Annotated in this window: 106 protein-coding genes, 1 tRNA gene and 1 pseudogene (2 of these 108 running past the window's edge); 58 read left to right on the forward strand and 50 right to left on the reverse strand. The window is 58.7% G+C overall.

Annotated elements, in window-relative coordinates:
• Positions 1-519, reverse strand: partial view of an aldo/keto reductase gene (locus ALTERO38_RS04670; protein ID WP_159967451.1) — the 5' portion only. 471 nt of this gene lie to the left of the window's left edge; the window shows 519 of its 990 coding nt (coding positions 1-519); it begins with the start codon at positions 517-519; its stop codon lies off the left edge, out of view.
• 132 nt (positions 520-651) lie between these two features.
• On the reverse strand, positions 652-1185 hold the full coding sequence (locus ALTERO38_RS04675; protein ID WP_159967452.1) for an ankyrin repeat domain-containing protein: 534 nt from the start codon (positions 1183-1185) through the stop codon (positions 652-654).
• 190 nt (positions 1186-1375) lie between these two features.
• Here ALTERO38_RS04675 and ALTERO38_RS04680 point away from each other — a divergent pair, with 190 nt between their 5' ends.
• The gene (locus ALTERO38_RS04680) at positions 1376-1588 is read left to right on the forward strand and encodes a DUF3820 family protein (protein ID WP_102835996.1); all 213 of its coding nucleotides are present in this window, start codon (positions 1376-1378) and stop codon (positions 1586-1588) included.
• A 1-nt stretch (position 1589) separates the two neighbouring features.
• On the opposite strand, the gene ALTERO38_RS04685 is transcribed toward ALTERO38_RS04680, so the two are convergent.
• Positions 1590-2120 carry a hypothetical protein gene (locus ALTERO38_RS04685; protein ID WP_159967453.1) on the reverse strand — a complete coding sequence of 177 codons (531 nt, stop codon included), beginning with the start codon at positions 2118-2120 and terminating at the stop codon, positions 1590-1592.
• A 25-nt stretch (positions 2121-2145) separates the two neighbouring features.
• Here ALTERO38_RS04685 and ALTERO38_RS04690 point away from each other — a divergent pair, with 25 nt between their 5' ends.
• The 4 genes from ALTERO38_RS04690 to ALTERO38_RS04705 all read left to right on the forward strand — a co-directional run bounded on the left by ALTERO38_RS04690 (position 2146) and on the right by ALTERO38_RS04705 (position 6267).
• The gene (locus ALTERO38_RS04690) at positions 2146-2286 is read left to right on the forward strand and encodes a hypothetical protein (RefSeq protein WP_159967454.1); all 141 of its coding nucleotides are present in this window, start codon (positions 2146-2148) and stop codon (positions 2284-2286) included.
• A 105-nt stretch (positions 2287-2391) separates the two neighbouring features.
• Complete coding sequence (locus ALTERO38_RS04695; RefSeq protein ID WP_159967455.1) at positions 2392-3513, forward strand: beta-ketoacyl-ACP synthase III; 1122 nt, start codon at positions 2392-2394, stop codon at positions 3511-3513.
• A 244-nt stretch (positions 3514-3757) separates the two neighbouring features.
• Positions 3758-5056, forward strand: a complete 1299-nt coding sequence (locus tag ALTERO38_RS04700) for an OprO/OprP family phosphate-selective porin (protein WP_159967456.1) — start codon at positions 3758-3760, stop codon at positions 5054-5056.
• Positions 5057-5139: 83 nt separating this feature from the next.
• Complete coding sequence (locus ALTERO38_RS04705) at positions 5140-6267, forward strand: GNAT family N-acetyltransferase (RefSeq protein ID WP_159967457.1); 1128 nt, start codon at positions 5140-5142, stop codon at positions 6265-6267.
• A gap of 1 nt (position 6268) precedes the next feature.
• Here ALTERO38_RS04705 and metR read toward each other — a convergent pair whose 3' ends face one another.
• Positions 6269-7195 carry a transcriptional regulator MetR gene (gene metR / locus ALTERO38_RS04710; protein WP_159967458.1) on the reverse strand — a complete coding sequence of 309 codons (927 nt, stop codon included), beginning with the start codon at positions 7193-7195 and terminating at the stop codon, positions 6269-6271.
• A gap of 389 nt (positions 7196-7584) precedes the next feature.
• Here metR and metE point away from each other — a divergent pair, with 389 nt between their 5' ends.
• Both metE and ybaK read left to right on the forward strand, forming a co-directional pair.
• Positions 7585-9885, forward strand: a complete 2301-nt coding sequence (gene metE, locus ALTERO38_RS04715; RefSeq protein ID WP_159967459.1) for a 5-methyltetrahydropteroyltriglutamate--homocysteine S-methyltransferase — start codon at positions 7585-7587, stop codon at positions 9883-9885.
• 129 nt (positions 9886-10014) lie between these two features.
• Positions 10015-10485 (forward strand): Cys-tRNA(Pro) deacylase, encoded by a 471-nt coding sequence (gene ybaK / locus ALTERO38_RS04720; protein WP_159967460.1) that lies wholly within the window; start codon positions 10015-10017, stop codon positions 10483-10485.
• Between the two features lie 18 nt (positions 10486-10503).
• Here ybaK and mltF read toward each other — a convergent pair whose 3' ends face one another.
• On the reverse strand, positions 10504-11964 hold the full coding sequence (gene mltF / locus ALTERO38_RS04725; RefSeq protein ID WP_159967461.1) for a membrane-bound lytic murein transglycosylase MltF: 1461 nt from the start codon (positions 11962-11964) through the stop codon (positions 10504-10506).
• A gap of 266 nt (positions 11965-12230) precedes the next feature.
• Between mltF and ALTERO38_RS04730 the strand changes: the two genes are divergently transcribed.
• Entirely contained in the window at positions 12231-12530 is a 300-nt protein-coding gene (locus tag ALTERO38_RS04730) for a GIY-YIG nuclease family protein (RefSeq protein ID WP_102835882.1), read from the forward strand.
• A gap of 66 nt (positions 12531-12596) precedes the next feature.
• Complete coding sequence (locus tag ALTERO38_RS04735) at positions 12597-13535, forward strand: glutathione S-transferase family protein (protein WP_148926516.1); 939 nt, start codon at positions 12597-12599, stop codon at positions 13533-13535.
• Positions 13536-13583: 48 nt separating this feature from the next.
• Here ALTERO38_RS04735 and ALTERO38_RS04740 read toward each other — a convergent pair whose 3' ends face one another.
• Positions 13584-14381: an undecaprenyl-diphosphate phosphatase gene (locus tag ALTERO38_RS04740; protein ID WP_073302376.1), complete on the reverse strand. Its 798-nt coding sequence runs from the start codon at positions 14379-14381 to the stop codon at positions 13584-13586.
• A gap of 181 nt (positions 14382-14562) precedes the next feature.
• Positions 14563-15570, reverse strand: coding sequence for a nucleoid-associated protein YejK (gene yejK / locus ALTERO38_RS04745; protein WP_148926515.1), 1008 nt, complete (start codon positions 15568-15570; stop codon positions 14563-14565).
• Between the two features lie 148 nt (positions 15571-15718).
• Here yejK and ALTERO38_RS04750 point away from each other — a divergent pair, with 148 nt between their 5' ends.
• Together ALTERO38_RS04750 and ALTERO38_RS04755 are read left to right on the forward strand one after the other, a co-directional pair.
• Entirely contained in the window at positions 15719-16930 is a 1212-nt protein-coding gene (locus tag ALTERO38_RS04750; RefSeq protein ID WP_148926514.1) for an MFS transporter, read from the forward strand.
• 270 nt (positions 16931-17200) lie between these two features.
• Positions 17201-17392 carry a hypothetical protein gene (locus ALTERO38_RS04755; RefSeq protein ID WP_045425197.1) on the forward strand — a complete coding sequence of 64 codons (192 nt, stop codon included), beginning with the start codon at positions 17201-17203 and terminating at the stop codon, positions 17390-17392.
• A gap of 50 nt (positions 17393-17442) precedes the next feature.
• Here the strand turns inward: ALTERO38_RS04755 and rlmF are convergent, their stop codons facing one another.
• From rlmF to ALTERO38_RS04795, 8 genes are all read right to left on the reverse strand, one after another.
• Positions 17443-18429, reverse strand: a complete 987-nt coding sequence (rlmF, locus tag ALTERO38_RS04760) for a 23S rRNA (adenine(1618)-N(6))-methyltransferase RlmF (protein ID WP_148926512.1) — start codon at positions 18427-18429, stop codon at positions 17443-17445.
• A gap of 45 nt (positions 18430-18474) precedes the next feature.
• Complete coding sequence (locus ALTERO38_RS04765) at positions 18475-19644, reverse strand: YbfB/YjiJ family MFS transporter (RefSeq protein ID WP_148926511.1); 1170 nt, start codon at positions 19642-19644, stop codon at positions 18475-18477.
• 173 nt (positions 19645-19817) lie between these two features.
• A complete protein-coding gene (locus ALTERO38_RS04770) occupies positions 19818-20114 on the reverse strand; it encodes a helix-turn-helix domain-containing protein (RefSeq protein ID WP_148926510.1) in 297 nt (98 codons plus the stop codon).
• A gap of 74 nt (positions 20115-20188) precedes the next feature.
• Positions 20189-21571 (reverse strand): sodium:proton antiporter NhaD, encoded by a 1383-nt coding sequence (gene nhaD, locus ALTERO38_RS04775; protein ID WP_148926509.1) that lies wholly within the window; start codon positions 21569-21571, stop codon positions 20189-20191.
• Between the two features lie 358 nt (positions 21572-21929).
• Complete coding sequence (locus tag ALTERO38_RS04780; protein WP_159967462.1) at positions 21930-24764, reverse strand: valine--tRNA ligase; 2835 nt, start codon at positions 24762-24764, stop codon at positions 21930-21932.
• A 157-nt stretch (positions 24765-24921) separates the two neighbouring features.
• Positions 24922-25281 carry a DNA polymerase III subunit chi gene (locus ALTERO38_RS04785; protein ID WP_102835892.1) on the reverse strand — a complete coding sequence of 120 codons (360 nt, stop codon included), beginning with the start codon at positions 25279-25281 and terminating at the stop codon, positions 24922-24924.
• Between the two features lie 125 nt (positions 25282-25406).
• On the reverse strand, positions 25407-25826 hold the full coding sequence (locus ALTERO38_RS04790; RefSeq protein ID WP_159967463.1) for a DNA polymerase III subunit chi: 420 nt from the start codon (positions 25824-25826) through the stop codon (positions 25407-25409).
• Positions 25827-25857: 31 nt separating this feature from the next.
• Positions 25858-27351, reverse strand: coding sequence for a leucyl aminopeptidase (locus ALTERO38_RS04795; RefSeq protein ID WP_159967464.1), 1494 nt, complete (start codon positions 27349-27351; stop codon positions 25858-25860).
• 185 nt (positions 27352-27536) lie between these two features.
• On the opposite strand from ALTERO38_RS04795, the gene lptF reads away from it, so the two are divergent.
• Complete coding sequence (gene lptF / locus ALTERO38_RS04800) at positions 27537-28658, forward strand: LPS export ABC transporter permease LptF (protein WP_102835895.1); 1122 nt, start codon at positions 27537-27539, stop codon at positions 28656-28658.
• Positions 28651-29712, forward strand: coding sequence for an LPS export ABC transporter permease LptG (gene lptG / locus ALTERO38_RS04805; RefSeq protein WP_159967465.1), 1062 nt, complete (start codon positions 28651-28653; stop codon positions 29710-29712). Before lptF ends, lptG begins: the two co-directional genes overlap by 8 nt.
• A 74-nt stretch (positions 29713-29786) precedes the next feature.
• Here lptG and ALTERO38_RS04810 read toward each other — a convergent pair whose 3' ends face one another.
• From ALTERO38_RS04810 to ALTERO38_RS04820, 3 genes are all read right to left on the reverse strand, one after another.
• Positions 29787-30284: an RDD family protein gene (locus ALTERO38_RS04810; protein WP_102835897.1), complete on the reverse strand. Its 498-nt coding sequence runs from the start codon at positions 30282-30284 to the stop codon at positions 29787-29789.
• 98 nt (positions 30285-30382) lie between these two features.
• The gene (locus ALTERO38_RS04815) at positions 30383-30595 is read right to left on the reverse strand and encodes a cold-shock protein (protein ID WP_003284681.1); all 213 of its coding nucleotides are present in this window, start codon (positions 30593-30595) and stop codon (positions 30383-30385) included.
• A gap of 436 nt (positions 30596-31031) precedes the next feature.
• A tRNA-Leu gene (locus tag ALTERO38_RS04820) sits at positions 31032-31118 on the reverse strand.
• 114 nt (positions 31119-31232) lie between these two features.
• Between ALTERO38_RS04820 and queA the strand changes: the two genes are divergently transcribed.
• The 6 genes from queA (at position 31233) to ALTERO38_RS04850 (ending at position 37246) form a co-directional block, all read left to right on the forward strand.
• Positions 31233-32282: a tRNA preQ1(34) S-adenosylmethionine ribosyltransferase-isomerase QueA gene (gene queA / locus ALTERO38_RS04825; RefSeq protein WP_159967466.1), complete on the forward strand. Its 1050-nt coding sequence runs from the start codon at positions 31233-31235 to the stop codon at positions 32280-32282.
• Between the two features lie 14 nt (positions 32283-32296).
• On the forward strand, positions 32297-33412 hold the full coding sequence (tgt, locus tag ALTERO38_RS04830) for a tRNA guanosine(34) transglycosylase Tgt (RefSeq protein WP_178114630.1): 1116 nt from the start codon (positions 32297-32299) through the stop codon (positions 33410-33412).
• A gap of 41 nt (positions 33413-33453) precedes the next feature.
• The gene (gene yajC / locus ALTERO38_RS04835; RefSeq protein WP_021209500.1) at positions 33454-33783 is read left to right on the forward strand and encodes a preprotein translocase subunit YajC; all 330 of its coding nucleotides are present in this window, start codon (positions 33454-33456) and stop codon (positions 33781-33783) included.
• A gap of 67 nt (positions 33784-33850) precedes the next feature.
• Positions 33851-35719: a protein translocase subunit SecD gene (secD, locus tag ALTERO38_RS04840; protein ID WP_159967468.1), complete on the forward strand. Its 1869-nt coding sequence runs from the start codon at positions 33851-33853 to the stop codon at positions 35717-35719.
• A 12-nt stretch (positions 35720-35731) separates the two neighbouring features.
• Positions 35732-36640 (forward strand): protein translocase subunit SecF, encoded by a 909-nt coding sequence (gene secF / locus ALTERO38_RS04845; RefSeq protein WP_159967469.1) that lies wholly within the window; start codon positions 35732-35734, stop codon positions 36638-36640.
• 72 nt (positions 36641-36712) lie between these two features.
• Entirely contained in the window at positions 36713-37246 is a 534-nt protein-coding gene (locus ALTERO38_RS04850; RefSeq protein WP_159967470.1) for a glycine zipper 2TM domain-containing protein, read from the forward strand.
• 47 nt (positions 37247-37293) lie between these two features.
• Here the strand turns inward: ALTERO38_RS04850 and suhB are convergent, their stop codons facing one another.
• Positions 37294-38109: an inositol-phosphate phosphatase gene (suhB, locus tag ALTERO38_RS04855; RefSeq protein WP_102835901.1), complete on the reverse strand. Its 816-nt coding sequence runs from the start codon at positions 38107-38109 to the stop codon at positions 37294-37296.
• A 152-nt stretch (positions 38110-38261) separates the two neighbouring features.
• Here suhB and trmJ point away from each other — a divergent pair, with 152 nt between their 5' ends.
• From trmJ to der, 19 genes are all read left to right on the forward strand, one after another.
• Complete coding sequence (trmJ, locus tag ALTERO38_RS04860; RefSeq protein WP_159967471.1) at positions 38262-39038, forward strand: tRNA (cytosine(32)/uridine(32)-2'-O)-methyltransferase TrmJ; 777 nt, start codon at positions 38262-38264, stop codon at positions 39036-39038.
• Entirely contained in the window at positions 39038-39814 is a 777-nt protein-coding gene (gene cysE, locus ALTERO38_RS04865; protein ID WP_102835903.1) for a serine O-acetyltransferase, read from the forward strand. Before trmJ ends, cysE (ALTERO38_RS04865) begins: the two co-directional genes overlap by 1 nt.
• A gap of 181 nt (positions 39815-39995) precedes the next feature.
• A complete protein-coding gene (iscR, locus tag ALTERO38_RS04870; protein ID WP_159967472.1) occupies positions 39996-40487 on the forward strand; it encodes a Fe-S cluster assembly transcriptional regulator IscR in 492 nt (163 codons plus the stop codon).
• Positions 40488-40517: 30 nt separating this feature from the next.
• Positions 40518-41732 carry an IscS subfamily cysteine desulfurase gene (locus tag ALTERO38_RS04875; protein ID WP_159967473.1) on the forward strand — a complete coding sequence of 405 codons (1215 nt, stop codon included), beginning with the start codon at positions 40518-40520 and terminating at the stop codon, positions 41730-41732.
• A 48-nt stretch (positions 41733-41780) separates the two neighbouring features.
• Positions 41781-42173 carry a Fe-S cluster assembly scaffold IscU gene (gene iscU, locus ALTERO38_RS04880; RefSeq protein ID WP_045425243.1) on the forward strand — a complete coding sequence of 131 codons (393 nt, stop codon included), beginning with the start codon at positions 41781-41783 and terminating at the stop codon, positions 42171-42173.
• Positions 42174-42183: 10 nt separating this feature from the next.
• Positions 42184-42507, forward strand: coding sequence for an iron-sulfur cluster assembly protein IscA (gene iscA / locus ALTERO38_RS04885; protein WP_148926494.1), 324 nt, complete (start codon positions 42184-42186; stop codon positions 42505-42507).
• Positions 42508-42514: 7 nt separating this feature from the next.
• Positions 42515-43036, forward strand: coding sequence for a co-chaperone HscB (gene hscB, locus ALTERO38_RS04890; RefSeq protein WP_159967474.1), 522 nt, complete (start codon positions 42515-42517; stop codon positions 43034-43036).
• 41 nt (positions 43037-43077) lie between these two features.
• Complete coding sequence (gene hscA / locus ALTERO38_RS04895) at positions 43078-44940, forward strand: Fe-S protein assembly chaperone HscA (RefSeq protein ID WP_159967475.1); 1863 nt, start codon at positions 43078-43080, stop codon at positions 44938-44940.
• Between the two features lie 5 nt (positions 44941-44945).
• The gene (fdx, locus tag ALTERO38_RS04900) at positions 44946-45284 is read left to right on the forward strand and encodes an ISC system 2Fe-2S type ferredoxin (RefSeq protein ID WP_102835909.1); all 339 of its coding nucleotides are present in this window, start codon (positions 44946-44948) and stop codon (positions 45282-45284) included.
• A 13-nt stretch (positions 45285-45297) separates the two neighbouring features.
• A complete protein-coding gene (gene iscX / locus ALTERO38_RS04905) occupies positions 45298-45495 on the forward strand; it encodes a Fe-S cluster assembly protein IscX (protein ID WP_148926491.1) in 198 nt (65 codons plus the stop codon).
• 161 nt (positions 45496-45656) lie between these two features.
• The gene (ndk, locus tag ALTERO38_RS04910; RefSeq protein WP_021209485.1) at positions 45657-46088 is read left to right on the forward strand and encodes a nucleoside-diphosphate kinase; all 432 of its coding nucleotides are present in this window, start codon (positions 45657-45659) and stop codon (positions 46086-46088) included.
• A gap of 17 nt (positions 46089-46105) precedes the next feature.
• Positions 46106-47257 (forward strand): 23S rRNA (adenine(2503)-C(2))-methyltransferase RlmN, encoded by a 1152-nt coding sequence (gene rlmN, locus ALTERO38_RS04915; RefSeq protein WP_178114631.1) that lies wholly within the window; start codon positions 46106-46108, stop codon positions 47255-47257.
• Positions 47258-47268: 11 nt separating this feature from the next.
• Positions 47269-48027 carry a type IV pilus biogenesis/stability protein PilW gene (pilW, locus tag ALTERO38_RS04920; RefSeq protein ID WP_159967476.1) on the forward strand — a complete coding sequence of 253 codons (759 nt, stop codon included), beginning with the start codon at positions 47269-47271 and terminating at the stop codon, positions 48025-48027.
• Positions 48024-49019, forward strand: coding sequence for a RodZ family helix-turn-helix domain-containing protein (locus ALTERO38_RS04925; protein WP_159967477.1), 996 nt, complete (start codon positions 48024-48026; stop codon positions 49017-49019). Before pilW ends, ALTERO38_RS04925 begins: the two co-directional genes overlap by 4 nt.
• A gap of 2 nt (positions 49020-49021) precedes the next feature.
• Positions 49022-50134 carry a flavodoxin-dependent (E)-4-hydroxy-3-methylbut-2-enyl-diphosphate synthase gene (gene ispG, locus ALTERO38_RS04930; RefSeq protein ID WP_102835913.1) on the forward strand — a complete coding sequence of 371 codons (1113 nt, stop codon included), beginning with the start codon at positions 49022-49024 and terminating at the stop codon, positions 50132-50134.
• A 14-nt stretch (positions 50135-50148) separates the two neighbouring features.
• Complete coding sequence (gene hisS, locus ALTERO38_RS04935) at positions 50149-51432, forward strand: histidine--tRNA ligase (RefSeq protein ID WP_159967478.1); 1284 nt, start codon at positions 50149-50151, stop codon at positions 51430-51432.
• 40 nt (positions 51433-51472) lie between these two features.
• Positions 51473-52114, forward strand: coding sequence for a tetratricopeptide repeat protein (locus ALTERO38_RS04940; protein WP_159967479.1), 642 nt, complete (start codon positions 51473-51475; stop codon positions 52112-52114).
• A gap of 4 nt (positions 52115-52118) precedes the next feature.
• The gene (bamB, locus tag ALTERO38_RS04945; RefSeq protein WP_159967480.1) at positions 52119-53267 is read left to right on the forward strand and encodes an outer membrane protein assembly factor BamB; all 1149 of its coding nucleotides are present in this window, start codon (positions 52119-52121) and stop codon (positions 53265-53267) included.
• A gap of 106 nt (positions 53268-53373) precedes the next feature.
• Positions 53374-54852, forward strand: coding sequence for a ribosome biogenesis GTPase Der (gene der / locus ALTERO38_RS04950; protein WP_102835916.1), 1479 nt, complete (start codon positions 53374-53376; stop codon positions 54850-54852).
• Positions 54853-54855: 3 nt separating this feature from the next.
• Here the strand turns inward: der and cysE (ALTERO38_RS04955) are convergent, their stop codons facing one another.
• Entirely contained in the window at positions 54856-55641 is a 786-nt protein-coding gene (cysE, locus tag ALTERO38_RS04955; RefSeq protein WP_159967481.1) for a serine O-acetyltransferase, read from the reverse strand.
• Positions 55642-55803: 162 nt separating this feature from the next.
• On the opposite strand from cysE (ALTERO38_RS04955), the gene ALTERO38_RS04960 reads away from it, so the two are divergent.
• Both ALTERO38_RS04960 and ALTERO38_RS04965 read left to right on the forward strand, forming a co-directional pair.
• Positions 55804-56952: a pyridoxal phosphate-dependent aminotransferase gene (locus tag ALTERO38_RS04960; RefSeq protein ID WP_159967482.1), complete on the forward strand. Its 1149-nt coding sequence runs from the start codon at positions 55804-55806 to the stop codon at positions 56950-56952.
• Positions 56940-57734: an amidohydrolase gene (locus tag ALTERO38_RS04965; protein WP_159967483.1), complete on the forward strand. Its 795-nt coding sequence runs from the start codon at positions 56940-56942 to the stop codon at positions 57732-57734. The genes ALTERO38_RS04960 and ALTERO38_RS04965 overlap by 13 nt, the downstream gene beginning before the upstream one ends.
• 13 nt (positions 57735-57747) lie before the next feature.
• Here the strand turns inward: ALTERO38_RS04965 and ALTERO38_RS04970 are convergent, their stop codons facing one another.
• From ALTERO38_RS04970 to leuA, 6 genes are all read right to left on the reverse strand, one after another.
• A complete protein-coding gene (locus ALTERO38_RS04970; protein ID WP_159967484.1) occupies positions 57748-58125 on the reverse strand; it encodes a DUF2784 domain-containing protein in 378 nt (125 codons plus the stop codon).
• Positions 58126-58129: 4 nt separating this feature from the next.
• Positions 58130-58756 carry a DUF2238 domain-containing protein gene (locus ALTERO38_RS04975; protein ID WP_159967485.1) on the reverse strand — a complete coding sequence of 209 codons (627 nt, stop codon included), beginning with the start codon at positions 58754-58756 and terminating at the stop codon, positions 58130-58132.
• 108 nt (positions 58757-58864) lie between these two features.
• The gene (locus ALTERO38_RS04980) at positions 58865-59596 is read right to left on the reverse strand and encodes an endonuclease (RefSeq protein ID WP_159967486.1); all 732 of its coding nucleotides are present in this window, start codon (positions 59594-59596) and stop codon (positions 58865-58867) included.
• 99 nt (positions 59597-59695) lie between these two features.
• Positions 59696-60553 carry a carboxylate/amino acid/amine transporter gene (locus ALTERO38_RS04985; RefSeq protein WP_159967487.1) on the reverse strand — a complete coding sequence of 286 codons (858 nt, stop codon included), beginning with the start codon at positions 60551-60553 and terminating at the stop codon, positions 59696-59698.
• 113 nt (positions 60554-60666) lie between these two features.
• Positions 60667-61725 carry an NAD(P)-dependent alcohol dehydrogenase gene (locus tag ALTERO38_RS04990; RefSeq protein ID WP_159967488.1) on the reverse strand — a complete coding sequence of 353 codons (1059 nt, stop codon included), beginning with the start codon at positions 61723-61725 and terminating at the stop codon, positions 60667-60669.
• 217 nt (positions 61726-61942) lie between these two features.
• Positions 61943-63613, reverse strand: coding sequence for a 2-isopropylmalate synthase (gene leuA, locus ALTERO38_RS04995; protein ID WP_148926476.1), 1671 nt, complete (start codon positions 63611-63613; stop codon positions 61943-61945).
• A gap of 355 nt (positions 63614-63968) precedes the next feature.
• Between leuA and ALTERO38_RS05000 the strand changes: the two genes are divergently transcribed.
• Both ALTERO38_RS05000 and ALTERO38_RS05005 read left to right on the forward strand, forming a co-directional pair.
• Complete coding sequence (locus ALTERO38_RS05000) at positions 63969-64310, forward strand: DUF2946 family protein (RefSeq protein ID WP_372239400.1); 342 nt, start codon at positions 63969-63971, stop codon at positions 64308-64310.
• Positions 64311-64364: 54 nt separating this feature from the next.
• Positions 64365-66554 carry a TonB-dependent copper receptor gene (locus ALTERO38_RS05005; protein WP_159967490.1) on the forward strand — a complete coding sequence of 730 codons (2190 nt, stop codon included), beginning with the start codon at positions 64365-64367 and terminating at the stop codon, positions 66552-66554.
• 54 nt (positions 66555-66608) lie between these two features.
• Here ALTERO38_RS05005 and ALTERO38_RS05010 read toward each other — a convergent pair whose 3' ends face one another.
• From ALTERO38_RS05010 to xseA, 4 genes are read right to left on the reverse strand one after another with little or no spacing between them, the layout of a single operon-like run.
• On the reverse strand, positions 66609-67916 hold the full coding sequence (locus ALTERO38_RS05010) for a mechanosensitive ion channel family protein (protein WP_256663776.1): 1308 nt from the start codon (positions 67914-67916) through the stop codon (positions 66609-66611).
• Between the two features lie 56 nt (positions 67917-67972).
• Positions 67973-68515 carry a hydrolase gene (locus ALTERO38_RS05015; RefSeq protein WP_159967491.1) on the reverse strand — a complete coding sequence of 181 codons (543 nt, stop codon included), beginning with the start codon at positions 68513-68515 and terminating at the stop codon, positions 67973-67975.
• Positions 68516-68533: 18 nt separating this feature from the next.
• Positions 68534-69352, reverse strand: a complete 819-nt coding sequence (locus ALTERO38_RS05020) for a peptidoglycan DD-metalloendopeptidase family protein (RefSeq protein ID WP_159967492.1) — start codon at positions 69350-69352, stop codon at positions 68534-68536.
• Positions 69353-69374: 22 nt separating this feature from the next.
• A complete protein-coding gene (gene xseA / locus ALTERO38_RS05025; protein ID WP_159967493.1) occupies positions 69375-70754 on the reverse strand; it encodes an exodeoxyribonuclease VII large subunit in 1380 nt (459 codons plus the stop codon).
• A 138-nt stretch (positions 70755-70892) separates the two neighbouring features.
• On the opposite strand from xseA, the gene ALTERO38_RS05030 reads away from it, so the two are divergent.
• The 4 genes from ALTERO38_RS05030 (at position 70893) to ALTERO38_RS05045 (ending at position 76225) form a co-directional block, all read left to right on the forward strand.
• Positions 70893-71444, forward strand: coding sequence for a sugar ABC transporter ATPase (locus tag ALTERO38_RS05030; protein WP_159967494.1), 552 nt, complete (start codon positions 70893-70895; stop codon positions 71442-71444).
• Between the two features lie 126 nt (positions 71445-71570).
• Positions 71571-73040, forward strand: a complete 1470-nt coding sequence (gene guaB, locus ALTERO38_RS05035) for an IMP dehydrogenase (protein WP_102835932.1) — start codon at positions 71571-71573, stop codon at positions 73038-73040.
• Positions 73041-73140: 100 nt separating this feature from the next.
• Complete coding sequence (gene guaA, locus ALTERO38_RS05040) at positions 73141-74721, forward strand: glutamine-hydrolyzing GMP synthase (RefSeq protein WP_102836000.1); 1581 nt, start codon at positions 73141-73143, stop codon at positions 74719-74721.
• 304 nt (positions 74722-75025) lie between these two features.
• Positions 75026-76225 (forward strand): site-specific integrase, encoded by a 1200-nt coding sequence (locus ALTERO38_RS05045; protein WP_159967495.1) that lies wholly within the window; start codon positions 75026-75028, stop codon positions 76223-76225.
• 246 nt (positions 76226-76471) lie between these two features.
• Here ALTERO38_RS05045 and ALTERO38_RS05050 read toward each other — a convergent pair whose 3' ends face one another.
• Positions 76472-76741, reverse strand: coding sequence for a hypothetical protein (locus ALTERO38_RS05050; RefSeq protein WP_159967496.1), 270 nt, complete (start codon positions 76739-76741; stop codon positions 76472-76474).
• A gap of 123 nt (positions 76742-76864) precedes the next feature.
• Positions 76865-77869, reverse strand: a complete 1005-nt coding sequence (locus ALTERO38_RS05055; protein ID WP_159967497.1) for a hypothetical protein — start codon at positions 77867-77869, stop codon at positions 76865-76867.
• Positions 77870-78467: 598 nt separating this feature from the next.
• On the opposite strand from ALTERO38_RS05055, the gene ALTERO38_RS05060 reads away from it, so the two are divergent.
• From ALTERO38_RS05060 to repC, 3 genes and pseudogenes are all read left to right on the forward strand, one after another.
• Complete coding sequence (locus ALTERO38_RS05060; protein WP_159969634.1) at positions 78468-78698, forward strand: AlpA family transcriptional regulator; 231 nt, start codon at positions 78468-78470, stop codon at positions 78696-78698.
• A gap of 3 nt (positions 78699-78701) precedes the next feature.
• A pseudogene (locus ALTERO38_RS05065) lies at positions 78702-79585 on the forward strand (helicase RepA family protein).
• The gene (repC, locus tag ALTERO38_RS05070; RefSeq protein ID WP_159967498.1) at positions 79572-80489 is read left to right on the forward strand and encodes a replication protein C, IncQ-type; all 918 of its coding nucleotides are present in this window, start codon (positions 79572-79574) and stop codon (positions 80487-80489) included. Before ALTERO38_RS05065 ends, repC begins: the two are co-directional and overlap by 14 nt.
• 672 nt (positions 80490-81161) lie before the next feature.
• On the opposite strand, the gene ALTERO38_RS05075 is transcribed toward repC, so the two are convergent.
• From ALTERO38_RS05075 to ALTERO38_RS05095, 6 genes are all read right to left on the reverse strand, one after another.
• Positions 81162-81473, reverse strand: coding sequence for a hypothetical protein (locus ALTERO38_RS05075; protein ID WP_159967499.1), 312 nt, complete (start codon positions 81471-81473; stop codon positions 81162-81164).
• Between the two features lie 2 nt (positions 81474-81475).
• Positions 81476-83080, reverse strand: a complete 1605-nt coding sequence (trbL, locus tag ALTERO38_RS05080; protein ID WP_159967500.1) for a P-type conjugative transfer protein TrbL — start codon at positions 83078-83080, stop codon at positions 81476-81478.
• A 2-nt stretch (positions 83081-83082) separates the two neighbouring features.
• Positions 83083-83265: a hypothetical protein gene (locus ALTERO38_RS05085; RefSeq protein WP_159967501.1), complete on the reverse strand. Its 183-nt coding sequence runs from the start codon at positions 83263-83265 to the stop codon at positions 83083-83085.
• Positions 83266-83267: 2 nt separating this feature from the next.
• On the reverse strand, positions 83268-84065 hold the full coding sequence (trbJ, locus tag ALTERO38_RS05090) for a P-type conjugative transfer protein TrbJ (protein WP_159967502.1): 798 nt from the start codon (positions 84063-84065) through the stop codon (positions 83268-83270).
• Positions 84066-84317: 252 nt separating this feature from the next.
• The gene (locus tag ALTERO38_RS21630) at positions 84318-84542 is read right to left on the reverse strand and encodes a hypothetical protein (protein ID WP_306109795.1); all 225 of its coding nucleotides are present in this window, start codon (positions 84540-84542) and stop codon (positions 84318-84320) included.
• A 2-nt stretch (positions 84543-84544) separates the two neighbouring features.
• Positions 84545-84754, reverse strand: a complete 210-nt coding sequence (locus ALTERO38_RS05095; protein ID WP_159967503.1) for a TraC family protein — start codon at positions 84752-84754, stop codon at positions 84545-84547.
• 391 nt (positions 84755-85145) lie between these two features.
• Between ALTERO38_RS05095 and ALTERO38_RS05100 the strand changes: the two genes are divergently transcribed.
• The gene (locus tag ALTERO38_RS05100) at positions 85146-85538 is read left to right on the forward strand and encodes a CopG family transcriptional regulator (protein ID WP_159967504.1); all 393 of its coding nucleotides are present in this window, start codon (positions 85146-85148) and stop codon (positions 85536-85538) included.
• A gap of 22 nt (positions 85539-85560) precedes the next feature.
• The gene (locus ALTERO38_RS21455; RefSeq protein WP_256663777.1) at positions 85561-85743 is read left to right on the forward strand and encodes a hypothetical protein; all 183 of its coding nucleotides are present in this window, start codon (positions 85561-85563) and stop codon (positions 85741-85743) included.
• Positions 85744-85925: 182 nt separating this feature from the next.
• Here the strand turns inward: ALTERO38_RS21455 and ALTERO38_RS05105 are convergent, their stop codons facing one another.
• Both ALTERO38_RS05105 and ALTERO38_RS05110 read right to left on the reverse strand, forming a co-directional pair.
• Entirely contained in the window at positions 85926-86882 is a 957-nt protein-coding gene (locus ALTERO38_RS05105) for a hypothetical protein (protein WP_159967505.1), read from the reverse strand.
• A gap of 177 nt (positions 86883-87059) precedes the next feature.
• Positions 87060-90896, reverse strand: a complete 3837-nt coding sequence (locus ALTERO38_RS05110) for an SIR2 family protein (protein ID WP_159967506.1) — start codon at positions 90894-90896, stop codon at positions 87060-87062.
• Between the two features lie 734 nt (positions 90897-91630).
• Here ALTERO38_RS05110 and ALTERO38_RS05115 point away from each other — a divergent pair.
• Positions 91631-95284: a DNA-binding protein gene (locus tag ALTERO38_RS05115; protein ID WP_159967507.1), complete on the forward strand. Its 3654-nt coding sequence runs from the start codon at positions 91631-91633 to the stop codon at positions 95282-95284.
• Between the two features lie 343 nt (positions 95285-95627).
• Here the strand turns inward: ALTERO38_RS05115 and ALTERO38_RS05120 are convergent, their stop codons facing one another.
• From ALTERO38_RS05120 to ALTERO38_RS05130, 3 genes are all read right to left on the reverse strand, one after another.
• Complete coding sequence (locus ALTERO38_RS05120; RefSeq protein ID WP_159967508.1) at positions 95628-97058, reverse strand: hypothetical protein; 1431 nt, start codon at positions 97056-97058, stop codon at positions 95628-95630.
• Positions 97059-97538: 480 nt separating this feature from the next.
• Complete coding sequence (locus tag ALTERO38_RS05125) at positions 97539-98591, reverse strand: GGDEF domain-containing protein (protein ID WP_159967509.1); 1053 nt, start codon at positions 98589-98591, stop codon at positions 97539-97541.
• A 610-nt stretch (positions 98592-99201) separates the two neighbouring features.
• Positions 99202-100035: a DUF1206 domain-containing protein gene (locus ALTERO38_RS05130; RefSeq protein ID WP_159967510.1), complete on the reverse strand. Its 834-nt coding sequence runs from the start codon at positions 100033-100035 to the stop codon at positions 99202-99204.
• Between the two features lie 198 nt (positions 100036-100233).
• Here ALTERO38_RS05130 and ALTERO38_RS05135 point away from each other — a divergent pair, with 198 nt between their 5' ends.
• Positions 100234-101604, forward strand: coding sequence for a multicopper oxidase family protein (locus ALTERO38_RS05135; protein WP_159967511.1), 1371 nt, complete (start codon positions 100234-100236; stop codon positions 101602-101604).
• A 25-nt stretch (positions 101605-101629) separates the two neighbouring features.
• Complete coding sequence (tadA, locus tag ALTERO38_RS05140) at positions 101630-102148, forward strand: tRNA adenosine(34) deaminase TadA (protein ID WP_159967512.1); 519 nt, start codon at positions 101630-101632, stop codon at positions 102146-102148.
• A gap of 15 nt (positions 102149-102163) precedes the next feature.
• Here the strand turns inward: tadA and ALTERO38_RS05145 are convergent, their stop codons facing one another.
• Entirely contained in the window at positions 102164-103273 is a 1110-nt protein-coding gene (locus ALTERO38_RS05145) for an ABC transporter ATP-binding protein (protein WP_159967513.1), read from the reverse strand.
• On the reverse strand, positions 103270-104190 hold the full coding sequence (gene argF, locus ALTERO38_RS05150; protein ID WP_102835938.1) for an ornithine carbamoyltransferase: 921 nt from the start codon (positions 104188-104190) through the stop codon (positions 103270-103272). The genes ALTERO38_RS05145 and argF overlap by 4 nt, the downstream gene beginning before the upstream one ends.
• A 270-nt stretch (positions 104191-104460) precedes the next feature.
• Between argF and grxD the strand changes: the two genes are divergently transcribed.
• A complete protein-coding gene (gene grxD / locus ALTERO38_RS05155; RefSeq protein ID WP_019341028.1) occupies positions 104461-104787 on the forward strand; it encodes a Grx4 family monothiol glutaredoxin in 327 nt (108 codons plus the stop codon).
• Positions 104788-104937: 150 nt separating this feature from the next.
• Here the strand turns inward: grxD and bfr are convergent, their stop codons facing one another.
• The gene (gene bfr / locus ALTERO38_RS05160) at positions 104938-105408 is read right to left on the reverse strand and encodes a bacterioferritin (protein WP_148926462.1); all 471 of its coding nucleotides are present in this window, start codon (positions 105406-105408) and stop codon (positions 104938-104940) included.
• A gap of 198 nt (positions 105409-105606) precedes the next feature.
• The gene (locus ALTERO38_RS05165) at positions 105607-105825 is read right to left on the reverse strand and encodes a bacterioferritin-associated ferredoxin (RefSeq protein WP_102835940.1); all 219 of its coding nucleotides are present in this window, start codon (positions 105823-105825) and stop codon (positions 105607-105609) included.
• Between the two features lie 178 nt (positions 105826-106003).
• Between ALTERO38_RS05165 and ALTERO38_RS05170 the strand changes: the two genes are divergently transcribed.
• Positions 106004-106546, forward strand: a complete 543-nt coding sequence (locus ALTERO38_RS05170; protein ID WP_148926461.1) for a YaeQ family protein — start codon at positions 106004-106006, stop codon at positions 106544-106546.
• 107 nt (positions 106547-106653) lie between these two features.
• Here ALTERO38_RS05170 and ALTERO38_RS05175 read toward each other — a convergent pair whose 3' ends face one another.
• The 3 genes from ALTERO38_RS05175 to ALTERO38_RS05185 are packed head-to-tail and all read right to left on the reverse strand — an operon-like array spanning position 106654 to position 109015.
• Complete coding sequence (locus tag ALTERO38_RS05175; RefSeq protein WP_159967514.1) at positions 106654-107568, reverse strand: biotin-dependent carboxyltransferase family protein; 915 nt, start codon at positions 107566-107568, stop codon at positions 106654-106656.
• Positions 107565-108269, reverse strand: coding sequence for a 5-oxoprolinase subunit PxpB (gene pxpB, locus ALTERO38_RS05180; RefSeq protein ID WP_159967515.1), 705 nt, complete (start codon positions 108267-108269; stop codon positions 107565-107567). The genes ALTERO38_RS05175 and pxpB overlap by 4 nt, the downstream gene beginning before the upstream one ends.
• Positions 108266-109015 carry a 5-oxoprolinase subunit PxpA gene (locus ALTERO38_RS05185; protein WP_159967516.1) on the reverse strand — a complete coding sequence of 250 codons (750 nt, stop codon included), beginning with the start codon at positions 109013-109015 and terminating at the stop codon, positions 108266-108268. The genes pxpB and ALTERO38_RS05185 overlap by 4 nt, the downstream gene beginning before the upstream one ends.
• 307 nt (positions 109016-109322) lie before the next feature.
• Here ALTERO38_RS05185 and recJ point away from each other — a divergent pair, with 307 nt between their 5' ends.
• Positions 109323-111038 carry a single-stranded-DNA-specific exonuclease RecJ gene (gene recJ / locus ALTERO38_RS05190; protein WP_159967517.1) on the forward strand — a complete coding sequence of 572 codons (1716 nt, stop codon included), beginning with the start codon at positions 109323-109325 and terminating at the stop codon, positions 111036-111038.
• A 235-nt stretch (positions 111039-111273) separates the two neighbouring features.
• A protein-coding gene (locus ALTERO38_RS05195) for a molybdopterin oxidoreductase family protein (RefSeq protein ID WP_159967518.1) crosses the window boundary here: on the forward strand, positions 111274-113095 show its 5' portion. It continues 275 nt past the right edge of the window; the window shows 1822 of its 2097 coding nt (coding positions 1-1822); the start codon lies at positions 111274-111276; its stop codon lies off the right edge, out of view.

Raw genomic sequence — 113095 nt, forward strand, 5'->3', positions numbered from 1 at the left:
CGTGGCCAGGGGGGCGGCTACGCGAAATGCATCCATCTGCTCAGTGGAATAGTTGCTTACGCCGATCGCTAGAATTTTGCCTTCCTGGCGCAGCTTTTCTAGTTCGGCCGCGGTTTGCTCAATGGGGACCAGTGGGTCTGGCCAATGCACCTGGTACAGATCGATGCGGTCGGTGCGTAGCCGACGCAGCGAGTCTTCGACTTCCTGACGGATGCGCGCAGGCGTCGAATTGCGGCGCGGGCCGCCTTCGCTCCAGTCCAGCGCGACCTTGGTGGCGATCACTGCCTGGTCGCGCACGCCTTCAAGCGCCTTGCCGACGACCTCTTCGGAGTGACCGAAGCCATATACCGGCGCCGTGTCGATCAGGTTGATGCCGCGCTCCAGCGCACTGCGAATGGTGGTGACGGAGCGGTCATCATCCGCGCCGCCCCACATCCAGCCGCCGATGGCCCAGGTACCCAGGCCGATGCGCGATACGGGCGTGGCGATGCCCTCGATCAGTAATGTTTCGATGGTCATGAGTGCTCCTCTGCTAGATCGTGACGGCCAGTGCTACGGTTGGCCAGGCACGGTAACTGACAGCTGCAAGCGCCCGATGTGCGCTGCGTAGCGCCGAGGAGGGCTGCCGTCCAGAGCCTGCGCAGCTGAACCTCAGTTGCGGCCAGCGAGAGCTTCGGTTAGCAGTTCTGGAGTGTCCTGCGCACCCATGGACTGCGCAGCGGTCAGGGCCGTAACGCCGTTCATGTCGGCGCGTCTCGGGTCTGCTCCGCGCGCCAGCAGCAGCTCTACAATTTCGGCGCGATTGAACATGGCAGCCATCATCAGTGCGGTCTTGCCGTCGGATGTCGCGCTTTCGACGTCGGCGCCGTGGTCTAGCAGCAGGCGGGTCATCTCCAGGTTGCCCTTGAAGGCGGCGCCGGCCAGCGGGCTCTGGCCCTTGTCGTTGCGTAGCTGGGGATCGCCACCGTTTTCCAGCAGCACACGGGAGGCGTCCAGATGGCCGTGGTAGCTGGTGAGCATCAACAGACTGTCGCCGTTGTGGTTGCGAATGTTAGCCGGCAAGCCGCGACCGAGCAGGTCAGCCAGACGCTGAGCGTCGCCGGTACGGGCGCTTTCGAAAACCTGTTCTGCGAACGCCAGTGCGGCCTCGTCCAGTTCGGGCTTGGGGCTCGGTTGTTCCGTCATCTTGATCTCCTCGGCGTTATGGTTTTGGCGCAGCGGCGCGGGACGCGTCATTTCGTAAGCGATTGGCCGGTGGGGGAGGGCTGCGTTTCTATCCGACCGACAGGCCGCGCAAATGTGCGGAACGGGCCGAAAGCTGCACGGCCACAATGGCTATGGCAGTATCTGCGGCCCATCCGCCGGTAGCGCTGCAATGAAACCTGAAGACCTGGAACGCCTGGTGACCCAGACGATGCCGTACGGCAAATACAAGGGACGGCTGATTGCAGATCTGCCGGGCAACTACCTGAATTGGTTCGCCCGGGTCGGTTTTCCGCCCGGGGATCTCGGCCAGCTGTTGGCGCTGATGCAGGAGATCGACCACAACGGCCTGTCCGGCTTGCTCGAGCCGCTGCGCCGGCGCTGAGTCAGTCTTCGCTTTCTGCTTGCAGGGCCGCAAGTGCCGGGGCTGCATAGATGCCCACCTGCACAGCCAGCGCCATGACTCGCTCGAGATCGCAGGTGTAGACGAGCACCGCCTGCAGTTCGTCGTCCAGTGGCTCGCTGAAATCCACCAGCACATAGCCGCCTTTTTCCGGGTAGAGACTGCTGAGCTGGGTCTGGATACGGTTGAGTGCCTTGAGCGGCTCGGTTTTCGCCAGCTGCTTTGACTTGAGCACGAAATTCACATCCGGCCCGAATGACCCGACGATCTGCTCGAACAAAGCCTGATAATCGTCGGCCTGGAACAATACGGTGTCCGGCAGGCTGCCGACGATCATCCATTCGCCCAGCGGAATGGGGAAATCATCGTCGTAGATGATGTCCGGGTTCGCCTGCAGAAAAGCCTGGGGATCGGCATAGGCCTGAGCCGCTTCGTCGGCGAGCCGGTTGATCTCTTCTTCGCTCATGCAGCCTGAGCTGATCAGACGTATCAGTTCGGCGAGTGGCTCTTTCATCGGGGCGCAGTCCTGGAATGAGGGCGTGCAAGAATACCCGAAAGCCTGGAGCCAGCGGGCCACGGTGGACATTGCCGCTGTGTCGCAACCCTCGCTGCACATCGTCAACCTTTGTCTGCTTTTACGCGCTGAGCTGCAGATTCTGTTCGGTTTTCGTGCACAATAGCCGCCATATAAACAGACGCGGCATGAACGATCGCATCGGCGCTGGCCGGCTTCGCTCCTGTTCCGGCGCCCGACTATGATCAGCCAATATTCGAGAGGAACGACTGTGCATAACGTCGTCATCAGCGGTACCGGCCTTTACACCCCTGCCCAGAGCATTTCCAACGACGAGCTGGTTGAGTCTTTCAACACCTACTCGCGCCGTTTCAACGATGAGAACGCCGCGGCAATCGAAGCGGGTGAAGTACAGCCGATGCCGGAATCCAGCTCCGCGTTCATCGAAAAAGCGTCGGGCATCAAGAGCCGCTTCGTCACTGACAAGGCCGGCATCCTCGATCCGGATCGCATGGTTCCGCGCATTCCCGAGCGCAGCAACGACGAGTGGTCCATCCTCTGCGAGATGTCGGTCAAGGCCGCCCAGCAGGCGCTTGAGCGCGCAGGCAAAACCGCAGCCGACATTGATGGTGTGATCGTTGCCTGTTCGAACCTGCAGCGCGCCTATCCGGCCGTGGCCATCGAAGTGCAGGCTGCACTCGGTATCAAGGGGTTCGGCTTCGACATGAACGTGGCCTGTTCTTCGGCAACCTTCGGTATCCAGAATGCCGCCAACTCGGTTCAGTTGGGGCAGGCGCGCGCGGTACTGATGGTCAACCCGGAGATCTGCACCGGGCACATGAACTTCCGTGACCGGGACAGCCATTTCATCTTCGGCGACGCCTGCACGGCCGTTATCGTCGAGCGCGCCGATCAAGCCACTTCGCAGTATCAGTGGGACGTTGTCAGCACCAAGCTGGCGACCGAATACTCCAACAACATCCGCAACAATTTCGGCTTCCTCAACCGCACTGCCGAGGAATACATGACCAACCCGGACAAGCTGTTCGTTCAGGAAGGGCGCAAGGTATTCAAGGAAGTCTGCCCGATGGTGGCTGAGCTGATCGGTGAGCACCTGAAGGAAAATGAAATCGAGGTCGGCGAGGTCAAGCGCTTCTGGCTGCACCAGGCCAACCTCAACATGAACCACCTGATTGTGCGCAAGCTGCTTGGCCGCGACGCCAGCCCGGAAGAGGCGCCCGTCATCCTCGACACCTACGCCAATACCAGTTCGGCGGGTTCGGTAATTGCCTTTCACAAGCATCAGGATGATCTGCCGGCTGGCACCCTTGGCGTGCTCAGCTCGTTTGGTGCGGGCTATTCCATCGGTAGTGTGATTCTGCGCAAGCGCTGATTGGTGTTACCCCCTCAAGCAAAGGCGGACTTCGGTCCGCCTTTTTTGTGCCTGCCACTTGATGGAGAGATGAGCAAACGTAGTCTCGATAAGCCGCGATAAAGACGGCTTTTTTAAGTTCCCGTTGTCATAAAACCTTTATGGAAAAGCCACCTGGATGACACACGTGCTGGCCAAGATGCCGGCAACACAAAGAGCCACTAGCTGTGTGTTTTCCAACGCTAAACCAAAAGGGGAATTTTCGATGATCCGTAAGCACTTCGCCGGTTTCGCCGCCAGCGCCCTCGCTCTGGCCGTTTCCGCCCAGGCTTTCGCCGGTACCGTTACCACTGACGGCGCTGACATCGTAGTCAAGACCAAGGGTGGCCTGGAAGTCGCCACGACGGACAAGCAATTCAGCTTCAAGATCGGTGGCCGTCTGCAGGCCGACTACAGCACCTTCGACGGCTTCTACACCCAGAACGGTGACAATGCTGATGCGGCGTACTTCCGCCGCGCCTTCCTCGAAATCGGCGGTGTAGCCTTTGAGGATTGGAAATACCAGTTCAACTACGACTTCGCCCACAACGCCGGCAGCAGCGAAGACGGCTACTGGGACGAGGCGTCCATTCAGTATTCCGGCTTCAACCCGGTCAACATCAAGATGGGCCGTTTCGACCCTGACTTCGGTTTGGAAAAAGCCACCAGCTCAAAGTGGGTGACGGCTCAGGAGCGTAACGCCGCTTACGATCTGGTTGACTGGGCCAATGGTCACCAGAACGGTCTGGGTATCCAGGTAAACGGCACGGCAGGCTCGTCGCTGTACGGCTCGGTGGGCCTGCACGCCAAGGACCAGAACGACGTGGACGGTGAAAGCGTCAAGCAGGTCAACGTTCGCGGCGTATTTGCGCCGATGCACGAGGCGGGCAATGTGCTGCACCTGGGCGTGAACTTTGCCCAGCGCAACCTGGATGACACCGCTGTTGACGGGCGCATTCGCAGCCGCTTGGGCATGCGTGGCGTGAGCACCGCCGGTGGCAACGACGCCGGCACCAACGGCAACCGCCTGCTGCTGGGTGGCGCCAACAACGCACCGGCTGGTTCCTACGGGGACGACACCGCTTTTGGTCTGGAAGCCGCTTGGGCCATGGGCCCGCTGTCGGTACAGGGTGAGTACATCACACGCGAAATGGACTCCGATTCCGCTGCCTTTGAAGATGTGGAGGCGAAGGGTTACTACGCACAGGTCGCCTACACCCTGACCGGCGAAGCCCGCGGCTACAAGCTGGGCCGTTTCGACCAGCTGAAGCCTGCCAACAAGCAGATCGGTGCCTGGGAAGTCTTCTACCGTTACGACCACATCGAAGCTGAGGATGACAACGTCGGTCTGGTTGCAACGAACGACGTCGAAGGCAAGGTGCACAACCTGGGTTTGAACTGGTACGCCAATGACAACGTCAAGCTCAGCGGCTACTACGTCAAAGCCAAGGTCGACAATACCGAGAACGCCAACGGCGATGACGACGGTGATGGCCTGGTCTTCCGCGCTCAGTACGTGTTCTAACCGCTGATTCTCTTCTGGTGCCTGATTGAGCCTCGCTTCGGCGGGGCTTTTTTTCGTCTCGGTTACAGGCCAGACTGGCGCGCATGCCTATTCAAACCCTGTCCCGCCTTGCCGATATCGATCCCGCTCGCTGGGATGCCCTGCTTGGTAGAGATCCGCAGCCCTTCCTCCGGCATGCCTTTCTGTCCGCGTTAGAAGACAGCGGAAGTGTCGGTGGGCGCAGCGGCTGGCATCCCATGCATCAATTACTCAGCGATGCCCAGGGTGCGTTGGTAGCCGCGCTGCCGCTTTACCGCAAGGTCCATTCCAGTGGCGAATACGTCTTCGATTGGGCCTGGGCTGACGCCTGCCACCGTGCTGGAATCGACTACTACCCCAAGCTGCTCTGTGCGGTGCCCTTTTCACCGGTGACCGGCGCGCGCTTGCTGGGTGACTGTGTGGCGGGTGGTCAGTTGCTGGATCAGCTCTCCACCGGTTTGGCCGAAGGGGGCTATTCGAGCCTGCACGTGAACTTCACCGAGCCGGATGCTGATGCGGTCTTTGATAACCGGGATGGCTGGCTTGAGCGCATCGGTTGCCAGTTTCACTGGCACAACCGCGGCTACCGGGATTTCCAGGATTTCCTCGACGGCCTCACCTCACGCAAGCGCAAGCAGCTGCGCAAGGAGCGTGAGCAGGTGGCGGGGCAGGGGATTGAGTTCGAGTGGCGCGAGGGCCACCAGGTCAGCGAACAGGAGTGGGACTTCGTCTACGCCTGCTACGCCAATACCTACCACGTGCGTGGCCAGGCGCCGTATCTGACTCGGAAATTCTTCAGTCTGCTGGCCGAGCGGATGCCCGAGGCAATCCGCGTGGTACTTGCCCGACAGGGCGGACGACCGGTGGCCATGGCGTTCAGCCTGATCGGCGCTGTCGAGCTCTACGGTCGTTATTGGGGCAGCCTGGCGGAGTTCGATCGCCTGCACTTCGAAACCTGCTTTTACCAGGGGATCGATCAGGCGATCGCCGGCGGTTTGTCACGCTTCGATGCCGGCGCCCAGGGTGAACACAAGCTGATACGCGGCTTCGAGCCGGTGATCACCCGCTCCTGGCACTATCTGGTCCATCCGGGGTTGCGTGCTGCGGTCAGCGAGTTCCTTCAGCAGGAGCGGCTGGGCGTGATGCGCTATGCCGAGACAGCGCGCGATGCGCTGCCGTATCGGCAGGAATAAGCTATTTGGTCTTCGACGCGGCGCTGACCCCTTCCAGGGTCGAGAAGGATGTGTCCTTGGCGGTCAAAAGGAAATCGCGCATGAACGGCGAGTCCAGCATGTCAGCGCGGATACCCGCATAAAGGGTGGCATACAAACCTTTTTCGCCCAGGCGTTTGGCCGTGACATAGCCGCGCGTGCTGTATTCATGCAATGCCCAGTTCGGTACGCAGCATACGCCGCGACCGGAGGCCACCAGCTGCATCATCATCACGGTGAGTTCGGACGTCCGCACCTGCGCCGGTTCGACATCGGCCGGCTCGAGAAAGCGGGTGAAGATGTCCAGACGATCGCGTTCCACCGGATAGGTGATCAGGGTTTCGCTGGCCAGGTCTTCGGCGCGTACGAACGGGCGGGACGCGAGCACGTGCTGGTTGGCGACGGCGAGCAGCGCTTCGTAGGTGAACAACGGCACATAGGTGATGCCCGGCAGGTCGACTGGATCGGACGTCACCACCAGATCCAGATCACCTCGTGCCAAAGCCGGAAGCGGCGCGAAGGAAAACCCCGAGGCCAGGTCCAGCTCGACTTCCGGCCAGGCATCGCGGAACTGGTCGATGGTTGGCATCAGCCACTGGAAGCAGCTGTGGCATTCGATTGCCATGTGCAGGCGTCCTGCGGTGCCGCCAGCCAGCCGGGCCAGGTCCCGCTCGGCACTGCGCAGCTGCGGCAGCAAGCTGTCGGCCAGCTGCAACAGACGCAACCCGGCGCTGGTGAAACGCACCGGCCGCGTCTTACGGACAAACAGCTGCAAACCCAACCGTTCCTCCAGTTCCTTGAACTGATGGGACAGCGCCGACTGGGTCAGATGCAGCCGCTCGGCGGCCTCTACCAAACTGTCGGTTTCGCGCAGTGCATGAAGGGTCTTCAGGTGGCGGATTTCCAGCATGCTGGGGTCTTCCTGCTGTTTCGTTGGCGAGCCGGGGTTTTAACTAGGTGCTGAGGACGGGTGACTTGAGCCTTTCTCATCGTGGCGGCGAAGTGTGTCCCAGCGCGCCGACCCTTGTCGAGCCGGCATGTCGATAGTTGGCGTTTGAACGGTGCGCATGGACGAGTGTGCAAGCGGCGTCGCTATCAAACCCATCTCAAATTTCTTTCATTGTGGTCCAGGGTGCCGCGACGTACCGACTGCAGAATGCGGGTCTGTACGCCCTGGAAGAGCCGCACTAGCGAATAACATGAAAATATCTACTGATGATCAAGAAATGCGTGAGTTTGTTTCATCGCTGTCGGGCCATCACAATCCGCTCATCGAAAACGAACGAATTGGAGATCGTCATGGCTGTTGCGCATTCCCTGGGCTTCCCACGTGTTGGTGCCGACCGAGAATTGAAGAAGGCGCTCGAAGCGTACTGGAAGGGTGATCTCAGCGAGGCCGAGCTGCGCCAGGTCGGCAGTGAATTGCGAGCCGCCCATTGGCAGCTGCAGGCCAATGCCGGCATCGAACTGCTACCGGCTGGCGATTTTGCCTGGTACGACCAGGTTCTGACGCACTCCCTGATGTTTGGCGTTGTGCCTGAGCGCTTTCGTCCCGCCGATGGCCAGCCTACCTTGGATACCTTGTTCGCCATGGCGCGGGGCGTTACCCACGCATGCTGCGGTGGTGGCCAGGCGCAGGAGATGACCAAATGGTTCGATACCAACTATCACTATCTGGTCCCTGAATTCAGCGTCGATCAGACCTTCCAGTTGTCCTGGGAACAGCTGTTCGAAGAAGTCGAAGAGGCCAAAGCGCTGGGGCATGCGGTCAAGCCGGTGCTGATTGGGCCGCTGACGTATCTCTGGCTGGGCAAGGCCAAGGGTGAGGCGTTCGACAAGCTGGAGCTGCTCGAACGCCTGCTTCCAGTCTATGGAGAAGTGCTGGAGCGACTCGCTGCGCTGGGTGTCGAGTGGGTGCAGATCGACGAACCGATCCTGGTGCTCGACTTGCCTCAGGACTGGAAGAACGCCTTCGAACGAGCCTACAACCAGTTGCAGCGCGCGCCGTTGAAGAAACTGGTCGCGACCTATTTTGGTGGGCTGGAGGACAACCTCGGCTTGGCCGCAGTGTTGCCGGTCGATGGCTTGCATATCGATCTGGTGCGGGCACCGGACCAGTACCCGGTCATTCTGGATCGACTGCCCGCCTACAAAATCTTGTCTCTCGGCCTGGTCAATGGACGAAACGTATGGCGTTGCGATCTGGATAAAGCCTTGAACGTGCTCCGCCACGCTGCAGAACGGCTGGGTGAGCGGCTCTGGGTCGCGCCGTCCTGCTCGCTGCTGCACGCGCCGGTGGACCTTGCGCGCGAAGACCAACTGGACGCCGAACTGAAGAGCTGGCTGGCATTCGCCGTGCAGAAATGTGCCGAGGTCGCGGTGCTGGCGCGTGCGGTCAATCAGCCTGATGACGCCCTGGTACAGTCAGAGCTGCAGCAAAGCCGCGGGGTGCAGGCGAGCCGCGCACTGTCCAGCCGGATCCATAAACCCGAGGTACAAGCGCGGTTGGCCGCGATCAAGCCCAGACACAGCCAGCGGCAGTCAGGCTTTGAAAGCCGTATCGAAAAGCAGCGCGCCCGGCTGAATCTGCCGGCATTCCCCACGACCACCATTGGCTCGTTCCCGCAAACTCCGGCGATCCGCTTGGCGCGTCAGGCCTTCAAGCAGGGCAAGCTGGCGCTGACCGACTACACCGAGGCGATGCATGCCGAGATTCGCCACGCGGTCGCCGTCCAGGAGCAATTGGGACTGGACGTGCTGGTGCATGGCGAGGCCGAGCGCAACGACATGGTCGAGTACTTCGCCGAGCAACTGGATGGCTATGCCTTCACCCGTTTCGGCTGGGTGCAGAGCTACGGCTCGCGCTGTGTGAAACCAGCCGTGATCTACGGCGACCTGAGCCGCCCGACAGCGATGACGGTGGAATGGATTCGCTACGCTCAGCAGCAGACCAGCAAGGTCATGAAAGGCATGCTGACAGGCCCGGTGACCATGCTGATGTGGTCCTTCACTCGCGAGGATCTCAGCCGCGAGCAGCAGGCCCGGCAGCTGGCGCTGGCGATCCGTGACGAGGTCTGTGACCTGGAGGCGGCGGGCATCAAGATCGTCCAGATCGACGAAGCGGCTTTTCGCGAAGGCTTGCCGTTGCGCCGTTCCCAATGGGGGCACTACCTGGACTGGGCAGTTGATGCGTTCCGCCTGTGCGCCAGTGGAGTACGCGACGAAACCCAGATTCACACTCACATGTGCTACAGCGAGTTCAACGATGTGATCGAGGCGATCGCCGCCATGGACGCTGACGTCATCACCATCGAGACCTCGCGCTCGCAAATGGAGTTGCTGGAAGCATTTCGCGCCTTCGACTACCCCAACGACATCGGTCCCGGCGTGTACGACATCCACTCGCCACGGGTGCCAGACACAGCAGAGATGGTGCACCTGCTGCAGAAGGCCAGCGAGCGAATCCCGGCAGAGCGGCTCTGGGTCAACCCCGACTGCGGCCTGAAAACCCGCGGATGGGCGGAAACCGAAGCGGCGCTGGTCAACATGGTCGCGGCGGCTCGCCAGTTGCGGACCGCGAACCGGGCCAAGGTGGCCTGACCGCTAGTTTGAGGGTAGGTCCGGTCGGCCTAACGGCCGGTAGGTGCTGCAGTAGCTTCGGCCCGCACGCTGTGCGGGCCGTTGGGTTTTGGCTAATGTAGTGGCCTTTCCTCGACGAATCCTTTTGCCATGACGCCCGCTATCGATCTGCTGAAAAAGGCCAAGGCCGAGCACCGCATCCACAGTTACGAACATGACCCGAAATCGGCATCCTACGGCCTCGAGGCCGCGGAGAAGCTCGGTCTCGAGGCGGCGAGAGTGTTCAAGACGCTGCTCGCGTGCAGCGAAAAGAACGAGCTTCTTGTCGCTGTCGTGCCGGTTGCCGGCTCGCTTGATCTCAAGGCGCTGGCGCAGGCCGCCAAGGTCAAGAAGGTCGACATGGCCGATCCTATGGCAGCGCAACGTGCGACCGGTTATCTGGTAGGTGGCATCAGCCCGCTGGGCCAGAAGAAGCGGCTACGCACCTTCATCGACGTTTCGGCGCAAGCACAACCGAGCATCTATGTCAGCGCCGGACGACGAGGGTTGGAGGTGGAGTTGGCGGCTGATGTGTTGGCCGAGCACACCGCAGGCATCTTCGCACCGATCGGAAGGGGCTGAGGGGCAGGGCCGCAAGGATCAGAGCGGCGGAAGAATCTCACCGAGATCGGTGGAGTTGATGCCCGGAACGTGGATCTCGTTGTTGACCAGTTGCTGGCCTTCCATCTGTGGCTGGGTTACCCAGGTCAGGATGTCGTAGTAGCGGCGGATGTTGGCAACGAAATGCACCGGCTCGCCACCGCGCGCGTATCCATAGCGCGTCTTGGTGTACCACTGTTTCTGTGCCAGCCTTGGCAGCATCTGTTTCACGTCGAGCCACTTGTTCGGGTCCAGACCTTCGCTTTCGGCCAGTTTGCGCGCATCTTCCAGATGACCGCCGCCGACGTTGTAAGCCGCCAGCGCGAACCAGGTGCGGTCCGGCTCCTTGATGCTGTCAGGCAGATTGGCATGAACCCGGGCGATGTATTTGCCACCGCCCTGAATGCTTTGAACCGGGTCGAGCCGATTGTTTACACCCATGGCCTTGGCCGTGTTGAGCGTCAGCATCATCAAGCCGCGTACGCCGGTTTTCGAGGTGGCTTCGGGCTGCCAGTGAGACTCCTGATAGCCGATGGCGGCGAGCAGACGCCAGTCGACGCCGTGTTCCTTGGCCGTTTCGCGAAACACCTTTTCATAGCGCGGTAGACGTTGCTGCAGGTGCTTGGCAAAGGCATAGGCGCCAACGTAGCCGAGCACGTCGACGTGACCGTAATAGCGTTCACGCAGGCGCTGCAGGGTTCCGTTCTCCTGCGCCTGGGTGAGGAACTGGTTGGCTGCTTCAAGCACGCTGTTGTCTTCGCCCTTGCCAACGATCCAAGCCAGGCTGCTCTGCTCGCCAAGATCGAAAGCCGCTCGGGCATTGGTGAAGTACACCTGATTCAGTGCCAGTTCATTGGACTCGACCAGCGTCAGGTCCACCTGGCCCTCATCGACCATGCGCAGCAGGTCGACCACTTCTACGGCATCCGATTCTTCGTAGCGCAGATCGGGGAGTTCGCTCTGCAAAGCCTTGAGCTTTTCCGCCTGACTGCTGCCCTTGAGCACCAGAATACGTTTGCCAACCAGGTCTTCGGGTTGGGTCGGACGGCGCTGCCCTCGGCGATAGACCACCTGAGTGGTGACGTCCAGGTAGGGTTGGGTGAAGCGCGCCAGGTCCTTGCGCCCATCGCTGGCCACCAGACCAGCGGCGGCCAGTGTTGGGCCGCCAGGCCGGTTCAGGCGGGTGAAGATGTCTTCGATGCTGTCGGCGGTTTCGATCTGCAATTTGACGCCGAGATGGCTGGCAAAGCGCTTGACCAGCTCATACTCGAAACCGGCTTCGCCGTTGCGATCTTGGAAATAGGTGGACGGGCTGTTGCGGGTGATCACGCGCAGTACACCTTCCTCCTTTATTCGCTCAAGCGCGCTGGGCGGTTCAGCGCAGCTGCTGAGCATCAGGAAGAGTCCGGCCGCCAGCAACCAGGAGGCGCAGCGTTTGCGGAATGCAGTGTGGGCAAACATCGTCGCAGTATACGCAAAGGCGAACCGCCACCATATCTCGACAGGATCGACGGACTTTGCTAAGCGAAGCGACACTTCTCGAAGCTAGCGGCTTGGCTGCTGGTCGCACGCATACGCAAACTGTGTCGGAACATTGCTGCAGCGTTCAAACGCGATGAAGTCGAGACGACAAGCGGTGCGCTTGCGGATGTTCGTTTCGCTAGAGCGGCCTTGTCCTGACGGGTTTTGCGCAGGAGAATCCAACCGTCTTTTCAAGAGCCTGCTGCATGAGCACCGCTGCTATCAAACCCTGGTTCGTCTATCTGGTACGCGCCGCCAACGGCTCGCTCTATTGCGGGATAAGTGACGACGCACGGCGCCGCTTCGCGGCTCATCAGGGGGGGCGAGGAGCGCGGTTCTTTCACTCCAGCCCCGCGGTGGCGCTGGTCTATGTCGAAAGGCTTGGCAGCAAGGGCGATGCACTTCGGCGTGAGCGCGCCATCAAACAAATGAAGAAACCCGCCAAAGAGGCACTGGTCTCTGCTCAGTCCGGTAGCGATCCGGTGAATGTCCAGGCAATCAGCTGAACGGGTAGGCTGCCTCCGTTGGCGCGAGTAAGCTGCCGGTCTACCTAACGACTGGCGGAGCCTGCAATGCACGAAGTGATCCTGCACCACTATCCAACCTCGCCTTTTGCCGAAAAAGCGCGACTGATGCTGGGTTTCAAGCAGCTTTCCTGGCGCTCGGTGCAAATTCCTCCGGTGATGCCAAAACCGGATCTGACCGCGCTGACAGGTGGCTATCGGCGGACGCCGGTGCTGCAGATTGGCGCTGACATCTATTGCGACACCGCATTGATTGCACGTCGTCTGGAAGCCGAGAAAGCTACACCTGCGCTGTTTCCGGAAGGACAGGAGTTCGTCGCGGCTACGCTGGCCCAGTGGGCTGACTCGGTGCTATTTCTGCATGCCGTGAGCCTGGTGTTCCAGCCCGAGTCGATGGCGATGCGTTTCGCTCAAGTGCCCAAGGCGTTCATCGAGGTGTTCAGCAAGGACCGCGCTGCGTTGTTCAGCAGCGGCTCGGCGGCTCGGGTTCCACTGGAGCAGGCGAAGAACCATTGGCCGGTCCTGATGGCGCGCCTGCAACAGCAACTGGCGCGTGGTAACGGAGAGTTTCTGCTTGGCAGCGCACCCTGCGTGGCTGATTTCTCCGTCGCCCATTGCCTCTGGTTCCTCAAGGGCACACCGGTGACGGCGCCGCTGATTGACGCCTATCCGGACGTAGCAGCCTGGCTGGGTAAAGTGCTGGCCGTGGGGCATGGCTCGCTGTCCGAGCTGTCAGCCGAGGACGCCGTCGCTATCGCCCGCGAGGCAACGCCGGCCGATCTTCCGGATGAGCCATTCTCTGAACCCAACGGGTTCGAAGCAGGCCAGGCCGTGACCATCTCCGCAGTGGACTACGGCACCGATCCGGTCGAGGGTGAGCTGGTCTTCGCTGGCGTGGAAGAGTTGATTCTGCGACGTGAGGATGAGCGTGCTGGCGTCGTGCATGTGCACTTCCCGCGCATGGGTTATCGCATCGACGCGCGTTGATGTATCGGGCCCGCGCACATGCGTTGCGCGGGCCTCCATTGACGCTCGTCAGAGCGCGATGAACAGCAGTGTCACGCCCAGCAGCAGGCGATAGATCACGAAAGGCAGCATGCCCAGCGCGTCGAGCGCCTTGAGGAACAGCTTGATGCAAAGGAAAGCGGCTACGAACGACAGTGCTGCCCCGATGAAAATGTCATTCCACGGCGCAGCTTCACCTGACTGAGCCAGTTCGACCGCTTTCAGTCCGCCTGCGGCGAGAATCAGCGGTATCGACAGCAGAAAGGAGAAGCGTGCAGCAGTCTGCCGGGTGAAGCCGAGCAACAGGGCCGCAGTCATGGTGATACCCGAGCGCGATGTACCGGGAATCAGTGCCAGCGCCTGGGCAAAGCCGATGATCAGTGCGCTTTTCCAGGTCAGCTGGTCCATTTCGGCGACACGTCGGCCTTTGACGTCGGCGTACCACAGCAGCAGGCCAAAGATGATGGTCGTTGCCGCAATGAACAGCATCGAACGGGTGTACTGCTCGATATAGTCTTCCAGCAGCAAGCCGATGATTCCGGCTGGCAGGGTGCCAATGATAATCGCCCAACCCAGACGGCTTTCGGCACTGACCTGCCGACGGAACACATGCGCCAGCCAGCCGCGGGTGGTCGCGATCACTTCGTGACGGAAGCAGATCAATACGGCGAGCAATGTGCCGACGTGCACCGCAACGTCGAATGCCTGGCCCTGGTCGGGCCATCCAAGCACTTGCGAAGGAAGGATCAGGTGGGCGGAAGAGGAAATCGGGAGAAATTCGGTAATGCCCTGCACCAGGGACAGAATAATCAGGTGAAGCCAATCCATTGTGATTCCTTAGCCGTTACGGATAGAGCGGGGTTTGCGGCAGCGATAAGCAGCCATCTGACTGGCAGATGGCCGTTTCATTCCAGCGGGAAGGCAGATTTTCGTAGCGAGTGTGCCTTGCGCGGGCCTTGGCCCAGAGCCTCAGCAGCCTCCACCTGAATAGGCGTCGCTGCCCGGCGCCTTATCCCTTGCGGCGCTTGAGTTGATCGGTCAGCTGCGTCGGCAGGTTGCGAATGATCAACATGTCGCGGGCTTCGTCGTACTCGACTTTCGAGCCCAGCAGATGTGATTCGAAGCTGATCGACAGCCCCTCGGCACGCCCGGTGAACCGCTGAAACTGGTTCAGGGTGCGCTTGTCAGCGGGAATCTCCGGCGAAAGGCCATAGTCCTTGTTGCGGATGTGGTCGTAGAAGGCGCGTGGCCGCTCCTCGTCGATGACGCCGGACAATTCCTCCAGTGACATCGGTTCGCCGATCTTGGCCTGACTGCTGGCGTAACCCACCAGTGCGCTGGTTTTCTCACGAGCCTTTTCATCGGGGAGGTCTTCGCTCTCGACGTAATCGCTGAAGGCCTTGAGCAGCGTGCGCGTTTCGCCCGGGCCGTCGACGCCTTCCTGGCAACCGATGAAGTCGCGGAAGTACTCGGACACCTTCTTGCCGTTCTTGCCCTTGATGAAGGAGATGTACTGCCTGGACTGCTTGTTGTTCTTCCACTCGGAGATGTTGATGCGTGTCGCCAAATGCAGTTGGCCCAGGTCGAGGTGTCTGGCTTCGGCTACATCCAGTGCGTCGGTCACGGTCACGCCATTGCTGTGATGCAGCAGAGCGATGGCCAGGTAATCGGTCATACCTTGCTGGTAGTGAGCGAACAGCACGTGGCCGCCGGTTGACAGGTTGGACTCTTCCATCAGCTTCTGCAGATGTTCAACCGCCTGGCGGCTGAACGCGGTGAAGTCCTGATTGCCTTCCATGTACTGCGCGAGCCAGCCGCTGACGGGGTAGGCACCGGATTCCTCATGGAAGAAGCCCCAGGCCTTGCCCTGCTTGGCGTTGTAGCTCTCGTTGAGATCGGCCAGCAGGTTCTCGATGGCCTGAGAATCGCCCAGCTCCGAGTCGCGGGCATGGAGAACGGCAGGCGTGCCGTCCGGCTTTTTTTCGATCAGGTGAACGATGCAGTGGCGAATCGGCATGGGGTACTCGCGTCGGGAAAGGCAGACAGGCGGCAGTTTACCCGAGCAAACCCGCCACTCGTCGTTCACTGAGTAAAAAGGGGAGGTGGATGACGGGGTGGTTGCAGGTAAGATGAATCCCCCTCGATTTTTGCAAAGTGTGTCGGCGATGAATGCGATTTGGCGCAACAGTACCTGGATCCTGCTGGGCGGCTCCTTGATCCTTGCTCTTTCCCTGGGTATCCGGCATGGGTTCGGGCTTTTCCTGCCACCGATGAGCGCCGAATTCGGCTGGGGGCGTGAAACCTTTGCGTTTGCCATTGCCTTGCAGAATCTGATCTGGGGTCTGGCGCAGCCGGTCACCGGCGCGCTGGCGGACCGTTTTGGTGTGGCCCGTGCCGTGCTGCTCGGTGGTGTGCTCTACGCGGTCGGCCTGTTGCTGATGGCGGGCGCGGATTCGCCGGTTTCACTGTCTCTCAGTGCCGGCCTGCTGATCGGGCTGGGGCTTTCCGGAACCTCCTTTTCCGTGATCCTTGGTGCAGTCGGGCGCGCGGTGCCGGTCGAAAAACGCAGCATGGCGATGGGTATTGCCAGCGCAGCAGGTTCGTTCGGTCAGTTTGCGATGCTGCCTGGCACGCTTGGTCTGATTGGCTGGTTGGGCTGGTCGTCGGCCTTGCTGGCGCTGGGTTTGCTGGTGGCGTTGATCATGCCGCTGGCGCTGATGCTGCGCAGCGGACCAGCAGTGCCGGTGACCGGCCCGCAGCAAACGCTGATGGAGGCGCTGCGTGAAGCGGTCAGCCATTCCGGCTTCCGGCTGCTGGCGCTGGGTTTCTTTGTCTGCGGGTTTCAGGTGGTGTTCATCGGTATTCACTTGCCGGCCTATTTGGTCGACAAGCAGTTGCCTGCGATGGCCGGCACGACCGTTCTGGCACTGGTTGGCCTGTTCAACATTATCGGCACCTACACGGCTGGCTGGCTGGGCGGTTGTTATTCGAAGCCGAAATTGCTGACGGCGCTTTATCTGGCTCGGGCCGTGGTAATCAGCGCGTTCTTCTTTGCACCGCTGACGCTGTGGACCGCCTATGCATTCGGCATCGCCATGGGGCTGTTGTGGCTCTCTACCGTGCCCTTGACCAACGGCACGGTCGCTACGCTGTTTGGCGTGCGCAATTTGTCGATGTTGGGCGGCATCGTATTTCTGTTCCACCAGATCGGTTCGTTCTTCGGTGGCTGGCTGGGCGGCTGGGTCTATGACACGACTGGCAGTTACGACCTGGTCTGGCAGATTTCCATCGCGCTGAGCCTGATGGCTGCAGCACTCAACTGGCCGATTCGTGAGCAGCCGGTCGAGCGTGTGCGCTTGGCGGCAGGTATGGCGTGATGCGCCGCGGCTGGTTATGGGCAGGCGGCGCCATGTTGGCTTCGCTGCTTTTGGTCGCGGCTTGGTGGGGCTGGCAGCAGGGTGGCCTGGCACTGTTGCAGCTGGGAGTAGGGATCTGTTGATCAATCGTTCGGGTAGTTTTTGCTTCTGTTAGGGAATCAATTGCGCAACGGATGGCTCCAACAGGCGAGACGAAGGAAGGTTGTCGTTGAATCGTAACCTAAGGCCTGTAAAAAGCTGCGGCATGCAGTTATCTGGAGCTACCGAACCATGTCCACTCTTACCGAACTCGCCCAACAGATTGCCCAGCTCTATCCGCTGCAGGACAAACGCGTCGGCAAGCGCTATCGCGTCGTCGGCGAACTCGCCGGGATGACCGAGCTGGAAGAAATCAACGGGGAGCCGAGGTATATCCAGACGCTGGCCCTTAAAGATCGCCAGCGCTGGGATATTGCCGTCTGAAGTAAGTTGCTCAGCTGATCATTCGGAAAGCGATCAGCCCAACTGGCGACTCACCAGTGATCACTCCGCCACTTCGCGCGCTGTTCATTATCGAGGTAGGTCCAGGCCACGAAGCGGCTGCGCTTTTGCCCCTGGGACATTTCGCATACGCGTACTTGTTGGGCGCCAAGCTTCTTGAGCCGAGCCTGTAGAGGCTGCACGTTGCTCGCTTTCGAAACCAGCGTGCTGAACCAGCAGACTTGTTGGCTCACGCCACGACTTTCTTCCGCCAGCAGCGCAACAAATGCTGCCTCCCCACCTTCACACCAGAGTTCCGCTGCCTGACCGCCGAAGTTAAGCGCGGGCAGTTTGCGCTTGGGGTCCAGCTTGCCAAGGTTGCGCCACTTTCGCTGGCTGCCACTGCTGGCTTCTGCTTGCGAGGCATGGAAGGGTGGATTGCAGAGTGTGACGTCGAAGCGATCCTCGGCCTGCAGCAGATTCTCAAATACGTGGCGAGGGTGCTGCTGCGCGCGCAATTCAATGCTCTTGCCGAGCTTGTTCGCGGTGACGATGGTACGGGCCGACGCCAGCGCCGTTGCATCGATATCCGACCCGGTAAAACGCCAGCCATATTCGCGCAGACCGATCAACGGGTAAATGCAGTTGGCGCCGGTGCCGATGTCCAGTGCGTGAATGCTTGCGCCGCGCGGAATCTCACCAGCGTTTTCGCCCGCCAGCAAGTCGGCCAGACCGTGCAGATAGTCGGCCCGGCCTGGAATCGGCGGGCACAGGTAACCCGGCGGTATATCCCAGTGCACGATTCCGTAGAACTGTTTGAGCAGTGCGCGATTGAAGACGCGGACTGCCTCCGGATCGGCAAAATCGATGCTTTGCTTGCCGTAGGGATTGAGAATGACGAACCTCGCCAACTCGGGGCTGCCCGCTATCAGCGCCGGAAAGTCATAGCGCCCGGTATGGCGGTTACGAGGGTGCAGCACGGCCTTCTCGACCGCTGGCTTGGCCTTGCGCGGTGGCGGTGTGGCGGGTCTGGATGTCATGGTCGGCTGCCGCTGGCTGTAAAAGGTCGTATTGTCCCACAGCTTTCAGGCCCGACGTGGCACCAGCAGCATCCATACCAGCCCCCATAGCAGCGCGCCGGCGCCGAGCCAGAAGGCGCTGTGCAGGGAACCGCCCATGCTTAGCCAGACGCCAGTAAGCCAGGGGCCGGCCAGTTGCGTCAGGCTGTAGAGTGCAATCAGCGCTGCTGACAGTCGCGGTCCCTGGTGCGGATGAAGGGCGCGTGCCAGGCGCTGGGTCAGCAACACGGTGCCAAGAAAGGTGCCGCCGACCAGGACGGCACATATCAGGATCCCCGGTGCGCCGGGCAGCAACAGCGCAGCCAGCACACCGACCAGTTGCGTGACATAGCTGAAGCGCAGTGCCAGCGTATCGCCGAGCAGAGCGCCGAGGCGATTCCATAGCCAGGGTGAGGGCAGGGTAGCCAGTGCGACCACCAACCAGCTGCTTTCCACCAGCATGTCTCCCGGTTCGACCTGCAACCGCGCGACCATCGGCAAGAAGGTCATCGGCAAGATATAACCCATGCCGGCGCCTGCATACGAGAGAAACAGCGGTGTACTGGCGCGGTCCAGCAGGCGCGCGCTCCGGGGCTTTGTGGCAGTGCTTTGGGGTTCTTCGGGAGGCAGGTCGAGGCTCGCCAGTTTGCGCCAGCCCCACCACGAAAGCGGGATAGACAGGATTGCCGCAGGCCACCAACGATCAGCACCCTCGAGCACACCGTTGCTTAAGCTGACCATCAGACTGGATACGATCAGTCCAACACATGCGCCAAGATAGACCAGGCCACTGGATGAGACGCGGCGATGACGCGCCAGCCATTCCAGCAGCAGCGAGGGAGCCTGCACAAAAACCAGCCCATTGCTGATGCCATTGAGCAGGCGCAGCGCTGAAAGCACCTCTACCGATTCGGCCTGGGTCTGCGCCAATGTGGTTCCGACATGCAGCACCAGTGCCCAAGGCAAGCTCCGGCGAATCTGACCAACCTGGTGCCAGCGCAGCGCGAGCAGCGCGCCAATCAGGTAGCCCAGGTAATTCCAGCTGGCGACGCTCGCGCCCTGTTGCACGGTGAGCACGCCATCCTCTACCAGCCACGGCAGAAGCGGCGTGTAGACGAATCGCCCGAGGCCATGGACAACCAGTAGCAGGGCGGCACCAGCGAGCAGTGCCGGGAACAGGGCGGGGCGTTGAGACATTGACGACGAACCATGCGGGCGAAGAGACCGAACAGCTTAACGGCGCGCCTGGCAAAGGACCACGCTACTGATGGTTGAGAGGAACGTTGCGAGTACGCGGATAAAGGCTACCCATCCCGCACCCCATTCTGGGACGGCCGAGCGGCGCCAGAGTGGATGTTTACCGCTCGCGGTTACGGATAGCCGAGAACGGATCTGATCTGCGCCAGGTTGCGCACGATCCATTGCGGGTCGATCGCGCCCCAGTCGTGGATTCGGTACTGACCGGCGTTATGTCGCTCGCCGTCGTCCTGCGTAAAGCGGCAGTCGATGTCCAGGTCGGCGAGGGCTGCCAGCGTATCCTGCGCCGTTCTGCGCGGCATTCCGGTTGCTTCTACCAGGGCGGGCACGCTGGTGGCGGCACCGCTGTCAATCAGCCAGGCGACATACAAACGGCGATAAAAACTGCTTTTGGTTTTGCTGACTGTCATCACAGCTCCATAACAGTGGGGGCCGGGCCCGTTGAACGCCGCCCGAGCGGCTTCGACGGGCCCGCCTGAGTGGTTCAACGCAGGGCGAGCATGCCTATATAGGTCACGGCGCCGGCTGTATAACCGAGGAAAGCCAGCAGGCTGACGCGCTTGACGTACCAGGTGAAGCTGATCTTTTCCATGCCCATGGCCGCAACGCCTGCGGCCGAACCAATGATCAGCGTGCTGCCACCCGTCCCGGCGCAATAGGCGAGCATCTCCCAGAAGTTGCCGTCGACGACGAACTGCGACAGCCAAGCGGCTTCAGCGGCTGGCGCAGCATCAAGGGTTTCCGGACTTACCAGCGGGTACATTTTCATCGAGCCGGCGACCAATGGCACGTTGTCCACCACCGCTGACAGCAGGCCAATGCTGTAGTTGATCGGATAGATGTGCCCGAGGGAATCGCGCAGCGCCGTCGCGACCTGGGTCAAATGACCGGCCGTAGCAAGCGCCGCAACGGCCAGCAAGATGCCAAGGAAGAACAGCACGCTCGGGGTATCGACTTTGCGCAGGACGCCCACGACCGAAAGCGGGTGCTTGTGATCGTCTTCCTTGTGACGGTGCAGAAACTCGGTAGTGACCCAGAGCACGCCGAGCCCGAATAGGATGCCCATATAAGGGGGCAGGTGGGTGACGGTCTTGAAGACCGGCACGAACACCAGCGCGCCGATACCGAGCGCTAATACCAGGTTGCGTTCGAACACCGTGGTCGTTGGCGGATTACTTTCGGCCAGATGCGCCCTGGCACCTGGACGGGGCACTTCGCCGCGCATGCTGAAGCTGAGGATCAACAGCGGAACAAGCAGGCAGACGAGGCTCGGGATGAATAATCCGACAATCACGCCCGAGGCGGTGATCTGGTTACCGATCCAGAGCATGGTGGTGGTGACGTCGCCAATCGGCGACCAGGCGCCGCCCGCGTTGGCAGCAATCACCACGACGCCGACGAACAGCCAGCGTTCGGGACGGCCGCGGATCAGTTTGCGCAGCAGCGATACCATGACGATGGTGGTGGTCAAGTTGTCCAGCGCGGCGGACAGGAAGAAGGTCAGGAAGCCGATGATCCACAACAGGTGCACGCGCTTGCGCGTCTGGATCCGGTCAGTGATGACCTTGAAACCTTCGTGGGAATCGATGAGTTCGACGATGGTCATGGCGCCGAGCAGAAAGAACAGAATCTCCGAGATTTCGCCCAGATGATGTCTCAGCGATTCGACTACAAAGGCTGAAGGTTCGCCTGGGTTATGCGCGGCAGATGGCAACAGCGGCACGATGGATTCCGCGCCGAGTATCAATGCGGTCCAGCACAGCACGGCTGTGAGGATTGCGGCGGCGGCCTTGTCAATTTTCAGCGGATGCTCGAAGGCTATGCATAGATAGCCCAGAACAAATAGAACAGCCATGAGTACATACATCGGAGGGGCTCCATTTTTTATAAACCGTGCCGGGCCATTCGGGTTGTTGTTCTGGCTCGGGGCTGACAGGCTTAAAAAATGGGCGACTGGCGGTGCGAGAGAATTAAGTAACCGCGGTACGGAAGGTTTTACCTGCGTCGTGAACGGCTGCGCGTTGGGCAAACCGCTTCGGGTTTGCTTCGCTGCTGACTTACTTCATGTCGTGGAGCTTTCCGCGTGGGTTCAGGCCTGTCAGTTGTAAATCGTTATTGTCGGATGCGGCATAGTGTACCAGCGGCGCTGAAAGCGACTTGTCATCAATCAAGCGCAGTTATCTAAGCAAAAAGGCCAGCACATCAAGTGCTGGCCTTTCGCTTGTTTACAGGCTGGCGATGCGCTCGCGCTGCTCGACCAGCCTGGCTTTGGCTTGCTCAGCCTCCGCCAGTTTGGCGCGCTCCTTGTCGATGACTTCGGCGGGCGCCTTGTCGACAAAGCCGGCGTTGCCGAGCTTACCGCCCACGCGCTTCACTTCGCCGTCCAGTCGACCTATCTCCTTGTCGAGTCGGGCAAGTTCGGCGTCCTTGTCGATCAGGCCTGCCATGGGCACCAGCACCTGCATGTCGCCGACCAGCGCCGTGGCCGACAGCGGCGGTTCTTCGCCTTGATTGAGGACGCGAACACTTTCCAGCTTGGCCAGTTTTTTCAGTAGCGGCTCGTTATCGGCGAGGCGACGCTGATCAGATTCGCTGGCGTCACCCAGCACGACGTCGATGCGCTTGGCCATGGAGATGTTCATCTCGCCACGAATCTGGCGGATGCCCAGCATGAAGGCTTTGACCCACTCGATATCACCTTCGGCAGCTTCGTCAATGCGCTCCGGGTTGAATTCCGGCCAGGATTGCAGCATCAGCGTCGGCCCAGACTTGCCCGCCAGCGGTGCGACGCGCTGCCAGATCTCTTCGGTGATGAACGGCATGAATGGATGCGCCAGGCGCAGCGCCGTTTCCAGCACGCGCACCAGGGTGCGACGAGTGCCGCGCTGGCGTTCGACGCTGGCCGTTTCGTCCCACAGCACCGGTTTGACCAGTTCCAGATACCAGGCGCAATACTCGTCCCAGATGAACTCATACAGAGCCTGAGCGGCCAGATCGAAGCGGAAGGCCTCGAGCTGACGGGTGACTTCGGCTTCGGTGCGCTGCAACGAGGAGATGATCCAGCGGTCCACCGACGACAGCTCAACGGGTTCGTCATTGATCCCCGTGTCCTTGTCCTCGGTGTTCTCGAAGACGAAGTTGGCGGCGTTCCAGATCTTGTTGCAGAAGTTGCGATAACCCTCGACGCGACCCATGTCGAACTTCACGTCGCGACCGGTAGAGGCCAGCGAGCAGAAGGTGAAACGCAGGGCGTCGGTGCCGTAGCTGGCAATGCCCTCAGGAAACTCGGTGCGGGTCTGCTTGGCGATCTTCTCGGCCAGCTTGGGCTGCATCATGCCGCTGGTACGTTTCTGCAGCAGCTCGTCGAGGGTAATGCCGTCGACGATATCCAGCGGATCAAGCACGTTGCCCTTGGACTTGGACATCTTCTGGCCCTGGCCATCACGAACGAGCCCGTGCACGTACACGGTCTTGAACGGAATCTGCCCGGTCAGATGGGTCGACAGCATGATCATCCGGGCTACCCAGAAGAAGATGATGTCGAAGCCGGTGACCAATACGTCGGTAGGGTGGAAGGTCTTGAGGAAATCGGTCTGCTCGGGCCAGCCGAGAGTGGAGAATGTCCACAGTCCGGAGCTGAACCAGGTATCCAGCACGTCCTCGTCCTGACGCAGTTCAACGTTGTTGCACAGGTTGTACTTGCTGCGTACCTCTACTTCGTCGCGGCCGACGTAGACGTTGCCCGCTTCGTCATACCAGGCCGGAATACGGTGGCCCCACCAGAGCTGACGGCTGATGCACCAGTCCTGAATGTCGCGCATCCAGCTGAAATACATGTTCTCGTACTGCTTGGGCACGAACTGGATGTCGCCGCTTTCAACGGCGGCGATGGCCTTCTCGGCCAGCGGCTTCGTGGAGACGTACCACTGATCGGTCAGCCACGGCTCGATAATGGTGCCGGAGCGGTCGCCGCGCGGTACTTTCAGCCCGTGGTCGTCGATCTTCTCCAGCAGGCTCATGGCGTCGAATTCGGCGACGATGGCTTTGCGTGCATCGAAACGGTCCATGTGCGCGTAGCCGTCCGGCAGGCTGCCGTCGAGCTTGTCATTCACCGAGCCGTCGATGTTAAAGACCTGGGCGCGGGCGAGGATGCAGGCGTTCTGGTCGAAGATGTTGATCAGCGGCAGGTGGTGGCGCTTGCCGACCTCATAGTCGTTGAAGTCGTGAGCCGGGGTGATTTTCACGCAGCCGGTGCCGAATTCGAGGTCGACGTAGTCGTCGGCGACGATCGGGATCAGGCGGTTCACCAGCGGCAGCATGATGTGGCGGCCGATGAGGTTCTTGTAGCGCTCGTCCTCGGGGTGCACCGCGACCGCGGCGTCGCCCAGCATGGTTTCCGGCCGGGTCGTTGCGACCACCAGGTAATCCAGGCCATCGGCTGTCTTGCAACCATCTGCCAGCGGATAGCGCAGGTGCCAGAGGTGACCTTTCTCATCATGGTTTTCGACTTCAAGATCGGAAATCGCGGTGTGCAGCTTGGTATCCCAGTTGACCAGGCGCTTGCCGCGGTAGATCAGGCCGTCCTCGTGCAGCCTCACGAAGGCTTCTTTGACAGCCTCGGAAAGCCCCTCGTCCATGGTGAAGCGCTCACGCGACCAGTCCACAGAGGAGCCCAGGCGGCGAATTTGCCGGGTGATGTGACCGCCGGACTCTTCTTTCCACTGCCAGACCTTGTCGAGGAACTTCTCGCGTCCCAGGTCATGACGGCTGACGCCCTGAGCGCCAAGCTGACGCTCGACCACCATTTGGGTGGCAATGCCGGCGTGATCAGTGCCTGGCTGCCACAAGGTGTTGCGACCCTGCATCCGCCGGAAACGGATCAGTGCATCCATGATGGCGTTGTTGAAGCCATGGCCCATATGCAGGCTGCCGGTGACGTTCGGCGGCGGGATCATTATGGTGTAGGGCTCGCCTGAACCTTGGGGCGCGAAATAGTTGTTCGATTCCCAGGTCTGGTACCAGGAGGTTTCGATGGCGTGCGGCTGGTAGGTCTTGTCCATGCGGCGGGACCCTTAGAACGGCTGATCGGAAAAGCGGGCAAGTATAAAGGCAAAGTGGCTGATCGGCAGGCTTGCGATGCCGCTTTTGTCCAGCTGGCACAGCTGAGCTCGCGTGGATGGCTGTTCCGGCGGAGCGTGTGCCTTGGTTGTCAGCGAGTCAGGAGCGATGAGACTTGATCAGCTGCTCGGCGCGTGCCTCCAGGCGAACCCGCAGTTCGGCTTCGATCTGCGGCACGAAATCATCGATGACCTCCTGCAGGATCAGTTGCGCGGCATTTCGCAGCTCGTGGTCGAGATGACGCTCGGCGAGCGTTCGGAAGGCTGTACGCACGGCAGGCTCGCGTGGCTCGACCTCCGGCTCGGCTGCTGGTGCGTGTTCGACGATGTCCGAAAGCAGCGGAATGCTGTCCGGATCCAGTGTGTCGCTAAGCAGTGGCGCGTCTTGGTCGCCTAGTAGCGCGCGAATGGATTCCAGATCATCTAGAAGGTGGGCTTTAGGGGGGCGCGATTGCGTCATGTACGGGGCATCCGGAATTGAGCGTCCAGGCGTGTTAAGGCGATCCTGATCGGGCATTGGCCCAGAAGCTATTGATGTCCATCGGTGGCAGGCTTGGCGACTCCTTCGCTTGCAGCCATCGTGCGTTACAGTTCGACTCTCTTTGGATCATAGCCACGCTGCCGATAGAGGCGAAAGTTGTCCCGGCAGACGGTCAGTAGCTCAGGCTGCTGATTGACGATCTCGATCACCCGGCTGAACTGGTCGGTATGCGGCGATAGCGTCGGTGAAAGGTTGATCAGCAAGCCCTGTACCGAGGCGGGTGGCTGCTCTGTACCAATCACCACAGGGGCAAGTGGATCGACCCCGTGCAGTTCATGCGGGATGAAACGTTCTGCACGAAAGGTCCACAGAAGCTCGTCGAGTTCATTGCACTGCTGGTCGTCCTGGCACCGAATGAACACCGACAGGCCGTGCTGCCAGCCTTTGCTTGCCAACTGGCAGGCCGCTCTCGCGCGGCCCGCCTGCTCGCTGTCAGGCAATACGTAGAACTCGATCCGAGTCATGCCGGGTTTACGCTCGTTACGCTCGTGTCGTTCATGCCTGCTCGGCTCGGTCCAGCAGGTACTGGGTCAGCAGAGGAACCGGACGTCCCGTTGCGCCTTTTTCCTTGCCGCCACTGATCCAGGCAGTACCGGCGACGTCCAGGTGCGCCCAGGGGTAGGCCTTGGTGAAGCGCGAAAGGAAGCAGGCCGCGGTGATGGTGCCGGCCTTGGGCCCGCCGATATTGGCGATGTCGGCGAAGGGGCTGTCGAGCTGCTCCTGGTACTCGTCGAACAATGGCAGTTGCCAGGCACGATCGTCGGCTTTCTGGCCGGCGCCCAATACCTGCTGCAGCAGTTCGTCGTTGTTGCCAAGCAGGCCAGACGTGTTGCTGCCCAGCGCTACGATGCAAGCGCCGGTCAGGGTGGCGACGTCGATCACTGCGCGCGGCTTGAAACGCTCGGCGTAGGTCAGGGTGTCGCAGAGCACCAAACGGCCTTCGGCGTCGGTGTTGAGAATTTCAACGGTTTGGCCGCTCATGGTGGTGACAATGTCGCCGGGGCGGGTGGCGTTGCCGCTCGGCATGTTTTCCGCGCAGGCGAGTAGACCGACAAGATTGATCGGCAACTCAAGCTCCAATGCAGCACGGAAGGTGCCGAGAACACTGGCGGCACCGCACATGTCGTACTTCATTTCGTCCATGCCCTGGCCGGGCTTGAGGCTGATGCCTCCGGTATCGAAGGTGATGCCTTTGCCGACCAGTGCGTAGGGTTGCTCGCCTTTTTTCCCACCGTTGTACTGCATGACGACGATACAGCCGGGTTGCTCGCTGCCCTGGGAAACGGCGAGAAACGAGCCAGCGCCAAGTTCACGCAGCTTTTTCTCGTCCAGAATTTCGACCTTCAAACCTTTGAAGGTCTTGCCAAGCTGCTTGGCCTGATCGGCCACGTAGCTCGGATGGCAGATATTTGGCGGCAGGTTGCCAAGGTCGCGGGCGAAGCTCATGCCGGCGGCAATCGCTGCGGCGTGACGAGCAGCCTGCTCGACGCGTTCCTGGTCAGCTTTGTCAGTTAATAGGGTGATCTTGCCGAGCTTGGGTTCGTCGTTCCTCTTGCTCTTGAACTGGTCAAACACGTACTGACCATCGGCCAATACCTCGACCAGCATGCGAGCACGTGCATAGGTATCACGGTCCTTGACCTGCACATCCTGCAGGGCAAAGGTCGCATCGCTTCCGGCAAGCCCTTTGAGTACGCCGAGGGCGGCTGCGGCGATCTTTCGCCACTGGCGCCCGTCGCGCTCGTCGTCCTTGCCGGTGCCAACCAGTAGAACGCGATCGGCCTTGAGGTCTGGCAGGCTGTGCAGCAACAGCGTCTGTCCCGCTTTGCCTTTCAGGTCGCCGCGCTTGAGCACTGCACTGATCGCGCCGCCGGTGGCCTGGTCGACGGTTTGGGCTGTTGCACCGAGCAGGCCCTCTTCGCCAACGGGCAGAACCAGGGTGGCTGTTTTTGCGGCAGCGGCTTTGGTGTTCTTTACAACGAATTCCATGGCGTCGAGTCCCCAAGACAAAGAGTCGGGTTTGCAGGATAATGCCGGGCTTGTTTTCCGGTGGTTCGTCTACCGGGGCGTTGGAAAATGCTGAGTGACTCCAACGCTCTGTTACGTGCGGGCCGGCTGTTTGGTGGCTAGTTTGAGCGTAGCCGCCGGAGCCTGACAACCCTGGAGTGTCCGGTTTGATCGTCTTTCGTTACCTGTCCCGTGAGCTTCTGGTCACCCTGAGCGCGGTAAGTGCCGTGCTGCTGGTCATCATCATGAGCGGGCGTTTCATCAAATACCTGGCGCAGGCCGCACAGGGGCTGCTCGATCCCGGTGTCCTGCTGATGATCATGGGGTTCCGCCTGCCGGGGTTCCTGCAGCTGATTCTGCCGCTGGGCCTGTTTCTCGGCATTCTGCTGGCCTATGGGCGGCTCTATCTCGACAGCGAAATGACCGTGCTCTCGGCTACTGGTATGAGTCAGCGCCGTCTGCTGACCTACAGTTTGGCGCCGGCTGCGCTGGTCGCCGGACTGGTCGGTTGGCTGAGTCTAGGGCTGGCGCCGCAGGGTGTGGCTGAGGTTGATCGCATCCTTAATGAGCAGGACTCGCTGACTGAGTTCGACACGCTGGTGCCGGGCCGCTTTCAGACTCTGCGCGATGGCACTCGCGTGACCTATACCCGTGAACTGACTGCTGATCGCACCGAGTTGGCCGGCGTGTTCATCTCCGAAACCAACCTGTCCAGCGCGACCGGCGAAAAGCGCGGACTCTCCGTTCTGGTTGCCGAAAGCGGGCGTCAAGAAATCCAGCCTGACGGAAGCCGCTATCTGATTCTGGAAAACGGTTATCGCTATGACGGCAACCCAGGGCAGGCCAATTATCGGGCGATCCAGTACGACACTTATGGCGTGCTGTTGCCCAGGCCGGAGGTCAGTGTCGAGCTGAGCGAGCGTGAATCAATGCCGACGCTCGATCTGCTTGGGAGTGACGACATTCGTCTACAGTCTGAGCTGCAGTGGCGTCTGTCGCTGCCACTGTTGGTGTTCATCGTCACGTTGCTGGCGGTCCCGCTTTCGAAGGTGAATCCGCGGCAGGGGCGCTTCTTGAAGCTGCTACCCGCAATCCTTCTGTATATGGCCTACCTCGCGCTGCTCATCGCTGCCCGGGGCTCGCTGGACAAGGGTCGAATCCCCCCGGCCCTGGGGCTCTGGTGGGTACACGGAATCTTCTTCGCAATAGGGATGCTGATGCTTTATTGGGAACCGCTGAGGCTTGCCATCAGCAAGCGCCGCAGCCTGTCGAGGGCCGCCCATGCGTAAGCTTGATCGCTACATTGGCAGCCACGTTCTGCTGGCGATTCTGACGGTACTCGGCATCATTGTCGGCCTTGCGTTGCTGTTCGCCTTTATCGACGAACTGGGCGATGTGAAGGGTAGCTACGGCACGTTGAACGCCGCCGTTTACGTACTGCTCACTACGCCGTCCCGGATCTACGAAATGTTGCCGATGGCGGCCTTGATCGGTTGCCTTATCGGGCTTGGCACGCTGGCGAGCAGTAGCGAACTGACCATTATGCGCGCTGCCGGCGTGTCTCTTGGGCGCATCGTGCTGGCTGTGATGAAGCCGATGCTGTTACTGCTGCTGATCGGTGTGCTGATAGGTGAATATGTATCGCCCTGGAGCGAAAATATCGCACAGGCCACTCGCTCTTCGGCGCAGGGCGCTGGCGAGGCGCAGAGCAGCAAGCGCGGGCTCTGGCATCGCCAGGGTGACGAATTTGTGCATATCAACGCGGTGCAGCCCAGTGGTCTGCTGCTCGGAGTTACCCGCTACCGATTTGACGAGCAGCGTCAGTTGTTATCCGCAAGCTTTGCCCGCCGCGCGCGCTACGAGGACGAGCAGTGGTTGCTCAGCGATGTCGCAACGACGCATTTTCGAGGCGATCACACTGAGGTGACAAAAGTCGCCGAGGAGCGTTGGGATATTCAGCTGACGCCTCAGCTGGTCGGTACTGTCGTGATGGAGCCGGATGCGTTGTCGATCACCGGGTTGTGGCGCTATATCCACTATCTTGGTGATCAGGGGCTGAACAACGGTCGCTACTGGCTGGCATTCTGGAGCAAGGTATTGCAGCCAGCGGTGACAGTGGCGCTAGTGTTGCTGGCCATCTCGTTCATCTTTGGACCGTTGCGCTCCGTAACGCTCGGTCAACGCATCTTTACCGGTGTCATTGTTGGTTTTGTGTTCCGGATTTTGCAGGACCTGTTGGGTCCGGCAAGCCAGGTGTTCGGCTTCTCGCCGCTGCTGGCAGTGGCGGTGCCGGCGACCATCTGCGCGCTGGCGGGTGTCTGGCTATTGCGGCGGGCGGGGTGATTGCATTCCTGCAGGCTCAAAACCTGAGCCTGCGGGGCTTGATCAGTCGAGCGAGAATGACTCGCCGCCTGGCGCTATTTCTTATGGATGTTCTTTGGTAGCTGCACGACCTGACTCTCCGAGTAGATGTCATGCCAGGTTCTGCGCTTCTTGTCGATCAGCATCCACCAGTAGCCCAGCCCCAGGGCAAGCCAGGACATGATCGCAATCAGGAAGCGCAGCAGGGCCTGCCACAAGTCGATGGCGCTGCCATCGGCATTCTGAATGCGTACGCCCCAGACCTGCATTCCGAGTGTCTGACCGTTGTGTGTCCAGAACTTGGCAAAGAAGGCGAACAGGGTGAACAATAGTAGAGTCGAGAGGATCGGGTCTATATCGAGTCCGCCGGCTTCCGCCACTGCTTTAAGGCCTTCGTTGCCATAAAAAAAACGCAAGAGCACCTGCTGGTAGAACAGCGTAACCACCATCATCAGTGCGATCGACAGGAAGGCATCATAGAAGATGGCGGCGAGTCGACGAACCAGGCCGGCGGCAGGAAACGGGCCCTGCGGGCTGAGTGGATGGTTGCGCATGCATATTGTCTCGCTAGGAAAGGCGGTGGCGCATTCTACGGAAACGCGCGCATAAAAAAGCCCCTGATGTTGCCATCAGGGGCTTTTCGGAGCGGGGCTTATTCCTGGATTTGAACCTGGTCAGCCTGCATGCCCTTTTGACCTTGTACAGCTACAAAGCTGACTTTCTGGCCTTCTTTCAGGCTCTTGAAGCCATTGCCTTCGATCGCGCGGAAATGCACGAACAGATCCGGACCGCTCTCGGGAGTGATGAAACCAAAACCTTTTTCGTCGTTAAACCACTTGACGGTACCGTTCTGACGATTCGACATAGCTTTGTATCCTTGAAACTCAATAGTGGAAGCGCCTCTGCAAATGCAGAAAGCGGAAACTGGTTGCAAGGAGTAAAGAGTCGAACGGATGTAGCGGATCTTGAGATCTACTGCACCAGGCCACGATTCAACAGCGACCCATGCAAACACAGTGGGCACACTCTACGATAACTCGCTGGGCGATGCCAAGCCCTTGGAGCCATAGATTATGCCCACCGCAAGCGGTGCTTACAGTGCTATTTAGTGCTGCAGTAATTCGACTTATCGCAGTTTGGTTCAGTCGGTGCTGTATGACGCGCCGCCAGTACGAAACTTTTTTCCATGAAGCGTAAGGCTTGCTCCAGCAGGGCGCTGTTGGCCTTTCATAGGTCGGTGAAACCGCTTCTCGCTGCGGATCCCCCATCAGAAGCGATAGCTGCTTCTGGTCACTGAAGTATGGTGCCTCGAGAGAGACTCGAACTCTCACGTTGTTACCAACGGCGGATTTTGAATCCGCTGCGTCTACCGATTCCGCCATCGAGGCTCAGTGGCGGCGCAGTATAGGGATGCATTGCGGAGCGGTCAATCGTCTGGCGTGGTCAGAATGGGGTGTTTCCGCTAAGCTTTGCGCCCCTGCTGCTCCGTGCTGATCTTTTCAATGCAAGTCTCCGCTTTTTCCTTCGATCTCCCTGATTCGCTGATCGCTCGACATCCATTGGCCGAGCGTCGTGCCAGTCGTTTGCTGACGCTCGACGGTTCGACCGGTACGCTTGGTCACCACAGTTTCGTTGAGTTGCTCGATTACGTGCGCGCCGGCGACCTGATGGTTTTCAATAACACGCGGGTGATTCCGGCTCGTCTGTTCGGCCAAAAAGCGTCTGGCGGCAAAGTCGAAGTGCTGATCGAGCGCGTGCTCGATGGTCGCCGGGTGCTGGCGCATATTCGGTCCAGCAAGTCGCCTAAGCCAGGGGGTGGCATTCACATCGATGGCGGCGCCGAGGCGCTGATGCTGGCGCGCCATGACGCGCTGTTCGAATTGGAGTTCGATCAAGACGTGTTGCCGTTGCTCGAGCGTGTCGGTCATATGCCATTACCGCCTTATATCGACCGACCAGACGAAGCCGCAGACCGTGAACGCTATCAGACGGTCTATGCCCAGCGGGCGGGCGCAGTTGCTGCACCGACGGCCGGATTGCATTTTGATGCCGAGTTGCTGGCTGCCCTTCGTGATAAAGGCGTTGAGAGTGCGTTTGTCACGCTGCACGTAGGCGCAGGCACGTTTCAGCCAGTGCGTGTTGAACGCATCGAAGAACACCATATGCACCGTGAATGGCTCGAAGTTGATCAGGCCGTTGTCGATGCGGTGGCAGCCTGCCGTGCCCGAGGCGGCCGCGTGGTGGCTGTGGGTACTACCAGTGTGCGTTCGCTGGAGAGTGCGGCGCGCGACGGTGTGCTGAAACCTTTTAGTGGCGATACCGACATTTTTCTCTATCCGGGCAAGCCATTTCACGTGGTCGACGCGCTCGTCACCAACTTCCATCTGCCTGAATCAACTCTGCTGATGCTGGTGTCGGCATTTGCGGGCTATCCCGAAACCATGGCTGCGTATGCCGAGGCCATCGCAAAGGGTTATCGTTTCTTCAGTTACGGCGACGCCATGTTCATCACACGCAATCCGGCCCCGCGCGGCCCCGAGGATTCCCAATGAGTCGTACCTGTCACATGTCCTTCGAGCTGCTGGCGACCGAGGGGCGAGCGCGCCGCGGCCGTCTGACCTTTCCGCGTGGCACGGTAGAAACCCCTGCATTCATGCCGGTGGGTACGTACGGCACGGTGAAAGGCATGCTGCCGCGCGATGTTGAAGGGATCGGCGCGCAGATCATCCTTGGCAACACATTCCATCTGTGGCTGCGACCCGGTACCGAGGTGATCAAGGCGCACGGAGATCTTCACGATTTCATGCAGTGGCAGGGGCCGATCCTGACGGACTCCGGTGGCTTTCAGGTGTTCAGCTTGGGGGCGATGCGCAAGATCAAGGAGGAGGGCGTGTATTTCGCCTCGCCAGTCGACGGCGCCAAGGTTTTCATGGGCCCGGAAGAGTCGATGCAGGTTCAGCGTGATCTTGGTTCCGACATCGTAATGATCTTCGATGAGTGCACGCCCTATCCGGCGGACGAGGACGTCGCGCGGCGTTCTATGGAGTTGTCGCTGCGGTGGGCGAAGCGCTCCAAGGATGCCCATGGCGATAGTCCGGCGGCACTGTTCGGCATCGTGCAGGGCGGCATGCACGAGTCCCTGCGCATGCGCTCACTGGAAGGCTTGTGCGAGATCGGCTTTGACGGTCTGGCGATCGGCGGGCTTTCCGTCGGGGAGCCGAAAGAAGAGATGATTCGTGTGCTTGATTTTCTGCCACCGCAGATGCCGGCCGACAAGCCTCGCTACTTGATGGGCGTTGGCAAGCCGGAGGACCTCGTCGAAGGTGTGCGTCGTGGGGTGGATATGTTCGATTGCGTGATGCCGACCCGAAATGCGCGAAATGGGCACTTGTTTACCGATGTCGGGGTGGTCAAGATCCGCAACGCCTCTCACCGCTACGATGATTCGCCGCTGGATCCAGGCTGTGATTGTTACACCTGCAAACACTTCTCTCGAGCCTACCTGCATCATCTGGATAAATGTGGCGAAATGTTGGGGAGCATGCTGAATACGATCCACAACTTGCAGCACTATCAGCGCCTGATGGCTGGTTTACGCGAAGCTATTCAACAGGGTACATTGGCGGCCTTTGTCGACGCCTTCTATGCCAAGCGCGGCCTGCCAACGCCGCCGCTTGCGTGACGAATCCATAACTTAACTGATCTCTGCAACAGGAGTGCTACATGAGCTTTCTGATTCCCGCCGCCTACGCTCAAGAGGCTGCCGCTGGTCCCGCTGGTAGTGGCTTCGAGTGGCTGTTCCTGGTCGGTTTTCTGGTCATATTCTACTTGATGATCTGGCGCCCACAGGCCAAGCGTGCGAAAGAGCACAAGAACCTGATCGGCGGCCTGCAGAAGGGTGACGAAGTGGTGACTTCCGGTGGTATCGCTGGCAAGGTCACCAAAGTTTCTGATGACTTCGTTGTGATCGAAGTCTCCGACTCGGTGGAGCTGAAGTTCCAGAAGGTGGCGATTGCCGCAACGCTGCCCAAGGGCACGCTGAAGGCCATCTGAGCCGACTTCTACTCAACACCAACGACGGGGCGCGCAAGGCGCCCCGCGTCATTAGACGGGCTGCGTCATGCTCAATAGATTCCCCCTCTGGAAATATCTGCTGATAGTGGTAGTGCTCGGCATTGCCATCATTTATTCGGCGCCCAATCTCTATCCGGATGATCCGGCTGTTCAGATCACCGGCGCTGCCACCTCGCTCAATGTCACCGAAGCGGATCTCGATCAGGCGAGCAAAGCGCTTGCCGAGGCCGGTATCGAAGTCAAGGCTGCAAGCCTTGACGAGCAGGGGCGGGGCGGCCTGTTGCGATTGACTGATCAGGACGATCAGCTGCCTGCCAAGGATGTTGTGCGTCGTGCGCTGGGCGATGCCTATGTGGTTGCGCTCAATCTTGCGCCCACGACGCCAGAGTGGCTGCGTGACTTGGCTGCGAGCCCGATGAAGTTGGGCTTGGATTTGTCCGGTGGTGTGCATTTCCTGCTCGAAGTCGACATGGAAAAAGCCATCGAAACGCGCCTCAACGTTTACGAGGGTGAGGTCAAGAGCCTGTTGCGCAAGGAGCGTGTGCGCTACCGCAGCCTTCCTTTAGCTGAAAATGCTGTGCAGCTAGGTTTCGCCGACGAGGCTACGCTTTCGACTGCTCAGTCGCTGATCCGCAAGAACTTCAACGATTTTGAGCTGACGTCCACCGAGCGCAACGGCCAGCAGGTGCTGCGTCTGGCCATTACCGAGGCCAAGCTAGCAGAGATCCGCGAGTATTCGATCAAGCAGAATCTGACCACCGTCCGTAACCGGGTCAATGAGTTGGGAGTCTCCGAACCGTTGGTTCAGCGTCAGGGTGCCAACCGCATCGTAGTTGAGCTTCCGGGGGTTCAGGACACGGCTGAAGCCAAGCGTATCCTGGGCAAGACTGCGAACCTCGAGTTCCGGCTGGCGGCCGAAGCTGACGCTGCCCGTGCGACAACCGAGACCTTCGAGTTCCGTGAGGAGGGGCGTCCGCCTGTCCAGCTCGAGCGCAACCTGATCATCACTGGTGACCAAGTCACCGACGCTCAGGCCAGTTATGACGAGAATGGCCGGCCTCAGGTGAACATCCGCCTGGATGGTCACGGCGGCGATCTGATGAACCGCGCCACTCGCAACAACGTTGGGCGCAGCATGGCGGTTGTGTTCATCGAGCAGCGGCCGACAACGCGCTACGTCAAGCAGATGGTCGACGGTGTTGAGCAAGAAGTGCGCGTCGAGACCTTCCAGGAAGAGAAAAAGGTCATCAGCCTGGCAACCATCCAATCTCCGTTGGGCAGTCAGTTCCGTATCACCGGTCTTGACGGTCAGGGCGAGTCATCCGAGTTGGCATTGCTCCTTCGTGCCGGGGGGCTGGCCGCGCCGATGTACTTTGCCGAAGAACGCACCATCGGCCCAAGCTTGGGTGCTGAAAACATTCAGCTCGGTGTCGAGGCGGCGATGTGGGGCTTTCTGTTCGTCGCCGTGTTCATGGTGCTGATCTACAAGTTCTTCGGGATCCTGGCTACCGTCGCGCTGCTGTTCAACATGATCGTGCTGACGGCTTTGATGTCGATGCTGGGCGCCACGCTGACGCTGCCGGGTATCGCCGGTATCGTGTTGACGATGGGCATGGCGGTTGATGCCAACGTACTGATTTTTTCGCGGATCCGCGAAGAGATTGCTAACGGCATGTCAATTCAACGCGCCATCCATGAAGGCTTCGATCGCGCGTTTTCGGCGATTGTTGACGGCAACCTCACGACCCTGCTGGTGGGCGGCATTCTCTTCGCCATGGGAACCGGGCCGATCAAGGGTTTCGCCGTTACGCTCTCGCTCGGGATCATGACTTCTATGTTCACCGCCGTCATCGTGACTCGAGCCATGGTCAACCTGATCTACGGTGGCCGTGATCTCAAGAAATTGTGGATTTAAGGGGCTAGCACGATGAAACGCGTAATCAACTTTATGGGCGTTCGTCATGTGGCGTTTGCCCTGACCGTGGTGCTCACGCTGGTCTCGCTGGCGAGTCTGGCGGTGAAGGGGCTGAACTTCGGTCTGGACTTCACCGGCGGCACGCTAATCGAGCTCTCATACGAACAGCCGGTTGCTCTGGATCAGGTGCGCTCACAGCTTGCCGGCTCCGGTTTCAATGAAGCTGTGGTTCAGAGCTTTGGTGCCACCACGGATGTTCTTGTGCGCATGCCGGGCGATGATCCACTGCTTGGTGAGCGAATTGCCGACGCCCTGCGCGGTGGCGAGGCGGGCAGTGCGGTGACCGTCAAACGTGTGGAGTTTGTTGGTCCTGCCGTGGGTGAGGAGTTGCGGGACCAGGGCGGTCTAGGCATGTTGCTCGCGTTGGGCGGCATTCTGGTTTATGTCGCGTTCCGCTTTCAGTGGAAGTTCGGCCTGGGCGCGGTGTTGTCGTTGTTCCACGACGTGATCCTGGTGCTAGGCGTCTTCTCGCTGTTCCAGATCTCCTTTGACTTGACGGTACTGGCGGCGGTGTTGGCGGTGATCGGTTATTCGTTGAACGACACCATCGTGATCTTCGACCGAATCCGTGAAAACTTCCGCATGCTGCGCAAGGCGGAGCTGCTCGAGAACATCAACATTTCGACCACCCAGACTCTACTGCGGACTCTGGCCACTTCGGTGTCCACGCTGCTTGCGGTGGGCGCGCTGATGTACTTCGGTGGCGAAAATCTGTGGGGCTTCTCCCTGGCGCTCTTAATCGGGGTTGGCGCGGGTACCTACTCATCGGTCTATGTGGCGGGAATGCTGCTGGTCTGGCTGAATCTGACGCGCGAAGATCTGATTCCTCAGGTCGTCGAGGAGGTGGACGAGCTTCCCTGATTCGAACTTCCGGCAGTCTGGCGAGTCCAAGGCGCCGCCGCGAGCCTGGCTCGTCAGATGAAGGAAGATGCAGTGAACAAGTCCATGTTGGTCGGTACCGTACTGGGGGCTGTTGTGGTGAGCGCTGGTGGTGCTTTTGCGACCTATGCGCTGGTTGATCGAGGGCCTGAATTTGCCAGCGTGCTAGCCGTTAATCCCGTCAAGGAGACCGTCAAGACGCCTCGTGAGGTATGCAAGGACGTGACGGTCACTCGCCAGAGGCCTGTACAGGACAGCAATCGTATTGCCGGTACAGCCGTGGGTGCGGTGGTCGGTGGGCTGCTCGGAAACCAGATTGGCGGCGGCAACGGCAAAAAGATTGCCACGGTAGCCGGTGCGGTGGGCGGTGGTTATGCCGGGAATCAGGTGCAAGGCCGCATGCAGGCGAATGACACCTATAGCACAACGGAAACCCGTTGCAGTACAGTCACTGACACTCATCAGAAGATCATTGGCTATGAGGTGAAGTACGACCTCGACGGCACGGTCGGGCAAGTCCGGATGGATCGCGACCCTGGTCAGAAAATTCCGGTCCATGACGGGCGTTTGGTGCTGACACAGCAGTAAGTCGATATAAAAAACGCCCAGATGGGCGTTTTTTTTGCGGCGAATGGTTACCGTTTCAGTGCTGGAGTCAGATGGGGCTGGATGGCGGTAAGGACTGCCTTGAAGCACTTGGTGTTGCCCGCAACGATTTGGCCCTTTTCAAGGTATTCATGGCTGCCAGTGAAGTCACTGACCAGGCCGCCGGCTTCTTGAATCAGCAGGGCGCCTGCGGCCATGTCCCATTCGGACAGGCCAAACTCCCAAAACGCGTCATAGCGACCGGCCGCGACATAGGCCAGATCCAGGCTGGCAGCCCCGGCGCGGCGAAGCCCTGCGGTTTGCCCAACCAGGCTTCGGAACATATTGAGGTAGCTATCGAGATTGTCCAGCTGGCTGTCGCGGAACGGGAATCCCGTGCCGAGAAGTGCGCCTTCCAGGCTCTTGCGTGCACTGACGCGCAGGCGGCGTCCGTTGAGTGCCGCGCCACGACCCCGGCTGGCAGTAAACTCTTCCTGGCGAACCGGATCGATTACCACGGCGTGTTCGAGGCGGCCACGATATTTGCAAGCGATGCTGACTGCGTAGTGAGGTACGCCGCGTAGAAAGTTGGTGGTTCCGTCCAGTGGGTCAATCACCCAGAGGTAATCCTTGCCGTCACCGCTGCCTTCCAGCAGTCCGCCTTCCTCGCCAAGGATTCCGTGGTTTGGATAGGCTTTGCGCAGCGCCGTAACGATCAGTTGTTCGGCGGTGCGGTCGATTTCCGAGACGTAATCGCGCGCGTCCTTTTCGCTAACCGAGATCACGTCCAGGCGCTCGGTGGAACGAACAATCATTTCGCCAGCGCTACGGGCGGCGCGCAGCGCGATATTCAGCATGGGCTGCATCGATCAAATACCTGGTCGTTTAAAGAAAGCCGGCAATTCTATCAGAAACCGGCGCTGCATGTTGCTCGCCAAGCGCTTGTTCTGGCGGTTAATAGCGAAGCTGCGGATCCTTCCTGTAAGCTCTCCGTCTGCTTTCTGATTGAGAAAAAACAGTGTCGCTTCAGAGCATTCGCGTAGTGTTGGTCAACACCAGTCACGCTGGGAATATCGGGGGCGCGGCCCGCGCCATGAAAAATATGGGCTTAACGCGCTTGGTGTTGGTGGACCCGGAGGATTTTCCGAGTCCGAACGCCGTCGCGCGAGCCTCGGGCGCAACAGATATTCTTGATTCAGCGGAGATCGTGGCGACGCTCGAGGAGGCCTTGGTTGGCTGCAGCGTAGTGTTGGGCACGAGTGCGCGCGATCGTCGCATTCCTTGGCCGCTTCTGGATCCGCGCGAAACCGGAACGGTCTGCCTTGAGCAGGTCGAGCGGGGCGGTGAGGTGGCGTTGGTATTTGGGCGCGAATATGCAGGGCTCACCAATGAAGAGCTCCAGCGCTGCCAGTACCATGTGCATATCCCTTCAGATCCTGCCTTCAGTTCGCTGAACCTGGCTGCTGCGGTGCAAGTGCTTGCCTATGAGGTGCGCATGGCCTGGCTGGCGGCAAACGATCAGCCTAGCAAGCAAGAAAAGCTCGAAACAACGTCGATGCTCGACACTCAGCCGGTTACATCCGATGAGCTCGAACATTATTACGGTCATCTTGAGCAAACCTTGGTCGAGATTGGCTTCCTTGATCCTCAGAAACCCAGGCATCTGATGCCGCGACTGCGCCGGCTTTACGGTCGTTGCGGTATCAGCAAGCTTGAAATGAATATCTTGCGCGGAATCCTTACCGAGACCCAAAAGGCCGTGCGCGGCGAACCCCACAAGCGGAGAGGTGATTGATGTTCGAAGGCATGCGCGAAGATATCCAGAGCGTTTTCCATCGCGATCCGGCAGCGCGTAACGCATTCGAAGTGATCACCTGTTACCCGGGTCTGCACGCTGTCTGGTTTCATCGGGTATCCCACTGGCTTTGGGTCAACAATTGCAAATGGCTGGCACGGATGAACTCAAATCTGGCCCGTTGGCTGACCGGGATCGAAATCCATCCGGGCGCGCAAATAGGGCGGCGTTTCTTTATTGACCATGGTATGGGGATCGTCATCGGCGAGACGGCCCAGATAGGCGATGACGTAACGCTCTACCATGGGGTGACCCTGGGCGGTACCAGCTGGAACAAGGGTAAGCGTCACCCCACGCTCGAAGATGGGGTAATCGTAGGTGCCGGCGCGAAGATTCTTGGCCCGTTCACTGTGGGCGCGGGCGCGAAGATCGGGTCTAACGCGGTGGTGACGCGTGCGGTGCCGGCCGGGGCAACCGCCGTTGGTATCCCGGGTCGGGTGATTGCCAAGGCCGATGACGAGCAAGAGGCCAAGCGCAAAGCGATCGCTGAGAAGATCGGTTTCGATGCCTACGGTGTTACCGAGGACATGCCTGATCCGGTGGCGCGCGCTATCGGCCAGTTGCTCGATCACGTCCAGGCTGTCGAGGAGCGTATGGATGGCATGTGTCAGGCATTAACCGCGCTTGGCAGCGATTATTGCGCAAAGCAGATGCCGGAATTGCGTGAGGAGGATTTCGCTGAGGTCAAGCGCGCCGGCGAAGAGCCTCGCTCCTGAAGTGCGACAGGGTGGGCGAGCTGTTATCATGCGGGCTCGCCTGCGGTCGAATCTGCGCGGCTCGCGCTTCTGGCATCTTTCCCGTGCGGCTAAAGTCCGAGTGATTTAATGGGGCTTATAGTTGATCTAAATAGTCGGGTATTGCATACTTGCCTCAAACCATGATGCTTGGTGCGAACCGATGCGATTGACTACCAAAGGCCGTTACGCCGTCACTGCGATGCTCGACCTTGCGCTGCATGCGCAACACGGTCCGGTATCCCTCGCGGATATTTCCGAGCGGCAAGGCATTTCGCTTTCCTATCTTGAACAGCTGTTTGCCAAGCTGCGTCGCGGCAGTTTGGTGACGAGTGTTCGTGGGCCGGGGGGTGGCTATCAGCTTTCTCGTGATATGGCGGGTATTCAAGTTGCGCAGGTCATCGATGCGGTGAACGAGTCGGTAGATGCCACGCGATGCCAAGGCTTGGGTGACTGCCACTCGGGGGATACGTGTCTGACCCACCATCTGTGGTGCGACTTGAGTCAGCAGATCCATGAGTTTCTGACTGGCATCAGTCTGGCGGATCTGGTGATGCGCCGCGAGGTTCAGGAAGTGGCTCTGCGTCAGGATATGCGCCGCGCCAATGGACAGACTCCGCAACTGGATAAGATTGAAGCGTCCGCCATTGAATGAGCAGGACGACAGCCTGATAGGAGATACCTGATGAAGTTGCCGATTTACCTGGACTACTCCGCTACCACGCCGGTTGACCCTCGCGTCGCCGAGAAGATGGTTGAATGCCTGACAGCCGAAGGTAACTTCGGTAACCCGGCTTCGCGCTCCCACGCTTTCGGTTGGAAAGCCGAGGAAGCAGTCGAGAATGCGCGTCGTCAAGTTGCCGAGCTGGTCAATGCAGATCCTCGCGAAATCGTGTGGACCTCTGGTGCGACCGAGTCGGATAACCTGGCTATCAAGGGTGCGGCGCATTTCTACGCGTCCAAGGGCAAGCACATCGTAACTAGTAAGATCGAGCATAAAGCCGTTCTTGATACAACCCGCCAGCTCGAGCGCGAGGGCTTCGAAGTAACCTACATCGAGCCTGGCGAGGATGGTGTGATCACGTCGGCGATGGTTGAAGCTGCGCTACGCGACGACACCGTGCTGGTGTCCATCATGCATGTGAACAACGAAATCGGAACGATCAACGATATCGCCGCTATTGGTGAGCTCACCCGTTCGCGTGGTGTGCTGTTCCACGTCGATGCCGCGCAGTCGACCGGGAAGGTGGAGATCGATCTGGAGAAGATGAAGGTCGATCTGATGTCCTTCTCTGCTCACAAGACATATGGTCCCAAAGGGGTCGGCGCCCTGTACGTGCGGCGCAAACCGCGTGTGCGTCTTGAAGCGCAGATGCATGGCGGCGGACATGAGCGTGGCATGCGCTCGGGAACGCTGGCAGCGCATCAGTCAGTGGGCATGGGTGAGGCGTTCCGCATTGCCAAAGAAGAAATGGCTGCAGAAAACGAGCGTATTACTCAGCTGCGCGACCGCTTCTTCAAGCAGGTTGAGCACCTGGAAGAGCTTTATGTGAATGGCAGTATGACGGCGCGGGTGCCGCACAACCTGAACCTGAGTTTCAATTACGTTGAAGGCGAGTCGCTGATCATGGCGCTCAAGGACCTGGCGGTTTCTTCTGGTTCGGCCTGTACCTCTGCTTCGCTGGAGCCGTCTTACGTGCTCCGGGCGTTGGGTCGTAATGACGAACTGGCACACAGCTCGATCCGTTTTACCTTCGGTCGTTTCACGACCGAAGAAGAAGTTGATTACGCCGCGCAGAAGGTCAGCGAGGCGGTCACGAAATTGCGTGAGCTTTCACCCTTGTGGGACATGTTCAAGGATGGCGTCGATATATCTCAGGTCGAGTGGGCTGCCCACTGATTTCGAGACGTCGAGTTCCGCATAGCCTGATTCAAAGAGGATTGCACCATGGCATACAGTGATAAGGTCATTGACCATTACGAAAATCCCCGCAACGTCGGTAAGTTCGACGCTGAGGATCCTTCCATCGGTACCGGTATGGTCGGCGCGCCGGCGTGCGGCGATGTAATGCGACTGCAGATCAAGGTCAACGAGCAAGGCGTGATCGAAGATGCCAAGTTCAAGACATATGGTTGCGGTTCGGCCATTGCTTCCAGTTCCCTCGCCACCGAGTGGATGAAGGGCAAGACGCTGGAAGAAGCGGAAACCATCAAGAACACTCAGCTCGCTGAAGAGCTGGCACTGCCGCCAGTGAAAATCCATTGCTCGGTATTGGCAGAGGATGCCATCAAGGCAGCCGTTCGCGATTACCGCGAGAAAAAAGGGTTGCCGCAGGCCTAAGGGGGTATCGATGGCTATCAGCATGACAACCGCCGCTGCCGATCACGTGCGCCGTTCTCTGCAAGGGCGTGGCAAGGGGCTTGGGGTCCGGTTGGGCGTACGGACCACCGGCTGTTCCGGCCTGGCTTACGTGCTCGAGTTCGTGGACGAAGCAGCTACAGAGGACTCGGTCTTCGACAGCCATGGCGTGAAGGTGATCATCGATCCCAAGAGCCTCGTGTACCTCGATGGGACTGAGCTCGACTTTGTTCGAGAGGGGCTGAACGAAGGCTTCAAGTTCAACAACCCTAACGTACGTGGCGAATGCGGCTGCGGCGAAAGCTTCAATATCTGAGGACGCTGTGGGAACTCCCTGTCACTATGCGCTGTTCGAGTTGCAGCCAACTTTCGATATCGATTCGGAGCTGCTGTCGTCTCGTTACCGCGAGCTGGCGCGCAAAGTTCATCCGGATCGGTTTGCTGACGCTGGCGAGACCGAGCAGCGCTACGCAATCGAACGCTCGACGAATCTTAACGAGGCCTATCAGACGCTGAAAAGCCCGTCGCGTCGAGCGCGCTACCTGCTCACGCTTGAGGGTCGCGAGATGCCGTTGGAGGCGACCGTTCAGGATCCCGCTTTCCTTATGCAGCAGATGCAGTGGCGCGAAGAGCTGGAGGAATTGCAAAGTGATGCGGATATCGCAGGTGTAGGTTCCTTTAAGGCTCGCCTCAAAGCGGCTCAGCAAGGTCTCAATGACTCTTTCGCCGGCATCTGGCGGGATGATTCGCAGCGGGCGGAGGCGGAACGGCTGGTGCGTCGCATGCAGTTTCTCGACAAGCTGTCCCAGGAAGTGCGCCAGTTAGAAGAGCGCCTCGACGATTAACCCCGCGTAGCGCCAGACGCTGCGCCCGATATCAGACAGACATGGCCTTACTTCAGATAGCTGAACCCGGACAAAGCCCGCAACCGCACCAGCGTCGACTGGCGGTTGGCATCGATCTTGGCACTACCAATTCGCTCGTTGCAGCCCTGCGCAGTGGCGTTACGGCACCACTGGCCGATGCCGATGGAGAGGTGATTCTGCCATCCGCGGTGCGTTATCACGGCGATCACGTTGAAGTGGGGCGAGCAGCGAAAGCCGCCGCTGCCAGCGATCCGTTAAATACCATTGTGTCCGTCAAGCGCCTGATGGGTAGGGGTGTCGGTGATGTGAAGCAGCTTGGTGGGCAGCTGCCTTATCGATTCAGCGAGGGGCAGTCACAGATGCCCTTCATCGAGACGGTGCAGGGCGCCAAAAGCCCGGTTGAGGTCTCTGCGGAGATTCTTCGCGCGTTGCGTGAGCGTGCTGAGGCCGTATTGGGCGGCGAGCTGGTCGGTGCGGTAATTACGGTTCCGGCATATTTCGATGATGCGCAACGGCAAGCGACCAAGGATGCCGCGCGCCTGGCTAGTCTCAACGTGCTACGCCTGCTTAATGAGCCCACTGCCGCCGCCGTTGCCTACGGTCTGGACCGCGAAGCCGAAGGTGTCGTGGCGATCTATGACCTGGGCGGTGGAACCTTCGATATCTCCATCCTGCGCCTGACCAAAGGCGTATTCGAGGTGCTGGCTACCGGTGGTGATACTGCGCTTGGCGGTGATGATTTCGATCATGCGATTGCCGGCTGGATTCTGGCCAAGGCCGGTGCCTCCCAGGATCTCGATCCGGGAACTCAGCGTGAAGTGCTGAAAATTGCCTGCGATGCCAAGGAGCAGCTCAGCGAAACAGATACCGTCGAAGTGCGCTATGCCGATTGGCAGGGCGTTCTGACGCGGGCCACATTCAACGAGCTCATCGAGCCGATGATCGCTCGTAGCCTTAAATCGTGCAGGCGCGCGCTGCGTGATTCGTCGATTGAGCTGGATGAGGTCCAGGCGGTGGTCATGGTCGGCGGTTCCACACGGGTCCCTCGGGTTCGCGAGCGTGTGGGGGAGATGTTCGGACGGGAACCGTTGACGGATATCGATCCCGATCAGGTCGTTGCGATCGGTGCTGCAATCCAGGCCGAGACGCTGGCCGGCAACAATCGCGATGGTGAAGAGTTGTTGCTGCTCGATGTAATTCCGCTGTCGCTTGGACTGGAAACGATGGGCGGGCTGATGGAGAAGATCATTCCGCGCAATACCACCATTCCGGTTGCTCGGGCTCAGGAGTTCACCACGTACAAGGACGGCCAGACGGCCATGATGATCCATGTGCTGCAGGGTGAGCGCGAGCTTATTGCCGATTGTAGATCCCTGGCTCGCTTCGAGCTGCGGGGCATCCCGCCAATGGTGGCCGGGGCTGCGAAGATTCGTGTCACCTTTCAGGTTGATGCGGACGGGCTGCTCAGTGTTTCGGCGCGTGAGCTGGCGTCGGGCGTGGAGTCCAGTATCCAGGTAAAGCCTTCTTATGGACTCACCGATGGCGAGATTGCTCGCATGTTGGAAGACTCTTTTCATAAGGCCAATGAAGACAAAACGGCCCGAGCGCTTCGTGAGCAGTTGGTCGATGCGCAGCGACTGCTCGAGGCGGTTGAAGGGGCATTGGCGGTTGATGGCGAGCGTCTGCTCGACCAAGAAGAGCGCGAGGCGATCGAGTCGCAGGTGCGCGAGTTGCGTGAGTTGCTTGATAGTCAGGATGGCCTTGCCATCGAGCGTCAGGTGAAGCGCCTCAGCCAGATTACCGATGCCTTTGCAGCGCGACGACTAGATTCCACCGTCAAGGCCGCCCTGGCCGGGCGGCGGCTTAACGATATCGAGGATTGAACCAGATGCCGCAGATTGTTTTCCTGCCTCATGCCGACCATTGTCCGGAAGGGGCGGTAGTGGATGCTCAGCCCGGTGAGACGGTGCTTGACGCTGCGCTGCGAAATGGCATCGATATTGAACATGCCTGTGAAAAGTCCTGTGCGTGTACGACTTGCCACGTGGTGATCCGCGAGGGCTTCGCTTCGCTAGAGGCGTCCGACGAGTTGGAAGATGACATGCTGGATAAGGCGTGGGGGCTAGAGCCTACCTCCAGGCTGTCCTGCCAGGCTGCGATTGCCGACGTCGATCTGGTTGTCGAGATACCGAAATACACCATCAATCAAGTGTCCGAAGGTCATTAAGGCGAGGTGAATCATGGCGCTTAAATGGTCCGATGTATTGGATATTGCAATTGAGCTGAGTGAGCGTAAGCCTGACGTTGATCCCCGCTACGTAAATTTCGTCGAATTGCATCGTTGGGTTGTCGAGCTGCCAAGCTTTTCGGACGATCCGACGCGCGGTGGCGAAAAAGTCCTGGAAGCCATACAGGCTGCCTGGATCGAAGAGGCTTAGAGGAGCCTCTGACAGCCGGGGTCTGTGGGAGGGCTATCTGGAATTGATGGCTTCTGCCGATTGGCTTCTAGCTTCTGGCTACCCTTATATTTTTCGTCTCGACCCGCGTATAATTCGCGGGTTTACTCGTTTGCTTTAACTATCGTTTTCTGGAGTTTCAAATGGCCCTGCAACGCACTTTCTCCATCATCAAGCCTGACGCCGTCGCCAAGAATGTTATTGGTGAAATCACCTCTCGTTTCGAGAAGGCTGGTCTGCGTGTCGTCGCTTCGAAGATGGTTCAGTTGTCCGAACGTGAAGCGGGCGGTTTCTATGCCGAACACAGCGAGCGCGGTTTCTTCAAGGACCTGGTCGCTTTCATGGTGTCCGGTCCGGTAATCGTCCAGGTTCTGGAAGGCGAAGACGCCATTGCCAAAAACCGTGAGCTGATGGGCGCTACCAACCCGAAGGAAGCAGCTCCAGGCACTATTCGCGCCGATTTCGCTGTCTCTATCGATGAGAACGCTGTTCATGGTTCCGACTCCGAGGCGTCCGCCGCTCGCGAAATCGCCTACTTCTTCTCTGCCACCGAAGTGTGTGCCCGCATTCGCTGATCAGGCGAAGGTGAATCCTGATGACTGTGACTACCGGTAAAGTAAATCTGCTGGGGCTGACCCAGCCTCAGCTGGAAAGCTTCTTCGATTCCATAGGGGAGAAGCGCTTTCGTGCTGGTCAGGTCATGAAATGGATTCACCACTTTGGCGTCGATGACTTCGATGCCATGAGTAATATCGGCAAGGCCTTGCGCGAAAAGCTCAAGGCCTCTGCTGAGATCCGCGGCCCCGAAATCGTTAGCGAAGACATTTCCACCGACGGCACCCGCAAATGGGTTGTGCGTGTGGCTTCGGGGAGCTGCGTGGAGACCGTCTATATTCCTCAGGGTGGGCGAGGCACGCTCTGTGTTTCTTCCCAGGCTGGCTGTGCGCTGGACTGCAGCTTCTGCTCGACTGGCAAGCAAGGTTTTAATAGCAACCTCACCGCTGCCGAAGTGATCGGTCAGGTGTGGATTGCCAACAAGTCGTTCGGCACTATACCGGCGAAGGTAGATCGCGCTATCACCAACGTGGTGATGATGGGCATGGGCGAACCCCTGCTCAACTTCGACAATGTCGTCGCCGCCATGCAGATCATGATGGACGACCTCGGCTACGGTATATCCAAGCGTAAGGTGACACTCTCAACATCGGGTGTAGTACCGATGATCGAGGAGCTGTCCAAGGTCATTGATGTATCGCTGGCCCTTTCGCTGCACGCGCCGAATGATGAATTACGTGATCAGCTGGTTCCGATCAACAAGAAATACCCATTGGAAATGCTGTTGGCGGCTTGCCAACGCTACATCTCCAATCTCGGCGAAAAGCGCGTCCTGACTATCGAATACACATTGTTACAGGGCGTTAACGATCAGCCTGAGCACGCCGAACAGATGGTCGTCCTGCTGGCGAAGATTCCGTGCAAGATCAATCTGATCCCGTTCAATCCCTTTCCGCACTCCGGATATGAGCGGCCGAGCAACAACGCAATCCGACGTTTTCAGGACATCCTCCACAAAGCTGGGCACAATGTGACAGTGCGCACCACTCGCGGTGAGGATATCGACGCTGCCTGCGGCCAGCTGGTCGGGCAGGTGCTGGATAGAACGCGTCGAAGCGAGCGATACATCGCAGTGCGCCAGCTGCAATCTGAGCCAGTGACGACGCCCGTTGCTACGAACCGTTCCTGAGGGGGATGCTGATGACCTTGCGCGTCGCGCTGCTGTTTGTGCTCGCCAGTCTAATGGCTGGCTGTGTGTCTTCCGGATCGGTGAACCCGATGCGTACTTCGGAAGGTCGCGACGAAGCCCGAGATGCTTATATTCAGCTTGGCATCGGCTATTTGCAGCAGGGCGAGGCCTCTCGTGCGAAATCGCCGCTACGCAAGGCGCTTGAGCTGGACCCCAATAGTGCAGATGCCCATGCGGCGTTGGCCTTGGTATTCCAGAACGAAATGGAAAATCAGCTCGCAGACGAGCATTACCGCAAGGCGCTGTCGAGTCACAATGACGCCCGTATCCTCAACAACTACGGCAGCTTTCTGTTCGAGCAAAAGCGCTATCCAGAGGCGATGGAGCGTTTCTCAAAGGCCGCGGAAGATAATCTGTATTCCGGGCGATCCCACGTCTTTCAGAACATGGGCATGACAGCTCTGATGCTGGGTCAGCGCGAGCAGGCCGAAACCTATTTCACTCGTGCCTTGCGCCTCGACAGCCGGCAGCCGCGCGCACTACTCGAATTGGCCGTAATGGCGTACGAAGACAAGCAGTACGTCCCGGCAAAACGTTATTACGAAGGTTTCAGCAGCCTTTCCGAGCAAAATGCCCGCAGTCTGCTGCTGGGCATTCGTTTGGCGAACATTCATCAAGACCGCGATCAGGCGGCGAGCCTGGGTTTACAGCTCAAGCGCCTGTATCCGGGGACGCCTGAATATCAACAGTTTCTTTCGGAGCAACGATGATAGCGCCCCATTCTGAAGCCGCTGCCCCGACGGCCCTGGGCAATCCTGGCGAAACGTTGCGGGCCGAGCGCGAGAGTAAAAACTGGTCCCTCCCTGCAGTAGCCAAGCAGCTCAACCTTTCGGAGCGATCCCTGACCCAGATAGAGGCAGGTGACTTCAGTCAGCTGCCGGGCCACACATTCGCCCGCGGCTACGTTCGTGCGTACGCCAAGCTGCTGGGACTGGACCAGAATCGTCTGGTACAGCAGTTCGACCAGTATACCGGTACAGATGCAACCGGCAGCAGCGTCAACAGTCTTGGCCACATCGACCAGCCCGTGCGGCTGTCGCGCAGCATGGTGCGTTTCTTTACCTTCATCCTGACATTGGTGATCGGCGTAGGTGCGTTCTTGTGGTGGCAGGATCGCTCGGCTCGTACCGAGTCAGGCCCGTCAGTCTCCGCACTTGAGCGCATTGAGGTCGAGGCGGCCGACGGAACTACTGAGATTCATTTGCTCGATCGGGCTGAAGAGCCAGTCGAACTCGCAATCGAGGAGCCAGTCAGCTCGACGCCGTCGGCTGCCGACGATCTCCAGGCCCCCAACACCGAGCCGTTACCACTAGCTGAACAGCCTGTAGTCGGAGCGGAGGAAGGAACGCCAGCTCAGCTGGCCGAGGACGAGCCTTCCAGTGAGGCGCCGGCCGCTGCCCAGGCCGATGCTACGCCCGCGCCAGTGGGAGATGTAGCTGAAGCCGAGTCTGTCGGGCCGGGGGAAGGCCGTTTGACCTTGAATTACACGGCGGATTGCTGGACGCGGGTCACTGATGCGAAAGGTGAAGTGCTCTACAGCGGGCTGGCTAAAGCCGGCAGCAGCCGCACCCTGGTTGGCGCAACCCCGCTGGACTTGCATCTGGGCTTTGCCTCGGGCGTGCAGGTCAGCTACAACGGCGAGCCCGTCAGTCTTTCCGGAAAAACCCGCGGTGAAACCGCGCGTCTCAAGCTCGGACAGTAATCATGCACAGTGAGTCTCCTATCAAGCGTCGACCTACTCGCAAAATCTGGGTAGGCAACGTACCGGTCGGCGGCGATGCGCCTATCGCCGTACAAAGCATGACCAATACCGAAACCTGCGATGTGGATGCCACGGTTGCACAGATCGAGCGGCTGAAAAATGCCGGAGCTGACATTGTGCGTGTATCGGTGCCTTCGATGGAGGCGGCCGAGGCGTTCGGCAAGATCAAGCAGCGCGTCAGTTTGCCGTTGGTGGCGGACATTCATTTCGATTATCAGATCGCTCTGCGCGTCGCCGAGCTTGGTGTTGATTGCCTGCGCATCAATCCCGGCAATATCGGGCGCGAAGACCGTGTCCGGGCTGTGGTCGAAGCGGCGCGGGATCGCGGCATCCCGATTCGCATAGGCGTTAACGCCGGCTCGTTGGAAAAGGATCTGCAGAAGAAATACGGCGAGCCGACACCCGAGGCGCTGGTAGAGTCTGCGTTGCGCCATGTCGAACATCTCGACCGTCTGAACTTTCCGGATTTCAAGGTAAGCGTAAAAGCCTCCGACGTATTCATGGCTGTGGCAGCCTACCGTCTGTTGGCGGACAAGATCGAGCAGCCTCTGCACCTTGGCATTACCGAAGCCGGTGGCTTGCGCTCGGGTACAGTGAAATCGGCCGTCGGGTTGGGCATGCTGCTCGCCGAGGGCATAGGCGACACCATTCGCATATCGCTGGCTGCTGACCCGGTGGAAGAGATCAAGGTCGGTTTCGACATCCTCAAGTCGCTGCGTCTGCGTTCGCGCGGGATCAATTTCATCGCCTGTCCAAGTTGCTCCCGGCAGAACTTCGACGTGGTCAAGACCATGAACGAACTAGAGGGGCGGCTTGATGATTTGCTGGTGCCTCTGGATGTGGCGGTGATCGGTTGCGTTGTGAACGGGCCCGGTGAGGCCAAGGAAGCACATATCGGCTTGACAGGTGGGACGCCGAACAACCTGATCTATATCGACGGTAAGCCGGCGCAAAAGCTGAACAACGAAAACCTGGTCGATGAGCTGGAGCAGCTGATTCGTCGCAAGGCCAGCGAAAAGGCCGAGTCTGACGCTGCGCTGATACTGCGCAGCTGAATTAAGGAACCGAATTGAGCAAGTCTCTGCAAGCCATCCGTGGCATGAACGATATTCTTCCGGCCCAGACGCCGGTTTGGCGCTACCTCGAAACGACCTTCGCACAGTTGCTCGACAGCTATGGCTACAGCGAGATTCGTCTGCCGATCCTCGAATTCACCGATCTGTTCGCTCGCGGAATCGGCGAGGGGACCGACGTGGTCGACAAGGAGATGTACACCTTCCTCGACCGTAATGAGGAGTCATTGACGCTGCGGCCCGAGGGAACTGCCGGTTGCGTGCGCGCTGTGCTCGAACATGGCATGACGGGCGGCGGGCAGGTACAGAAGCTTTGGTACGCGGGGCCGATGTTCCGCTACGAGAAGCCACAGAAGGGCCGCTATCGCCAGTTCCATCAGATCGGTGTCGAAGTCTTCAATCAGCCGGGTCCGGATATTGATGCCGAGCTGATCGTACTGACCGCGCGACTGTGGAAGAAGCTCGGTCTGTCCGATGCGGTCACCTTGCAGCTGAATAGCCTCGGCTCTAGCGAGGCAAGGGCAACCTATCGCGACGCGTTAGTAGCTTACCTGCAGCAGCATTTCGAGCAGCTCGACGAAGACAGCCAGCGCCGCCTGACCAGTAACCCCCTGCGTATTCTCGACAGCAAGAATGCCCAGACCCAAGCGCTGCTGGCTGATGCGCCGACGCTGCATGACTATCTGGATGAAGAATCGAGTGCGCATTTCGAAGGCCTGAAAGCCCGTCTCGAAGTGGCAGGAATAGACTTTCAGATCAATCCCAAGCTGGTTCGTGGTCTGGACTATTACGGCCGGACCGTGTTCGAGTGGGTGACCGACAAACTGGGATCGCAAGGTACCGTTTGCGCGGGTGGTCGTTATGACGGGCTGGTCAGTCAGTTTGGCGGCAAGCCCACTCCCGGCGTTGGCTTCGCCATGGGCATTGAGCGGCTGGTGCTGCTACTCGAAACACTCGAATTGGTGCCCGAGGAACTCAATCAGCCGGCACACGCATTCATCTGTGCTTTTGGTGAGGCGGCCGAACTGGCAGCGCTGGGCCTGGCGGAGCGTTTGCGGGATGCCTTGCCGGGCCTGCGCCTGCTGGTCAACGCGGGCGGCGGAAGCTTCAAGAGTCAGTTCAAGAAAGCCGACAAGAGCGGCGCCCGTTTCGCGCTGATTCTGGGTGACGACGAACTGGCCGGGCGCGTGGTAGGTTGCAAGCCGCTGCGCGACGACTGCGAACAACAAAGCATTGCCTGGGATGCTCTACCCGAGTGTCTGGCTGCCTGTCTCGCGTGAGCGGTTCAGGTCTGATTTAAGCGAATGAAGGAGTGACAGTGTGACCTCGGGTACCGAAGAAGAACAGCTGGCGCAAATCAAGGAATGGTGGCAGCAAAACGGCAAGCCGTTGCTGTTTGGGGGTGCGCTTGCTCTGGTGTTGGTATTCGGCTGGCAGTTCTGGCAGAAGCACCAGCTCAATCAGGCGCATAGTGCCTCGACTGTCTATCAGCAGTTGCTGAATGCCGCGCTGGAAGAGGGTGGAGCCGATACGGCCGAGGTCTCGCGCCTGGGCAATTTGCTACAGAAAGAATTCGCTGGTTCTCACTACGCTCAGTACGGCAGCCTCTTCGTTGCCAAGGTGGCGGTAGAGTCCGGCCGTCTCGACGAGGCTGCAACGGAGCTTCAGGCGGTGCTGGACAAGCCGGCCGACAAGACTCTGGAAGAGCTGGCTCGCCAGCGTATGGCCCGTGTTCTTGCGGCGCAGGATAAGGCTGAGGATGGTCTCGCGTTGCTCGACGGCGAAGCTGTCGATGCGTTTGCCGCCAGTCGTGAAGAGTTACGGGGCGATCTGCTGGTTCAGCTGCAACGCCTTGAAGAAGCCCACGCTGCCTATTCCAAAGCAAAAGAACTGCTGTCTCAGGATGCCGCGATCGGTGGCCTGCAGCTGAAACTTGACGATCTGGCTCGTGGAGAGGCGTGAATTGATGCGTTGGAAAACTGCAGCACTGCTGACCCTGGCCGTTCTTGCGGCAGGTTGCAGCAGCAACGACAAGAAAGAACCCGAACCCGCCGAACTGGTCAAGTTTGATGCTGAGATCCAGCTAAAAGAACAGTGGAGCCGGTCTATCGGCGACGGCCAGGGCGAGACCTATAACCTACTAGCCCCCGTTGTCTACGGTAATGAGATATTTGCCGCCGATGTCGAAGGGTTGGTCGTGGCCATGGACCGTACGACCGGCAAGGTCAACTGGAAGAATGACCTCGAAGTGCCGATTTCTGGTGCCGTAGGCGCGGGCTACGGCCTGGTTCTGGTCGGTACCCTGCGCGGTGAACTGCTGGCTCTGGATGTATCCACTGGTGAAGAGCGCTGGCGTAGCCAGGTGAGCAGCGAGGTGCTCGCCGCCCCCGCCGTCAATGGTGACGTGGTTGTTGTTCAGACCCAGGATGACCGTGTCATCGCGCTTGAGATTGACACCGGTGCACAGCGTTGGAGCTACGAAAGTTCGCCAGCGGTCCTGACCCTGCGCGGTACCGGCTCACCGTTGCTGACCAACGAGCTGGCGATTGCCGGCCTTTCCAGTGGCAAGGTAGTAGCACTGGACACCCGCCGCGGATTGCCAATCTGGGAGCAACGGGTCGCCATTCCACAAGGTCGTTCCGAACTTGAGCGCGTCGTCGATATCGATGGCGGGCTGCTGCTTTCAGGCGGCACTCTTTATGTCGCTTCCTTCCAGGGTCGCGCAGCAGCGCTGGATCTGGAGAGTGGTCGGATTCTCTGGCAACGCGATGCCTCGACGGCGACCGGCCTTGCGATGGGGTATGGCAGTGTCTACGTAAGCCAGGCCGACGGCACGGTGCTCGGCATCGATGAGCGATCGACAACCGTGCTGTGGAGCAACGATTCGCTGCTGCGTCGGCAGCTGTCCGCTCCGGCGGTTTTCTCCAGCTATGTCGTGGTGGGTGACAAGGAGGGGTATCTTCACTTCCTCAGCCAGGTCGATGGGCGTTTCGTAGCGCGCACCCGTATCGACAGCGCCGGGGTGCGAGCCAGACCTGTGGTCGAAGGCGACTGGCTGTATGCCTACGGTAACGACGGAAAGCTTGTCGCGCTGACCATTCGCCAGGCGGATTGACAGCCTCACGTCGTGTACCTTGCTCCGTTCAGGCGGAGCAATAAATATCTGGCCGCTGCCTTGCAGCGGCCTTCGTGTTTTCTGAAATATCGCAGTGGAGAGCCGTATGGTTCCCGTAATCGCCCTGGTGGGCCGCCCGAACGTTGGCAAGTCCACCCTGTTTAACCGTTTGACCAAGAGCCGTGACGCCATCGTGGCGGAATATGCCGGTCTGACTCGTGATCGCCAGTATGGCGAGGCCAAGTGGCAGGGTCGCACCTACATCGTCATCGATACCGGTGGTCTGACAGGGGATGAGGAAGGCATCGACGCCAAGATGGCCGAGCAGTCCCTGCAAGCCATGCAGGAGGCCGATGCAGTCATGTTCATGGTCGATGCGCGTGCTGGCATGACGCCTGGCGATCAGATGATTGCCGAACACCTGCGCAAGATGAACAAGCGCCACTTTCTGGTGGCGAACAAGGTCGACAGCATTGATCCCGATATCGCCCGCGCAGAATTCAGTCCGCTTGGTCTTGGTGATGCCCTGCCGATTGCCGCCGCCCATGGCCGCGGGATCAGCCATATGCTGGAGCAAGCGCTCGGCGTGTTCCCCAAGGACAACGCCGAAGTTGCCGAAGGCGAAGGTGAAGAGGGCGAGGCGGTCGCCGAAGGCGAGGAACTGAAGCGCATCCCAGGGCCGAGCGAAAAGGATGGCATCAAGATCGCGATCATCGGCCGGCCCAACGTGGGCAAGTCGACGCTGGTCAACCGCATGCTTGGCGAGGAGCGGGTCATTGTCTATGACCAGGCCGGCACCACCCGCGACAGCATCTACATCCCGTTCGAACGCGACGATGAAAAGTACACCCTGATCGATACGGCTGGTGTGCGTCGCCGTGGCAAGATTTTCGAGGCCGTGGAAAAGTTCTCGGTGGTCAAGACGCTGCAGGCGATCCAGGACTCGAACGTCGTCATCTTCGTCATGGATGCCCGCGAAGGAGTGGTCGAGCACGATTTGAATCTGCTTGGTTTCGTGCTGGAAAGCGGCAGAGCGCTGGTCATCGCGCTGAACAAGTGGGACGGCATGGAGCCGAGCGAGCGTGACTATGTGAAGACCGAGCTGGAGCGCCGGCTGTTCTTTGTTGAGTTTGCCGACATCCACTTCATCTCCGCCAAGCATGGCACCGGCGTTGGCAACCTGTACAAGTCGGTGCAGGCTTCATTCACTTCAGCCGTGACTCGTTGGCCCACCAGCCGTCTGACGCAGATCCTTGAAGACGCGGTTCGCGAGCATGCGCCGCCGATGGTGGCCAGCCGCCGAATCAAGCTTCGTTACGCACACCTGGGCGGTGCCAACCCGCCGCTTATCGTGATCCATGGCAACCAGGTCGACTCGATTCCCAAGTCCTACACCCGTTACCTGGAAAACACTTACCGGCGGGTGCTGAAGCTGGTTGGTACACCCATTCGTATCGAGTACAAGGGTGGCGAAAACCCCTTCGAGGGCAAGAAGAACACCCTGACCGACCGCCAGGTCAACAAGAAGCGTCGCCTCATGTCCCACCACAAAAAGGCCGAGAAAAAGCGTCGCGACAAACGCTAGCTTTCAGCCTTCGTCGAACGACTGGTCCATATCCAGGGCCGGTCGTGCATGCCTCGGCTTGCCGACTTGGCGGGCCGGGTTACCGACCACGGTTGTGTGAGGCGCCACGGCTTGCAGCACCACACTGCCAGCGCCGACCTTGGCGCCTTCGCCGATTTCAATATTGCCAAGAATCTTTGCTCCCGCGCCGATCATCACGCCGCTGCGCACCTTGGGGTGACGGTCTCCGCTTTCCTTGCCGGTCCCGCCCAGCGTTACACCTTGCAGAATCGAGACATCATCGCCCACTGCGGCGGTTTCGCCGATGACGATGCCGGTCGCATGGTCGAGCATGATGCCGCTGCCGATCCGGCTGGCCGGGTTTATGTCGACGGCTAGACGTTCGTTGCAGCGAGCCTGGATGAACATCGCCAACAGGCGCTCATGCTGCAGCAGCAGCTGATGGCCTATGCGGTAGGCCTGCAGGGCCAGAAATCCCTTGGAGAACAACAGCACTTCCAGCCCGGTGCCAAAGGCCGGGTCTCGGCTGACGATGGCCTGCAGGTCGCACCAGGCCGACTCGGCCAATGCCGGGAACTGCTGGTGAATGCTGGAGAAGCGATCAAACAAGGCCGCTTGCTGCTCCTCGCTGTCAGCTAGGGCTTGGCTGACTCGATGGGCCAAGGCGAAAGCGAAATCAGGCTGGTCGAGAATGGCTTCACGAAAAGTGCCGCTCAAGACCGGCTCTGCCTGCACTGCTCGTTCTGCCTGGGTACGCAAGATGTGCCATGGGGAGTCTGCAGGTGACATGCTGGAATTCCTGAGTATCGGATTGAGGTGCCGCGCAGGCGTGTTTGCATCACTGTAGCAGCCGGCGCGGCATGTCCGGCGCCCTCGTATCCTGGCGCATTGATCGGCTATTCTGTTTTCCCCTGCCGAAGCCCCTTACGGCGGGCCTGTTGGAAGGCTGTCATGTTGATCAGTAAATTGCCCAATGTCGGCACCACCATTTTCACCACCATGTCGCAACTGGCGGCGCAGACCGGCGCCTTGAACCTGTCGCAGGGCTTTCCCGATTTCGATGGCCCCGATGCGTTGCGTGAGGCAGTTGCGCGGCATGTGATGGCTGGACACAACCAATACGCACCGATGACCGGCCTGCCGGCGTTGCGCGAGCAGGTTGCGATCAAAGTCGGCTCGTTATATGAGCGCCAGGTCAGCGCCGAGGCCGAGGTCACGATCACCCCCGGGGCGACGCAGGCCATTTTTTGTGCGATTCACGCGGTTGTCCGCCCAGGGGATGAGGTAATCGTTTTCGACCCCTGCTACGACAGCTACGAGCCAGCCGTCGAACTGGCCGGCGGGGTGTGCGTTCATCAGTCGCTGAGCTTGCCGGGCTTTTCCATCGATTGGCAGAAGCTCGCCGATGCAATTACCCCACGCACTCGAATGATCGTGTTGAACACGCCGCATAACCCCAGCGGCGCATTGATCGAGAGGGCCGACCTGGATCGTCTGGCGGCCCTGATCCGCGACCGCGATATCTACCTGCTCAGTGATGAGGTCTACGAGCACCTGATATTCGACGGTCGTGAGCACGCCAGTGTATTGCGGCACGATGAACTGTATCAGCGTGCCTTCGTCGTCAGTTCCTTTGGCAAGACCTACCATGTCACCGGCTGGAAGACCGGATACGTGGTGGCGCCAACCGCGCTCAGCAGTGAGCTGCGCAAGGTGCACCAGTACGTCAGCTTTGCCGGCGTCACGCCGTTGCAATGGGCGCTGGCCGATTTCATGGCTGCGCATCCCGAGCACGTATCAGAGCTGCCAGCCTTCTACCAGGCCAAGCGTGATCTGTTCTGCGATCTGCTGGCCGGTTCGCGCTTCAGCTTCACGCGCGCCTCGGGGACCTACTTTCAGCTGGCGGACTATTCTGCGATCCGCCCGGATCTCGGCGATGTCGCCATGGCTGGATGGCTGACCCGTGAACACGGTGTCGCCAGTATTCCGATTTCGGTGTTCTACCAAACGCCTCCTGCAGAATCGCGGCTTGTCCGATTCTGCTTCGCCAAACGAGAGGAGACGCTGCGTCAAGCAGCAGAACGACTATGCGCGATCTGAACGACTTACCCGATCTTGAACTGGCTCTGATCCAGACGACGCTTGTCTGGCAGGATGCTGACGCCAATCGTGAGCGTTTCATCGGGCTGCTGGATGACGCCCGCGGCGCGGACCTGATCGTCCTGCCGGAAATGTTCACGACCGCTTTTTCGATGAATTCCGCCGAGCTCGCCGAGCCCGAGGAGGGCACGACCTACTCATGGTTGCGTGAGCAGGCAGCACGTATGGACGCGGTGATCACCGGTAGCGTGATCATCGAGGCCGCCGATGGCAGCCATCGTAACCGGCTGCTCTGGGCTCAGCCGAACGGCGAAATCTTGCATTACGACAAGCGTCACCTGTTCCGTATGGCCGGTGAGCACAAGCACTACACGGCGGGCGAGAAACAGGCCGTTTTCGAACTCAACGGCTGGCACGTGCGCCCGCTGATCTGCTACGACTTGCGCTTCCCGGTGTGGAGCCGCGATCCGCACGATACCGACCTGCTCCTCTATACCGCCAACTGGCCGGCTGCCCGGCGTAACGCCTGGAATCGCCTGTTACCTGCGCGTGCGATCGAGAATCTCTGCTACGTCGCCGCTGTGAATCGGGTGGGCGAAGACGGCAAGGGTTATCCCTACAGTGGCGACAGCCAGGTACTGGACTATCTCGGCGATCCGCTGCTCGAAGCCGGTGATGCAGAAGGTGTGTTCCGCACGACGCTTCGCGCGGCTCAGCTGGCCAAGTTCCGCAGCAAATTTCCCGCGTACCACGATGGTGACGCTTTCGAACTGAAGCTTTAACCCGGAGTGGAGGTCAGTGCGCTGCTGATCGCTGCCGGCGACGCCACACCAGGCCGCCATAGATGAGTGCGTTTACCACCACCACTATGGCGGCCAGCAGATATTGCACCGGCACGCTCAGCCAGGCGGGGTAGATCAGCGGCAGCAGATAATGCTCGATGAAGCCTGCCTCGTACCCGGCGCTGCCGGCCAGGCGGCGCAGCAGGTTTTCCCAGTGAGTCAGGGGGCAGGGTCGTCCGCTCAGCTCAACGAAGAGCCCCCAGGCGATTGCTGGAAGGTGCAACAGTAAGAATCCGCGTTTCCAGGCAACCAGCAGGCCGCCCAGCAACACGAAGATGATGAAGGCGAGATGCAGCAGTAGGACTGCATCGGCCCCAAGTCGATAAAACACCGCGTTACATCGCTGCGCCGGCCCCGCTCAGCCGGCGGATCTGCCGGTTTTGCGGCCGCGCGAGGAGGATGACTGAGAACATTGCTCCCAGCAGCGCCATAAACATGTCTGACTGGGTATCCCAGAAGTCGCCCTGCGTGCCGAGGAAGTCTTCCGCGTCTTGGCCGACAAGCAGCGCGACCCACCACTCGATCAGCTCGTAAAAGGCGCTGAACGCCAGAGCGACGCAAACGGCGAGAAAGCCCAGCATTTTTCCGGCTGCGACTATACGGCGACGCAGCAGAATTTCGCGCGTGAGCAGAGCCGGCGTGACGCCCTGAATGAAATGGCCAAGTTTGTCGTACGGATTACGGCTGAGGTCGAACCACTCCTGCACCCAGAAACCCGCGGGAACACGTGCATAGGTATAGGCACCGCCAAGAATCAGAACCAGCGCATGGAAGGCGATGACCCCATACAGCAGGCGTGTTAGCGGAAAGCGCGGATAGCTCCAGAGCAGCAAGGGGGCGGCGATCAGCACGGGTGCGACTTCCAGCAGCCAGGTTGCTCGATCGTACGGAGCCACGCCGGAGCTGACGAGTGCCGCCAGCACGACCAATCCGAGCGTTGCATAGAGTGTCCGGTCCTGCATCGATGTCGCCATGGTAACGAGTCGGGCCGACAGCATGCAGTGCGTGGTCGGCCAGGCGCAACTGCGTCGGCGGCAACGTCAGCAAAAGCGCCTCCTGCCCAGGCGGGTCTAGCCTGGCCGTCGCAACGTGGTGGTTGAACGGGAGATCGATCTGCTGCAGCGACGCAGGTCAACCGCGCCGACGAAGCGATTGGCATTACCCTGCACACAGGCGACGCTGCGGTTACGCCATTGCTCCCACTCGTTGACCGGGTACTGGCGATTCCATATGTCATACAGGCGGCGATCCTGCTTCGACAACCGCAAGCCGTAGCGCTCGCTCATGTACAGGTAGGTACGGGCAATGGTGCCGCGGGCGTAGGTCGGCGGCATGGCGGTGCGTTGCTTGAAGTTCACCACGAAAGGGCAGGCGCCATACTGGCTGGGCTTTTCGCTCAGCATGCCGAAACCGTAGTTGCTGCGGTCACCGTTCACTTCACCGACAACCGGCACCAAGTTGTGCAGATCGGCTTCCGCCTGGCTGAATACCGGGTCGCTGGACGTACAGTGCTTGCGCCCGCCGTCCTGCCAGCATTGGCGCTGATGGCCGATTACCCAGGCCGGCACGATGTGCTCCCACTCCACCCGCGCGGCACGCTTGGGTTGCTTGCGCGGTACATAGCCACAGCTGGCCATGTCTATCTGCTTGCCCTTGAAGGCGCAGCGGCAATAGAAATCCACCGGTCGCTCGGCGTACATCTGCCAGGCAATTTTCTTTGCTTCGCGAAAGGTGCGTGGTGCGTCAGCGTGGAGTTGAACAGAAAAAAGCAGGGCGAGCAGAAGCAGGCTGTATCGGCGCATGGGGGTTCTCGACGACTAACTGAGAATCGCATCCATGCGCGGCGCGCTATCTTACTTAATTGATATATAAATCCATATATAACAATAACTTACATAATGTCATTGGGCCTGCTTGCGACCCAGGCGGTTGATCTGCAGCGAGGCCAGAATGATCAGTCCTCCGACCGTCAGCAGTACAAGGTTGGTCTGCGTGCCCCAGAACAACAGATTGAGAACCAGCCCCACCGGCACCGCCATGTTGTTCATTACCGCGAGAGTGCCGGCATCGACCAGGGTGGCGCCCTTGTTCCAGCAGAATTGCCCGAGTGCCGTCGCCAGCACGCCCATCCAGACCAGTACGCCCCACTGCGCAGTGGTGGTCGGCAGCTTGTCCGGGTTGCCGAACAGCAGCCAGGCCGGCAGCACGACGACCAGCGCGCCAATGAAGAAGTAGCCGAAGCGACGGTGGAGTGGGATATCAGACGGGTAGCGCTGCGCCAGATGCTTGTAGCCGACCTGGCCCGCGGCAAAGGTGAAGTTGGCCAACTGCATCAGCAGGAAGCCACCGAGAAAGTCATTGGAGACACCGTCATAGCGAATCAGTCCGGCGCCCAATACCGCCACGGCCGCGGCGACCAGAGCCCAGGGGGTGAAGCGACGGTTCAGCGCATCGTCGATCAATGTCACGTGGAGCGGCGTCAGTACCGTGAACAGCAGCACTTCCGCCACCGTCAACACGTTGAAACTCAGATACAGGCAGAGGTAGGTGACGCCGAACTGCAGCGCGCCGACCAATGTTACGCCGCCGATGAAGCCCGGTGCCACGCCGCGCCAGCGGGTCAGCGGGAGGAATACCACGCCAGCCAGCAACACGCGTGTCAGCACAGCGAAGTAGCTGTCCACCTGGCCAGCGAGGTAGGCACCGATCAGGTTGAAGGAAAACGCCCAGAGCAGGGTGACGAAAATCAGGTAGCGCATGCCGACTCCTCAGAAGGTCGGCGACCTTAGCGGCTCGGCGGCAAAGAGGGAAGGCCCGGTTTGAACCGCGCTGGTCATGGGCACGCCTGGACTCGGCGCGCCCATGCTGTGGCTTACGCCGACTTGAGCGAGGCCATGTCGATGACGAAACGGTATTTGACGTCGCTCTTGAGCATGCGCTCGTAGGCCTCGTTGATGGTCTGGATATCGATCATCTCGATGTCCGACACGATGCTGTGTTCAGCGCAGAAGTCGAGCATCTCCTGAGTCTCGGCAATGCCGCCGATCAGCGAGCCGGCAATACGGCGACGCTTGAAGATCAGGCCGAACACGCTGGGCGAAGGATGTGGCGATGCGGGGGCGCCTACCAGGGTCATGGTCGCGTCACGCTTGAGCAGCGCAACGAAGGCGTCGAGGTTGTGCGGCGCGGCGACTGTGTTGAGGATGAAGTCGAAGCTGTTCAGATGCGCGGCCATCTCGTCCCGGTTCTTCGACACCACCACTTCGCTGGCACCGAGGCGCAGCGCGTCTTCCTTCTTGTCCGGCGAGGTGGTGAACAGCACCACGTGCGCCCCCATGGCATTGGCGATCTTCACCGCCATGTGACCAAGGCCACCGAGGCCGACCACGCCAACCTTCTGGCCGGGACCGACCTTCCACTGGCGCAGCGGCGAATAGGTCGTGATCCCGGCGCACAGCAGTGGCGCGACGGCCGCCAGGTTGGTTTCGTCATGTGAGATGCGCAGGACGAAATGCTGGTCCACCACGATGTTGTCCGAGTAGCCGCCCAGGGTGTTCTCACCACCGCCGAACGCCGGACCGTTATAGGTGCCGGTGAAGCCGTTCTCACAGTATTGCTCCAGCCCTTCGCCGCAGGACGAGCAGGTCCGGCAACTGTCGACCAGGCAACCAACGCCGGCCATGTCGCCGACCTTGAAGCGGCTGACCGCCTCACCAACGGCCGTTACCCGCCCAACGATCTCGTGGCCCGGGACGGAAGGGTAGAGCGTGTTGTTCCATTCGTTGCGTGCGGTATGCAGGTCCGAGTGGCAGACGCCGCAGTAGAGAATGTCGATCTTTACATCGTTCGGTCCGACGTCGCGGCGGGTGAAGGAATAGGGTGCGAGCGGCGTGCTCGGATCCTGGGCGGCATAACCGATGGCATTGCTCATGGCGACTCCTGAGGCTGATTGTCTGGACGAAACGCCCATCCTAGTACCAGAGGCCGTGAAGCGGTTGCACGATTCTGCTGATGAATGATGCGTTCCTGCAGGAAGCAGGGGGGCGAGAAGCCATGGAGTGACGGGAGCGGCGCCCAGGGGGGGTGTGCTCAATGCTTCCGCGGGTGGTGCGGGGACGGCGAGCCCGGTCCGGGCTCGCCGTCTGGCCTCAGGCGGCTTTGGATGTTGCTTCGCGCAAGGCTCTGTTCAGGGCACTGAACAGCGCACGGATGCTTGCGGTGGTGATGTTCTCGTCAATCCCGATGCCGTGCAGCGGGCGTTCGCCGTCCAGACGAACCTCGATATAAGCTGCTGCGCGTGCATTGCTGCCAGCGCCGATCGAGTGCTCGTGATAATCCATGATCTCCAGCTTGACCGGCAAGCCAGCAACCAGCGCCTCCAGCGGGCCCTTGCCGATACCGCGCCAGTGCATGATCTCGCCTTCGCTGGCGACCTCCACGTCGACGGCGCTGGTGCCGTTCTCTTCCTGCAAGCGGTGGCTCTTCAGCGCATACGGCGCCGTAGCCTGCAGGTACTCGCTTTCGAGCAGCGCGTAGATCTGCTTGGCGCTCATTTCCAGGCCGAGACGATCAGTTTCGCGCTGCACCACCTGGCTGAACTCGATCTGCATGCGGCGCGGCAGACTGATGCCGTACTCCTGTTCCAGCAAGTAGGTGATGCCGCCCTTGCCGGACTGGCTGTTGACGCGAATCACCGCCTCGTAACTGCGGCCGATGTCGGCCGGGTCGATCGGCAGGTAGGGCACTTCCCAGACCCCGTTCGGATCCTGCTGGCTGAAGCCCTTGCGGATCGCATCCTGGTGCGAGCCGGAGAAGGCGGTGTGGACCAGATCGCCGACATAGGGATGGCGCGGATGGACCGGCAGTTGGTTGCACTCTTCGACTACCTTGCGCAATGCGTCGATGTCGGAGAAGTCCAGCTGCGGATCAACGCCCTGGCTGTACATGTTCAGCGCAACGGTGACCAGATCAACGTTGCCGGTGCGCTCGCCGTTGCCAAACAGACAGCCCTCGACGCGATCCGCACCGGCCATCAGGCCCAGCTCGGTGGCGGCAACACCAGTGCCGCGGTCGTTGTGGGTGTGCAGGCTGATCAGCACGCTGTCGCGCTTGTTGATCTTGCGGCCGAAATATTCGATCTGATCGGCATAGATATTCGGCGTCGCGGCCTCGACGGTGGCGGGCAGGTTGAGGATCAGCTTCTTCGTTGGCGTCGGCTGAAACACCTCGATGACCGCGTTGCACACTTCGACGGCGAAGTCGGTCTCGGTGGAACTGAACACCTCCGGCGAATATTCGAAGCGCCAGTCGGTCTCCGGCGCGGCATCGGCCAGGCGCTTGACCACCTGCGCGGCGTTGACGGCGATGTTGATTACACCGGCCTTGTCCTGGTTGAAGACGATGCGACGGAAGCTCGGCGCGGTTGCGTTGTAGTAGTGGACGATGGCCTGCTTGGCGCCCTTGAGCGACTCGAAGGTGCGAGTGATGAGGTCTTCGCGGGCCTGAGTCAGCACCTGGATAGTGACGTCATCCGGAATGTGCCCACCCTGTATCAGCTCGCGAACGAAATCGAAGTCGGTCTGCGATGCGGAGGGAAAGCCCACTTCAATTTCCTTCAGGCCGACCTGAACCAGCGTCTTGAAGAAACGCATCTTCTTGCCCGCGTCCATCGGCTCGATCAGCGATTGGTTGCCGTCGCGCAGGTCGGAGCTCAGCCAGATCGGCGCCTGGGTAATGGTCTGCGATGGCCAGGTACGGTCAGGCAGGTTGATCACCGGAAAGGCGCGGTATTTGTTTGAAGGATCTTTGAGCATTGTCATGGCGATTTCCTTGAGCAGCTCCCCAAAGCGCGGCGCAGATCGGGGAGGGCAGAGCAGGTCGATGCGGTTCTATGGTTCCGAATGTAGGGCTCGTGCATATTGGATTGCAACTCTCTCCGAGAAAATGGTGAAAACCACTAATAAATGACTATTAGAGGGAGATATATTTCGACTAGTTAAAGTAATTGACGGTCGATTGCGCAACGAAATTGCGGCCCCGTGTCGCAGTCACCCTTAGCCTTGCAGCATGCGATCATCCGGCCACGACGAGTAGTAGCCGCTCCACGGCAGGATTTTCGTGAGACGTAGAGGACATTTCACAGCGGATCTCTGGCTTGGCCTTTTTGCCATGCTGATGATTCATGTGGGTCCGCTCTATTCAGCTTCGCAGCTTGGGCCTGCCCAGTCCCCTACAGCGGCATCAGTCGCCCACCAGCATCATCACCAGGCACAGGGCCATGCGCCAAAGGCGCATGCAACTTCGGGCTCGGTTGGCCAGCCGGCCTGGCTCGCCTCGCTTGACCTCTGTGGTTACTGTGAGCTGCTGACGCTGAGTCCGCCACTGGTGCTGTCCTTCGCGCCGGCCCTGCCTTATTTCTCGCCTTCTTTTGCACGGCTGAGTGCGCAACCGCCACTGCCGGCCATGCCGCGCCTTACTGGCGGGCATGCGCGGGCACCACCTGTACTCCACGGCTGATTTCCGAGCCGCCAGCGCGCGGTTTCTCCTACATTTCAGAAGTGGAAGATCCTTATGTCCAGAATCACCCCTGCACGGGCGGTAACCTCACGCCTGCCCGGCAACTCTTCTCTGCGTCCGTTGCGCCTGCGCTGGCACTTGGCGCACGTCGCGCTGCTTAGCGCCGTCGCAGCCCAGAGCATGGCCGCCCAGGCGGACCCCAGGTCGCCGATCCATCTCACTCCCATGGTCGTCACCGGGGTAGCGCAGCAGTCCCCGCTGACGGTGGTCACCGATCCGAAGATCCCCCGTCAGCCGATGCCGGCCAGCGACGGCGCCGATTACCTGAAAACCATTCCGGGGTTCTCGGCGGTGCGCAACGGCGGAGTGAACGGTGATCCCGTTTTCCGAGGGATGTTCGGCTCGCGCCTGAAACTGCTCAGCAATGGCGGCGAGATGCTGGGTGCCTGCCCGAATCGCATGGACTCGCCTAGCTCCTATATCAGTCCGGACACGTTCGACAAGCTGACGGTCATCAAAGGGCCGCAGACCGTGCTCTGGGGGCCAGGCGCTTCGGCCGCTACGGTGCTCTTCGAGCGTGAACCGGAGCAGTTCAGCGAGCCCGATTATCGCCTCAACGCCAGTCTGCTGACGGGATCCAATGGCCGCTTCGACCGCAACCTCGATGCCGCTGTGGGTAGCACACAGGGCTACGCGCGGCTGATAGCCAACAGCTCGCAGGCTGATGACTACGCGGACGGCAACGGCGATACAGTGCCGTCGCGCTATGACAAGTGGAACACCGACATCGCGCTAGGCTGGGTGCCGGATGCGGATACCTTGATCGAGCTGACTGCTGGTCGCGGAGACGGCTTCGCCCGCTATGCTGGACGAGGCATGGACGGCAGCCAGTTTCAACGTGAAAGCCTCGGATTGCGCTTCGAGAAGACCAGTATCGGCGAGACCTTCTACGGGCTGGAGGCGCAGGTTTATTACAACTACGCCGATCACATCATGGACAACTACAGCCTGCGCGACTTCGTCCCGACAATGATGATGACAAAGCCGACCCTGTCGCGGGTTGACAGGCGCACGCTTGGTGGCCGCCTGGTCGGCACCTGGCAATGGTCCGATGTCGAGGTAAAGGCCGGCATTGATGCGCAGCGCAGTGAACATCGCAAGGTGATGAGTCCGACCGGTGCGGTCAATCAGATGGTAGCGGCGGCGGATAGCGACTCGCTGCCCTGGGTGCCGGATGCCGTCCTGCACAGTTATGGCCTGTTCGGCGAGCTGACCTGGCAGCTCAGCGAGCGCGAGAAAGTCATCAGCGGTCTGCGCCTGGATCTGCACGAAGCGACCGATGAGCGTGCATTCTTCAACAGCCATCACCCGACGCTGAAAAACATGATGGGCATGCCGGTCAGTCAGGATTGGACCAATCCCAGCGCCGAAGATACTCGGCGTGACACGCTTTACAGCGGTTTCATGCGCTACGAAAGACAACTCTCCGGGATGCCGGTGACCGGATATGCCGGTCTCGGCCATGCCGAGCGGTTCCCCGATTACTGGGAACTGTTCGTCTCCAACCCAGGGCCGGTCGGCACGGTACAGCCGTTCGACTCTGTTCGGCCGGAGAAGACCACGCAGCTTGATGTCGGCCTGCAGTACGCCAAGGGCCCGCTGCAAGCCTGGGTTTCCGCGTACGCCGGTCTGGTCGAAGACTACATTCTGTTCAGCTATGTGCCTGGGGTGATGCCCGGCATGCTTCGCGCCGAGGTGAGCAACATTGACGCCACCATCGCCGGTGGCGAGCTGGGCGCAAGCTACCGCTTCAATCGCAACTGGAAAGGCGACGCAAGTCTGGCCTACGCCTGGGGCAAGAACCGCAGCGATGACCGTGCCATGCCGCAGATTCCGCCGCTGGAGGGGCGCCTCGGGCTGACTTACGAGCGTGAAAACTGGAGCACCAGCGGGCTCTGGCGAGTAGTCGCTTCACAGGGGCGGGTCGCTGAAAATCAGGGCACCGTGGTTGGCAAGGACTTCGACGAGAGTGCAGGCTTCGGTGTGCTGGCCGTCAACGGTGCCTATCGTTTGGACCAGCATTTCAAGCTCAGCGCCGGTGTCGACAATCTGCTGGACAAAGCCTACAGCGAGCATCTCAACCTGGCTGGCAGCGCAGGCTTCGCCGACTACGGGCTTGACGCAACCCGTCGCGTCAATGAGCCGGGCCGCACCTATTGGGCGCGGATCGACATCAGCTTCTGACGGCTCTCGTCTGGGCAGTGAACATCACGGCCTGATGCTTCACTGCCCGGACGATCAACCGTGCCGGGACTGGCTTTCGTTGCGATTGTCGCCGGGTTGGAGCGGCTCGGCTATCGGTCGGCTGAATAACTGGCTGACCGAGCCATAGCCCTCGCGCATATCCGCACCGCTCGGGTGCTGGAACACGCGCAGACCGAACTCAGGCAGGATCGCCAGCAGGTGGTCGAAGATGTCTGACTGGATAGCCTCGTACTGGGTCCAGGCGACGGTGTTGGTGAAACAGTAGACTTCCAGAGGCAGTCCGTCAGCGGTGGGGCTGAGCTGGCGCACCATCAACGTCATACCCTGATGGATACCGCCATGGCTGCGCAGATAGCGTTCCACGTACGCTCTGAAACTGCCGATATTGGTGATCCGTCGAGTATTCACCGGCTCCTTGCCGCGCTCCTCGAGCTTGGCATTCCACGCATCGATCTCACGGCGTTTCTCGGTGAGGTACTCATCCAGCAGATTGAAGCGATGCAGGTGCTCACATTCTTCGCCGCTCAGAAAGTGCACGCTTTGCTGATCCAGAAACAGGCTGCGTTTGACTCGCCGCCCGCCGCTTTCCTGCATGCCTCGCCAGTTCTTGAACGAATCGCTGATAAAGCGCTTGGTCGGGATGTTGCTTACGGTCTTGTCCCAGTTCTGCACCTTGACCGTATGCAGGGCAATATCAATGACATCGCCGTCTACGTTGAGCTGCGGCATTTCCACCCAGTCGCCCACTCGGATCAGGTCGTTGGAGGTGATCTGCACACTGGCCACTAATGAAAGAATGGTGTCTTGAAAAATCAGCATCAGGACCGCCGCCATGGCCCCGAGGCCGGACAGCAGGATCAGCGGTGAGCGGTCTATCAGGGTGGCGATGATGAGGATGGTGGCGACCGCGTACAGCACGATCTTGATGACCTGCAGGTAGCCCTTGATGGGGTGCACATGCGCATCGGCCCGTCGCTGATACATCATGTTGATGATGTCCAGCAATGCACCCAAAGCGAGGGCAATGGTCAGCACGATGAAACCACCGCAGACATTGCGTACAACGGTGACGGCTGCTTCTGGAAGGCCCGGAACGGCATTTACTCCAATCGACAGCACCAGTGCCGGCACGATGTTGGACAACCGACGAATGATGCCGAAGTCCTGCAGCTGAGTTTCGCGAGTGCTGCGCAGTATTTTGTACAGACCGCTCACCAGGATGCGCTTGACCACCCAGTTGGCCAGCCAGGCCGCAAATATCAGCGCCGCGCTGGCGACCAGCGTCTCCAGTTCGGCATGCTCGCCCAGCCATTCCAGCCAGACCTTCATTTCTTCCTGCATCGTGCCGCTCCGTCAGTTGGCGTCGGACCACAACCGCGTGCCAGGGGGTGTTCCTCTCAGCGAATGAATTCGCGGCTGATCGAGCGGAACAGGTCGGTCCCGGCCTGTTCCATCCACTCGAAGGCAACCATTTCTCGGGAGACGATGCCGGCACCGGCCTGCTGCATGCGCGCCAGGCCAAGCGCCTTGTCGCTGGCGCGGCGCGAGCCGACCGCTTCTTCAACGACGAACACCTGGTGACCGCGAGCCAGCAGGTCGAGCGCCGTCTGCAGCACGCAGATATGGGTTTCGATGCCGCTGATGATGAACTGCTTGCGCTCGCCACCGGGGCGCTTGAACAGCTCGCCGTCGCGTGCGGCGGAAAAATGCAGCTTCTCGATGATTGCGTCGTCGCTCACACCGTCGCGCAGGGCTGCGATCGTCGGGCCGAGGCCCTTGCTGTATTGCTCGGTGATCAATACCGGAACACCGACGCGCTGGGCTACCTGTATCAGCCAGGCGCTGTGCTCGGCCAACGCGGTGTGGCCTTCGATGGAGGGGAATAGCCGTTCCTGGATGTCGATGATAACGAGCGTCGAGTCCTGCACATTGATGAGCATAGGGAGATCCTTGTTGGTTCAGGGTTTGAACGCACCGATGAAGATCGACGGATCGACCCGTGCATCGTTGAGGCTGACGTTCCAGTGTAGATGCGGTCCCGTGGCCCGGCCGGTGGAACCGACCTTGCCGAGTACGGCACCGCGGGACAGTTCGTCGCCGACCGTTACGTCTATCTGTGACAGGTGACAGAACATGCTGATCAGTCCCTGTCCGTGATCGACGAACACAGTCTTGCCATTGAAGAAGTAATTACCCGTCAAAATCACCTTGCCGGCGGCGGGAGTCTTGATCGGCGTGCCGGTCTTGGCGGCGAAATCGAGGCCTGAATGGGGATTGCGCTCTTCTCCGTTGAAGAAACGGCGTAGGCCGAATGGCGAGGACAGCGGACCGTTGACCGGCTTGTCAAACAGCAGGTTGCTGGGTTGGCGAGGGCTGAACTGCCGGTAGGCACCGGTTTGCTCGGCCAGCTCGCGCTCGATGCGCTTGAGGTCATCAGGATTCGGATTGACCTGGCGCTGGTTTTTCAGCGTGATGTGCTGCTCGCGGTAATTGCGTGGCTCGACCCGAAAGCTCTGTGCCTGGCTGTTGACCTCCAGCGTTTGCTGGCCCGCCTTGACCGTCAGCGGGATGCCGACGACAGCGATCCAGCGCTGGTCATCTTCACGCAGCACCAGCACCGGCTTGCCGTCGTAGCGTGCTGTCGGGGCGCTGGCGTCGTTGCCCAGATCGACGACCGCTACGCCGCCGGGTACGGGCTTGTTGAGCAGGCGGGTGAGAAAACCTTCGGCGTGGGCGGGAAGCGTGAGGCAGAGCAGCAAGGTTAGGGCAAAGCGCATGGGAGTCCTGAGCAGAAGTGGGTTAGTCCAGCAGTGACAAGGTGACCGGCGTCTGATGGTTGTCTTCGACTCTGACCTCCAGCTCGCCCTCGCCGAGGCGTGCCTTGAGCCGTTGGCCGGGCTGGGTCTGATCCGCGCGTCGAATCGCCTGGCCGCGCTCGTCGAGCAGGATGCTATAGCCACGTGACAGCGTGGCGAGCGGGCTGACCACGTTCAAGGTCTGCGCCAGCCCCTGTAGCTGTTGGCGATGGCCCTTGAGGGTATCCTGCATTGCGCGCGGCAGCCGGCTGGACAGGTGATCCAGACGTTGGCGCAGCAGGGTCAGGTTTCGCCCAGGGTGTTGCCCGGCCAGGCGAGTCTCGAGGCGGGCGAGGCGTTCCTGTCCGGCGCAGAGGCGACGGTCGACACCGCGCAACAGCCGCTGCTCCAGATCGTCGATGCGTTGGGCCTGCTGTTGCAGGCGCTCGCCAGGGTGGCGCAGGCGACGCGTCAGCCCTTCCAGGCGCGAGGCATCGCGGTGCAGTCGGTCGCGCATGCGCAGCAATAGACGCTGGCGCAGCCCTTCGAGTCGCTGGCGCACGTCAGCGCTGCTGGGCGCCAGGAGTTCGGCAGCGGCAGAAGGCGTGGGTGCACGCACATCGGCGACAAAGTCGGCAATGGAGACATCGGTTTCATGGCCGACAGCAGAGACGATCGGCGTTTCGCATGCCGCCACGGCGCGCGCAACCACTTCTTCGTTGAAGCACCAGAGATCCTCCAGCGAGCCACCGCCCCGCGCCAGGATCAGTGCGTCGAAGCCGCCACGGTCGGCCAGTTCAAGCGCGCGGACGATCTGCGCTGTCGCCTCGCGGCCCTGCACAGGGGTCGGCACCAGCGTCAGGGCGACATGCGGGGCCCGCCGGCGGAACACGGAAATGATGTCGCGGATCACCGCACCGGTGGGCGAGCTGACAATGCCGATACGCCGCGGGTAAGCGGGCAGGGCGCGCTTGCCGGCGGCGTCGAACAGGCCTTCGGCATCGAGCTTTTCTTTTAGCGCCTCGAAGGCCAGGCGCAGCGAGCCATCACCGGCCGGTTCGACGTTGTCGAGGATCAGCTGATAGTCGCCGCGGCCCTCGAACAAGGACACCCGCCCGCGCACCTTGACCGCCAGGCCATCGCGCAACGCCTGGCGCACACGCAGGGCGTTCTGTCGGAAGAGTGCGCAGCGGACCTGTGCGTTCTTGTCTTTGAGCGTGAAGTAGATGTGGCCGGACGCTGGCTTGGCCAGGTTGGATATTTCGCCTTCGACCCAGACCTGGGCGAACACGTCTTCAAGAAGCAGCCGCGCACGACCGTTGAGCTGGCTGACGGTCAGCACTTCGCGGTCGAGGTTCAGGCGTTGGAAAGGATCTTTGAGCATGCCGGGGATGATAAGGGAAAAGCGCGCTGGGGGCGCTGCAGTGTATGACCGAACAGACAGCAGCCGACGCCCCGTCGTTGACCTGAGCAAAGTACAGATTAAGCTGCGCCGCTTTCGTCACCTCCTTTCGAGCCAGTCATGAGCCACAGTCAAGCTATCGTCGTGCCGCGCATTTCAACGTTTCCCGGCCATGAAGCCAAGGCACGGATGATTTTGCGCTGGCTTGCCGAGCGACGCGTCGTCGAGGCGTTGCCCACCACCTGCGGTCGTGGCGTTGGCGGTATGGGATATGCGATCGGACCGGGCGCACGCAGCGTCGTGCTGCACCCGGATCGCTTGCCGTTCGGCCAGGCGATCAATGGCTTGGAGGTGGTTTCCAAACGCTGCATCTATACCCCAAGCCGTGACTTCGCCGAGGAGGCGGGATGCCCCGAGTGTCGCCGCGAAATCGGCGAAGCACTGTTTGAAAGTCTCGATGAGTGGATGCCCGCGCAGACCGATACCTTCACCTGTCCGGAATGCGGACATGAGGACGACATAAATGGCTTTCTGTTCATCCCAGCCTGCGGCTTCTCCAATCTCGGCTTTATTTTCAACGGTTGGGGAGAGGCAGTATTCAGCCAACCATTTCTTGACGAGTTCGCTGCACGCTTGGGATTCGCGGTTGCGGTAGTGGATGTAGAGGCGTGACCGGTCAGTCATTTATTGGGTCGGGCGAAGCGGGTTGCACGCGATAGGCCGCACAACCGCATTGAGCGTAATGGTGTGCGTGGGTATAATGCCGCGCTTCCTTTTTCCCGCCTGGGAGCCCCCGCCATGCTGCGTATCAGCCAAGAAGCCCTGACTTTCGATGATGTTCTCCTGATCCCGGGATATTCCGAGGTCCTGCCGAAGGATGTCAGCCTCAAGACCCGCCTGACCCGCGAAATCGAGCTGAACATTCCCCTTGTTTCGGCGGCAATGGATACCGTCACCGAAGCCCGCCTGGCCATCGCCATGGCGCAGGAAGGTGGGATCGGCATCATTCACAAGAACATGAATGTCGAGCAGCAGGCTGCAGAGGTGCGTAAGGTCAAGCGCCACGAAACGGCCATTGTTCACGATCCGGCGACCGTGACCCCCGAAACCAAGATCAGCGAACTGCTGCGCAAGGCGCGCGAGCTTGGTTTCTCTGGCTTCCCTGTGGTCTCGGGCAAAGAACTGGTGGGTATTGTCACCGGGCGCGACCTGCGCTTTACGCCGAACGTCGGTGATTCGGTTGCCGCGATCATGACGCCGAAGGAAAAGCTGATCACCGTTCAGGAAGGCACGGGGCTCGAGGAAATCAAAGCCAAGCTGCATGAACATCGCATCGAAAAGATGCTGGTGGTGGACGGCAACTTCCACCTGCGTGGCCTGGTGACCTTCCGTGATATCGAGAAGGCCAAGACCTATCCGCTGGCATCCAAGGACGACCAGGGGCGCCTGCGTGTTGGTGCTGCAGTCGGCACCGGCGCCGACACTGCCGAGCGTGTCGAGGCCTTGGCAGCTGCAGGCGTTGACGTGATCGTGGTCGACACCGCGCACGGCCATTCCCGCGGCGTGCTCGATCGCGTGCGCTGGGTGAAGGACAACTTCCCGCAGGTGCAGGTCATCGGCGGCAACATCGCCACCGCCGAGGCCGCGCTGGATCTGGTCAAGGCCGGCGCCGATGCGGTCAAGGTCGGTATCGGCCCAGGCTCGATCTGCACCACGCGAATCGTCGCAGGTGTTGGTGTGCCGCAGATTTCCGCCATCGCCAACGTCTCCGCCGCACTTGAAGGCACCGGCGTGCCGATGATCGCCGACGGCGGCATCCGTTTCTCCGGTGACCTGTCGAAAGCCATTGTCGCTGGCGCCAATGCCGTGATGATGGGCTCGATGTTCGCCGGTACCGAAGAAGCCCCGGGCGAAATCGAACTGTTCCAGGGCCGTTCCTACAAGGCCTACCGCGGCATGGGTTCGCTGGGCGCCATGTCGCAGGCGCAGGGTTCCTCGGATCGTTACTTCCAGGACTCCTCTGCTGGTGCCGAGAAGCTGGTGCCGGAAGGCATTGAAGGGCGTGTGCCTTACAAAGGCTCGCTGGCTGCGATCATCCACCAGCTGATGGGCGGCCTGCGCGCCTCCATGGGCTACACCGGCAGCGCGACCATCGATCACATGCGTACCCATCCGCAGTTTGTGCGCATCACCGGCGCTGGCATGGCTGAGTCCCACGTGCATGACGTGCAGATCACCAAGGAAGCGCCCAACTACCGGGTTGGTTGATATTTCTGTCGCTGGAGGCTGATCGCCGAGCGGTTGGATGAGCAATGCCTCGTTCAGCTGCTTGCGTTCAGCCTTCAGCCGTTTTTCCCAGGGGAAAAAAATGGCCCATCAAGACATTCACGCTCACCGCATCCTGATCCTGGATTTCGGCTCGCAGTACACCCAGCTGATCGCCCGTCGCGTGCGCGAACTCGGCGTCTACTGCGAACTGCATCCGTTCGATATGCCGGATGAGGACATTCGCGCCTTCGCGCCGCGCGGCATCATCCTCGCTGGCGGCCCGGAGTCGGTGCATGCCGAAGGCAGCCCGCGCGCGCCGCAGGCCGTGTTCGATCTGGGTGTACCGCTGTTCGGTATCTGTTACGGCATGCAGACCATGTCGGAGCAGCTGGGCGGCAAAGTGCAGGGTTCGGATGAGCGCGAGTTCGGTTACGCGCGCGTCGATCTGGTTGGCAAGTCCAAGCTGTTCGACGGTATCGAAGACCATATGGACGACGACGGCGTGTTTGGCCTCGACGTCTGGATGAGCCACGGCGACAAGGTTACCGACTTGCCGGCGGGCTTCCGTATCCTGGCCAGCACCCCGAGCTGCGCGATTGCTGCGATGGGCGACGATGACCGCCGCTACTACGGCGTGCAGTTCCACCCGGAAGTCACCCACACCCGCCAGGGCGGGCGCATCCTGTCGCGCTTCCTGCTGGAAATCTGCGGCTGCGAAGCGCTGTGGACACCGTCCAACATCGTCGACGATCTGGTCGAACAGGTTCGCAATCAGGTCGGTTCCGCCAACGTATTGCTGGGCCTGTCGGGCGGCGTCGATTCCTCCGTGGTCGCGGCGCTGCTGCACAAGGCCATTGGCGATCAGCTGACCTGTGTATTTGTCGACAACGGCCTGCTGCGCTTGCACGAAGGCGACCAGGTGATGGCGATGTTCGCCGAGAACATGGGCGTCAAGGTGATCCGTGCCGACGCCGAAGCCCAGTTCCTCGATAACCTCGCTGGTGAAGCTGATCCGGAAAAGAAGCGCAAGATCATCGGCCGCACCTTCATCGATGTGTTCGATGCCCAGGCCAGCAAGCTCGACAACATTCAGTACCTCGCCCAAGGCACCATCTACCCGGACGTCATCGAATCCGCCGGTGCCAAGAGCGGCAAGGCGCACGTGATCAAGTCGCACCACAACGTCGGTGGCCTGCCTGAGGAAATGAACCTCAAGCTGGTCGAGCCACTGCGCGAGTTGTTCAAGGACGAAGTCCGCAAGATCGGTCTCGAACTCGGCCTGCCGTACGATATGGTCTATCGCCATCCGTTCCCGGGCCCGGGGCTGGGCGTGCGCATCCTCGGCGAAGTTAAGAAGGAATACGCCGACCTGCTGCGTCGCGCTGACCACATCTTCATTCAGGAACTGCGCAACTTCGACTGGTACCACAAGACCAGCCAAGCCTTCGTAGTCTTCCAGCCGGTCAAGTCGGTGGGTGTGGTCGGCGACGGCCGCCGCTACGCCTGGGTCGTTGCGCTGCGTGCGGTGGAAACCATCGACTTCATGACGGCGCGCTGGGCGCATCTGCCGTATGAGCTGCTGGAGAAGGTATCCAACCGCATCATTAACGAAATCGAAGGCATCTCGCGCGTCACTTACGACGTGTCAAGCAAGCCGCCAGCGACCATTGAGTGGGAATGATCGGGCGTCTGGAACGAACCGGCACCGATTAGCAAAGAATGCCCTAAGCCCGCGTAATTGCGGGCTTTTTGGTTTTCGCGTCTGGCAAACACTGGCAGCTTTTTGCATCGCCAAGCAACGATTTCCTATGGCATGGTAGCGGGCATTGATCGAGCCCAATGCCATGCTCAAGCCAAGTACCATGCTGCGTCTTTCCCAGGCGCCATGGTGTCAAATGTCTATATGCTGCTGATTTTAAAGAAAATTATGTATAGAAAGGTTGGCTTTTTGAGCATGGTATTTTTTCAGGAGAACTCTGGAAACCATGCTGACCGATACCAAGCTGCGGCACCTCAAGCCCAAGGACAAACTCTACAAAGTGAACGACCGTGACGGCCTCTATGTGGCCGTCACGCCTGCTGGTTCGATCTCGTTTCGGTACAACTACTCGATTCACGGCAGGCAGGAGACCATCACTTTCGGACGTTATGGTGTCGGCGGAATAAGCTTGGCTGAAGCCCGTGAACGACTGGGCGAGGCGAAGAAATTGATCGCCGCCGGTAAATCTCCAGCAAAAGAAAAAGCGCGAGATAAGGCGCGCATCAAGGACGCAGAAACCTTTGGTGCCTGGGCTGATAAGTGGCTGCGCGGTTACCAGATGGCCGATAGCACTCGCGATATGCGTCGTTCGGTCTACGAACGCGAGCTGAAGCCTAGGTTCGGCAACCAGAAGTTGGTCGAAATTACGCACGAGGACTTAAGAGCTCTCACAGACGCAATTGTTGAGCGTGGTGCACCCGCCACGGCAGTGCATTCGCGGGAGATTGTGTTACAGGTGTACCGCTGGGCAATCGAACGTGGCCAGAAGGTAGAGAATCCTGCCGATTTAGTGCGTCCTGCGACAATCGCTAGGTTCGAGCCGCGTGATCGAGCGCTGACGCCTGACGAAATCGGCCTGATGTACCAATACATGGAGCGTATCGGCACGGCATCTTCGGTGCGAGCGGCGGCCAAACTCTTGCTACTGACCATGGTGCGTAAGAGCGAGCTGACCAATGCAACATGGAGCGAGGTTAACTTCAGTGAAGCGCTTTGGACGATTCCCAAGGAGAGGATGAAGCGGCGGAATCCACATTTGGTGTTTCTTTCCCGGCAGGCGCTAGACATTTTCATCGCGCTGAAAACCTTCGCAGGTGGTTCGGAGTACGTACTTCCATCGCGCTATGACTCGGACGCGCCTATGAGCAGCGCAACGCTCAATCAAGTGCTTACGTTGACCTACCGTTTAGCCCAGAAAGAGGGGCAATCGCTGGGCAAGTTCGGTCCGCACGATCTGCGCCGGACGGCCAGCACGTTGCTGCATGAGGCGGGATACAACACTGATTGGATCGAGAAATGCTTGGCGCACGAGCAGAAAGGTGTACGGGCCGTTTACAACAAGGCTGAGTACCGTGATCAGCGCAGGGCGATGCTGCAGGACTGGGCTGACATGATTGATGACTGGACACTCCGAACGGGGCGATAGAGGAAGCGGACAGATCGTACGCTGGGCATGCGAGCTGTTAGATTGGGGCTATAGAGGCTGATAGCGACCTGTCAGGGAAATGCCGATATAGCTCTAGCTCGTCGTGGTGCAGATTGCCGGCCTAGCCTTTTGCTTGCGACGGAAGCGTCTTTTCGAGCTTCACCACGCTCTCACGGCGGACGAACCACCGTGGATAGCACTGCGCGTGGCGCTGGGCGCCTGAATAGCTTCGTCGCTGTTTCCCTATCAAACCAGCTTAAGGCCTTCGGTTTTCTGGGCCGCCTCTTCAGTGTCCTTTTCTCGCCTTGCCTCGCCCATACGGACATGCAGCTTGACTGCGCCTTGGCTAGTAATCACGCCACAGATTTGCAAAGTCACGATTTGGCTTTCCAATATTCCTTGGAAACGGTGGTACATTGCGTCCGATGGGGCCAGCTTCAACCAATTCGCAAGGTTCTGCTCGAAACGTTCCACTTCGCTTGCTCTTAATGGATGCGCCGGCTTCTTAGTTGCCATGGCTAATCTTTCCTCGTTCTTTGGCATGCTCACCTAAAGACGGCTTTAGCCATTTCGGTGAGGCCGTTAATAGTTGAAGCACAAGTTCAAATAGCTGCTCAGATGGGCAAGCAGATAATCAAATCAGTCTGAAGGCTTTACGAACGAAACCGAACGAAGCGATTCAGGCACGTTATCTATGATCTCCGAACCCCAGCCAAGCACTCGGCCCTCCTCGCTGACATATTTCAGCTGCTCCGATGAAATACTCAGCTTCGTTAATAGCTTCGTCGTCGGATCGTTTGTCACATATTGATCTCTATACATAACCATGCTGAAGCGGTTGGTGTCGGCGTCGCGCTTGAAATTGTCCGTAAACCTAGCTGTCTCTATAAGCAGCCTAGAGAAAATATACTTCCGCTGAGCCGGTGGCATACCAAGGACTTCATGGTCGCGGTCTCGAAGCACATCAAGCCCGTTGAACCTCCAAACATTCTGGCTCTCAGCTGACGCAATGGTGAAGGGAAAGCGTTCTTCTTCGGGGATAGGTTCTCGACTGAGCATAACTTCTAGCCTCTTCTCCTTGGCCGGGCGCTCGAAGTAAGCGAAGTATTCGTTCGCAACCGCCTCGAGTTGGGTTGCCGCAGCCTTTACCCGCTCTGGTGAGATGTCATTCGATAAGGCTATGGAAAACTTTAGTCTCTCCTTTCCCGCCTTGAGGGTCACCGGCCCTGAGGCGATTTTAATTGAAGGTTGCAGGTCTTTCCCCTGCATCTTTGAGGCGAGGTATTCAAAGTCCCGCTTTGCGACATGCACTCTGCACACCTCTTGGAGCTGGTACTCATCGGCGAACCACCGCTGATTGATCCGGTACCGCTCCTTTGCGGGGACCCCAGACAAGCTATACGTCCTTAAATGGCAGTTTTCACCAACCGTGTCGTATCCACCTGGCAGCACTATCAAATTGCAAAATTGATCAGCACCGTCGCCGACCCAGTTTGCGGTACCTCGTATGTGCGGGAGCAAGCAGTCGCCGTAGGAGTTCAGGTTCTCAACGGCGATGCGGTTTTCTTCATCGCGTAAGTTCACCAAGTTATTTAGTAAGCCTGCGACGACTATCAACAGGACACCCCAAATCACGTGCTTCATTCATTCGTCCCTGCATGTGAATACGCGCAGCGGCTGATCCAGCATTAGCACCGCGACGGTCGCTATGGCTACAAAGGTCAGACGCAGGCCTCGCCAGCCCGATTATATGGGCTCATCTCGTTCGTTGGGTCACCATTGTTGGAAGCCGGTCAGCAAAGGCGAAGACCGACATGGTGAGCCCGAGCAGACCGGATAGCGCATACCGATCGGTAGTATTCATGGCGCAGCCGTTGCTCTGCAAATCTTTCCGTACGTTATTTCCGAATTTGCTATCTCCTACGAAAGGCTCAACCTAACAGTCGTCGTTTCCCCTGAACGCGAAGTTTCATGCAGCTAATGACCTACCTAAAAGCCCTTTCCCGGCAAGTTTTTTTTGTCCCGAAACCCCTTTTGCGGACATACCTTTTTCAACGTTCCAGATGCAGAAAAAAGCTATTAAAACAACCAAATGAACATGTCGAAACGTCCGGAAATTGAACCTTTTCCGGACAGTAACCAACTGATTTTATTGGGAAAAATATATTTTCAGTGCTGGAAATTACTGGAAAAAATAGGCAGAAATCTAACCTCGAAAGATAACAGTGACGAGGTTTCCGGTATGGAGAGGGAGGCGAGGAATACAAGCAATGTACTGATCAGCAAGAAGCAGTTGCTGGCAATGATCCCACTTTGCGAACGCACGATTTACAACTTTGAGAAGCAAGGAAAGTTTCCACGCCGCATTGCTCTTAGCACTCGAAAGGTCGTGTGGAATCTGGCTGAGGTCGAGGCATGGATTGACACATGCATTCATTCCGGGTCGGCACCTCGCCCAGGGATGGAGGGCTGAGCTGTGGCGATTGACTTACAGGCAGCGTTCGAGAGTGAGCCGCCGACGCTGGACTTCATATGGCCCGGCTTCCTCGCTGGCACAGTAGGCGCGTTAGTGGCTCCTGGCGCAACGGGTAAGAGCTTCTGGGCGCTTGAAGCTGCGATGTCCGTAGCTTGCGGCGCAACGGTCGAAAGTAGGGTCTTTGGTGGTGACCTAGTGGGTCTTGCTCCCGCGCGAGCTGGTCGCGTTATTTATTACGCTGGCGAAGATCCAGAACCAGCGATGGTGGGGCGCATTAATGCAATTGGTAAACATCTGAGCCCAGAAGCGCGCAAGGCAATAGTGGAAAACCTACTAGTTATGCCGATCATGGGGAGCCCATGGACGTAATGGACACAAGGAAGCGCGCGGAGGTGATTGAGCTTTGTGAGGGGGCGCGTTTGGTCGTTCTGGATACATTGAGCCGTATCCACACCCTTGACGAGAACAACAACGGTGAGATGGCGCGGCTTGTCGCTACGCTAGAGCATATTGCCACTAGCACTGGGGCATCGGTTCTTTATCTGCACCATGTCAGCAAAGGCAGCGCCCGCGATGGGCAGGCTGATCAGCAACAGGCAGCACGAGGCGCCTCCGCTCTTGTCGATAATGCTCGGTGGTGCGGATTCGTCGCCAGAATGAGCACCAAGGAAGCCCAGAATTATACCGATCGCGTTTTCGATAGGCAGCCCATCGGTGAAGACGGCCGAGGAGTCTTTGTTCGTTTTGGCGTAAGCAAACAAAACTATGGCCTCACCTTGAGAGAGCGCTGGTACTTGCAGCATAGCGGCGGTGTATTACTACCAGTGGATCTGCTGGACGCCAAGCCGACTGGCAGCAAGGGGCGGCACCGTGAACAAGTTTGATTTGACCCATGCTCGCCATGATCCTGCGCACTGCCTGGCTCCTGGCCTGTTCCGTAGCCTTAAGCGTGGGGAGCGTAAGAAGCTTAAGCTCGATGTAACGTATCGTTTTGGTGATGATGTAATTCGTTTTTGGGGACCAGAGCCTCTAGGCTGTGATGACCTGAGGGTATTACAAGGACTGGTCGCAATGTCTGCGGTTTCGGGCAACCGAGGTCGCGGAATCGAGTTGCGCTATGACCCACAATCCGAAGCAGGACAACAGTTGCGGAAGTGGCTCGATTTGAAATGGGATGCCATCGAGAAAGTTGGATTGGTGGCCAAAGGAAGTTTTCGCCAGCTGGCCCGTGAGCTCGGCTATGCCGAGGATGGTGGGAGCCAGCTCAAAACCATCCGCGACAGCATTGAACGACTCTGGGCCGTGTCGATGATTATCGAACGAGGAAGCAAGCGTGAAGGCTTTCGGATTCTCTCCAGCTACGCCAGCGATGAAAATGCTGGAAAATTGTTTGTAGCAATCAATCCAAGGTTGGCGGAAGCCGTCATGGGCGAGCGCCCATACACACGGATAGATATGAACGAGGTGAGGGCTCTACATACAGGTCCAGCCCGCTTGATTCATCAACGGCTGTGTGGCTGGATCGACCCCGGCAAGAAGGGGCGTGTTGAGCTAGACACCATTTGTGGATATGTCTGGCCGGATCAAGGCACAGCGGAAGCAGTAAAAAAGCGACGACAGATTGCCCGTAGGGCTCTAGATGAGCTCGCCGCTTTGGGTTGGAAGCTGGACGAATACGTGCGCTGCAAATGGGAAATAGGAAGGCCACAACTGTCGATGCCGCGCTGCTTACCAGACGGCATAACGTTCCCTAAACCCCGGCGTAACGCTCCCCAGGTCCCGGCATAACGCTCCCCGGACATTATGCGGCAACCCGCGAGGAGCTTGGCTCTCCGGGGCATGCGAGACATTCATCCAAGATTCTTCCAAGAATTTCTACGAAAGCTCGCTAGGGGGCCGTGCATTCGGCGCAGCCCCTGGCGAGCTACCTTAATCGGCCTCCGGCCGTAGCGCACCAAAAAAAAGCGTGGCAAGAACCCACCAAAGACTGCCGAGCAAGGGCCTCAGATAAAGAAAACTAGCATGCAAATGGGGAGTTATAGGTCAGTGTGCAGGCGCTAGTTTTCTCGACGAAGACAGGGGTGGGGGCGGCTGTTATGCCTTCGCTTAGCGTGTCTGGTGTGTAATAGACGGTCTATCCAGATTAGCTGTATCAGAGCGCTCCACTACCGTTGAGAGCCTGCCAACCTTTATTAAAGGGCTTCCTAGACAAGCCACATAAGAAAAAGTGAAGGAGCGGGCCTGGAGCCGTCTCCGTGGGACCTGCGAACAGACCGGAACGCGCTAGGAGCCCCCAGCACAGCACTTGGCTAAAGCACTGGAGGGCATCTAGGCGCGAAGATTTGCCACGATGCAGCGCCGGGCCTTCGCAGGGTGTGTAATAGACGGAGCAGGAGCGCCAGGCAAACAAGGCAACAAAACCCGCAGTCAGGAGGGGTTGCCCGTAAGGCTGGCCGGTGATCAGCGATTCCTGCGCTTCTGCGCGTCCTGCGCGGCTTGGATGGCCATTAGCACTTGCTGGTTCAGGGCAGCGTCATTTTCGCTTCCCAGCAACGGTATGCGATTCAGAGCCTGTGCCCCTGAAAACATGTGATAGGACGCTGACAGAGCGAGCGGACTGACTCGAAGCTGTAAAGCTGTGTAATGGCGATCCAGCCAATCGAGCTTTGGTCCGTAGCCCATGCTGCGTAGCCACCGGCCGAGCGCCCACATTCCGATTGAAAATGTTGAAGCGAACACTACGAATCCAGCGAACATCAGAATGTCGATCATGGTTATCTCTCCGGTTGGTCAGTATGCGAGGCCATACCTGACACGTTCAGCGAGGCGAGCCGGGCATGAGTAGAGCTGTTGTATGACGCAGGGCGGATAACGTTAGCTTCTGCTTGGCCTGTTTCCGCATCTGGTACTGCGGGGTTCGCTGGATCGATCGAAGTGGAGTTGTCCTGAACGGAAGATCCTGACCCTAGAGACAAAGCGTGCGCGTTCTCCATGCCCGGCACACCCATCGAGGCCATCACACCGAGCAACTTCGCCGCGCCATTTGCCGCTTGGTGGGCGACGACGCCAGAGCTGATTGCTCTTCCTTTTGGTGCCGCTTGTTGCTCTGAATTGTTGCTGCTTGGCTCGGCCTTCGCAGCTTGCTTGACGGTCTGCTGTACGCCGTTTTTGGGCTGCTTTTCCGTGGCGCTTGGCATTATAGGTGCTGAGCTGCCGCCCACTCGGGCACCGCTCGGCGACGCGCTCTTGGCAGTAGCTTGGCCGCCAGTGCTAGCGCCGAGGCCAGATGCCGCGCTACTACCGGTGGCCGCCGCAGCGGGCGCACCGCCTCCGGCAAAGCTGGAATTGATCGCACTCGCTAGGCCCCCGGCGCCAACTCCACTGGCACCCGATGCGGCTGTGCCACCAGAACCGGTCGCGCCAAGCGCGCTGGCAGCAGCCGGAGCGGCCGCCCCGGCTGTGGCGATAGTTGCGACAGCGGCCGCGGCGCCGGCGGCACCGGCCGCCGCCATACCGCCAATTGCCGAGCCGCCGCCCATCGATGTGCCGCTGATCATTCCGCCGATCAGTTCAGGAATCGTCTTTGTCAGGTATGCGCATACCAGAGCCAGGCCTGCCAAGGTCATTAAAGATGCTTCGTCGTTGGTATAGGCTGCCAACCATGACTTCGCAGACGAGACGATGATTCCTACGATCAACGTCAATACGAACAACTTGGCTCCTACCGCAATAACGAAGCGGAGCGGGGCGATTGCAAAATCTCGTGTCCATTGCGAACCACCAAAACCGAAGAACAGCACGGACGCGTTGATGATTACGTACGACTCCACCAGCGTCACAAACATGAACGCCGCGATAAATGCGAAGCACAGGAGAACCAAGCAGCCGACAAGTGCGATGAGGACCGCTTTACCCGGAGAAAAGACGGAGATTCCCTCTACGATGGTGCGCGAGAAATCGACAGCTACGGCGAACATATCTCCAGGTTGAAGCGCACGACCCAAGCCGCTAGCGGTGCCCGCTGCCTCGCGGAAACTATCTACTATCGCCGTCGCCCAAGGGACGGAATGCTGAATTACTGCGTAGAAAAAACCGATCACCATGAAGAAACGGATCAACTCAGCGAGAATTTCGCCGAGGTCAGCTTGCTTCAAGGCCAAAGGGATGAACGTCCACACCAATTGGATGAGCGCAAGAGATGCCAGCAGCGTGAGGGCATAGCCCTGTAGCCGGGGCGACCATTCATTTGCGGCGCCATAGAGCATCCGCAAGAGCCCGTTCATTTCATTGCCTTGGGTTATGTCACCTGCGGCCGCAGCAGTGCTGGCCCATAGCAAGAATGCTGCACCAAAGAGTGCGAGCAGTGCCGTGCGTTGCATAGTTAGAAGTCCTCAGAAGGTCCCCAATTGTTTTTCCGGGCTTCGAAATTCGTGTCGGCATCCGGCGTAGCCTGCTGAGCAGTCATGCAGTCGGTGCTAACCGAAATAACGAATCCGGACACAGCGGCACCACCCAGAGCAGAAGCGATGCACAGCACGGCAATAAAGCTCTTATGTTTCAACATGGTCAGAAATTCTCCGAAGGGCCCCAGTTATTCTTCCGGGCCTCGAATTGCTGTTCGGCGGCTTCGCTAGCGGCCTTCCGGTCGTCTGCCTGAGCCATGTAATTGCCCTGCATGTTGATTTGCGTCGCCAAAAGGTCCCGTAGCTTCTGCAATTGCTGCACGTTCTGCGAAGCGATCTCGTTACCCGCCTGAATGGCTTGCATCCGTCCCACGGCAGATTGCGAGCGAGCCACCATGCGGCCTAGCCGGACGTCTTCCGACTCAAATGTGCTCGTGTTGAGGTTCGCTGCCTCTAGCGCTGTTTTTACGTTGTCTCGACCTTGCGCTGACCATTTCTGATAGCGGTCCCGCGCTGGGACCTCTGCCGAGTTCGCAGCGTGAATCAGGTAGGACTCGAAACCTGGGAAAGCCGCGTTGAATTGCGAATCCATGTCCTGGATTTGGCGACCTATCGCTTGCGAGCGCTTATAGAGGCTAACGACAGATTCAAGGTCGGCCGCGATGCTGCTAAACATCGACCTCGGCAAACCGGTGCCCTGAATGACCATGTTCTGGTATTGCCGAATCTGAGCTTGTAGCGACTCAGCAGTGTTCAAAGCGGTGCTTACCGCTTCAGCATATTCGAACATTTGCTGATAGAAGGTCGAGCAATTGGAACAGTAGATCGCGTAAGCAGGCGTCGGCGCAATGAAAGCCACACCTCCTGAGGCTATGGCTCCGCTCGTTACGACGGTGATAATGCCTTTGCGGACAGATGCCGACGCGCTCCGATAACGCGAATTACGTGAATTAGACGTCATGTCGCAGCCTCTGTTTTTGGATATTCCGAGATCCATTATTGTGGGTCGTTAGGGATATTGGAATATGCGGATAGGGTTCTATCCGTTAGAGCGCTGTTCCGTTGTCCGGAAACTGTCCGTAAATCATCTGCGAATAGATGAACGAGTGCCACTAGATGTTTGGGTTGCGTTAGAAGAATTGTCCGTCTTCTGATGGTTGGCGGACAAAAAGCCCACCTAAGTGGGCTTCAAACATGCATGGAAAGAGCTTAGTTAATGCGAAAAAAAGTAGGGGTTTGTAGATCGGTATACGTCGCGCTCAGCCTCCGGGATGTGCAACGCCTCTAGGTGCCATTCTTCCAAAGCCGAAGCCAGCTCGGCGGCAATGCGTTGGGCTGTTTGAACGTCCTTGCAAGGCCTTACACTGGCCCGCCCCAGGCAGGCTTGGAGTTCGTTGAGTTCATTAGCCATTGCGCTGATGCGGCGAGCTGTCTTCATCGTCATTCCTCTCTGCTGATTCGCTCCACAATTCTGCTGAATTCTTCACGGATTCTCTCGTCCGTCAATTGAAGATTAATCAGTCCTGACTTAATTGCAATTCGGGCAATTCTCTCTGCCGCTTCATTGTCGAGCTTCGCCAATCTTGCTTTTGCGGTTTCTAATTCAAGAACAGCGTCAGAGCGCCGATCTAATAAGGTTTTTCGTGCCATAGCGTTACCCGTCTAATTGGGTGGGCGGTGTGGTCGGTATTCCAATCGCGCAACGTGCGATTCGATCATAAAAATTATCAGGATTTAAACAATGCGGCTATGGCGTGCGGTTTAACGCGACTCTATGCGATTGAATGCTACACAACGCGATACTATGCGACGCTATGCGATTCTGCGCGACACTATGCGAATGTACGCGATTTTGAGTTAAATGTTTTAAATTGCATTTTTCATCGCATAGTATCGCGTTAGTATGGCTGGCAAGATATGTGTTGTACGGGTACGGGCAAGCCCGCCCCCTAACAACACTCCCCTTATTCGCCTGCGGCTCAACGGCATCTTGCTCTGCGAGGCAAACAGTCGCTGCCGCGACGACCCGAGGATTCGATCAATGCAGGAGACAACCGCTGTCGACGACGTCCGGGCACCGAAGAACGTGAGGCCGCGCAGACGCGGCAAGCCAATCGAGGTTTGGGTAACCGATGAGGAGAGGACAGTCATCTGTGCACTGGCCGAACAGGCGGGGCTATCCCGCTCCGCTTTCCTCCGCGCTGCAGGGTTGAATAAGCGCGTTGGTGCGCGAGCGGACCTAGAAGCAGTCCGTGAGCTAGTCAAGGTCAATGGTGACCTCGGTCGTATTGCAGGCTTACTGAAGTTGTGGTTGGGCGAAAAGCGCGGTCAGGGAGCTAGCCCAATAGACGTCGAGCGGATGATGATCGAATTCCGAGAGTTGCAGGGAGAAATTCGGGAGCGAATGAGCGCAATTGTCTTTGGGAGAAAATAATGCCGCAAGCCGAAGGACTAGGATGAAAGACATATTGCATGACGAAGCTATGGCGGAGTGCTTCCGTAGCGATCCGAACTATGCACGGGAGTTGCTCGCCGAAGTCCGCCGCGACGGGAGCCGGGCTGAGTTAGCTATTCTGCAGCGACAAATTAACTTGGCATTTGAGGCGGCATCGCCGACGCAGCCAACTGAGATAAGCTAGGGACCTGAGACTCTGTCGAGCCAGCTTTCTGCTCCCTCACGTCGAGGGAAGATCATCCCTGTGGGGTGCAACGGTTGTCGGCCATAGTATGACTTCGAATCATATAGTGAATCGATCATGTTGCCCATCAAGCCAGTCCTTGTCTACCTTGATAGTTGTGATTACTCCGCCTTGAGTAAACCTCAACTAGCTGAGTTGCCGTTTTTATAGATTTCTATAATTTGAGCTGGATCCATCCAGTTTGTAACGCAAGTGATAGGTTGAAATACGAAACCAAGCTTTTCGTGGGGCAGTGCGACAATGGCTTTGCCATCGTTCAAAAAAGCGACTTTCGCCCCATCGATACCATCAATTGAGCACTTACTTGCTTTAACGTGAAAACTAGCACTAACCAATTCTTCTCGTATTTTCTTTTCGGCCCAGGCGCTCCCAAGTATATTGCTAACTACAGTTAGAGGTGATACTGCTAGTATTGCAAAGCTAAAAGCTACGGCATAGCCTGGAGCAAGCTCTCTAAATACTTTTCGTTGGATCGGTACCTGAAGACCCACTGCATGAGATTTGCGGGGTGCGTCTTTCAATGACGTGCTAAATAGAGCGACTGCATATATCGCTATCGAACCAATAGAGAGCGTGACTAGCCAGGCGACAGGCACCATGATTAGGCTAAGCCATGCTAGCCCAGTTGGGAGTTCACTTGCCCTTACTCCTACTAGTTCTGATATAACTCCTTCAGCGAAGCTTGTTGCTCTAGCAAAATTAATAGTTGCAGAGACGGCGATAATAAAATTAAGCCGGCCCGCGTATTTACTATAAGTTGATCGGACCGGTCTTGAAGTAATCGCATAGACAACTGAAAGCAACATGGCGGCCGAAATCATGGTTATTCCAAGGATTCTTGCGTTCCGGCTATCCGTGGCTACTGATGTAGAATAAAATGCAATTGGAATGGTAATCAAGAATATCGAGGATAAGGACAGCAAAAATCTTTCTTCATAAGAAGAGTGCTTGAATTTAATCAATATGTAAGAAAGAGGATTTGTTGTCACATATCCATTTTTGACCGCATGATTGGCGATTATTCCCAGAATTATTGGAAAATATATGTATAGCAATACGCTGAAGAATATAAGTTTCACTTAATTGGTCCAGTCAAGCGAATCGTAAAATGGGGCAAACCAGCGTTAGCATGGTACGGCTACCCTTTGGGCTCCCGCCGCACGGTGATTCCCCGTCTGGACGACAACGCTTTTCAACAACAGTAAGACTGTTGATAGACAGGCACTGTTTTAGGTGGACCATAGCCGCACGCTGTGTCACCTAGCGTCCCATTTTTGCCTCAGAGAAGTCAGTCTATCGTCGCTATTTAGTGCGCTGCTTGCTTCTCCAATTTGCTTCAATATCCCTTCTATCTCATAGGGCCATGCCTGCGCGTTTTCTGGAAGAACGGCATGAAGTAGAGCCAGCGCCTGTTCCGGGTACCGGTCTACTATGTTGTCTCCGGATCGACGAAGCTCTGGCAGTATCAAGTGGTCACGCTCGATACTGCTCAAGAGCGGCAAAACCAGCGCAGCTACTGTCGGAAATTCGTCTCCGCTGGAGAAAGCCAGTTCGCAAAGGCGAGCTGATGTGTTGGGCGATCTCGCTGACAGTTGGCGCGGCCAAACCTGCAGCAGTTCGGAAAGCTGTCCTTCCCATCGCTCGTGTGAGTTTGCGTTCTTCTCATCAGACCATTTTTGAGCCTGCCATAGAGTACGTGCTCTAAACTCGTCATCGACTGTCAAAAGTAAGCTGCGCATCTCGTCATTGGAGATACAGCGCTCGCCAGTGACGGTGTCAATAGTTCCCCATCCGGCGAGGATCATACCTGCGATGATTTCAACATATGTGCGTCGCGATGGGAGAGGATTAGCGGCGAGCGCCAGAATGTCCTTTTTCAATCGCATATAGAGCTCTCGATTCGGAGTTCTTGCCCCCCATAAGAAGCCCGACCATGCTGCGTCTCGGTCGTCCGTGTCGTCACCTCGAAGCGCAGGTAACAAATACTGTTCCGTCCACTTCGGATCGACAGCAAAAAACCAATTGATGTTGTGAAACAAGATCACAATCGCATGTCTGCGTGAGTCGTTTGGAAGCGCTAACAGAGTTTCAGCGTGCACGAGCCATTCGGTGGGAAATCCCTGACTTCGATTGAGATTATCCTTACGAGGGTCATTAAAAAGCGCCTGCGCGATCTTACCCGCCGGAGAATTAATCGACTCCATCGTCCAGTCTGGTTCGTTAGAGCCACGCACGATACTCGAGCGTCCCTCGCTCGGCGATTCACGAAGGACTCGAGCCAGCTTCCTCAAAATGCAGTCAAAAGCAGGAAGACAGTCCTCGCTCAGTTTTGTACTGGCATCTTTAAGCCAATCGGTTACCGGGCGGAGGATCGGTGCAAGCTGGTCATCTGGATAGCGAGTTAGTCGCTCGGCAATCAACCTAGCTAACCTCGGCTTGTCATTTTTCCGTGCCTCTGAAGTAAGGAACCGTCGCCATGCCCACTCCGGGAAGTCACCTCGTTTAGCTGCATAGCTCAGCGCTGCAAAGGCGCGCGCAGGGCGTTGAGCGGCGAGGCCGGTGAAAGGATCGTTCTCGACAAGAAAATCGTCTGAGCGACCGCTACGTTCCTTGGCTCGCAGCAGCACTTGTGACAGGGGCGTTTCCGCTAGTTCCTCATAACTGGTGTCAGTCCTGACCCAACCTGTCCGACCCTCCAAGGATTCAGCAGCCTTTCCGCCATAATCTTCGTTCCAGTCTGGCACAACAGCGCGGAGCAGCTTCGCCTGCCTACTTATGCTGGCAGAAAGCTTGCATCCTGAGTGTTGAAGCCACTGAATTCGATTTAGAATTGCCCAGGCTCTTCTTCTATCGAAGGCTGAAAACTTCTCGCCCCGCCATCGCTTTGGGCCCTTCAACAGCTTTTCTTCGATTAATTTACGGGGCTCACCACTGAGTTTCCCCCATCGATCCGCGAGGATTAGCAAAAGATCTCGCTGATGATAGCTATCCCAGAAGGCACCATCGCTTAAAGACTTAATGAATTTTCCGAAGTCATCGTCTGAGACGACGCTTCGCTTTCCTGATGCCCATATTCGCAATCGTGCAAATATGGTGTCATCGTCTGTAGGCCAAGACAAAAACTCGCGCTTAGCGGCAACCCTATTGGTTTTGTTCAGTTGAGAAAATAGTTCAGTGAACCGGATTATCGCTGCCGAAAGCCCCTGTGTTCGATGATAGTGGTCGTCTTCGATACTGCTCTGCACTATTGGACTTATATTGCTAAGACCGTAACCTCCTATTTCGTTCTCAAGTGCAAGGGCCAGCTCAAGATTCTGTCGCAGAACTCTCAGTACGGCCATGCACCACTTGTCCGGTACCGTAACCGTTTCGTGCGTTTCAGGATATTTGACATCCATCCGCAACAAGCGAGCACCGTTCTCTCTATCTAGCCCCTGTCCGGGCGGCGTTGGACCACCCCAGAAATCCGGCTCCGCCGAAAGGTGAGGTCGAAGCACCTCTCCAAGGCGCCTAATGACAGCACTACTCCATCCGTCGGCCTTAATGATGTTTTGCAGCGCGTACCAATCTCTGTCGAAGTCCTCGACGTAGTTCCAAGCCTCAAAAAGAGACCGCCAAGCGTTGCGAATATCCTTGTGGATGTGGCGACTGCTTCGCTCTAGCTCCCATAGGATGTGTTCTTGAATGCTCCGATGAAGTGATGACTGATGAGCGGCCCACCACACGGCGGCGGGTTGGTCGCAGACCTTTGCGAGCCAAATTCCGAGTTGACCTATTCTTGGGACCAGGCGAGGAGAATGGTTTGACCAATGTCCTCGAAGCGCTGCAAGGTTTTCGTCGCGGATTGGTGCTCGATCAAGGCGATTGAGCTCGAAAGCATCCCACGCATCGGATGGCGCCTCGCGCTTCGCATAATGGTCTTCAGGATCAAGTTTGGTTGGCGGAGTGTCTGAATCAAGGCCGTATATATCGAACGGATCAACATAGGGTCCTGTGCGACCAAACGAAGCTGAACTGCCCGGCTTCGCAAATCGGCGGTACTTGTCGAATACACAAAGCCATTCAGCGGGTGGTAGGACATCTCCGCCGCAGTACCTCTTTACACCTTCGTAGGTAGAAACGACATGCGCCACCTGACCGCGCTCATGCGGCTGGATCGCTGCCGGCCCGCTCCTTGACGCGTCAATGACCTTTGCATACCAAGCATCAGGGTCGCGCGCACGATCTGCCCAAGCCTCAAGAGACTGCCATAAAGCAGCGTGCGCGTTATCCGGACTATATGGGATGGCTTGCACACCCTTGTGTCGCCATCGTGCCGCAGCGTCGTTGTGGTCACCAGACTGAAATGCATAAGTGTTTTCAAGCTTTCCCGAGGCCCTACGTAGAGCTTCGAGGAGATAGTGAACAGGCGGATCGTCGGCCGTATATCCAACAAATACAACTACGTACTTGCCGAGTATTTCCCGAATGAATGTAGTTGCCCATCCGTCTGATAAGTATGCCCGGCCAAACTCGGAACTTGAAAGAATGAAGCCATCGCCCTCAGCACCAGTGTAAGTTGGTGTGGATCGACCGTGAAGGTACACTACTCCATTTATTTCATTTTGCCGCAGAGGGTCCGGTAGTCTCGGTGGTTGCCATATTTTGAGGTTCCTGCCGCAGTCGTCAAATAACCTGTCGAAGTTCGTCGTAACTAATTGAACAGCCCCCTCTCGGGTGGTTGCTAAATCGAGCAGGATTCTATGTGCAGTAAGATCACATCCCGTGGGTGGTTTCAAAGCGGATGCTACCGCTTCCTCAATATCACTCGAGGAAAAGTCCCTCTCCAGAAGCCCGAAGACTCGGTCGGCCGATATAGCGCCAGAAACGCCGACCCGTCGGTCAATTTCCTGGGCTTCTTCAATAAGCTTATAGGCGGAACTGTTTTTATCAACACCAAGCTTTGAAACTACCGCGCGGGCTAAGCCAAAGAAATCAGGAAGATTCGCGCGCGCTCTTGATACTCCAGCGCCACAGAAGAAAATAACGCGCCCCTGATCTCTGGCCAGGAGTAGGTCGTCGGGGATGGATGGTCCGTCAGCTAAGAATCGCAAATGCTAGTCTCTACTTATCTGTCTTGCTAAATAAATAATATGCCGCCCAATCTTATTGGTCAACTTCTATGATCTTGGCGGTTTTTTAAGTTGAAAAGCTTTGGTCATTATGACGCTCGACTCTTGATTAGCCGTCGGAATAGGCTCTGCTAGCGCAAGCTGCTGCCTTCTGATATTTTCGATGCTATTCCATTTTTGAAGTGATAAAAACTAGCTAGGAAGAAGAAGAGGGTTTGTCTCCTTGTTGCGTCTGCAGCGTAACCAGAGCCAAGCGAACACCAGGCTACACTAAGAACTTGGTGTATGAATTAGTTGCTGCTTATAAAAAACCACCTCGCCTAGCCCCGAATAAATAAATCTGCCATTTTTTTCTGGCGTTAGCGCGGGAACGATATCACGAGGCAGTCACTTGTTTCAGTCAGGCGCCCGAACTGGCGCATGAGCGTGTTCGCAGTGCCTTTCAATGCCCGGATCGCACAGGAATGCTAGATTTCAACACGGTGGATGCGTAGCGCGGTTTCGAGCGGGCAAAAGCGATAGCTAGACGATACTATGCCGTTTGGTTGGTGTGACGCCGTGCCGAAGTGCTGCTTGCCGACGCTCGTCGTGCAGGCGGCCTCGCCGAATGGGCTGTCCTTATTCGTCAGCTGCGAGGGGAGCCCGGTGAGGGTTGCCTCTCAACTCGCGGAATCGGTAGCGGGGCACTATTCAAGGATGAAATCAAAGGCTACGACATGAGTAAACAGCAAGAATCTGCCTCAAGCAAAGCGTGGAATCTGGTTCCGCTTACGCCCAAATACCTTCCAAGGGAGCATGGTGGCTATGTCGCCACCATTGAAGCCGCGCTTGAGGACAAACAAATTCTCAACATCGCTTTGTCCGGTAATTATGGAGTCGGAAAGAGTAGTATCTTGCGCGAGGTTGCTCAGCAACAGGCCGGGCGCGTTGTTGAGCTTTCGTTGTCGACGCTGGCGCCGATCGAGGCGGCTAAGCTCGATGAGTCGGTGCCTATCCAAGCGACGACGCCGACAAACCGGATACAGCAGGAGATCGTTAAGCAGCTGCTCTACCGAGAGGATCCGAGAAAGACGCCCGGCTCTAGGTTTCGCCGGATTGAGCGCTTTCGATGGCTCCGGGAGATTGGGACTGCCTTGCTCCTGGGATTTGCTGTGGCAGTCATTTATTTGTTGACTGGATGGACCGCGCAGATTGCAGTCGTATTCGGTATCTCGAACGACTTTGCTGTCTGGGCTCATCTGATCGTTTGGGCCGTGGCGGCGGGAGCTGCGCTGTTAGTACGCTGGAGATTCTATGGGAAGCTTCATATCAAGCAGTTCTCAGCAGGCTCGGCAACAGTCACGCTCGACGACAACTCTGTGTCGTACTTCGATCAATACCTCGATGAGATCGTCTATTTTTTTGAGGTTTCAGACCGCGACGTCGTTATTTTCGAAGACATAGACCGATTCAACGACTCACACATCTTTGAGACGCTTCGCGCACTGAATACCTTGCTTAACGCATCGCCCCAGATCAAAAAACCAATCCGCTTCATTTATGCAATTAAAGACAGTATCTTCGACCGCATTGGTCTGGAAACAGAAGGCCGCAAGCTTGAAGCAGAGCTGCTCGCAACGAACGATCCGGCACAAGCCGAGGCTGTGCGCGCCAACCGCACGAAGTTCTTCGATCTCGTTATCCCGGTGGTTCCATTTATCACGCACCGGAGCGCTCGCAACTTGGCCGTACAGTTACTTGGTCAGATTGATCACCAAGTAGCTCCGGAGCTAATCGACTTGGCAGCACAGTATGTCCCCGATATGCGTCTGCTTAAGAACGTCCGCAACGAATTCATCGTTTTCCGCGACCGGATCTTTTCTGGCGACGGAGAGCAGCTCAATCTGAGCGAGACCGACCTATTCGCGATGATGCTCTACAAGAGTACGCACCTTACGGACTTCGAGACGATCCGGCTGGGCACGAGTAAGTTGGACATCTTATACAAGCTCAGCCGTGAGCTTGTGACTGAGAACATCAAGCGCATCGAGGGCGAGCGCCGCGCGCTTCGCCGACGATTTGAACGGATTGATGGGGCAGCGGCACGCAGCGTACGCCTTGGAGACTTGCTGCTTGCGCACCTAGAGCGGACTGCACATTCGGCATCCGCGCTCGGTACGCGAAGACCTAATGCCGTAACCTGTATGGCAGATGGTTCCATTAGGTCCGATGCTGAACTACGGAGTGCAGGCTTTTGGACTATGTTCGTATGCGCAGAAGGTGATCCAGAGCTGCGTCAGCCTATGTCGACTAATCATGTGCTGAAGTTTTTTCGATCCAGCCTCGCTGTAGCACTTGGCGATCCTCTAGACGCCGAGAGCTGGAACGAAGAGGATCTTAAAGCACTGAATGATCAGATAGAGGAAAAGGCAGAGGACATCAGCTTCCTACGAAGTGCCGATTTCAATGATCTCGTTAAGCGACCAGAGTTTCTAGTCGATTATCAGGAGAGCAAGCAATCGTTCGAGGAGATCGCAAAGGCGCTCCTGAAGCCGGGCTTGGCCTATAACCTTGTACGTGCCGGTTACATCAACCGCAACTTTACGCTCTACACGTCAACGTTCCACGGCGATCGCGTGGGGTCCGCTGCGACAAACTTCATCATCCATCATGTTGAGCGAGACCTGATGGATGAGCACTTCGAGCTAGCAGCGGATGACGTGGATGCTGTGGTCCGCGAGCGAGGCAAAAACGCGCTGAACGACTCGGCGCTGTACAACATCGCTATCCTCGACCATCTTCTGATGTCCGACGTTGCTGCGGCTGACATCATGGTTCGCTCTCTGGTTAGCCCTGGAGAGAGTCAGGCGAGGTTTCTGCAGGCCTACCTCGCTGTCGGGGAGCAGCGCCCGCGGTTCATCGAGCGATTCACGGCGTTTTCTTCGAGAGTGTTCATCTATCTTGTGAGCCAGGAGGACTTGGACGGTGCTTTACGGTTGCAACTGGTAGACGTCGCATTGGCTCATCTTCCGACATTCAAGCAGCGGACTGATTCGTTGGTGTCGGGATACTTGTCGGCGCACTACACCGAGTTCACGGTGCTTACGTCCGACGCGACTATGCTTACTCAAGCGGAACGGATCGGCGCGCTTTTTTCAGACGCGACGATCACCGTGTCTCATCTAGAGCCACTAGGGCGGCAGGTTCGCTCGTCGTTCGTGTCGCGCAGCTTGTATGAGGTTACGCACGAGAACCTCGCGATTGCCATCGATAATACGGAAACCGTAGCACTCGACGTCATCCGCGCAACCAACGAGACGGTGTACCGCTATGTGCTCAATCATCTAGGTAGGTACTTGGATGCTATCAATGGCACGTCGGCAACGATCGTTGCGAGCGAGCACTTTCTTACTGTTATCGAAGGTGTACTAGGCCAACGAACGACCCACCTTGGTGATGTAATCGAGCGTGCTGCTCCAGATTGTCAGGTGGAAGACCTTGCAGAGGTGCCTCAAGAGGCATGGCCGGCGCTTGCTGAACACGGGCGATTCCCTGCAACGTTCAGCAACGTCAACCGCTACTTCACAGCTCTCGAATCTGTTGATGCCTCTCTGTCTAAAATCTTAACTGCCTCCGGCCAGATCACTGAGATCAGCTCCGCTGATGAGGAGTCGAAAATTACTTTGGCAGTCGCCATCCTAGCGGCAACGGATCAGCTTCCATCCGCAGTGCTACGTGCGGACCTGGTCGAGAGCTTGAGGCTGGAAAGCTACCTTGAGGTTAACAACATCGCGGCGGAAGCTGGGGAGCTCTTTGCACGGCTGCTCGAGCACAACATCATTGCAGATGACGCCGTGTCCTACGAGCACCTTGCGGCGACGGATTGGCAAACGCGTGGGGCATTCATTCGTGAGTCAACAAAGTTTGCAAGCTACATGACACCAGAGCTTGTCCGGCCGGATCTGGCGGTACTCCTAACAAATGATGAAGTCGATCCGGCTATCAAGGCTGTGATCGTTAGGCAGGCCTCAGCGTACGCGGCAGTGGCGGGTCCCAGAGGGCTAAACGAATTGGCCCGTTTCGCCATCTGTCATGGACACGAACTTCCGCCAGACGTCGTGCTGAAGATGGCGCAGACCGGTGTGGCTGCGCAGCAGGTTATACCACTACTTGAGCCCCACTTGGCATTGATCAGCCGCGATCAGCTTTTCAAGGTCTTGCTGGCGCTGGACGGCGACTATCCGAAGCTGACCGAGGTTGGATACGACAAGCCGCGCATCCCAAATACCCCTGCAGATCGCGCATTGCTTGAGCGGCTCAAAAGGGACGGTATTGTAGGCAAATATGACGAAGAAGATTCGCCAATCAAGGTGAACAAACGCTACAAATGAGATCGCGTACCGTCGCCTTTCAATATGAGCGGGCAACATGATTCGGAGCGTTATCGAAGGGGGGAATCAACCGTCAGCCGTGCGGCGTGTTTAATTTCGACTGGTACATATGGTGCTCGGTATTTATCTGAGAGCTACCTGTGGCCGAGGATTCGCTAGCAGCTGGCCACCTTGACGCCTTCCGTTCGGCGTAAGCAGCGACAAACGAATACGGGTGCGACGCCTGGGCTTGATGTATGAAGTGATCGTTCTGCCTATCAAGAAAGAAGTGCCTTGCCAAACCGCTGAATAATTTAATCTGTAACATAAAAACAGTTACACAAGGGTCTCATTATCAACTTTTTCATTTAGTCCACCTGGAGGACCATTGTCCTTTTTTGCCAGACCTGAGTTCTTGTAAGAAACCTACAAAGCTTTCACTATTGAGCTCGTGTTCGTAAAGCTTCTTGATTTCTGTTGACAGACTATGCGCCTGTTCAAGTACTCGATTTGCCCACAGGGTTTTGATCTCTGTGCTGAAAGCTGCGCAAATATCTTCCCACAGCTTAGTGGTATCAATAAGATTCTGTTTCTCATCCAGTGCTACGTATCGCTCATGGCCTACTAGTTCGTCATCGGCTCCCCACTCCCATTCAATAACAGTGCTAGAGAGTCGTTGTCTAAGCATCGTCTCGTCGACGTTCCCATCATTGTCAATGGCGCCGAACATATAGGCCTCTGAATAATCGGGAGACTCAATCACCGAATAAAGGATGCTGTCTCGGTGTTTTTCCACGTATTCATCTAAATCTTCCAAGTCGTGCCGGCTAGCGATGGTGCTAATGCTATCAATTAGGCGCTGATCGTTTTCATCACACAAGTACAAGGGAGTGTCGTCTTCAAGCATTTTTTCGAGGACCGATTTCCCCTGGAACCCATCGGTTAGCGCGCTTATGATTTCCAACAGTTCAGCAACCACCGTCTCGTCCTTGCACCAAGAGAAGTCATTCTCAAAAAATACGTTGGACTTAAGCGAGGCCAAGTGATGCATTTGATTCTTTTCCGCGCTAATCCCGGCAATGTCTTTGCACAGTTTGGCATTGCCTGGGGGCGAAAACTCAAGCGGCATGATTTCGGGACTGCTCCTGAGGAATTCGTCCAATTCAAATGCCGCAGTTAGATTGTCGATGATTCTTTTTAACTGTGCATTGTTTACGAATCGTGCCACTAAAGCTTCCGCCTGCGCCTTGCTAGTGTGCTCAGGAGTAACCTTAACCCATAGCGGATGGTCGGCTAGTACACGGTCAAACAAAACATCAACCCAATGCAAATCAGTATCATCGACCTTGAGAATGACCTCGTGAAATCGGTGAAAGTATTCTTTTTTAGAGTCTGCGCCTTTGAAGTAGGGCTCAGCACCGTTGGAAAGGTTCTGCGATCCCAGGTAAGCGACACCGTCATGGCTTAATAACTTGATGTGGCAGGCAGCATGTAGGTACACATCAGCTTGACCATTCCGATTGGCGATTGTGATGACAGTTCTGGCTAATTTCTGTTGCTCCTGAGCGTTGAGCTCAGCGACACCTGCCAGCCCAAGTAGCAGAATCGGTCTTGAGCCAGTAGCGCGTGACAAGTACTCATTCGCATAGAAAAACAGCGACCTAGCGCTCACCGCCGCACCGTATGTCATGATCTTCAGATCTTCGAGCGATGGCTGCTGTTTTTGGTGCTCGTAGGCGCCTTCGCCATAATGGCGATGATTCAATGCTGCGCTGAATCGGGTCAATTCTTTCATAATATGGTCAGCGGTGAAGGTTAGGAGGGATTAGCGTCTTTAACGCACTCGATTTTAGCTAGCTTGCAGAGGGACAGGTCTTCTATGAGCGATCTTTTAGGAGGCTGCTTTTATGCACTGCTGGAAATAGTGATTTTGTCCGGTGAAGGGCACTGCTCATTTATGAATTCCCCCAGGCCCCACAATTGGGCGATGCCATTGCTTGGCCATCAGGCCAGCCCGGCTGACTATTCTGTTACGCGAGCTATCAGTAGCTTTCGTGTGCGAAAGCGGTGAGGGTAGAACCGAAGTAGATCAGCTTTTGGCTAATGGTATACCCCATGGTACTGATCAAACGCTTTTCAGTAGGGCGCCAGTGCAGCTCGGATTGCGCGCTCAGTTGATGATAGAGTGGGAATGATCGGGCGTCCGGCACTGGCCGACACTGATTAGCAGAAAAGCCTGAAGCCCGCATATCTGCGGGCTTTTGGTTGTTTGGTGCTATACCTCAGCGACTTCAACCCTGTTACGCCCAGCGGATTTGCTTTCGTAGAGCGCAACGTCGGCTCGTGCAATCGCATCACTGAGCAACTCGTCTGCACGATACTGGGTGATGCCGATCGACAGCGTAATGCAGACTCGTATGTCATCACTGTAGAGTTCCAGTTCCTCGACGCTCTTGCGTATACGTTCGGCGCTTTCGCCCGCATGGCTGAAATCCGTATCCGGCAGAATCGCCAGAAACTCTTCGCCGCCCCAACGGCCGATGAAGTCCTGGTCGCGCATTGATTGTTTGAGTAGATCGCTCACCGCTTGGAGAACGCGATCGCCCATGTCGTGACCATACTGGTCATTGACCTGCTTGAAGTGGTCAATGTCCATCAGCATCAAGGTGAGGTTGGTGGGGTGGCGCTGGTGTCGCGCCAGAACCTTTTCAGCGAGTTCAATCATGTGTCGACGATTGAATAGGCCGGTCAGTGAGTCGGTGGTTGCCATCGAGGCCAGCTTCTTGTGTGCCCGGGCGACCGTGGCCACATAGAACAGCGCGAGATAGCTGAACATGCAGAACACCACGGTGAGGTTGAACACGTGCACGGCTAGCAGCGCGCTGGAGGAGATGGGTTGCAGTGGTTCAATGAACCACATCAATACGTCGAGCCCGACGTAGTAGGCCCATAGCCACCCGGCGTATATCCAGGCGGTGCGCGTGGGCATGCTGACGAACAGGGCCGGAATAAACATCAGCAGAAAATAGTGGAAGCCGCTTTCCCAACCAATCAGCACCGTTCCCAGTCCGGCATGAACAAGCACTTCAACGCGTATCAGCATGACCGCAAGCTGATTTCTTCGCTGTTGGAATGCGCGATAGGCATAGATATACATGGCCACGCTGACCACGTTTATCCAGGCCAGAATCGGTGAACCAAGAATGAGGAATATGAATAGAAAGGCTACATCGACGCTACCCGCCAACTGACAGCAACGCATCGAGAGCTGCCAGAACTCCGGGCGGGCGTCGCGCTGGCGAAGGTGTTCCGGTTGTGTTCCTTGCATTGATGCTGCTCCTTGAACTCCGGTTCTATCGCGCCGGCTGTTTGAGTTGACTGCCTCGGAAACCAGCAAGAGAGGGAGGGAAGAGAGCCGTTCGCAGCGCATCTGAAGCACGGTACGAGCCTGGAGGGTGGCTGTCTAGTGGCCAACGGCCCTCTGCTTGATAGCCATATGTTTCAACAGGCTTGCGATCCAGTCCAAGCAGGCGCCGACGAGGTGCCGATGTCGTACCAGCTAATCAATGCGGGACGTTCGTCCATGCTTGTGTTGGTACTCGATTGGTCGCAATGCTTGAGCTCGCAGAGCGGCACCGTGGATCACTTAAGATCACCATTTGGGGACTCGTGACGTTGAGCTGATCTGCAGGTTTCTAAAGCTTTGTCGATTGCGAGAGAACTGTAACCGTTACGTAAGGGGAACGCGCATCGAGGCGACAATCACGAGAGCGCGGCAATGAGCTGTCCGAAGAAGATGGTGTTGAGTAGCTGACTGCAGTGCTCCTTTTAACCACACGGCTAAGTAGACGGTCGCTTAGCGAGTAGTGATGAGTCAGCTGCAGATTATCTAGAAAGCCAAAGCCCCGGCATGCCAGGGCCTCGGGCTTGACACCCAGTCAGTTCATGACGGCTGGCGTATCGATACGGCGCCATATGGCTTCGGAACAACTGTAAACAGCAAATGCAACCAGCCCAAGGCCAACCAGGGAAAGCCAAAATGCCCCAAACGGCAGGTTCTGCAGAGCGTTCAGGGCATCCTCCAGCCCCGGCGGGTCGGTTGGCTCGTAGCGGCTACCGCCTGTGAAAAGCATGCCGGAAACGATCAGAAAGGCAACGCCGCGGGCAATGAGGCCGGCCCGAGAAATCGGGCGAACCCATTTCATGACCTGTTCGGAGGCATAGAAGTACTTTTCGAACTTGGCTTTCCAGCCCTTGATGATGTGGGCGATCCCGACACCAAGCGGCACAAGCGCAACCAGGTAGATCAGATAGTTCGAGTATTTCCATCCAAGTACGCCAGACAGGAAGTCGCCGCCACCTGAGCCACCGCCGCTCCCGGAGCTGCCAATGGAGCTGCCAAGCAGTCCGAGGGTGAACAGCGCGAGTAACGTATAGGTCACGGCACTACCGACGAGGCCTGCACGGATCAATAGCCCTTTTGCGTCGGTGCCATGGCCTTCCGGATCGGTAATTGCCTGCGTCAGTCGCCACGCCACGTAGGCTACGAGACCGACAACCATGATCCAGAGCAAGGTCTGCCCGAAGGGCTGCCCTAACAATTGCTGAATGGCACCTTTGGTACCAACAGTTTTACCGCTGCCGATGCCAGCCATGAAGGCGAATAGGCCGACGATTAGATAGACAACGCCCCTGGCGGCATAGCCGCTACGAGCGAGCCAGGTAATGCCTCTGCTGACTTCACCCTTGGCCTGGGCTGCTGTGGTGTGCATGGCGCCTCCTCAATTGGAATGAGTGTCTCCGCAGTAGACGCGGGATCAGGCGCAAGGGTTCGTCGCTATTGATCAAAGGGTTCGCTGTGCGTCTGGCCCGGCTGCGAGTTGGCCCGCGAAGCTGTAGCATGTCGCAAATGCGAGCGATTCCGATGTAGTTCTGGTGTAACGGCTCGTGCAGTTTTTGATGAGAATGAAATGACTTTTACCCGAAGAAAGATGCTGGCTGGGTTGGCTGGGCTTGCTACGTTGGGCGTTGTCGGTGGTGGGGCTCGGTACTGGATCGGGCGACCCGCCGATCCTGTGACCCACGATTACGAGTTGATCGCCGCTCCGGCCGATATCGAGCTGATCGCGGGCACCAAAACCCCAGCATGGTGCTACGGTGGACAAGCGCCTGGCTTGGAATTGCGCGCCAGGCAGGGCGAATGGCTGCGAGTGCGCTTCATCAATCACCTACCGGAGCCCACTACGATTCATTGGCATGGCATCCGCCTGCCGCTGAACATGGACGGGGTTCCGTATGTTTCGCAATTGCCCGTCTTGCCCGGGGAATCGTTCGACTACCTGTTTCAGGTCCCGGATGCGGGAAGTTTCTGGTATCACCCGCACACCTCGAGTGCCGAGCAGTTGGGGCGTGGGCTGGTGGGCCCCTTGATTGTCGAAGAACGCGAGCCGAGCGGGTTTCGTCATGAGCAAACGCTGAGCCTGAAAAACTGGCATATCGACAAGCAAGGCGCCTTCACCGATTTCAGTGTTCCCCGCGAGGCCGCGCGGGGAGGGACGCCTGGCGTGCTGTCGACCGTCAATGGAGAGCACGCGCCGACCCTTGAGCTGCCGGCGGGCCAAGTGGTGCGCTTGCGCCTCATCAATCTCACCAACACCGTGACCTACCGGGTGAACCTGCCGGGAGGCGACGCACGTATTTACGCGATCGATGGAAACCCGGTCACGCCGCGCCCGCTGGGCAAGGCCTATTGGCTCGGCCCAGGCATGCGCATTGATCTGGCGGTGAAGGTCCCGCCTCTCGGGGAAACGCTGTCCTTGCGTAATGGCCCGCTGCGGCTGGCGACGCTCACCTCCGTGGCTACCGTCGAGGTCGAAGGCGATTGGCCTGCACCGCTGCCGGCCAATCCGGTCGCCGAGCCGGACCTGCAGCGAGCGGAAACCCTGCGTTTTAATTTCGAATGGGCTGGCACCCTATCCAGTGATGCCGGGCAGGGTGATGCCTTCACCTTCTGGCAGATCAATGGTCAGGCCTGGGACATCAACGATAAAACCTGTGCGGACCGTCCTATTGCTACATTGAAAAAAGACGGTCATTACATTTTCGAACTGCGCAACCTCAGTCAGTATCAGCACCCAATCCATCTGCATGGGCTGACATTCAAGGTCATTTCGTCCAATCGCAAGCGCATCGACCCCTGGTACACCGATACCTACCTGCTCGGCAAGAACGAGACGGCAAGAATCGCGCTGGTGGCGGATAATCCCGGCGTGTGGATGTTCCACTGCCACGTCATCGATCATATGGAAACTGGATTGATGGCAGCGATTGAAGTGGTTTGAGGGCGGCAGTAGCCGGACGGAATAAATGAAAAGACCGATGATCATCGATCGTTCCTGTGATGATGAATTCATGCGCGAGGCGCTGGCCCTTGCCGCTGAAGGGGCAAGGCTCGGGGAGGTCCCGGTCGGTGCGGTGGTGGTACACGACGGCCAGATAATTGGCCGGGGTTTCAATCGCCCGGTCTCGAGCCACGACCCGAGCGCCCACGCTGAGATGGTCGCTATTCGCGACGCAGCGTCGAAGCTGGAGAACTATCGCTTGCCGGGGAGCACGCTGTACGTGACGCTCGAACCTTGCAGCATGTGCGCCGGGTTGATTGTCCATTCGCGCGTGCAACGGGTGGTGTACGGCGCAACGGAGCCCAAGGCGGGGGTTGCGGTCAGTCGGGGTCAGTTTTTCTCGCAGGATTTCCTTAATCACCGCGTGTTGATCGAAGGCGGTGTCGCTGCGGAGAGCTGCAGCGAGATATTGAGTGAGTTCTTCAGGGCGCGACGGCTCAAATCACGCGGCGGCGAGAGGGTGGGGATTCGGTCGGGGGAGTAACAGCGGGCAATGAGTTCAAACGTTGCTGCTGTAACGCCGCACGCCCGCTTCTGGCAGTTTTTCATAGGCGGCCACGCTGCCCTGCGCCGGGAACACCACAAGATGGTCGGCAGCGATCGCAATGCCTACTTCCTGGCCTGTCGAATAGTCCGCGTGGCTGGGAAATATTCCCTCGAGCTGATTGCCGGTGGGCAACTGCAGTCGATACAAGGTCGAGGCACCAAGGAAAGTCTTGCCGACAATGAGCGCCTTGAGCCTGCTCTCCGGTGAGTAGACGATGTCATCCGGACGCAGCAGAACGTCTACTGAGCTGCCAGCCGGCATGGTGTAGGCGCGGTTGCCGCGAATGACGCCCAGTTCGGTTTGCACCGTCTCCGGGTCGATCAGCTGGCCACGAATGAAGTAGCCCTGGCCGATGAAGCTCGCCACAAAAGGTGTAAGCGGCTCATGGTAGAGGTTGAAAGGGGTGTCCCACTGTTCCAGCCTACCATCCTTGAATACGCCGACCTGGTCACTGACGGCGAAGGCTTCTTCCTGATCGTGGGTGACGAGGATCGCGCTGGTACCACGCGCCTTCAGAATCTCGCGGACTTCATGGCTCAAGCGTCGGCGCAGGTCGCCGTCGAGGTTGGAGAACGGTTCGTCTAGCAGGAGCAGTTCCGGCTCGGGTGCAAGTGCTCGGGCGAGCGCAACGCGTTGCTGCTGGCCGCCGGAGAGCTCGTGTGGGTAACGCTTGCCGAGCGGGGAGAGATGCACCAGATCGAGCATTTCGCGCACGATGCGTTGCGATTGCGGATGCTTGCGAATCCCGAAGGCGATATTTTCGGTCACCGTCAGATGCGGGAAAAGGGCATAGTCCTGGAAAACCATGCCGACCCGGCGCTTCTCGGGTGCCAGAGTGAAACCACGCCGCGAAAGCACTTCGCCGCCCAGTTGGATCTCACCATCGTTGACGTGCTCGAATCCGGCGATAGCCCGCAGCGTAGTGGTCTTACCGCAACCGGATGGCCCGAGAAGGCACCCGATATCACCGCGATTCAGATGCAGATTGAGGTTCTGCACAATGCTCTGTTCGCCATAACCGCAGGCGAGGTCGCGCAGGTGGAGCAGCGGCTCATGGCTCATGCGTGGTGGTAAGCCGGCTCGACCAGAAACTCAAGCAGGGCTTTCTGCACATGCAGACGGTTTTCGGCCTGTTGCCAGGCGACTGCACGCTTGTCGTCGAGCACATCGTGGCTGATTTCTTCGCCGCGATGTGCCGGCAGGCAATGCATGAACAGAACGTCTTCAGCGGCCGCGTCGAGCAAGGCCCGGTCGACCTGATACGGCCGGAAGGTGGCCATGCGTGCGGCGACTTCATCTTCCTGGCCCATGGAGGCCCAAACATCGGTGCTGACCAGGTGCGCGCCCGCTACTGCTTCGCGTGGGTCGCGGAATATCTGCACCCGGTCACCGGCCTGCGCAAGCAGCTCGCTGTCGGGCTCGTAGCCCTCAGGGCAAGCGATACGCAGCTGGAAATCGAACTGAAGCGCCGCCTCCATATAGGAGTTGCACATGTTATTGCCGTCGCCGATCCACGCTGCGGTCTTGCCCGCGATACTGCCGCGCAACTCATGAAACGTCTGCATGTCGGCCATCAATTGGCAAGGGTGGAGATCATCCGACAGGCCGTTAATTACCGGTACCGAAGAGTTCGCCGCAAACTCGGTCAGCGTTGAATGAGCGAAGGTGCGGATCATGATGGCGTCGAGCATGCTTGACATGACGATGGCGGAGTCGCTGATCGGTTCGCCGCGACCCAGCTGCGTGTCGCGCGGTGAAAGGAATACGGCTTGGCCACCGAGCTGAATCATTCCTGCTTCGAAAGACAGTCTCGTGCGGGTCGAGGCTTTTTCGAAAATCATGCCCAGAACGCGGTTTTTCAGCGGCTCGAACAGAATGCCGCGCTCGCGCAGATCCTTCAGCTCGATGCCGCGACGGACCAGGCCTAACAGCTCCTGGGGCGTGCAATCCATCAGTGAGAGAAAGTGCCTTGCGCTCATATCAACTACCTTTCATTGCCGCAGTCGAGGCCGGAGATTTCGACGAAATAGAAGGGCCTACGACAGGGGTCGCATAGATGGCGACGAAACGGGAAAGGCGCGATCTTATCCAGAAAGCCTCAGCCGGCGCAAATCGGCCTCAGCGCGCCAGAATCGTGCGCTTCAGGGAAGCTGTGCTGCATGTGCGTTAATAAAAGCCGAGCCCGCGACTCGGCTTTTAGGCTGCTGTTCTGTACAATGCGCGGCAACCGAGACTAGCCGAGGTGCCCCATGGATATCATCGAAACCATCAAAGAGCAGATCGAAAAGAACCCGGTGCTGCTTTACATGAAAGGCTCGCCCAATGCACCGCAGTGCGGCTTTTCCGCCCGTGCGACCCAGGCTGTGATGGGCTGTGGTGAGAAATTCGCCTACGTCGACATCCTACAAAATCCTGAAATTCGTACCAATCTACCGAAATATGCCAACTGGCCGACCTTTCCCCAGTTGTGGGTGGATGGCGAGTTGGTCGGTGGCAGCGACATCATTCTTGAGATGTTCGAAAAGGGTGAGTTGCAACCGCTGATCAAGCAAGCCGTTGAAAAAGCTGGCGCTTGATAGCTACTCCGAAAAACCCGCTAAAGAGCGGGTTTTTTTATGCCTACGTTTAGGCAAGCTTCGATATTTCAGCGTGATGTGACGTTCAGTTGCGTCAGGCAATAACGAAAACGGGAGCCTAGGCTCCCGTTTTCGCTGAAAAGCGACGGTTTACTCGTCCATCTGCGACTGGAGGTAGTTCTCCATGCCAACCTTGCCGATCAGGCTCAGTTGAGTCTCCAGCCAATCGATGTGTTCTTCCTCGGATTCAAGAATGTCTTCAAGCAGCTCGCGGGTGCCGTAATCGCCGATGCTTTCACAATAGGCGATGGCAACCTTCAGATCCTGTATGCCGCCTTGCTCGAGCTTGAGGTCGCAGTCGAGCATCTCGCGGGTGTTTTCACCGATCAGCAGCTTTCCCAGATCCTGCAGATTGGGCAGGCCTTCGAGAAAGAGGATGCGCTTGATCAGCTTGTCCGCATGCTTCATCTCGTCGATGGATTCTTTGTACTCATGCTTGCCTAGCTTGCCGAGACCCCAATCTTCGTACATGCGTGCATGCAGGAAGTACTGGTTGATTGCGACCAGTTCGTTGCCAAGAATCTTGTTCAGATGCTGAATGACCAGCTTGTCGCCTTTCATGTCGGTGCCCTGCGTCGAATCGGGTTCGTTAATAAGCGCAGTCTGGCCACGAACCTGGGTGCTGTCAAACCTAAGTCCTTGAATGATAAAGGGTAAAGCGAAATAAGAATAAGTCTGTTCCGCGACTGGCGGCCAAGGCCTTGATTCGCGGGCAGAAAAAAGCCGGGCATGTGCCCGGCTCGGGTAAATCGATGTGGATCAGGCGGGTGAAAATCCGGCTGGGTAAGCAAGGGAGGCGCTGGCGTTCTGTATATCGCTCAGGGTTTCGCGCACAACCTGCTTGGCGACGCAGGCGCACTTACCGCATTGGGTGGCAACGCCAGTGGCATCTCGCACTTCACGATAGCTGCAGCAACCTTCATAGATGGCTTCACGGATCTGGCCGTCGGTAACGCCCTGGCAAAGACACACGTACATATGAACTACCCGTTGGGTCTGCGAATAAAGTGGATGCTAAATATAATGAGAACGATTGTCAAAGAACGTTCGTCGGATTTTTTCATGCTCGTTGTGGCATTGAAAGCCGTGCTAAGAGCGCCTCTGTAATAGTGCCGATACGCTAAACTGCGGCTCCTTTTTCCCGTCCGGAGCTGTCATGGCCCTGCAAGCCACACCGTATAAGGTCGAGATCAATCTCACCGATCTTGATCGCCACGTTTATCAGGATCTGCGCTTTACCGTTGCTCGGCATCCCTCTGAGACAGAGGAGCGCCTGGTCGCAAGGCTGATCGCTTACGTGCTCTGGTATGACGAGAGGCTCGCTTTCGGTCGGGGGCTGTCGGATGTCGATGAACCCGCGTTGTGGGAGAAGAGCCTCGATGATCGCGTGCTGCACTGGATCGAAGTCGGCCAGCCGGATGCTGAGCGGATCACCTGGTGCTCGCGCCGCGCGGAACGCTTCAGCTTGGTCGCTTACGGGAATCTGCGGGTATGGCAGACGAAGGTGCTCGACAGCGTGCGCAGCCTGAAAAAGATCAACGTTGTGGCCGTGGGGCAGGAGGCACTGGAGTCAGTGGCGCGCGATTTACCCAGGGCGATCAGCTGGAGCGTGATGGTCAGCGAGGGTTCATTGTTCATCACCGATGAGCGCGGCCAGCATGAAGTGCCGCTTGAGTGGCTGATTGGGGAGCGCGGCTGAGGCGTTCGCCGACTGTATTGGCTCCCATGCCTGAATCAAAATCGCCAAAATCGGATTCGCGCGCCTTCAGGCAGACAAGCCGTCTGTGTATTGCGCCGCTGACACTCTTATTGCCACTGGGCGAGTAACAGGCGTTGCTCGCGTTGCGCAGCCTGCAGGGCTTTCGGCTTCAAATGGACCTCGGTGCCGGGCAGGCACTGCGCCAGGCGCGCCACCGCAAGTGGGGTCAGTGCGCCCAGCCTAGGGTAGCCGCCAATGGTTTGCCGGTCATTGAGCAGCACGATGGGCTGGCCATCCGGCGGCACTTGGATAGCACCCAGCGGCACGCCTTCGGAAATCATCGACTGCCGCGAACTGCGCAGCACTGGCCCCAGCAGGCGGATGCCCATACGGTCTGCACGCTGGTCGACCGTCCAAGGGCGGTTGAACACGTCGAACAGGCTCTGGCCGCTGAAATCTCCGATCTGCGCGCCCAGCACGACCTCTAGTGGCGTATCGGTAAACAGTGGAGGGTTCTGTTCAGAGCCTAATTCGCGTGCGCTAGCAGGGGCGCCACTGTAAATCAGCCGATCACCCTCGGTCAGGGGCTGGCCATCGCCGTGCAGGCCGCCGAGTCCCTCTCGGCGCACCGTAGCGCAGCTGCCCAGGAGTTGCGGCGCCGCGAATCCGCCCGGCGCGGCGAGATAGGCCCGCACGCCCAGTTGCGGCGTGCCGAAGCGCAGACGCTGTCCTTTGCGGATGGTGAAACTGCGCCCCGGCGCGATGGGCTGTCCTTCCAGTGTCGCTGCGAGGTCGGCGCCACACAGGGCCAGGCAGCTATCTGTCTCAGCGAGCAGAGTCAGATTGCCGAGGGTGATTTCCACCGTGGCGGCATGAAGTGGACTACCCAGCAGCCAGTTGGCCCAGGATTGCGACACCCAGTCAGCAGCACCGCCCTGGGTCACACCAAGATGACGGACGCCGAATCGACCGCTGTCCTGCAGGCTGGCCAAGGCGCCGCTGCGCTCGATCAGCAGGGTCATGACGTCACCTCGTAAGGCGTGTCGTCTCCGCCTAACCTGACGAATTCGGCGTGATCGATGGGCTGAAAACGGACCCTGTCACCGGGTTGCCAGATGCTGTAGTCATCCAGCTCACGATCAAACAGGCGGGTCGGGCTGCGTCCGACAAGGTTCCAGCCGCCGGGAGAAACCAGCGGATAGATGGCCGTCTGGCGATCAGCGATACCCAGGCTGCCGGCCGGGACTCGCTTACGCGGCGTTTGCAGGCGCGGGCTGGCGAGGCATTCGTCGAGCAGCCCCATGAAGGCGAAGCCCGGTGCAAATCCCAGCGCGAAAACCTGGTAGGTGCGGGCGCTGTGCCGTTCGATCACGCCTGCCATGCCGAGCCCACTGCGTTGGCCCAATGCCTCCAGTTCCGGGCCGACGCTTGGGTCATACCACACTGGAATGTTCAATTCACGCGTCTGGCCACAGGCGTCTGGCTGCAGGTTGTGCAGCGCTTCGGCCACTCGCTGACGCGCCTGATCGTCGTTGAGCTGGCGCAGGTCGTAGTGCACCAGCAAGGTGGTGTAGGAGGGCACCAGATCTAGCAACGCCCCACCGAAGGCATCGCGCAGCCGTCCGGTTGCCGCGAGCAGCCAGGGCATGTGGGCTTCGTCGATCTCGTCGAACAGGCGCAGCATCAGACAGTCGATGCCGACGACCTCTATCCGTGGCTTCATCCGGCCAGGTTCTCGAGTGCCAGGCGTATCCGCTGGACTGCCGCAACAGAGCCGGCATTGTCTCCGTGTACGCAGAGGGTGTCGGCAAGCAGCCTCAGCGGGCTGCCGTCGCTGGCGACGAGCGCTTCGCCCATGGCCAGGCTCAGAGCCTGGGCGGCGACCGTATCGGTGTCGTGATGTACGGCGCCGAGCTGATCACGGGAGACCAGCCTGCCGTCCGGATCATAGGCGCGGTCAGCAAACACCTCGAACCACAGGGTCACGCCAAGCTCGTCACCCAGCGTCTGGGCGGCGCTGTTGTCGCGGGTCGACATCAGCATCAAGGGCAGCGTTGGCGAGTAGGCGATGACGGCTTTCATGACCGCGCGAAGCAGTTCGGGCTTGCGCATCATGTCGTTGTAGAGAGCTCCGTGGGGTTTGACATAGCTGACCTGGTTGCCCTCCGCGCGGCAGATGCCTTCCAGCGCGCCGATCTGATAGAGCAGCATGTTCTCCACTTCGTCCGGGCTGCAAGCCATGGAGCGGCGCCCGAAGCCGGCCAGGTCGGGGTAGGCCGGGTGCGCGCCGATCATGACCTGATGCTCTGTCGCCAGGGCCACTGTGCGGCGCATGATTTGCGGGTCCGACGCGTGAAATCCACAAGCTACGTTTGCACAATCGATGAAAGGCATGACTTCGGCGTCCAGGCCCATTGTCCAGGCTCCGAAACTCTCGCCAATGTCGCAATTAAGTAGCAGGCGCTTCATGCCGGTCTCCGGGGTAATGGCGGGTTTCGTATTGGCCTTGCGCGGTTGTCACGATGATAGAGCATTGATGCGCGATGCCTGATCATAGGGCACACCGTCGGCGGGCAGCCCGGCAATAATTCATTGCTGTATGCTTGCGGCCAGCTCAAGCGGCGCCTGCTGCGTCGGTACTTCTGCCGTGGCTGCCTGACCATCGGAATCAAGAGCCGCCTCTGCGCGGTAGCGTCTACCATGTCCGCCGCTATGGCCAGCCTGCGCCCTCCGCTATGACTGTCACCCACTTCACGCTGCACCGGATAATCAACAGATGCGTATCGAACCTCGCCCCCTTCCCGAGCAGCTTCCCGACCTGGGAGACCTGCCGCCGCTGTTGACGCGTCTCTACGCTGCCCGTGGCGTGCAGTCGATTAGCGAGCTGGACAAAGGCTTGGCGCGCTTGATCCCCTACGGTCAACTCAAGGGCATCGACGCCGCTGTGGCGCTGCTGGTCGAAGCAATCGAAACTCGCCAGCGCATTCTGTTTGTGGGTGATTTTGACGCCGACGGCGCAACCGCCAGTACCGTGGGTGTGCTGGGCCTGCGTCAGCTGGGTGCTGCTCACGTGGATTATCTGGTGCCCAATCGCTTCGAGTACGGCTACGGTCTGACGCCAGAGATCGTTGCCGTGGCGCTCGAGCGTCGGCCTGATCTGCTGGTGACGGTGGATAACGGCATTTCCAGCGTCGACGGCGTAGCGGCAGCCAAGGCGGCAGGCCTCAAGGTCCTGGTGACCGACCATCACCTGCCTGGTACCGAGTTGCCAGCGGCAGATGCCATCGTCAACCCCAACCAGCCTGAATGCGCCTTTCCAAGCAAGTGCATTGCTGGCGTCGGGGTGATTTTCTACGTGTTGCTGGCGTTGCGTGCGGCACTTCGCGACAGGGGCTGGTTCAGCCGCCATGGCTGGGCGGAACCGAACCTGGCCGAGCTGCTGGATCTAGTGGCGCTGGGCAGCGTCGCTGACGTGGTGCCGCTGGATGCAAACAACCGCATCCTCGTGCATCAAGGTTTGGCTCGAATCCGTGCCGGTCGTGCACGGCCGGGGTTGAGGGCAATTCTGGAGGTTGCCGGGCGCGATCACAGCCGCATTACCTCGACCGATCTTGGCTTCATTCTGGGCCCGCGCTTGAACGCGGCAGGTCGCCTCGACGATATGGCTTTGGGCATCGAGTGTCTGCTCTGTGAAGACGAAGCGCTTGCGCGCGACATGGCCGTTCAGCTCGACCAGCTCAACCAGGACCGCAAGGGCATCGAACAGGGCATGCAACGCGAGGCGCTGGCCCAGCTAAAGGACCTGCCGCTTGAAGACATGCCGTTCGGCCTGTGCTTGTTCGAGCCGGACTGGCACCAGGGCGTCATCGGCATCCTCGCCTCACGTCTCAAGGAGCGGTACCACCGTCCGACCATCGCCTTCGCCGATGCTGGGGAAGGCGTGCTCAAGGGCTCGGCGCGGTCAGTGCCGGGGTTTCATATCCGCGATGCGCTGGATGCGGTTGCGGCGCGTCATCCGGGTTTGATCAGCAAGTTTGGCGGGCATGCGATGGCGGCTGGCCTGTCGCTGCCTGAGGCTAATTTCGGTGCCTTCGCCGCGGCATTCGATGCCGAGGTGCGTCGTCAGCTCTGTGAGGACGACCTCACCGGGCGTCTGCTGACCGATGGCCAATTGAGTGTCGAGGAATTCCATCTAGAGCTGGCCAAGGCGCTGCGCAACGCCGGGCCATGGGGGCAGCACTTCCCCGAACCAGTGTTTCACGGCGTTTTCCAGCTGGTGCAGCAGCGGCTGGTCGGCGAGAAGCACTTGAAGATGGTGCTCAAGAGCGAATGCGGCTCGCTGACCCTCGATGGAATCGCGTTCAACATTGATCGCGAACTTTGGCCAAACCCCACGGTGCGCTGGGCCGATCTGGCCTACAAGCTGGACGTCAATGAATTCCGCGGGCGTGAAAGCGTGCAGTTGCTGGTGGCGCATATCGCTGCGCGATGACCGCTCGGTCTGCACCCTGCGCGATATAAGGCTCAAGAGACTCGCGCGATTCGCTGCTGCAGGTGGTGTCGGTTTGCGGACCGCTGGGGCTTCAGGTCCCCATGCCTTCCGCTGACTGGCCTGAGCAAGATCGGTTATCTGAATCGGGCGCTATTTGCCTGGGCGTGCATGATTGGCGCAGGCCCGGCTCAGGCCTAGAGTGTTCTGATTACAAGAACAATCTCTGGAGCCCGCGATGAGCGAAACGACCCAGCACCACCGTGCCTGTCACCTGTGCGAGGCCATTTGCGGCCTGACCATCGAAACTCGTGATGAGCAGATCGTATCAGTCAAGGGCGACCCTCAGGACAGTTTCAGTCGTGGTCACATCTGCCCCAAGGCTGTCGCGTTGCAAGACATCCAGAACGATCCGGATCGCCTGCGCCACCCGATGCGCCGGGTAGGCAACGAGTGGCAGGCGATTGAGTGGGACGAAGCCTTCGCGTTGGTGGCAGATCGGTTCGCCGAGATTCGCGAGCGTCACGGCAATAATGCGCTGGCGGTCTATCAGGGCAACCCCAGCGTGCACAATTACGGGCTGATGACCCACAGCAACTATTTTCTGGGCCAGTTTAAAACCCGCAATCGCTTTTCAGCCACCTCGGTCGATCAGCTGCCGCATCACCTGACCAGCCTGATGATGTACGGCCACGGTCTGCTGATCCCGATTCCAGACATCGACCACACCGATTTCATGCTGATACTGGGCGGTAATCCGCTGGCATCGAATGGCAGCATCATGACCGTCCCGGATGTGGAAAAACGGCTGAAGGCATTGCAGGCACGCGGCGGCAAGCTGGTGGTGGTCGACCCGCGTCGCAGCGAAACCGCTGCCATTGCCGATCAGCATCTGTTCGTCCGCCCGGGCGAAGACGCGGCGCTGCTTTTCGGCTTGCTCAATACGCTTTTCGACGAAGACCTGACACGTGCCAGCCATCTTCCCGTGGCTGACCTGGATGAACTCCGAGCGGCGGTGAAATCTTTCACCGCTGAAGCAATGGGGCCGCGCTGCGGCGTGCCGGCTGTGCAGATTCGGCAACTGGCACGGGATTTCGCTGCGGCGGACAAAGCGGTCTGCTACGGCCGGATGGGCGTTTCGACCCAGGCGTTCGGCACGCTATGCCAGTGGCTGGTGCAGTCGATCAACCTGGTCACTGGCAACCTGGATCGGGTCGGTGGCGCGCTGTGCACGGAGCCGGCGGTGGATCTCGTGGCAAACACCTCCGGCGGACATTTCAACCGCTGGCAGAGCCGGGTTTCAGGACTGCCGGAATACGGCGGCGAGCTGCCGGTATCAGCGCTGGCCGAGGAGATGCTTACCGAAGGGGACGGGCAGATTCGCGCGCTGGTGACGGTAGCCGGCAATCCGGTGCTTTCCACACCCAACGGGCGCAAGCTGGAGCAGGCGCTCGACGGCCTGGAATTCATGCTCAGCGTGGATTTCTACATCAATGAAACGACCCGCTACGCTGATCTGATCCTGCCGCCGACGGCGCCGTTGGAGCATGATCATTACGACACCACCTTCAACACGTTCGCGGTGCGCAACGTTACCCGCTTCAACGAGCCGGTACTCAGCAAGCCGGCGGGTGCGCTGCATGACTGGGAAATTTTCATCGGCCTGGCCAAGGCGTTCGCGGCGCGCACCGGCGGCGATCTCAAGCCCACCGTCGCGCCAGAACAGATGATCGATCGTGGCCTGCGTGCCGGCCCTTATGGCGAGAAAAGCGAACTGGACTTGAGTCTTTCCCGGCTGCGCGACTATCCGCACGGGCTTGATCTTGGTCCGCTGAAGCCCAATCTGGCCGGGCGACTGAAAACCGAAGGCCGGCGCGTTCAGGCGGCGCCCCCGCTGTTCCTCGGTGATCTGCAGCGTTTTGCGGCGTCGATCTCGGCGCCGTCGGATCAACTGGTACTGATAGGCCGCCGCCATGTGCGCAGCAATAACTCGTGGATGCACAACTACCACCGGCTGGTTAAGGGCAAGCCGCGACATCAGCTGCTGATGAATCCGGTTG

The organism is Pseudomonas sp. 9Ag (assembly GCF_902506445.1).
Taxonomy (GTDB): domain Bacteria; phylum Pseudomonadota; class Gammaproteobacteria; order Pseudomonadales; family Pseudomonadaceae; genus Stutzerimonas; species Stutzerimonas stutzeri_AB.

Bases quoted from the DNA above. Each gene is read 5' to 3' on its own strand.
- ALTERO38_RS05135 (WP_159967511.1), top strand. From the start codon at position 100,234: ATGACTTTTACCCGAAGAAAGATGCTGGCTGGGTTGGCTGGGCTTGCT.
- ALTERO38_RS04925 (WP_159967477.1), top strand. From the start codon at position 48,024: ATGATAGCGCCCCATTCTGAAGCCGCTGCCCCGACGGCCCTGGGCAAT.
- iscA (WP_148926494.1), top strand. From the start codon at position 42,184: ATGGCTATCAGCATGACAACCGCCGCTGCCGATCACGTGCGCCGTTCT.
- guaB (WP_102835932.1), top strand. From the start codon at position 71,571: ATGCTGCGTATCAGCCAAGAAGCCCTGACTTTCGATGATGTTCTCCTG.
- ALTERO38_RS04765 (WP_148926511.1), bottom strand. From the start codon at position 19,644: ATGTCTCAACGCCCCGCCCTGTTCCCGGCACTGCTCGCTGGTGCCGCC.
- guaA (WP_102836000.1), top strand. From the start codon at position 73,141: ATGGCCCATCAAGACATTCACGCTCACCGCATCCTGATCCTGGATTTC.
- ALTERO38_RS04740 (WP_073302376.1), bottom strand. From the start codon at position 14,381: ATGGATTGGCTTCACCTGATTATTCTGTCCCTGGTGCAGGGCATTACC.
- lptG (WP_159967465.1), top strand. From the start codon at position 28,651: ATGCGTAAGCTTGATCGCTACATTGGCAGCCACGTTCTGCTGGCGATT.
- ALTERO38_RS05125 (WP_159967509.1), bottom strand. From the start codon at position 98,591: ATGCAAGGAACACAACCGGAACACCTTCGCCAGCGCGACGCCCGCCCG.
- ndk (WP_021209485.1), top strand. From the start codon at position 45,657: ATGGCCCTGCAACGCACTTTCTCCATCATCAAGCCTGACGCCGTCGCC.
- ALTERO38_RS05165 (WP_102835940.1), bottom strand. From the start codon at position 105,825: ATGTACGTGTGTCTTTGCCAGGGCGTTACCGACGGCCAGATCCGTGAA.
- ALTERO38_RS04700 (WP_159967456.1), top strand. From the start codon at position 3,758: ATGATCCGTAAGCACTTCGCCGGTTTCGCCGCCAGCGCCCTCGCTCTG.
- ALTERO38_RS05050 (WP_159967496.1), bottom strand. From the start codon at position 76,741: ATGGCAACTAAGAAGCCGGCGCATCCATTAAGAGCAAGCGAAGTGGAA.
- ALTERO38_RS04770 (WP_148926510.1), bottom strand. From the start codon at position 20,114: ATGACAGTCAGCAAAACCAAAAGCAGTTTTTATCGCCGTTTGTATGTC.
- leuA (WP_148926476.1), bottom strand. From the start codon at position 63,613: ATGACAATGCTCAAAGATCCTTCAAACAAATACCGCGCCTTTCCGGTG.
- ALTERO38_RS05175 (WP_159967514.1), bottom strand. From the start codon at position 107,568: ATGACCCTGCTGATCGAGCGCAGCGGCGCCTTGGCCAGCCTGCAGGAC.
- ALTERO38_RS05045 (WP_159967495.1), top strand. From the start codon at position 75,026: ATGCTGACCGATACCAAGCTGCGGCACCTCAAGCCCAAGGACAAACTC.
- ALTERO38_RS04675 (WP_159967452.1), bottom strand. From the start codon at position 1,185: ATGACGGAACAACCGAGCCCCAAGCCCGAACTGGACGAGGCCGCACTG.
- ALTERO38_RS05170 (WP_148926461.1), top strand. From the start codon at position 106,004: ATGGCCCTGCAAGCCACACCGTATAAGGTCGAGATCAATCTCACCGAT.
- secD (WP_159967468.1), top strand. From the start codon at position 33,851: ATGCTCAATAGATTCCCCCTCTGGAAATATCTGCTGATAGTGGTAGTG.
- cysE (WP_159967481.1), bottom strand. From the start codon at position 55,641: ATGTCACCTGCAGACTCCCCATGGCACATCTTGCGTACCCAGGCAGAA.
- tadA (WP_159967512.1), top strand. From the start codon at position 101,630: ATGAAAAGACCGATGATCATCGATCGTTCCTGTGATGATGAATTCATG.
- ALTERO38_RS05010 (WP_256663776.1), bottom strand. From the start codon at position 67,916: ATGCAGGAAGAAATGAAGGTCTGGCTGGAATGGCTGGGCGAGCATGCC.
- bamB (WP_159967480.1), top strand. From the start codon at position 52,119: ATGCGTTGGAAAACTGCAGCACTGCTGACCCTGGCCGTTCTTGCGGCA.
- ALTERO38_RS04815 (WP_003284681.1), bottom strand. From the start codon at position 30,595: ATGTCGAATCGTCAGAACGGTACCGTCAAGTGGTTTAACGACGAAAAA.
- ALTERO38_RS05000 (WP_372239400.1), top strand. From the start codon at position 63,969: ATGATTCATGTGGGTCCGCTCTATTCAGCTTCGCAGCTTGGGCCTGCC.
- ALTERO38_RS21455 (WP_256663777.1), top strand. From the start codon at position 85,561: ATGAAAGACATATTGCATGACGAAGCTATGGCGGAGTGCTTCCGTAGC.
- tgt (WP_178114630.1), top strand. From the start codon at position 32,297: ATGTCCTTCGAGCTGCTGGCGACCGAGGGGCGAGCGCGCCGCGGCCGT.
- ALTERO38_RS05120 (WP_159967508.1), bottom strand. From the start codon at position 97,058: ATGAAAGAATTGACCCGATTCAGCGCAGCATTGAATCATCGCCATTAT.
- iscU (WP_045425243.1), top strand. From the start codon at position 41,781: ATGGCATACAGTGATAAGGTCATTGACCATTACGAAAATCCCCGCAAC.
- secF (WP_159967469.1), top strand. From the start codon at position 35,732: ATGAAACGCGTAATCAACTTTATGGGCGTTCGTCATGTGGCGTTTGCC.
- ALTERO38_RS04985 (WP_159967487.1), bottom strand. From the start codon at position 60,553: ATGCGCTACCTGATTTTCGTCACCCTGCTCTGGGCGTTTTCCTTCAAC.
- ALTERO38_RS04730 (WP_102835882.1), top strand. From the start codon at position 12,231: ATGAGCACCGCTGCTATCAAACCCTGGTTCGTCTATCTGGTACGCGCC.
- ALTERO38_RS04680 (WP_102835996.1), top strand. From the start codon at position 1,376: ATGAAACCTGAAGACCTGGAACGCCTGGTGACCCAGACGATGCCGTAC.
- ALTERO38_RS05015 (WP_159967491.1), bottom strand. From the start codon at position 68,515: ATGCTCATCAATGTGCAGGACTCGACGCTCGTTATCATCGACATCCAG.
- ALTERO38_RS04975 (WP_159967485.1), bottom strand. From the start codon at position 58,756: ATGCAGGACCGGACACTCTATGCAACGCTCGGATTGGTCGTGCTGGCG.
- mltF (WP_159967461.1), bottom strand. From the start codon at position 11,964: ATGTTTGCCCACACTGCATTCCGCAAACGCTGCGCCTCCTGGTTGCTG.
- ALTERO38_RS04750 (WP_148926514.1), top strand. From the start codon at position 15,719: ATGAATGCGATTTGGCGCAACAGTACCTGGATCCTGCTGGGCGGCTCC.
- ALTERO38_RS05115 (WP_159967507.1), top strand. From the start codon at position 91,631: ATGAGTAAACAGCAAGAATCTGCCTCAAGCAAAGCGTGGAATCTGGTT.
- ALTERO38_RS04785 (WP_102835892.1), bottom strand. From the start codon at position 25,281: ATGACGCAATCGCGCCCCCCTAAAGCCCACCTTCTAGATGATCTGGAA.
- yajC (WP_021209500.1), top strand. From the start codon at position 33,454: ATGAGCTTTCTGATTCCCGCCGCCTACGCTCAAGAGGCTGCCGCTGGT.
- ALTERO38_RS05185 (WP_159967516.1), bottom strand. From the start codon at position 109,015: ATGAAGCGCCTGCTACTTAATTGCGACATTGGCGAGAGTTTCGGAGCC.
- ALTERO38_RS04980 (WP_159967486.1), bottom strand. From the start codon at position 59,596: ATGCGCCGATACAGCCTGCTTCTGCTCGCCCTGCTTTTTTCTGTTCAA.
- ybaK (WP_159967460.1), top strand. From the start codon at position 10,015: ATGACGCCCGCTATCGATCTGCTGAAAAAGGCCAAGGCCGAGCACCGC.
- ALTERO38_RS05005 (WP_159967490.1), top strand. From the start codon at position 64,365: ATGTCCAGAATCACCCCTGCACGGGCGGTAACCTCACGCCTGCCCGGC.
- rlmF (WP_148926512.1), bottom strand. From the start codon at position 18,429: ATGACATCCAGACCCGCCACACCGCCACCGCGCAAGGCCAAGCCAGCG.
- ALTERO38_RS05100 (WP_159967504.1), top strand. From the start codon at position 85,146: ATGCAGGAGACAACCGCTGTCGACGACGTCCGGGCACCGAAGAACGTG.
- yejK (WP_148926515.1), bottom strand. From the start codon at position 15,570: ATGCCGATTCGCCACTGCATCGTTCACCTGATCGAAAAAAAGCCGGAC.
- ALTERO38_RS04790 (WP_159967463.1), bottom strand. From the start codon at position 25,826: ATGACTCGGATCGAGTTCTACGTATTGCCTGACAGCGAGCAGGCGGGC.
- bfr (WP_148926462.1), bottom strand. From the start codon at position 105,408: ATGAAAGGCGACAAGCTGGTCATTCAGCATCTGAACAAGATTCTTGGC.
- ALTERO38_RS05075 (WP_159967499.1), bottom strand. From the start codon at position 81,473: ATGATCGACATTCTGATGTTCGCTGGATTCGTAGTGTTCGCTTCAACA.
- nhaD (WP_148926509.1), bottom strand. From the start codon at position 21,571: ATGTATGTACTCATGGCTGTTCTATTTGTTCTGGGCTATCTATGCATA.
- ALTERO38_RS05095 (WP_159967503.1), bottom strand. From the start codon at position 84,754: ATGGCACGAAAAACCTTATTAGATCGGCGCTCTGACGCTGTTCTTGAA.
- iscR (WP_159967472.1), top strand. From the start codon at position 39,996: ATGCGATTGACTACCAAAGGCCGTTACGCCGTCACTGCGATGCTCGAC.
- metE (WP_159967459.1), top strand. From the start codon at position 7,585: ATGGCTGTTGCGCATTCCCTGGGCTTCCCACGTGTTGGTGCCGACCGA.
- ispG (WP_102835913.1), top strand. From the start codon at position 49,022: ATGCACAGTGAGTCTCCTATCAAGCGTCGACCTACTCGCAAAATCTGG.
- cysE (WP_102835903.1), top strand. From the start codon at position 39,038: ATGTTCGAAGGCATGCGCGAAGATATCCAGAGCGTTTTCCATCGCGAT.
- ALTERO38_RS05130 (WP_159967510.1), bottom strand. From the start codon at position 100,035: ATGCACACCACAGCAGCCCAGGCCAAGGGTGAAGTCAGCAGAGGCATT.
- ALTERO38_RS05020 (WP_159967492.1), bottom strand. From the start codon at position 69,352: ATGCGCTTTGCCCTAACCTTGCTGCTCTGCCTCACGCTTCCCGCCCAC.
- ALTERO38_RS04875 (WP_159967473.1), top strand. From the start codon at position 40,518: ATGAAGTTGCCGATTTACCTGGACTACTCCGCTACCACGCCGGTTGAC.
- ALTERO38_RS04705 (WP_159967457.1), top strand. From the start codon at position 5,140: ATGCCTATTCAAACCCTGTCCCGCCTTGCCGATATCGATCCCGCTCGC.
- ALTERO38_RS05060 (WP_159969634.1), top strand. From the start codon at position 78,468: ATGGAGAGGGAGGCGAGGAATACAAGCAATGTACTGATCAGCAAGAAG.
- ALTERO38_RS04990 (WP_159967488.1), bottom strand. From the start codon at position 61,725: ATGAGCAATGCCATCGGTTATGCCGCCCAGGATCCGAGCACGCCGCTC.
- metR (WP_159967458.1), bottom strand. From the start codon at position 7,195: ATGCTGGAAATCCGCCACCTGAAGACCCTTCATGCACTGCGCGAAACC.
- argF (WP_102835938.1), bottom strand. From the start codon at position 104,190: ATGAGCGCAAGGCACTTTCTCTCACTGATGGATTGCACGCCCCAGGAG.
- queA (WP_159967466.1), top strand. From the start codon at position 31,233: ATGCAAGTCTCCGCTTTTTCCTTCGATCTCCCTGATTCGCTGATCGCT.
- ALTERO38_RS04780 (WP_159967462.1), bottom strand. From the start codon at position 24,764: ATGGACAAGACCTACCAGCCGCACGCCATCGAAACCTCCTGGTACCAG.
- pilW (WP_159967476.1), top strand. From the start codon at position 47,269: ATGACCTTGCGCGTCGCGCTGCTGTTTGTGCTCGCCAGTCTAATGGCT.
- ALTERO38_RS05085 (WP_159967501.1), bottom strand. From the start codon at position 83,265: ATGTTGAAACATAAGAGCTTTATTGCCGTGCTGTGCATCGCTTCTGCT.
- grxD (WP_019341028.1), top strand. From the start codon at position 104,461: ATGGATATCATCGAAACCATCAAAGAGCAGATCGAAAAGAACCCGGTG.
- der (WP_102835916.1), top strand. From the start codon at position 53,374: ATGGTTCCCGTAATCGCCCTGGTGGGCCGCCCGAACGTTGGCAAGTCC.
- ALTERO38_RS21630 (WP_306109795.1), bottom strand. From the start codon at position 84,542: ATGAAGACAGCTCGCCGCATCAGCGCAATGGCTAATGAACTCAACGAA.
- ALTERO38_RS05030 (WP_159967494.1), top strand. From the start codon at position 70,893: ATGAGCCACAGTCAAGCTATCGTCGTGCCGCGCATTTCAACGTTTCCC.
- ALTERO38_RS04810 (WP_102835897.1), bottom strand. From the start codon at position 30,284: ATGCGCAACCATCCACTCAGCCCGCAGGGCCCGTTTCCTGCCGCCGGC.
- ALTERO38_RS04755 (WP_045425197.1), top strand. From the start codon at position 17,201: ATGTCCACTCTTACCGAACTCGCCCAACAGATTGCCCAGCTCTATCCG.
- xseA (WP_159967493.1), bottom strand. From the start codon at position 70,754: ATGCTCAAAGATCCTTTCCAACGCCTGAACCTCGACCGCGAAGTGCTG.
- ALTERO38_RS04735 (WP_148926516.1), top strand. From the start codon at position 12,597: ATGCACGAAGTGATCCTGCACCACTATCCAACCTCGCCTTTTGCCGAA.
- suhB (WP_102835901.1), bottom strand. From the start codon at position 38,109: ATGCAGCCCATGCTGAATATCGCGCTGCGCGCCGCCCGTAGCGCTGGC.
- fdx (WP_102835909.1), top strand. From the start codon at position 44,946: ATGCCGCAGATTGTTTTCCTGCCTCATGCCGACCATTGTCCGGAAGGG.
- trbL (WP_159967500.1), bottom strand. From the start codon at position 83,080: ATGCAACGCACGGCACTGCTCGCACTCTTTGGTGCAGCATTCTTGCTA.
- ALTERO38_RS04965 (WP_159967483.1), top strand. From the start codon at position 56,940: ATGCGCGATCTGAACGACTTACCCGATCTTGAACTGGCTCTGATCCAG.
- ALTERO38_RS05055 (WP_159967497.1), bottom strand. From the start codon at position 77,869: ATGAAGCACGTGATTTGGGGTGTCCTGTTGATAGTCGTCGCAGGCTTA.
- recJ (WP_159967517.1), top strand. From the start codon at position 109,323: ATGCGTATCGAACCTCGCCCCCTTCCCGAGCAGCTTCCCGACCTGGGA.
- ALTERO38_RS04685 (WP_159967453.1), bottom strand. From the start codon at position 2,120: ATGAAAGAGCCACTCGCCGAACTGATACGTCTGATCAGCTCAGGCTGC.
- ALTERO38_RS04960 (WP_159967482.1), top strand. From the start codon at position 55,804: ATGTTGATCAGTAAATTGCCCAATGTCGGCACCACCATTTTCACCACC.
- ALTERO38_RS05145 (WP_159967513.1), bottom strand. From the start codon at position 103,273: ATGAGCCATGAGCCGCTGCTCCACCTGCGCGACCTCGCCTGCGGTTAT.
- pxpB (WP_159967515.1), bottom strand. From the start codon at position 108,269: ATGAAGCCACGGATAGAGGTCGTCGGCATCGACTGTCTGATGCTGCGC.
- ALTERO38_RS04795 (WP_159967464.1), bottom strand. From the start codon at position 27,351: ATGGAATTCGTTGTAAAGAACACCAAAGCCGCTGCCGCAAAAACAGCC.
- hscA (WP_159967475.1), top strand. From the start codon at position 43,078: ATGGCCTTACTTCAGATAGCTGAACCCGGACAAAGCCCGCAACCGCAC.
- iscX (WP_148926491.1), top strand. From the start codon at position 45,298: ATGGCGCTTAAATGGTCCGATGTATTGGATATTGCAATTGAGCTGAGT.
- trbJ (WP_159967502.1), bottom strand. From the start codon at position 84,065: ATGACGTCTAATTCACGTAATTCGCGTTATCGGAGCGCGTCGGCATCT.